We start from the raw sequence: 104,746 nt of genomic DNA, 5'->3' as shown, positions 1-104,746 counted from the left end.
GAATCAGAGCCAGCCCCGCGGCTAGCGCGGCGCGGACCGCGGCGAGGAACTCGGCTTTGCCGCCGGCGGATTCGATTTCTGCGACGGTTGCCTTGCCGCGAGCCGCGTCACGGCCATGCACCAGCACGCACGCGCCGCCGGCGCCCAGCCTTTGCGCGACGACACGGCCGACGCCGTCGGTCGAACCGGTGATGAGGATTGTCTTGTCTTTCAGGTCCATATTGGTGAGCCTCCATCTCTCTGGATGGAAGATGGGTGCCCTGACGCAGCCCAAACAGTTCAAACTTTATCCTGGTATCAATACTGCTATAATAGCTCTCATGGATGCCCCCACGCACTCCGCTGAAGACAGCCGCCGGCGCGAGCTTGGCGCCTTCCTGCGCTCGCGCCGCGAAAGATTGACGCCGTCCGCCACCGGCATCGCGACCGGTCTGCGGAGACGCACGCCAGGCTTGCGTCGCGAGGAAGTGGCGATGATCGCCGGCGTCGGCACCACCTGGTACACATGGCTAGAGCAGGGCCGCGAGGTCAGACCCTCGGTGGAGGTGCTAGCGGCGCTCAGCGAAGCGCTGCGCCTCGACGCCGTTGAAAGGCGGCATCTGTTCATCCTGGCAGGCCGCCAGCAACCGGAGAACCGCGTGGCTGCGCCGGAAAAGGTCGATGGCCCGCTGATGCATATGCTGGAGAGCCTGGTGCTGCAGCCGGCCTATGTCGTCGGGCGGCGCTGGGACGTGCTGGCTTGGAATCCGGCGGCGGTAGCGGTGTTCGGTGATTATGGCCTGCTAGAGGGCGACGCCCGCAACATCGTCCACATGGTGTTCACCAATCCGCATCACCGGCGCCTGCTGGTTGACTGGGAGCAATTGGCGCGCACCGTGCTGGCCTCGTTCCGGGCGGAAAGCGCCCGCTATGTGGGCGATGCGGATTTCGAGCGGCTGATCGTGCTTATGACGCGCTCAAGTCCGGAGTTTCGCGACTGGTGGCCGCAACGCGACGTGGCACGCCGATTGTCGGGGGTGAAACATGTCCGACATCCGAGAGCCGGCGCCATGACGTTCGAGCATATGAGCCTGTCGATCGACGACGGCTCGGACATGAAGCTGATCGTCTACACGCCGCTGGCCGAACAGAATTCGATCGAGAAGCTGCAGAATTTGCTTGAGGCGATGCCGGCGGAGCGCCGCAGCGCCTGACGCCCAAGGTCAGCCCTTCGGCTTCAGCCCATCAATGAACAACTGCTCCAGAAACCGCGCCGCATCCTCGAAGCGGCCGTCGCCGCCGCGATCGGCGCCGAGCACGGCACGGACCTGGACATCGAAATCGGCATAGTGCTGCGTCGTCGCCCAGATCGAAAAGATCAGGTGCCAGGGATCGGTGCGGGCGATTTTTCCCGCGCGCATCCAGCCCTTGATGACGTTGGCCTTCTCGTCGACCAGTGTCTTCAGTTCACCCGCCAGCAGCGGCATGATGCGTGGCGCGCCTTGCAGGATCTCGTTGGCGAACAGCCGGCTCTCCCTAGGAAAATCACGCGCCATTTCGAGCTTGCGCCTGATGTAGCTCCTGAGCTCGGTCAGGGGATCGCCGATATCGTCGAGTTCGCGCAGCGGCGCCAGCCAGGTCGCCAGCAGCCGCTCCATCAGTGTCTCGTGAATGTCTTCCTTGCGGCGGAAATAATAGAGCAGGTTCGGCTTCGACATCCCGGCGGCCTCGGCGATCTGGTCGATGGTCGAACCGCGAAAGCCGTTGGCGGAGAAGACTTCGAGGGCTGCCTCCAGGATCAGTTCGCGCTTTTCCTGCTGGATGCGGGTGCGGCGAGGGGCTGAGCCTTCCATGGCGCCGCTCACCCCTGCAAGCCTTGGCCGAGCGGGTCATCTGGACCAATTCTCTGGACCAGTTTTTCTCTTACCCGTGGAGCGCACTTCGCAGGCCGCATTTCCGCTAGTAATCCCTTGACCGCCGACAGGGCGGTGCTAACGTTTGTCCAATCGGTCAAAAATTTGCGTAGCATGAAAACGCAGCAAAGACCAAGCTTTGGAAAGACCAAGCGTTAGCCGCACCGAAACAGGTTACAAGGGGAAGTCTTGGTCATGTCCAACCGGCTGAAAGTCACGCCGAACGATCTCAGCGCATTCTGGATGCCGTTCACGGCGAACCGGCAGTTCAAACAGGCGCCACGCATGTTCGTGTCCGCCAAGGACATGCACTACACCACCAGCGACGGCCGCAAGGTGCTCGACGGCACCGCCGGCCTCTGGTGCGTCAATGCCGGCCATTGCCGTCCCAAGATCACGGAAGCGATCCAGCATCAGGCGGCCGAACTCGACTATGCGCCGGCCTTCCAGATGGGACACCCGATCGTGTTCGAACTGGCAAACCGCCTGGTCGATCTCGCGCCCAAGGGCATGGACCATGTCTTCTTCACCAATTCCGGTTCGGAATCGGTCGAAACGGCGCTGAAGATGGCGATCGCCTATCACCGTGTGAAGGGCGAGGGCGCGCGCACCCGCCTGATCGGTCGCGAACGCGGCTATCACGGCGTCAATTTCGGCGGCATCTCGGTCGGCGGCATCGTCACCAACCGCAAGATGTTCGGCACGTTGCTCGGCGGCGTCGACCACATGCCGCACACGCATCTGCCGGAGAAGAACGCCTTCTCCAAGGGCGTGCCGGAATACGGCGCGGAACTCGCCAACGAGCTGGAGCGCATCGTTGCCCTGCATGACGCCTCGACCATCGCCGCCGTCATCGTCGAACCGGTCGCCGGCTCCACCGGCGTCATCCTGCCGCCGAAGGGCTATCTGCAGAAACTGCGCGAGATCTGCACCAAGCACGGCATTTTGCTGATCTTCGACGAGGTCATCACCGGTTTCGGCCGTCTCGGCGCGCCGTTCGCAGCGGATTATTTCGGCGTCACGCCCGACATCATGACCACCGCCAAGGGCGTCTCCAACGGCGTCATCCCGATGGGCGCGGTGTTCGTGAAGAAGGAAATCCACGACGCCTTCATGACCGGCCCCGAGCACATGATCGAGTTCTTCCACGGCTACACCTATTCGGGCAATCCGATTGCGTGCGCCGCGGCACTCGGCACGCTCGACACCTACAAGGAAGAGGGCCTGCTGACCCGCGGCGAGGAACTGGCGCCCTACTGGGAAGATGCGCTGCATTCGCTGAAGGACGAGCCGCATGTCATCGACATCAGGAATATCGGCCTGATCGGCGCGATCGAACTGGCGCCGATCGCCGGCAGCCCGACCAAGCGGGCCTTCTCGGCCTTCGTCAAGGCGTTCGAGCGCGGCGCCCTGATCCGCACCACCGGCGACATCATCGCGCTGTCGCCGCCACTGATCATCACCAAGGGCCAGATCAACGAATTGATCGACCATGTCAGAGAAGTGCTGAGGGCGATCGATTGACAAACCGGGCGTGGATATCCCTCCCCCTCGAGGGGAGGGTGGCCGCGAAGCGGTCGGGTGGGGTCGGTGCGACCGGACGCCGACCTGCTCTTTTGTTCCAAGGCCGCTCCTGATGCCCCGTACCCGCGTGAGCTTCGAAATGCGCCAAAAGGCGCGAGCGCTTCGAGTTCACGCGACCAAGGGAGAATCGCTGCTGTGGTATGAACTGCGGGACCTGAAATCAGCCGGCATCAAGTTTCGCCGTCAGTGCCCGATTGGGCCGTACATCGTGGATTTTGCCTGCTTGGCGGTGAAGCTGATCGTTGAGGTCGATGGCGACATGCACGAACACGACAGGGGTATGCGGCACGATGCCGTTCGCGATGCTTATCTGCGATCGCTCGGATTTGAAGTCTTCCGTGTTGACGAGCCCGATGTCATAAACAGCGCTTGGCACGTCGCGCAGGTGGTCAAAGAGAAGGTCGCGCGCGTCGCGGGCGACCCCACCCCCCCCCATACCCGCCCCCCCCCCCACGAGGGGGGGGGGGCCCCGCCCCCCCCCCCCGCTGGGCGGCCACCCCCCCCTCGGGGGGTGGGGGACGCCGCCGCCCCGCAACCGATGAGGTTTTAGAGCATGGCCGCCCCAGGCGAGAATCTGCGAATCAATTCAGACCGTTTGTGGGATTCCATCATGGAGATGGCGAAGATTGGCCCCGGTATTGCCGGCGGCAACAATCGCCAGACCGTGACCGACGAGGACGGCGAGGGACGGCATCTGTTCAAGCGCTGGTGCGAGGCGGCCGGGCTCGAAATGGGCCTGGACGAGATGGGCACCATGTTTGCCCGGCGGGAAGGTGCTGATCCCAGCCTGCCGCCGGTTTATGTCGGCAGCCATCTCGACACGCAGCCGACCGGCGGCAAGTATGACGGCGTGCTCGGCGTGCTCGGCGGGCTGGAGATCATCCGCTCGCTTAACGATCTCGGCATCCAGACCAGGCATCCGATCGTCGTCACCAACTGGACCAATGAGGAAGGCTCGCGCTTTGCCCCGGCGATGATGGCGTCCGGCGTGTTCGCCGGTGTGCTCGACCAGGCGGACGTTTATCAGCACACTGATAAACAGGGGAAAAAGTTCGGCGAGGAGCTGGAGCGCATCGGCTGGAAGGGAACCGAGAAGGTCGGCGGTCGCAAGATCCACGCCTTCTTCGAACTGCATATCGAGCAGGGACCGATCCTCGAGGATGAAGGCATCGATATCGGTGTCGTCACCCACGGCCAGGGCCTGAAATGGCTGCAGGTAACGCTGACCGGCAAGGAGGCGCATACCGGCTCGACGCCGATGCCCAAGCGCCGTAATGCCGGTCTCGGCATGGCGCGCGTGATCGAGCTGGTGCATGAGATCGCCATGGACTACCAGCCCGACGCCGTCGGCGCGGTCGGCCACATGGAGGTGTTTCCGAACTCGCGCAACATCATTGCGGGACGCACCGTCTTCACCATCGACATCCGTTCGCCCGAGAAGGAAGTGCTGGACGCGATGGATGGGCGCATACGCGAAGGCATCGACACGATCTGTGAGGCGCTCGACATCCAGTACAAGGTCGAGCAGGTCGGCGCTTTCGATCCGGTCACCTTCGATGCCGGCTGCGTCAAGGCGATCCGGGACGCCGCCGATCGGCTCGGCTATTCCCACCGCAACATCGTCTCCGGCGCCGGCCACGACGCCTGCTGGATCAACCGCGTCGCGCCGACCGCCATGGTGATGTGCCCCTGCGTTGACGGGTTGTCACACAACGAGGCCGAGGAAATCACCAAGGAATGGGCCGGCGCCGGCGCCGACGTGCTGTTCCATGCCGTGGTGGAGACAGCGGGGATCGTGGCGTGAACTAAGATCTGTATTCAAAACGACGCTCACAAGAAGCGCGAAGAGAACAAGGGAACACGACAATGACCAAAGTCATCCGAAACGGCACCATCGTCACCGCCGACCGCACCTGGAAGGCCGATGTGCTGATGCAGCACGGCAAGATCGTCGCCATTGGCTCGAACCTGCATGGCGACCATGAGTTCGACGCCAGCGGCTGCTACATCATGCCGGGCGGCATCGATCCGCACACTCATCTCGAAATGCCGTTCATGGGCACCTATTCGGCCGACGATTTCGAGTCCGGGACGCGCGCGGCCCTTTCCGGTGGCACCACGATGGTGGTCGATTTCTGCCTGCCGGCGCCGCAGCAATCGCTGCTGGAAGCGTTGCAGATGTGGGACAACAAGACCTCGAAGGCTGCCTGCGACTACTCCTTCCACATGGCGATCACCTGGTGGGGCAAGCAGGTGTTCGACGAGATGGCCACCGTCGTCGACAGAGGCATTACCTCGTTCAAGCATTTCATGGCCTACAAGGGCGCGCTGATGGTGGACGACGACGAGATGTACGCGTCGTTCCAGCGCTGCGCCGATCTCGGCGCGCTGCCGTTGGTGCATGCCGAGAATGGCGACGTGGTTGCGGCGCTGTCGCAGAAGCTGCTCGCTGCTGGGAACAATGGCCCGGAGGGACACGCCTATTCGCGGCCGCCGGAAGTGGAAGGCGAGGCGACCAACCGCGCCATCATGATCGCCGACATGGCCGGCGTGCCGCTCTATGTCGTGCATGTGTCCTGCGAGCAGAGCCACGAAGCCATCCGCCGCGCCCGCCAGAAGGGCATGCGGGTTTTCGGCGAGCCGCTGATCCAGCATCTGACGCTGGATGAGAGCGAGTATTTCGACAAGGATTGGGACCATGCGGCGCGCCGCGTCATGAGCCCGCCCTTCCGCAACAAGCTGCACCAGGATTCGCTGTGGGCCGGCCTGCAGGCGGGATCGCTGCAGGTGGTGGCGACCGACCACTGCGCCTTCACCACCAAGCAGAAGCGCAACGGCGTCGCCGATTTCACCAAGATCCCGAACGGCACCGGCGGGCTTGAAGACCGCTTGCCCGTGCTGTGGACGACGGGCGTCAACACCGGGCGGCTGACGATGAACGAGTTCGTCGCGGTGACTTCGACCAACATCGCCAAGATCCTCAACATGTACCCTAGGAAAGGTGCCATCGTTGAAGGCGCGGACGCCGACATCGTGGTGTGGGACCCCAGCGCCAAGAAGACCATCACCTCAAAGAAGCAGCAATCGGTGATCGACTACAACGTCTTCGAAGGTTTTGAGGTGACCGGCCTGCCGCGCTTCGTCTTTTCGCGCGGCGAATTGTCGGTCGAGGAAGCGGAGGTCAAGGCCAAGCCAGGCCATGGCGAATTCGTCGCCCGCGAGCCGAACGCGGCGGTCAACCGGGCTCTATCGACCTGGAAGGACATCACCGCGCCGCGCAAGGTCGAACGCACCGGCATTCCGGCGACAGGCGTTTGACGTTGCGGAGCCCGGGGGCGCTCATTTCACTGGTCGTGGCGATGGTGGTCGCTGGTCCGGCAACAGGGGCCGAGAGGCTGGTGGGCTTCTGGGGCAACGATGCCGGTTGTGTCTTTGCAAAGGCCGGCTTTCAGGGCCGCGACGATTATATCGTGCTGACCGCCGAGGGCATCGAGACCTATGGCAGCGGCTGCCGGTTCGCGCAGCAATTGACGTGGGCGCCGGGCACGCAATCACTTGATGCGACCTGTTCCGCCGAAGGCGAGGCGGGGACGACGGCTGAAACCGTTGTGGTCACCAACAAGGGCGAGGGTGGGTTCTTCGTGACCATTCCCGGTCTTGAAGAAATGGGGCCGTTGCAACCGTGTTCGTGACGTTGGAGCTGGGGGAATGAGCGCGCGCGGTTTGGGGCCGTCTGTTGCGATGGTAGTCGTTCTGGCTGCGGGTCAGGCCCTTGCGGCAGGCATCGACCTGACGAAACCCTATGGGGACAAATATGGCTGCATCAACCGCAACGGCCAGGAAGTCGCCGCCGATCGGATGCTGCTTTTGACCGACGAGGCATTGGTCACCGCCGCCAGCGCCTGCACCTTCACGGAGAAGCAAGCGCAGGCTGATGGTTCGCTGGTGGTGACGGCGACATGCGAGGCCGAAGGTGAAGACGGACAGGAGCCGACCAAATTCACCATCAAGCGCAGCGCCAAGAACGCCAAGAAGCTGACGGTCGCCGACGAGGACGGCAATGTCATGGGCGAAGTGGCGCGGTGCAAATGACGGCAGTCCCGTCAGCGTCAGGCCACCAGCGCATCCAGCTCCGGCAACGGGACGACGCTTTCCTGTTCATTGGGATCGGTGCGGGCGATGACGGCCGAGGACGGGGCGTTGCTCATATTGGCCGGCAGATGCGGTACGCCGGCCGGGATGTAGAAGAGGTCGCCGGCCTTGACGACGATGTGGTTCTCGAGCCTGTCGCCATACCATGTGTGGACCTCGCCCGAGAGCACATAGATCGCCGTCTCATGGCTTTCATGCAGATGCGCCTTGGCGCGGGCGCCGGGCGGCAGGGTGAGCAGATGCATGCAGATGCCGGACGAGCCGACCGTCTCGGCTGCAATGCCGGCAAAATAGGTCGATCCCTGCTTGCCTTCATAAGTGCTTTCAGGACGGATAAGGTGACAAGTGGGTTTGGGCGAAATCGGCAAGGCTCCGGGCGTCGATTGGGTGGGATTGGACGAGTGGAAAGCAACATCAACGCGAATGCAACGGCATTTCATCCTGGGCGGCTGCGAGAAGCAGGCAGCAAGCGATGACGGGACGATCGCCAGCCGTCGTCTCGGCAAGCAAACTTGGCCTTACCTTTCAGACCAATGACGGTCCGGTAGAGGCGCTCTCCAAAGTCGACCTGACCATCGGCAAGGGCGAGTTCGTCTCCTTCATCGGCCCATCTGGCTGCGGCAAGACCACCTTGCTGCGCGTCATCGCCGATCTGGAAAAACCGACATCGGGCACGATCTCGGTCAACGGCATGACGCCGGAACAGGCGCGCGAGAAACGCGCTTATGGCTACGTCTTCCAGGCGGCAGCCCTTTTCCCGTGGCGCACGATCGAGCGTAACGTGGCGCTGCCGCTGGAAATCATCGGCCTTTCGAGAGCGGAGCAGGCCGAGCGCATCAAGCGCACGATGGAGCTCGTCAACCTCTCCGGCTTCGAGAAGAAATACCCTTGGCAGCTTTCCGGCGGCATGCAGCAGCGCGCTTCGATCGCCCGCGCGCTCGCCTTCGACGCCGACCTGTTGCTGATGGACGAGCCCTTCGGCGCGCTGGACGAGATCGTGCGCGACCATCTCAATGAACAGCTTCTGGAATTGTGGGCGCGCACCAACAAGACGATCTGCTTCGTCACCCATTCCATCCCCGAGGCGGTGTATCTGTCGACGCGCATCGTCGTCATGTCGCCGCGCCCAGGTCGGGTTACCGACATCATCGAATCGACGCTGCCAAAAGAGCGGCCACTGGATATCCGCGAGACGCCGGAATTTTTGGCGATCGCGGCCAGGGTACGCGATGGCTTGAGGGCAGGGCACAGCTATGATGATTGAGGGGGTAGCGAATGAGTGCGGACGTCGCCGCCACGCCTTCGTCATCCTAGGGCGAAGCAAGGAGCGAAGCGACGCGGCGCAGACCCTAGGATCCATACCGTTACCTATACGGTCCGCAACGGTGCAAAACGGTGCACACGCCGCTGCGCCCGCGAAGGCGAACATTCTCAACCGCTTATACCCCTCGGCCAACGTCACGGAATGGATCCTAGGGTCTGCACGACGCTTCGCGTCGCTCCGCCCTAGGATGACGAACGCGGAGGTGGTCGGCCTCCGCTTCGCTCCGGCCACCCTCTTCCCGGCGGGGAGAGGAGAAGGGGAGCGCGCCTGATGGACACCTTCCGCGAAAAACTCATCCCCGTGACCTCCATCCTCCTGGGCGTGGTGGTGCTCTGGTATGTCTTCGCCGTCATCCTAAACGCGCCCTTCCAGCGCGACCTCGACCTGCGCGCCGGGGAAACCCACGGCACAGTCGAATTCATCGGCAAGACGCTGTCGCAGCCCAAGCCGACGCTGCCGGCGCCGCATCAGGTGGCGGTGAACTTCTTCGAGAACACCTTCCTGCGGCCCATCACATCGAGCCGAAGCCTCGTCTACAATGCTTGGGTGACCCTGTCGTCGACGTTGCTGGGCTTTGCCTTCGGCACGGCGCTCGGCATCGTCATCGCGGTTGGCATCGTGCATGTGGCGACGCTCGACCGCAGCCTGATGCCGTGGATCATCGCCTCCCAGACGATTCCCATTCTGGCGGTGGCGCCGATGATCATCGTCGTGCTGGGGGCGATCGGCATCAGCGGTCTGATCCCAAAGGCGATGATCTCGACCTACCTGTCGTTCTTCCCGGTGACGGTTGGCATGGTGAAGGGCCTGCGCTCGCCCGAACTCATGCATCTCGACCTGATGCACACCTACAATGCCAGTGTCTCGCAGACCTTCTGGAAGCTGCGGGTGCCGGCCTCGGTGCCGTTCCTGTTCACCTCGACGAAGGTGGCGGTGGCGGCGAGCCTGGTCGGCGCCATTGTCGGCGAACTGCCGACCGGTGCTGTTGCCGGCATCGGCGCCAAGCTTTTGGCAGGCGCCTATTACAGCCAGTCCATCGACATCTGGTCCGCCCTTGTGGCGGGCTCGGTGGTGGCGGCCCTTCTGGTCATGGTGGTCGGCATAGCCGGGCGCCTCGTTGACCGCGCGATGGGCGGGAGGCCGGCATGAACTGGCTGAAGCCCTCCTGGCAAGCCGTGCTGGCCATTGCGCTGTGCCTCGTCGCCGTCGCGCTCGGCGCGATGTCGAAGCCGGAAGCGGCCACCCTTGCAGACCCGACGGCAAGTTTCGACTACCCCTATTTCGGTATAAAGACCCCGATGATCGGCCTGGCCGTGCTGGCGGGGCTGATCTCGATGATCAGAATTTCGGCGGTAGCCGAGGCTGCGGTGCTGTTTATCGGCGCTCACCTTGTCGCCTGGATGCTGATCTCGGGCATTACAGGGTTCGAAGGCACGGCAATGGCGCCTTATTTCCTGCTGCTCGCGGCTGCCTGGCTGCTGGCCTGGCGCTGCGTGGCGGTGCTGTCGGGGCTTCGGCCTATGGCAAAAGGGGCGCGGATGGCGCTGCGCCTCATCATCCCGGCGATCTTCGGCGCCTGGATCCTGATCATATGGGAAGCGGTGACGCGTGGCGCCGGCATTCCCTTCATCCTTTTGCCGCCGCCGAGCGCCATCGGTGTGCGCCTCGCCAGTTCCCTGCCGGTGCTCGGCGCCGATATCAGGCAGACCATCTTCAAGGCGGTGATCTTCGGCTACATCGTCGGGAGCGGCGCCGGCTTCCTGGTGGCCATCGCCGCGGACCGGGTGCCGTTCCTGCGCCGCGGTCTGCTGCCGATCGGCAATATGGTCTCGGCGCTGCCGATCATCGGTGTGGCGCCGATCATGGTGATGTGGTTCGGCTTCGACTGGCCGTCCAAGGCCGCGGTCGTCATCATCATGACCTTCTTCCCAATGCTGGTGAACACGGTTGCCGGTCTTGCCGCCTCCGGCCATATGGAGCGCGATTTGATGCGCACGTATGCGTCGGGCTACTGGCCAACACTCTTGAAGCTCAGACTGCCGGCGGCAGCGCCCTTCATCTTCAACGCGCTCAAGATCAACTCGACGCTGGCGCTGATCGGCGCCATCGTCGCCGAGTTCTTCGGCACGCCTGTGGTCGGCATGGGCTTTCGCATCTCGACCGAGGTCGGGCGGATGAACATCGACATGGTCTGGGCCGAAATCGCAGTTGCAGCACTGGCGGGTTCGGTCTTTTATGGCGTGGTCGCTCTCGTCGAGAGAGCCGTCACGTTTTGGCATCCCTCTGTCCGTGGTGGATAGGGCGGTGGGTTCGGGTGTTAACTTCAGAGGGTAAAAACATGAAAAGACTGATCATTCCGATGCTGGCCGGCGCGATGTCGCTGGCCGCGTTCCAGGCAATGGCCGCCGACAAGGTGACGTTGCAGCTGAAATGGGTCACGCAGGCGCAGTTTGCCGGCTACTATGTCGCCAAGGCCAAGGGTTTTTATGAAGCCGAAGGCCTCGACGTCGACATCAAGCCGGGCGGTCCCGATATCGCACCCGAGCAGGTGATCGCCGGCGGTGGCGCCGACGTCATCGTCGACTGGATGGGCGGGGCGCTCGCCGCGCGCGAAAAGGGCGTGCCGCTGGTCAACATCGCCCAGCCGTTCAAGAAGGCCGGTATGGAGCTGGTCTGCCCGAAGGATGGCCCGATCAAGACCGAAGCCGATTTCAAGGGTCACACGCTCGGCGTCTGGTTCTTCGGCAACGAATATCCTTTCTACGCCTGGATGAACAAGCTCGGCCTGAAGACCGAAGGCGGCCCGGATGGCGTCACGGTTTTGAAGCAGAGCTTCGACGTGCAGCCGCTGATCCAGAAGCAGGCGGATTGCATTTCGGTCATGACCTACAACGAGTACTGGCAGCTGATCGATGCCGGCTACAAGCCGGACCAGCTCACCGTGTTCAACTACTCGGCGATGGGCAACGACCTGCTTGAGGACGGGCTCTATGCCTCGGAAGACAAGCTCAAGGATCCGGCTTTCGAAGACAAGATGGTGCGTTTCGTGCGCGCCTCGATGAAGGGCTGGAAATATGCCATCGACAACAATGACGAGGCCGCGGGCATTGTCATGGACGGCGGTGGCCAGGACGAAAACCACCAGAAGCGGATGATGAGCGAAGTCGCCAAGCTGATCGACAATGCCGACGGCAAGCTCGACCCGGCGACCTACGAGCGCACCGCCAAGGCGCTGCTCGACCAGAAGATCATCACCAAGGCGCCGACCGGCGCCTACACCACGGCCATCACCGACAAGGCGATCAAATAAGCCTGGCCAGGCAATTTCGACCTCGAGAGCGGCGCCTTTGACCAAATGTCAGAGGCGCCGTTCCTTTATGGTGTTCATGACGAAGCTGGTCTCGATCGAAGCGACGCATTTCAGCCGCGCGATCTTTTCCTTGATGAAGCGCTCGTACTGTTCGAGGCTGCCGGTCACCACCTTCAGCACATAGTCGCGCGACCCGGTGACGAGGTGGCATTCCAGCACCTCCTCCCACCCGCGGATGGTGTCCTCGAACATGACGATCTCGTCCTCGTTCTGGCGGCTGAGCCGAACGGTGGCGATGGCGACCATGTTCCAGCCGAACGCGGCCGGGTCGACCAGCGTGGTATAGCCCCGGATAATGCCGGCCTCCTCCAGCCGGCGTACCCTCCTCAAACATGGCGACGGCGACAGGCCGATGCGCTCCGCAAGCTCATTGTTGGTGATGCGGGCGTCGGCCTGCAGCTCGCGCAGGATCTTGCGGTCGAAATCGTCGGCTATCTTCTGCTGCACTTTTGCTCTCGCTCGGCAATTTGTTGCCGGGATGCAGCCATGCGAGGCCGAAAATAGCAAGGACTGGTGGACCGGGATCGCATAAATTGCTGGACGAGACTCCTCTAGAACGCAGGAAAAGCCATGACCGCGCCGCGCCCGTCGAAAACCCACATCGGCAACCACAAGCTCCATCCGGAAACGTTGATGTTGAGCTATGGCTTCGATCCGCAACTGTCGGAAGGCGCCGTCAAGCCGCCGGTGTTCCTGACCTCGACCTTCGTGTTCAAATCGGCGGAGGAGGGGCGCGACTTCTTCGACTACACATCCGGCCGCAAGGAGCCGCCGAGCGGCACGGCGTCCGGCCTGGTCTATTCGCGCTTCAATCATCCCAACTCCGAGATCGTCGAGGACCGGCTGGCGGTCTATGAGGGAACGGACGCCTGCATCCTGTTTTCGTCCGGCATGTCGGCGATCGCCACCACGCTGCTCGCCTATGCCCGTCCGGGCGATGTCATCTTGCATTCGCAGCCGCTTTACGGCGGCACTGAGACGCTTTTGACGCGCACGCTGTCCGGCTTCGGCATCGGCGCTGTCGGCTTCGCCGACGGCGTCGACGAGAAGGCGGTGCGGGCCGCTGCTGATGCAGCGGTGGCGAAGGGGCGTGTCTCGGTCATTCTCATCGAAACGCCGTCAAATCCGACCAACAGCCTGGTCGACATCGCACTGATCCGGAAGATTGCCGACGAGATCGGCGCAAGCCAAGGATCAACGCCGATCATCGTCTGCGACAACACGCTGCTCGGCCCGGTGTTCCAGCGGCCGATCGAACATGGCGCCGATGTCTCCGTCTATTCGCTGACCAAATATGTCGGCGGCCATTCCGACCTGATCGCCGGTGCGGCGATGGGCAGCAAGGCGGTGACCAAGCCAATCAAGGCGTTGCGCGGCGCAATCGGCACGCAGCTCGATCCGCATTCCTGCTGGATGCTCGGCCGCTCGCTGGAAACGCTGTCGATCCGCATGGAGCGCGCCAACGACAATGCGCGGCTCGTGGCTGAATTCCTGCGCGATCACGCCAAGGTGGAAAAGGTGCATTACCTGCCGTTCCTGGGCGAGGACACGGCAGCGGGACGGGCCTACAAAGCGCAATGCAGCGGCGTCGGCTCGACATTTTCTTTCGATATCAAAGGCGGAGAGAAGGCGGCCTTCGCCTTTCTCAACGGGCTGCAAATATTCAAGCTGGCGGTGAGCCTCGGCGGCACGGAGTCACTCGCCAGCCACCCGGCGGCCATGACCCATTCCGGCATCCCCTTCGACGTGCGCCAGCGCATCGGCGTGCTGGAGACGACGGTCAGGCTTTCGATCGGCGTCGAGCATCCGGACGATCTTATCGCCGACCTGACGCAGGCGCTGGCAGCGGTCTGATAGCTCGCTTGTAGATATCAGGAAAGGGGCGATCGCCTTGGCAGCGTCGGCGGGACAGCACCCCCCTCTGGCCTGCCGGCCATCTCCCCCGCAAGGAGGGAGATTGGCAGCTTGACCGCCGGCCCTCATCTTCAACGTTGGTGATTGGCAAAGGCCGATGTGACTTCTGATCTCCCCCCTTGCGGGGGAGATGTCCGGCAGGACAGAGGGGGGTGTGACGAACTCGGCTTTCGCTACGAAGTTCTTAGGCCTCGTCGCGGATCTGCGTCATCGTCCGCGTCGGCGTGATCGCCTCGGGATCGAGCCTTATCTCGACGATCGCCGGCTTGCCGCTGGCGCGGGCCCGCTCGAAGGCAGGGGCAAAATCTGCCGTGTTCTCGACCGTCTCGCCGTGGCCGCCATAGGCGCGGGCAAGAGCGGCAAAGTCAGGGTTCTTCAGATCGGTGGCAACGACGCGGCCGGGATAGTCGCGCTCCTGGTGCATGCGGATGGTGCCGTAGATGCCGTTGTTGACGACGATGACGATGATCGGCAGGTCGTATTGCACGGCGGTGGCGAATTCCTGTCCGTTCATCAGGAAGCAGCCGTCGCCGGCAAAGGCGATCACGGTGCGGTCGGGATGGAGCGCCTTGGCGGCGACCGCGGCCGGCGTGCCATAACCCATCGAACCGGAGGTCGGCGCGCCCTGCGTGGCGAAGCGGCGAAAGCGGTGGAAGCGGTGCACCCAGGTGGCGTAATTGCCGGCGCCGTTGGTGAAAATGGCGTCGTCGGGCAGAACCTTTTCCAGGTAATTCATGATCGGTCCCATCTGGACCGGGCCGGGGCCGGTCTCGGGCGGCGTCGACCAGTCGAGGTAGGCGGCATGGTGCTTTGGCGTCTCATCCGCCCAGGCTGGCGCGGAGGCTGGCTTGCGCTTGGCGAAGGCTTCGACGAAGGCCGATGGCGAGGCGTTGATCGCCAGCGTCGGCCGGTAGACACGGCCGAGTTCACCGGCGTCGGCATGGACATGGACCAGCGTCTGGTCGGGATAGGGGCTTTTCAGCAACGTGTAGTCGGAGGACGGCATCTCGCCCATGCGGCCGCCGATCAGCAGCACCAGGTCGGCCTGCTTGATGGCGGTGGCCAGCTTCGGGTTGATGCCGATGCCGACATCACCGGCATAGTTCGGGTGCAGATGGTCGAACAGCATCTGGCGGCGGAAGGAGCAGCCGACCGGCAGCGACCAGGCCTCGGCAATGGTGCGCATGCGAGCCACCGCTTCCTCGTCCCAGCGTGTGCCGCCGAGGATGACGAAGGGACGCTTGGCCTTGGCCAGAAGCTTTTCCAAAGCATCGAGTTCGGCTCCGCCGGGGCGGGTTTCGACCGGCGTGTGCGGCAAGGCCGCGGGCGCGTCGACCAGGCTGGTCAGCATGTCTTCCGGCAGCGAGATGACGACGGGGCCGGGGCGGCCCGATGTCGCGACGGCGAAGGCGCGGGTGACGAGTTCGGGGATGCGCGCGGCATCGTCGATCTCCACCACCCATTTGGCGATGTCGCCGAAGAAGCGCTTGTAGTCGACCTCCTGGAAAGCCTCGCGCTCCTTGGCGTGGCTGGCGACTTGGCCGATGAACAGGATGACGGGTATCGAATCCTGCATGGCAATGTGAATGCCGGCCGATGCATTGGTGGCGCCGGGGCCGCGGGTGACGAAGCAGATGCCTGGCCGGCCGGTCAGCCGCCCCTGGCAGTCGGCCATCATGGCGGCGCCGCCTTCCTGTCGGCAGACAATGGTGCGGATGGGCGAGTCATGCAGCGCGTCCAGCACAGCGAGATAGGATTCGCCAGGCACGCAGAAGATGCGGTCGGTGCCGTTCGCCTCGAGTGCGTCGACAATCAGTTGTCCACCGGTCTTCATCGTCCAGACTTCTCCAGTTCGGCAAGGATTTCTTCGGTATGTTCGCCAAGGCGAGGCGAGGGACGCTCATAGATGAGCGGCGTGCCCGACATCACCATCGGCGCGCGTACCGAGGGCAGACGATTGCCATGGCCATCGTCGAGGTCGAGGCGCATGCCGCGTGCGATCGTCTGCGGGTCGGCAAACATCTGGCCGATATTGTTGATCGGGCTCGCCGGCACGCTTGCCGCTTCGAGCTTGGCCAGCAACGGGTCTCGGTCCCAGTTCTTCAGCGTCTCGATCATGTGCTCGCGCAATTTCACCCGGTTGGCGACGCGGGCCGGATTGGTGGCGAAATCGGGATTCGCTGAGAGATGGTCGAGACCGACGGCAGCGCAGAATTTGGCGAACTGGCCGTCATTGCCGACCGCCAGGATGATGTGGCCGTCCCTGACCGGGACAACCTCATAGGGCGCGATGTTCATATGCGCATTGCCCATCTGCACCGGCGCCTTGCCGGAGACGAGATAGTTGAGGTTCTGGTTGCCGAGTGCGGAAATCTGCGTGTCGAACAGCGCCATGTCGATATGCTGGCCTTCGCCGGTCTTTTCGGCATGGCGAAGCGCTGCCTGGATGGCGATCACAGAGTAAAGGCCGGTGAAGATGTCGGAAATAGCGACGCCGGCCTTTTGCGGCTCGCGCCCGACCTCGCCGGTGATCGACATCATGCCGGCCATGGCCTGGATGATGAAATCATAGCCGGCGCGTGGGGCGTAAGGCCCGTCCTGGCCGAAGCCGGTGATCGAGCAGTAGACGAGCTTTGGATTGATCGCCTTCAGGCTCTCGTAATCGAGCCCGTATTTCTTCAGGCCGCCGAGCTTGAAATTCTCGATCAGAATGTCGGCCGTGGCAACCAGCCGGCGCACCGTCTCGGCCCCTTCCGATGTCGAGAAATCGACGGCGATGGAACGCTTGCCGCGATTGCAGGAATGGTAATAGGCGGCCGACAGGTTCTCGCCATCATGGCTCATGACGAAGGGCGGACCCCATTTGCGGGTATCGTCGCCGCCGTCGGGGCTCTCGACCTTGATGACATCGGCGCCGAGATCGGCCAGCAATTGTCCTGCCCAGGGGCCGGCCAGGATGCGGGCGAGTTCGACGACGCGGACGCCTTTCAGCGGAGGTTCAGCCATAAATCACCAAAAACGGGTCGGAACCGCAGCCTCTATCAACCCGGGATGCCGCTGTCACGGGCCTTGCGGTAGGCCAGCGATGTCACTCTTTGAGCACGCTATCGGCCCAGGCAGCGAAATCGTCCATAACGGTGTCGCGGTTCACCTCGTTCAGGCTTTCGTGGCGGGTGTCGGCGTAAACCTTTGAAACCAGATTCGAAAAGCCCATCGCGCGCATCCGCTTGGTGAGATGATCGATGCCTTTGCCATAGTCGGAGGCCGGATCCTTCTCGCCGCCGACGATGCTGACGGGCAGGTCGCGCCTGATGCCGGCAAAGCCCGCATCCTTGCCGCCTTTCTGCGCCATCTCCACGACATCGCGCCACATCGAGATCGAGGCATCCCAGCCGCACAGCGGGTCGGCAATGTACTTGGCCACTTCAGCCTCGTCGCGCGACAGCCAGTCGAACGGCGTCTTGTGGTTGGGCACCGCCTTGCCCCAGGCCTGGAAGGTCAGTTTGGGCAAGACGCGTGAGGGAACATCGGAGCCGAGCCTGAAGCGCTCATAAGCGAGGATGGCGAGTGCAAGCTGACCAAGCAGGCCTTGTGAGAAATTGCCGTTCCAGATCGCCGCGGCGTGGACGCGCGGCGAGTGCGCCAGCAGGTAGTTGAGCGCCACCGACGCACCCATCGAATGGCCGAACAGGATGACCGGCAGGCCGGGCTGCTCCTTCGCAATCAAATCGTGGACTGCGTCGACATCGGAGATCACCTTGGCCGGGCCGCCTGTGCCGGCGAACCTGCCGAGCGGGGCATCGGGCGCCTTGGTCGCGCCATGGCCGCGATGGTCGTGGACGTAGACGTGAATGCCGCGGGTGCTGAGGTAATCGGCGAAGCGGGCATAGCGCGCCGCATGTTCGGCCAGGCCGTGATTGACCTGGACTACCGCGCGTGGAGAGCCCCCCGCGTGCTTCACATAGAGGTTGAGCGTGGCCCCGGTCGGAGAGGCCAGCGTCGTCTGCTTGTCAAATGCCATGTCTCGCTCCCTCGGCGACTGTTGGGCGACGGCGGGACCGACGTCAAGGGGAGGTCGAAATCAGCCGGGGTCACTATTGACAGCTTGCTGTCAATTTGGTGATATGACAGCATACTGTCAATTGGATCGGAGCATGACCATGAAAACCGTTTCGCGCCGCGCGTTTCTGCTGGCGAGCCTTTCATCCGCAATGCTCCTGCCCGGCATTGCTTCCAGCCAGACCAGGGAGATGACCATGAAGACCTCAACCATTGCCGGCCCGCAGGGCCAGCTTGCCGGCTACGACATCAAATCCGGCGACGGCCTGCCGATCCTGTTCGCGCATGGCGACTGCAGCCGCGCCACACAGTGGAACCGGGTGATGCAGCTCACCGCAGGTGGCCGTGAGGCGGTCGCCTTCGATTTTCGCGGCCATGGCGCATCGGCGCCTGCAGCTGATGCCGACTACGGCTATGACGGCCGTGCCGACGATATTAGTGCGGTGGCCGATGCGTTCGGCCTGAAGCGGTTTGTCCTCGTTGCACATAGCGGCGGCAGTGGGGCCGCGCTCGCCTATGCCGCCGGCCATGCCGACCGTGTTGCCGGCATCCTGCTGGTCGATCCGGCGACCGATCCGCGCGCCCTGCCCAAAGAGATTCGCGACGGGTTCGTGCGCGATCTGGCGGGGCCAAACGGCGGCGACGTCCTGAGCGCTTATTACACCTCGATCGCCGGATCCAATCCAGATGTCCGCAAACGGGTCCTCGCCGATGCGGCGGTGGTCGATCCGGCGGCTCGGGCAGGCGTCGGCAAGGCGCTGGCGGAATGGAATCCCGAACCGACGCTCGACGCCTATCGCGGGCCGATCTTCGTGCTGGCTACGGAGGCCAATGACAATGCGGCGGCCCTGTTTCGGCTGTGCAGCCGAATTGGCCACAGAACCGTCGCCGGTTCCGGCCATTGGGTGATGCTTGACAAGCCGGAGGCGGTGGCTGAATCCGTCAACACTTTCGTTTCCACCATCGAGGCCGGCCAGAAATGACAAGCAGGACCGAAGCCGGAGATGTGCTCACCGAACTGGTGCTTGCCGTGTTCCGGCTGAATGGCGGGTTTCTCGACGCGGCCGACCGGCTGGCCGAGCCTGCCGGGTTGACGGCGGCGCGCTGGCAGGTTCTGGGCGCGGTGCTGAAGGAGCCGAAATCGGTGGCCGACATTGCCCGCGACATGGGGCTTGCCCGCCAGAGCGTGCAGCGCCTTGCCGACATTCTGGCCGCCGAAGGGCTTGCCGCCTATGCGGACAACCCGGCGCACCGCCGCGCGAAGCTCCTGGCGATGACCGATGCCGGCCGGGCCGCGATCCGGGATATCGGCACGCGCCAGCATGTCTGGGCCAACCGCATCAGCGAGGGCATCGAGGCTCGCGCGCTCGAGACAGCGCTTGATCTGCTGCGTATGTTGACGAAGCGGGTCGAGGAGGGCGGGGTCTGATCGACCGAGCGATTGTTTTTTGCGGCGGACGAAAGAAATCGTAATTCTGACATGTCACACGTTTCTAGCTTGCGCTATGAAACGCTAGGAGTGCTGGAATGCGGATATCGGCGATATGGGGTGCGGTGTTGGTGGCGCTGGCCGGTGTCGGCCTAGCGCGCGCCGATGTGAAGATGAGCGGCTCCTTCGTGGCCGATGCGGCTTGCCCGGCGACGCAGGCAATCAAAAGCGGCAAGAACCCCGGCAATATCGCGACAGCGGCTGGACAGAGCTACGACTTCCTGGCCGGCAACAAGGATGCGCCGACGCATTACCTCATCCGCGTGCCGGGCGCCGATCCTGAGCGTCGCTGGGTCAAGATCAGCTGCGGTCATGTCACCGGCGGCAGCGCGGCCCCCCCCCCGGCCCCGCCCCCCGATCAGGGGAAGCCTGCGGCTTCGGGAAAGCCCGAATATGTCTTTGCGCTGAGTTGGCAGCCGGCCTTCTGCGAAACCAAGGCAAGCAAGCCCGAATGCCAGGCGCAGACGGCGGGCGGTTTCGACGCGTCGCATTTCACCTTGCATGGTCTGTGGCCGCAACCGAACGGCAATTTCTATTGCCAGGTGCCGGCGAGCGACAAGGCCAATGATAATCCGGCCCATTGGGCCGACCTGCCGCCGGTCAACCTCGATGCTGATACGCGCGCCGAACTCGACCAGGTGATGCCTGGCACCGCCTCCAAGCTCGAACGGCATGAATGGATCAAGCACGGCACCTGCTACGGCAAGAGCCAGCAGGAGTATTTTGCCGAGGCGTTGAACCTGATGCGGGCGGTGAATGCCTCACCGGTACGCGAGCTCTTCACCAGGAATGTCGGCAAGCAGCTCACTTCGGACCAGATCCGCAGCACCTTCGACAGCGCCTTCGGCGCCGGGGCGGGCGCGCGGGTGCGTGTCTCCTGCCTGGTCGATCCGTCGAGCGGCAGGCGGCTGATCGGCGAGCTGACGCTGGGCCTGACCGGCCCGATCGGCCCCGACAGTTCGCTGGGCACTCTCATGCTCGCCTCGGCGCCGACGACCAAGGCGGGCTGTCCGAAGGGCTCGGTCGATGCGGCCGGGTTCCAGTAGGATATCCGTCTGTCGCTTGGCAGTGACGCGGTGATATGGTCTGGATGCGTTTCATTCGGCGGGGGTGGCGATGAGTGGCATGACATCAGGCGCGCTGGCGCGGCTGGCTTTCTGGGCCAGGGGGATGACCGCCATAAAAGACGGCCGCATGGAATGGCCGGGCTTTTCCTATACCGATGCCGAGTGGGCGCGCATGCGCGTGCTTGCCGCGCCGATCGGGGCAAGCCGCTACCAGCTGTTCACTTGGGTCAATGCCGCGATCTTCATCGCCATTGCCGCGCTCGGCATCGTCTGTGTCTTCCTGCCGCTGGCGACACTTTTGTTTCCGGTGCCGGCCGACACCAGCGCGCTCAAATTCTCGGCTCTGCTGGCGGCGTGTGCCTTCCTCATAATCGGGCTTGGCTTGCCGATCTCCATGCGCCTGTCGAGCGCGTTGGCCATCTCCCGGGAGATGCGCGCCGGTCTTGTTGGCGAAGCCGGTGACGAAGCGCTGGCAGCAAAAGTGTCTTGGCAGATCAACCGCATCATGCTGGTCATGTGCGGCCTGCTGGTGCCCGGCATTCTGTTGTTCATCGCTTATGACATCGATGCCAGTCCGATCATCACCGTGCTGAAATGGCTGGCCATCGCGCTGATAGCCGTTTCAGTTGCGGTCGGCGCGTTGCAGCAGCGCAAGCGGAGCTGACAACCTTATCCGCTGACGCCACGCGTGGGCAATGTCCACGCAGTTAGGTCTTCGGCATCGTCCCTCGGTTCTCCGATGACGCGGTCGCGCCCGGTGGACTTGGCCTTGTAGAGACGCTCGTCGGCAAGGGCGAAGAGATCGGCAAGCGAGCCTACGGTCTCATCGACAGTGGCGATGCCGGCGCTGACGCTGATGTCGAACCGGTTTACGCACGCTTTGACGGCCTGGCGGAGGTTTTCTCCGAGCAACCTGGCGACCGCATGCGGTTGCGAGCAAAGGATGGCGAACTCCTCGCCGCCGATCCTGAAAACCTGATCGTGCGCGCCGGCCGCCTGGGTCAGCACCTGAGCGATCGATCTCAGCACCCTGTCGCCCTCGGCATGGCCGAAGCGATCGTTGATCGACTTGAAATGGTCGACGTCGACGATCAGCAGGCTGAGCGGTTGGGCCGTGCGCAGGCTGACGGCAACCAGACGTTCGCCGTCGCTGTCAAAGCGTCCCCTGTGCAACAGGCCGGTGAGGCCGTCGCGGCCGACATGTTCGACCAGGGCTTCGTAGCGCTCGCGATAGGTCAAGGTGTTGAAGACGTCGGACAGCCCGCGCGGTGCCACGACCTGACGCGTTTCGAACCATCTGAGGTAGGCGACAAGCATGGCGCTGTAGGCAAAAGCGGCACCCATCTTCGCGAACCAGCCGCCGAAGAAGACCGCGATCGGTGCGCCGGCGACGAAATGCAGGGCGGTGAAAAATCCGGCCTGGTCGAAGGTGAGCACGCAGGCGACGCAAATCAGGATGCGGGAGAACGGCGCCTTGCGCAGATAACGCCCGAGCTTTTCGTAAAGCAGGATGATCAGGATGGCGTCGATGAAGAGCAGCGTCGTGCCCCACACCATCAGCCAGCCCAACTGGTCGATGAAACCGATATCGGGAAGCTTGCCGTCGGAAAGGGCTGAAATATCGTGCAGGCGCAGGATCAGGACCAGCCCGATCATCAAGGCGTTGCCGAGCAAAAGGCCATAGATCGGCTGGCGCACCGTGGCCGCATCTTCCTTCATGTAGAGCAGAAGCAGCATCACCAGCTTGCCGGAAAACAGCACCGCCGAGCCTGGCGAGACCATGCCGAAGGGCAGGGCGACGTAGAAGACGCTGGCGAGATAGGTTTCGAGGAAATGCATGGCGCCCAGCGCGCAGACGAAGACGCCGAGGCCGATGCGATCCCTGAAGCGGAACAGCGTGACCATGACGCTGAAGTAGACGACCGCTTCGGCAAGGAGCAGGAAACTGTTCAGCACTACCTTCGGTCCGATCTTTACTTTCGATCGCGACAGGCCAGCGATCGATCCTGTTTTGACGCTGAAGGGTTAACCGGGGATTTCAACGCTCCCCACAACCGGCGGAAAACTTAACGTGCGGTGTACACCCGGCTTGAAATGGCAAAAGCGATTGCCGTTCGGCCCGGCATCGCCTACATAGCGGCCAACCTCCATTCAATCCGACATTTCGGTCAATCATCAAGGAAAGCGCGCGTGGCACGCCAGTTCATCTATCACATGGCCGGCCTCAACAAGGCCTATGGCACCAAGAAGGTGCTTGAGAATGTTCATCTCTCCTTCTATCCCGACGCCAAGATCGGCATCCTCGGCCCGAACGGCTCGGGCAAGTCGACGATCCTCAAGATCATGGCCGGGCTCGACAAGGAGTGGAACGGCGAAGCTTGGCTCGCCGAAGGCGCCACCGTCGGCTATCTCGCGCAGGAGCCGGCGCTCGATGCCAACAAGACGGTGTTCGAGAACATCATGGAAGGTGTCGCCGCCAAGACCGCCATCATCGAGCGCTACAACGAATTGATGATGAACTACTCCGACGAGACGGCTGACGAGTCGGCCAAGCTCCAGGACGAGATGGACCGGCTCAATTTGTGGGATCTCGAACAGCAGGTCGAGATGGCGATGGAAGCGCTGGGCTGCCCGCCCAAGGATTCCGAGGTCACCAAGCTTTCGGGCGGTGAGCGCCGCCGCGTCGCGCTCTGCCAGCTGCTGCTGCGTCAGCCCGACCTCTTGCTGCTCGACGAACCGACCAACCATCTCGACGCCGAAACCACGGCGTGGCTCGAAAAGCATCTGCGCGCCTATCCGGGCGCCGTGATGATCATCACCCACGATCGCTACTTCCTCGACAATGTCACGGGATGGATCCTCGAGCTCGATCGCGGCCGCGGCATTCCCTATGAGGGCAACTACACCAAATACCTCGAAGCCAAGGCCAAGCGCCTCAAGCAGGAAGGTCGCGAGGACGACGCCCGCCAGCGCGCTATCGGCCGCGAGCGCGAGTGGATCCAGTCCAGCCCGAAAGCCCGCCAGACCAAGTCCAAGGCGCGTATCCAGGCGTTCCAGGAGCTGCTGGATGCAGCCGACAAGCGGCGTCCGAGCGATACGCAGATCGTCATTCCGCATGGCGAGCGGCTCGGCAATGTGGTGATCGAGGCGGAAGGCTTGTCGAAGGGCTTTGGCGACACGCTGTTGATCGAGGGTCTGGAATTCAAACTGCCGCCGGGCGGCATCGTTGGCGTTATCGGGCCGAACGGCGCCGGCAAGACGACGCTGTTCCGCATGATCACCGGCCAGGAAACCCCGGATGCCGGCTCTGTCCGCGTCGGCGAGACGGTCAAGCTCGGCTATGTCGATCAGAGCCGCGATGCGCTCGATCCGTCAAAGACGGTGTGGGAGGAGATTTCCGGCGGCGCAGAAGTGGTCAAGCTCGGCAAGTTCGAAGCCAACACCCGCGCCTATTGCGCATCGTTCAACTTCCGTGGTGGGGACCAGCAGCAGAAGGTCGGCAACCTCTCCGGCGGCCAGCGCAATCGCGTGCATTTGGCAAAGATGCTGAAGACCGGCGGCAATGTGCTGCTGCTCGACGAACCGACCAACGACCTTGACACGGAAACGCTGGCGGCGCTCGAAGACGCGCTGGAAAACTTTGGCGGCTGCGCCGTCATCATCTCGCACGATCGTATGTTCCTCGACCGTCTGGCCACCCACATCCTGGCCTTTGAAGGTGACAGTCATGTCGAATGGTTCGAGGGCAATTTCGAGGATTATGAGCAGGACAAGATCCGCCGGCTCGGCCCCGAGGCCGTCAACCCGCACAGGATGACGTACAAGAGGCTGACGCGGTAGGGCTGCGGCGATCCGTTGCAGGCGGTGTGCGTTTGACCTAAATTGATCGGATGGAGTCGTCCATGATCACAGTCAAACTGCCGCAAAAAGCCGAGAAACTGCTGGCCGAAATGGCCAAGGCCAGCGGTCGCACCGCCGACCAGGTTGCAGCCGAAGCGATCCTCGAGGCCATCGAAGATTGGCACGACGCCGCAATTGCGGACGAACGCCTGAGAGATGATGACGGTGTGCGCATTCCGCTGGATGAAGTGATCCGGAAGCTCGAACGTCGTGAAGCCGAGGAGCGTCGCAAGAAGCCTGCCGCTGAATGACCTGGCGTGTCGAGTTCACGCCGCGCGCCGAGAAAGACATCGAACGGCTTTCGACGAAAGATCAACGGCGCATCCTGGAGTTCCTGAATCAGAGAGTTTCAGCGCATCCCAATCCGAGAGCCCTTGCCAAGCGCCTGACGGGCACAAAGGAAGAAGCTTGGCGGTTTCGTGTCGGTGACCACAGGATCATTACTCAGTTCCAGGACAGCCGGCTTGTCGTGCTGGTCGTGGAGGTTGGCAACCGTCGTGAGGTTTATCGATGAACAGCACAGCCGCAAAACCTGACTGGTCCGCCGCCCAATATCTGAAATTCGAGGATGAGCGGACGCGGCCCGCGCGCGATCTTGTTGCGCAGGTGCCGGTGGATTTCCCGCGCCGGGTGGTCGACATCGGCTGCGGCCCGGGTAATTCGACCGAGCTGCTGGTCGAGCGCTGGCCGGATGCTGATATCAGCGGCTTCGACACCTCTCCCGACATGATCGAGAAGGCGAAGGCGCGCCTGCCCAGCGTCAATTTCGACCTCGCCGATGTCTCGACATGGCGACCGGCCGAGCCGGTCAACGTCATCTTCGCCAACGCGGTATTCCAGTGGCTGCCCACCCACCCGGTAGTGTTCCAGCGGCTGATGGGCTTTCTCGCCCCCGGTGGCGCGCTCGCCGTCCAGATGCCCGACAATCTGCTTGAGCCGTCGCATCAGGTGATGCGCGAGACGGCCGCCGAAATGCCGTTCGCCGCCAAGATGGCAGGTGCTGCGCGCGGACCGCTGCCGGCGGTGTCGTTCTATTATGATCTCTTGTCGCCGCTCTCCGACCGGGTGGATATCTGGCATACGGCCTACAATCATCCGCTGACCGACGCCGAGGCGATCGTCGAATGGGTGAAGTCGACGGGGCTGAAGCCTTTCCTCGATCCGCTGGACGCCGGCGAGCGCAAAATCTTCCTCGACAGCTACACGGCCAAAATCGCCAAGGCCTATCCGAAGACCGCAAACGGCAAGGTGCTGCTGCGCTTCCCGCGCATTTTCATCGTCGCCAAGCGGGCCGGCTAGCACTCCCGATGACATCCGGCCACAGCCTGTGGTTTAAGCCGGCGTAAACCGGTGGGGTGAGAAAAGTGTTGTGTCGCGCCCCCTGGTCGTTCACATGAGAACGACAACGCCTGCGCATGGACGGACTGGATATGCATCGCGTCATCATCAGCGGCATTGGCGTTGAAATCCCTGAAGCCAAGATCACCAATGAAGAACTGGTCGCCAGTTTCAATGCCTGGGTCGACACGGAGAATGCGCGCCGGCAAGGCACGGATGAGACGCTGCTGCAGAAATCCGACAGCGCCTTCATCGTCCATGCCTCGGGCGTCCAGACCCGGCATGTGATCGAGCGCGAAGGCATTCTCGATCCGACTCGCATGGCGCCGCGCATCCCGGCGCGACCGGACGATGCACTGTCGCTGCAGGCCGAATTCGGCGTGGCCGCGGCCCGGAAGGCGCTCGACCATGCCGGGCTGAAAGCCTCCGACATCGACCTGGTGATCTGCTCGGCCTCGCACCAGCAGCGGCCCTATCCGGCGATCGCCATCGAAATGCAGGAGGCGCTGGGCACCAAGGGCGCCGGCTTCGACATGGGGCTTGGTTGTTCATCGGCCGCGGCCGCCTTGCACATTGCGGCCAATCTGGTGCGGGCGGGCGCGCACAAGCGCGTGCTGGTGGTCACGCCGGAGATCATCACCGGCCATCTCAATTTCCGCGACCGGCAGACGCATTTCATCTTCGGCGATGCATCGGTGGCGATGGTGGTCGAGGGGCTGGGCGAGGGCGAGAGGCGGCCGGGGCGTTTCGAGGTGCTGGACACGCGCACCTGGACGCAGATGTCGAACAATATCCGCACCAATCTGGGCTATCACACCCGCACCGCCCAGGACGATCCTTACATGATCAACCTCGAAGGCAATCTGATCAAACAGGTCGGCAACAAGGTGTTCAAGGAAGTCACCGTCGCCGGCCACAAATTCATTGTCGAATTCCTCGCCGAGCACGGGCTGACGCCGCAAGCCATCAGGCGATTCTGGCTGCATCAGGCCAATGCGCGAATGAACGCCATGATCCTGAAACTGGCCTTCGGCCACGAGGTCGACCATGACCGCGCGCCGATGGTGCTGGAGCGGCTCGGCAACACCGCCGGCGCTGGCGCCATCATCGCGCTGTCGGAAAACCACGCCGACATGAAGCCCGGCGATTTCGGCGTGCTGTGCGCCTTCGGCGCCGGCTATTCGATCGGCGGCGCGCTTTTGCGGATGCTGTAATCAGGCCGGCATGAACGGCACCAGCATCGGTACGCTGCGGGCATAATCGTCATAGGCGTTGCCGAGTTCTCCGCGCAGAAAGCGTTCCTCCAGCCTTGCCTTCATGACGATGCCGATGGTGAGAAGAATCGCGCCGGCGATTCCCCAGACCGTGCCTTTGGCCGCCATTGTGGCAAGCATCGCCAGAAGCAGTCCGGTATAGATCGGGTGGCGGACCATTCTGTAGGGACCGGTGTCGACGACACGGTGCTCGGCCTTGGCCGTCACCGAAGCCGACCAGAGACGGCCGAGATGCAATCGCGCCCACCAGGCGAACAACAGGCCAACGGCAACAAGCCCTGCGCAGATCCACGCTTCGGCAAGGGTCGGAAACCAGAATCGCAGCCGGCCGGCATAGCCATGCGCGGGAATGAACAGCAGCACCGCGCCGATCAACCACAAAGCGCGATAGCGAAGCTCCTCCTGGATGCCGGCACGCTTTTTCGCCGGGTCGGCCCAGAAGGCGGCTAGAAACCAGGACACGACCCAGATCAGCCAAAGCAGCGCGATTGCAGTCCCGGGACGCATGGAAACCTCCGCAGACTTGTCTCACCATGAGGCCGGTGCAGCACGGCGGCAATGCGGCGCAGTACGATAGGATATGCGATCCGCGGTAAGAAGATCGTGATCGGCTGCCATCAGCCCGCTTGATCGGATCATCATTGCTTTGGACTGGACCGGGCTCATGGCTATCGCTAATGCGACCTTGCACAAGGAGTAAGCCATGCTGGATCTTTTCCCTGAGGCTCCGATCGAGATCATTTCAGCGCGAAAACTCGTAGCCAGGGTGACGGCGCTCTACGCCGCACCGTCGAATCACTTCCAGACGCGCCCAGTGGAAGGATTGCAACTCGGTTTCGAAGGCATCGACGGCGACTTCCACGCCGGCGCCACCCGTCGTTCCGGCGGTCGCGAACCCTGGTATCCGCGCGGCACCGAAATCCGCAACGAGCGGCAGATATCAATCGTAGCAGCGGATGAACTCGCCGTCGTTGCCGAGCGGATGGGGCTGGCCGAGATCAAGCCGGAATGGATCGGCGCCAATCTGCTGATCGAAGGCGTGCCGCATCTCTCGATGCTGCCGTCAGGCACGCTGCTGTTCTTTAGAGGTGGCGTGACGATCAAGGTCGATGCGCAGAACGGGCCTTGCCGGCTTGCTGGACGTTCGATCGCCGAAAACGCCGGGATGGCCGATCGGGAGGCCGGCGCGCTGGCCTTCCCGAAGGCGGCGAAACGGCTGCGCGGCCTCGTTGCCTGGGTCGAGAAACCGGGTCGTATGACAACAGGGGACGAGATCTCGGTGCGCGTGCCCGAGCAGTGGATTTATCGATCCTAGTACCGGGCTAGGGCACGGGCTGCGCCGCCGGGGCGACGCAGCCGGATTTCAAGACGCGCTCAGGCCGCCTTGCGGTTCTTCTTGGCGCCCTGCGCCTCGACGGAAACGTGGTCCCACTTTTCCCACAGCGCGATGCGGTTGGCGTATTCCTGCTTGATCATCGGCAGGCCGCCATCGCCGAAGAAGACGCGCAGCGGCGGCTCGGCCGCGTCGACGATTTCAAGCATCGCCGGTCCGGTGGCCTCGGGGTCGCCGGCGACCGAGTTGGCGCGGCGTTCCGCCATCTTGGCGCGGGCCGGCGCGTAAGCCTCGATCGCTTTGGAGACCTTGGCCGAGGCGCCGGACCAATCGGTGGAGAAGCCGCCCGGTTCGACAAGCGTCACATGGATGCCGAATTCGGCGACCTCGATGCTGAGCGACTGGCTGAAGGCTTCGAGCGCCCATTTTGAGGCATGGTAAAGGCCGAGCGACGCAAAGGCGTTGACGCCGCCGATCGACGAGATCTGGATGATGTGGCCGGAGCCCTGCGCCCGCATGATCGGCAAAGCCGCCTGGGTGACCCAGAGCGCGCCGAACATATTGGTCTCGATCTGGTCGCGGGCTTCCTGTTCGCTGACTTCCTCGATGGCGCCGAAATGGCCATAGCCGGCATTGTTGATGACGACGTCGAGCCGGCCAAAGCGCTTGTGCGCCTCGGCGATGGCCGCATCGACAGCCTTCTTGTCGGTGACGTCGAGCTTGATCGCGGCGACATTATCGCCGTATTTCGCGACGAGATCGGCGAGCGTGCCGGCATCGCGCGCGGTTGCGGCGACACGGTCGCCGCGAGCGAGTGCGGCCTCGGCCCAGACTCGGCCAAAGCCTTTCGACGATCCGGTGATGAACCAAACCTTGCTTGTCATGACGTGGAATCCTTGCCCATGCGGGCCGTGAACTGGGAAGCGGAGGCTTCTCCGCTTCCGCGATATACGGTGCGTCGAGCGATTTTCCAGAGGCGAGGGGGAATCTTTTTGGTCACGTCATCGTGTGGTGCAGGACCTTCGCCGGTCAGGGATAGCGCACCGGGCTCGACCAGGCCGGGTCGTCATGCTTTTGCCAGTAGAGCGCCATCAAGCGCTTTGTGATCCCGCCTATCTTGCCGTCGGCGACAGCAGCGCCGTCGATCACTGTCACCGGCATGATGCCGCCGGCGGTGGAAGTGATGAAGACTTCGTCGGCAGCCTTCAGCGCGGCAACGCTGACGTCGACGGCCGTGGTGGGAAGCGCTGCCTCGGCGCAGAGGTCGAAGACGGTGCGCCTGGTGATGCCGGGCAGCACGCCGGCGGCTGGCGTCGACAGCCTGCCGTCCTTGACGCAGAACACGTTGAAGCCGGGGCCTTCGGCGACATTGCCGTTGAAGTCGAGAATCAATGCGGTTTCGGCCCCACGGTCATAAGCGTCGTAGAGGCCGCGCACGAGGTCGAGCCAGTGGTAGTTCTTGATCGCCGGATCGATCGAGACCGGCGGAATGCGCACCTTGTCGCTAATGGCGACATGCAGGCCGCGCCGCAACTGCTCGGCATTGGCGACCGAGCCGAAGGGAACTGCGAAGGCCATGAAGCGGTTGACCGCCTGGCGCGGATCGCGGCTGAAGGTCGGCGAGGCGCCGCGTGTGCACAGCATTTCGACATAGGCGGCGCGATGGCCCGACAGCGCCACGCAATTGTGCAGAATCTCGGCCACACCATCGCGGTCGGACGGGATCGTCATGCGCAGTTTTTGCAAGCCGGCGAAGAAGCGGTCGAGATGCAGGTCGAGTCGGAAGAAGCTCCCGTCCCAGACATGCACGGTGTCGTAGGTGGCGTCGGAATGCAGAAAGCCCCAATCCAGCACCGAGATCTTGGCTTGCGACATCGGCAGATACTGACCATCGAGAAAGGCGATGCCGTCGGGATAGGAATGCGGATCGATATGGCGATCCGACAAAGCCGGCAATGGCACAATGCTACCGGCTGCTGCGCTTCGGTTCATGGCGATTGGTCCCTTCGGCTTGATGCGGCAGATTCAAGCTAGTGGTCCCCTGCAGGCGGCATAGGGCCACCCAACCATCGCTGTTTGTCCTAGGTAGCACATTCGATATGCCCTATGGTCCGGCTTGAAAATATCCGGCCGGGAGGGGCAAAATGGGCAGATCTTTTCGGACCATCAGCTTTGCAATTTTCCTCGTCTTCGTCACTGGCCATGCCTTCGCGCAATGCGCTCGCGAGGGCGAGGCGCTGTGCCAGAACGGCCAGACCTATCGTTGCGAGAAGACGGGCAGCGAGCTGACGCCGATCTTTCAGAACGTGCCTTGCGTGGTCAACGCGGCGGGGCTCAACGGCGTCTGGACCGGCAGCGGTCATCAAAGTCCGGCCGGTGCTGCCGGCGCCGATTGGGCGATCGCAATGACAATCGGCGATGGCGCCGCGTCGATCGACTATCCGTCGCTCGGCTGCGGCGGATCGTTGACCCAGATTTCTCGCGACGACAGTTCGGCGGAATACCGGGAAAACATCAGCTACGGCCAGGACAAGTGCATCGACGGTGGCGGCATCACCGTCCGATTTTTCAAAGGGAACCTGTCCTGGACCTGGGTTGGCCAGGCCGACGGCCAGCCCTACAATGCGGTTGCCGTATTGAAGCGACGGTAGCTGAAGTTATTCCTCTTCGTCCTCTGCATCGAGCAGGCGCGTGGCGCGCCAACGGGTCAGCACCATGTTTGTTTGCTCGATGACGAAGAACCGCGCCGAGTCGCGGTCATAGCCCTCGGCCAGCAGCTTTTCATAGTCGGTATGGCCGTGCCTGATATGGGCGATCGTCGCCAGCCAGACCGCGATGCCCGGCGGCAGCGTCTTCATGTGCACGGCGCCGGCCTCGGTGCGGATTTTCTCCATATCGGCATAGGGCGCCAGGGGCAGCAGTGCGGTCAGCGCCTTGGCGATGGCGCGGCGGCGGCCGGTGGGCGCGCTCATTTTTCGTCACGCCCGGCAATGGTCGCCTCGGGAAAGGCGTCGGTCGAGGCGAAATAGGGCTTGATGTCGATCACCGGGGTGCCGTCGAGCACATCGATGGCGTCGATGGCGATGCGGCCGTGGTCGATGTCGACGGCGATCAGGCCGGCGATATGCAGCCCGACTGGGTTCGGCCGGGCAGGGGAGCGCAGCGAGAAAACGCCTTTCGGCTCAGCCGCATGGCGGGGTCTCTGGACAATCAGTGCCCGCGGCGCGTGATGCAGCCAGGACAGGATGACGATGTGGCTGGCCCGCTCCAGCGCAAGCAGGCCGTCGCGATAGGGTGGGTCGATGAGAACGGTGGCCGCCTGTCCTGTCTCGCGGGCGGCGCGCATGTTCTTCGGGCAGCTTTCGCGCGTGGTCCACGGCGAGGCGATGCGGCCGATGAACACGATATGGCCATCCGCCGGCATGTCAGCCGGGTCGGCCTGCAGGAGCTTTTCGCCGTCGCGCTTCTCGAACATGGCTTTCGCCCTAGCACAAGTTTCCAGCCGATCGTCAGGGAAAAGCGGTTCTCTCAGGCGGGGATCATGTGTGCGGCATTTTCTTGTCAGGAAGCGACACGGGCCTTGCCATGTCGTCAAAGCTGACATAAACATATGTTTATATCTTTTTCAACGAGAACGCGCCGATGCATGTTTCGCTCGATACGATGGTTGATACGTTGAAGGCTGCGGCCGAATCGAGCCGGCTCCGCATCCTGGCGCTGCTGTCGCGCGGCGATCTCACCGTGTCCGACCTCACCGAGATCCTCAGCCAGTCGCAACCGCGGGTGTCGCGGCATTTGAAGCTGCTGCTGGAGGCCGGGTTGATCGGCCGCTACCAGGAGGGCTCGTGGGCCTTCTTCCGGCTGTCGGATACGGATTCCGCGCGCGACTTCGTGCTGCGGCTGGTCTCCGGCATTCATGGCGCCGATCCGCAGGTCGAGCGCGATCTAGAGCGGCTGGCGTCGGTCAAGCGCAAACGGCAGGACCGCGCCGCCGAATATTTCTCCGAGAACGCCGCCAGCTGGGACCATATCCGCTCGCTGCATGTGCCGGACCGCGCGGTGGAAGCCGCACTCCTCAAGCTGGTCGGCAAGCGGCCATTCCAGTCGATGCTGGACCTCGGCACCGGTACCGGGCGGCTGCTGGAGATATTCTCACCGCTCTACCGGCGCGGCGTCGGCATCGACATGTCGCGCGAAATGCTGACGGTGGCGCGGGCCAATCTCGACAAGGCAGGCATCGCCAATGCCCAGGTCCGCCAAGGCGACATTTTCGCGCCGCCGGTCGAGCGCGACGCCTTCGACCTCGTCACCATCCATCAGGTGCTGCACTATCTGGACGATCCCGCCCGCGCCATCCGCGAGGCGGCAAGGCTGCTGCGCCCGTCGGGCCGGCTGGTGATCGCCGATTTCGCGCCGCATGCACTGGAATTCCTGCGCGACCAGCATGCGCATGTCAGGCTGGGCTTTTCCGACCGCCAGATCTCCGAATGGTTTGCCGATGCCGGGCTCGATCTCGAGGATGCCCAGGAATTCGAGCCGCGCGGCGGCAACGAAGCCAGGCTCACCGTCAAGCTGTGGCTCGGCCGCGACCGCCGCATGCTGATGGCCGAGCCTTCAAATGACACCCAACCCACCAAAGCGTACCCTATGGGGGAAATCGCCTGATGAACCAGTTCCGCTTTTCCCGCCGTCCCGACATCGGCGACAAGGTGCGCGTTTCCTTCGAGTTCTTCCCGCCGAAGACCGACGAGATGGAAGCCAGGCTCTGGGACACCGTCACCAGGCTGGAGCCGCTGAAGCCGAGATTCGTCTCGGTGACCTATGGCGCCGGCGGCTCGACGCGTGAACGCACGGCGCGCACGATCAAGCGCATCCTGAACGAGACGACGCTGACGCCGGCGGCTCACATGACCTGCGTCGACGCCGCCCGCCATGAGGTCGACGCCGTCGTCCGCGAATTCGCCGATATGGGCGTGAAGCGCTTCGTCGCCTTGCGTGGCGATCCGGCGGCCGGCGTCGGCACCGCCTACCGGCCGCATCCCGATGGCTATGCCAATGGCGCCGAACTTGTCGGAGCGCTGAAGGACGCCGGCGATTTCGACATCTCGGTCTCGGCCTATCCCGAAAAGCATCCGGAAAGTCCGGACTTTGCCACCGACTTCGACATGCTGAAGCGCAAGGCCGACAATGGCGCGACGCGGGCGATCACCCAGTTCTTCTTCGACAACGATCTCTACGAGCGTTATGTCGAGAAGGCGCGCCGTGCCGGCATCTACATCCCGATCGTGCCTGGCATCCTGCCGGTGCACAATTTCACCCAGGTCGCCAATTTCTCGGCGCGCTGCGGCGCGCTGGTGCCGGCATGGCTGGCCGAGCGTTTCGAAGGGCTGCACAACGATCCGCAGACGCATGCGCTCGTGGCGTCTGCCGTGGCGGCCGAGCAGGTGCTCGATCTCGTCGAGCGCGGCGTCAGCGACTTCCATTTCTACACCATGAACCGGGCCGACCTGGTGTTTGCCATCTGCCATATGATCGGCATCCGCTCCCACGAAACAGAGGCAGCTGGATCCGCCGCCGCCTGAGCTTCATCGTGGTATGAAATCTGAAATGCAAAAGGCCGGGCGAAACACCCGGCCTTTCGAATTTGTGGGCTATTGCTGCTGTTCTTCCGCTCCGGCGGTTACGGAAGAACACCTATGATAAGGGCGCCAATGAAGGCAAATGCAGCACAGATCATCAATGCGTTGATTGGCCTCGTAAGTCCCATGTCATAGTCTCCTCTTCAAGAGCTATGGGTGGAGTCTAGGGGCATTTGTGCCACAGGCAAGCGGAAAATATGCTGCAATGCGACGCGATTGTGGAATTTGCGACCTGCCACCTGGCGTTAGGCATTGAAACTCTTCGGCAAAACCCGCTGGTAGCCTGTGAATAAATTGTGACGTGGCTGTGACGAAAGCGAGGCATGGCAGCGCTACCAGACCTAAAGCGCGTCGTTGTTCCAAAACCGCTGCTCACTTTTGGTCGACGGGCATTAGCGCCGACCAAACAACCGCCCGTCGATCGTCACCAGGCCAAGCGCGATCAGTGCCATGCCGCAGAACTCGAACAGAGCGAGCCGCTCGCCGAGGAACAGGAGGCCGAGCAGGATGGCGCTGGCCGGGACGATGAGCGTGACCAGCGAGGCGTTGGTGGCGCCGGCCGAGGCGACGAGGTTGAAATAGAGGATGTAGGCGAAGGCGGTGGAGAGCAGCGCCAGCGCCAGCACCGCCGTCCAGACCGGCGGCGAGGCCGAGAACAGGCCGGCCGGGCCATAGGTGAGCAGCACCACCGGGATCATGATGATGGTCGACGCCGTCAATTGTCCGGTGGCGATGACCGGCGAGGGCACGCCCTTGAAGCGGCGGGCAATCATCAGCGCGACGGCGTAAGACAGCGAGGCGCCGATCAGCGCGAATTTCGCCCAGACCGGGCCGCCGAGCCCGGCCAGCAGGCCGGGGCCGATCATGACAGCGGTGCCGGCGATGCCGAGCCCGATGCCGGCAAGCTTGTTCCAGGAGAGCTTTTCGTCCGCTGTCAGCGCGTTGGCGAGGATCAGCGTCCAGAACGGCGTCGTCGCGTTGAGCACCGAGGCGACGCCGGCGCCAAGCGCGGTCTGGCCGGCAAAGATCAGCGAGAACGGGACGACATTGTTGGCGAGCGCCAAAAGGAAAAACAGGCCGGCATGCGGGAAGGCGAGGCGGAAGGACGGACCGCGAATGCCGAGATAGAGCTGCAGTGCAATGGCCGCAATGGCAACGCGAAACAGCACCAGCACCAGCGGGTGCATTTCGGCAACGGCGATGCGGGCAAAGAAGAACGAGCCGCCCCAGATGGCGCCGAGCAGCAGAAGCTGTCCCCAGTCCCTCAGCGTCATCGGTCCGCGCTGCACGGCTGTCGTGGCTATTGCCATCGTGAACGTCCTTCCCCGCGGCATCAATGCCAGCCACTCAGGCAGAAGGCATATCGGGTCCGGCGACAAGAGCCACCCGAAACCTGATTGCTGGCAACAGTGCTGCCAGGAGGATGCGCCGCTGGGTCAGTGCCCGCCAGACACAGAATTGTTTTCTTTGGCCGCTAGCTTGGATTAATTGTGCGCAGCCGAGAAGTCAGGGGATTCGTCCATGCAGCGATTCGAGAATGCCCGCGAGGCGGCGCTGGCGCTTCGGCCGGACGATCCGGTCTACTGCTTTCGCCCGCAGGTGCTGAAGGCGGATGCCAAACAGTTCATGGGCATGTTTCCCGGCAAGACAGCCTACGCAGTCAAGACCAATGGCGAGCAGATCGTGCTGAAGGCGCTGGTCGAAGCCGGCGTCACCGCTTTCGATGTGGCCTCGCCCGGCGAGTTCGCCGCAGTGCGCGCCGTCTCACCCGACGCCGAGATGCTCTACATGCATCCGGTCAAGGCGCAGTCGGACATCAAGCTTGCGCTGGAAAAATACGCCATCCGGGTCATTTCGCTCGACCATGAGGACGAGATCACCAAGCTGACGCGGGTGGTGCGGGCGCTTGACATCGATCCGGGCTCCATCAGCGTGTTCGTGCGAATCCAGACCAAGGGTTCGGCGGCCTATGAACTGTCGAAGAAATTCGGCGCCGGGCCGGCCTATGCGGTGGAACTCGCCGAGCGGCTCAACCGCACCGGCTACAAGGTCGGCCTGTGCTTCCATGTCGGCAGCCAGATCGAGGATCCCGACACCTATGAACGGGCGCTGGCCTCCGCCGATTGGGTGCGCAACCGGCTGACCTTCGACATTGCGGGGCTCGATGTCGGCGGCGGCTTTCCCGCCGAGTACGGCCATGACCCCAATCGCAAGCAGCTCGAGATGCCGTCGCTCGGGCAGATCATGTCGCGGCTGTCGGGCGACCTGAGGGAATACCAGTTCGACCAGATCCCGTTGGTGGCCGAGCCCGGCCGGGTGATCGTGGCGCGCTGCCTGTCGCTGATCGTGCGGGTGCTGCTGCGCAAGGGCAAGCGGCTCTACATCAATGACGGCATCTGGGCGTCGCTGTCGGATTCTTGGACCGGCAAGATCACACTGCCGGCCCGCTTCATCCCCGATCCGGCGATCCGCTCGCGCAATGGCGAGGAGAAGAACATCGTGCCGTTCAAGGTCTGCGGCGCGACCTGCGATTCCGTCGACATCCTGTCGCGGCCGTTCTGGCTGCCGGAAACCGTCGACACCGGCGACTGGATCGAGATCGGCCATATCGGTGCCTATTCGCTGTCGCTGAGAACCCGCTTCAACGGCTTTTATCCCGATACCTTCGTCGAGGTGACGACACCCTTCGATGAAGGCGATGCGCCGCAGGGATTCGCCAGCCTGGAGACAATGGCGGATTAGGCGACGCCTCCACCGGCCTGGATATTCTCGCCGGTCAGCCAGCGGGCCTCCTCGCTGGCCAGGAAGACCGCGACATCGGCAACGTCGCGGGGCGCGCCGATCCTGCCAAATGGAGACATGCCGGCCGCCACGGCGCGATCGCGCTCGGGAAGCAGGTCCGTGTCGGTGAAGCCAGGCGACAGCGCATTCACGGTGATGCCGCGCGGTCCGAGTTCACGCGAGAGCACACGGACGAATTGTTCGACGGCGCCCTTGCTGCCGAGATAGAGCGCCGTTTGCGTGAAGAACATCTTGGTGCCGCCGGTGGAGACCGCGATGATGCGGCCACCGTTTCGCACACGGCGCGCTGCTTCCTGAAGCACGAAGAAGGTGCCCTTGGCATTGGTGCCGAAGACATGGTCGAAATCGGCTTCGGTTGCCTCCGTCAGAGGCTTGATGACGGCGACGCCGACATTGGCAACCACGATGTCGATCGCGCCGAACTCACTCTCAGCCTCGTCAAACAGGCGATGAATATCCGAGACGCTTGATATGTCGGCCTGGACGGCGATCGCCTTTCCTCTCCTGCCGGCGATGGCGGCCACGACCTCGTCAGCGGCTTCGTGGTTGCCGACATAGTTGACGACGACGGCAGCGCCCTTGGAGGCGAGTCCTTCGGCGATGGCTCGCCCAATGCCGCGCGAACTGCCGGTGACGAGTGCGGTTTTGCCTTGCAAGGACTTGGGCATGATACGTTTCCTTCAATCATTCAGGCCCGTGCCGGTTTCATCTGACGGGTCCGCTAGTCGAGAAATAGGGCCATGCAACTGATCAGATAATGGCCTATTATCTGACTAGCTTGTTAATCTAGGGATACACAATGCGCGGTTCTGAATTCGCCGAGCTCAAGGCATTCGCCGCAATCGTGGAAGAGCGTAGTTTCGTCCGCGCCGCCGCCCGGCTGCGTGTTTCCCCGCCGGCGCTCAGCCAGTCGATTCGGCAACTGGAGGCTCGCATCGGCATCAGGTTGCTGAATCGCACGACGCGTAGTGTTTCACCCACTGGTGCCGGCGAGACGCTGTTTGCGCGCCTTGCCGTTGCGTTCGAAGAGCTGGAGGGCGCCGTAGCGGACATTCAAGCCGCGCGTGATCGGCCGGCGGGTTCGCTACGAATAAACGTGCCGCGTGTTGCCGCGGTGCGGTTCATCGGCCCGATCCTTGGCGACTTCCAACGCGCCTATCCTGATATCGCGCTGACCGTCATCGTCGACGATACGCTGACCGACATTGTTCGAGGACGGTTCGATGCCGGAATCAGGCTTGGCGAGCGGCTGGAGAAGGACATGGTGGCAGTGAAACTGAGCGGGGATTTGCAGATGGCGGCGGTGGCCGCTCCCGTCTATCTCGAAAATCGGGCCATACCGCGCCATCCGCAGGAGTTGCATCAGCACCAATGCATAACATTCCAGTGGCCTGGTGGCGGCAACCTCTATCGATGGGAGTTCGCGCGCGGCAAACGGTCTCTGGAAATCGCCGTCGAGGGCAGCCTGACTGTTAACGACACCGAGCTGATGCTGAACGCGGCGCTGGGTGGAGCAGGCGTTGCCTACATGATCGACTATCAGGTCCAGTCCTGGATCAATGCGGGCAGGCTGATGAGATTTCTAGAGCCCTGGTCGCCCAGCTTTCCAGGCTTCTTCCTGTATCACCCGAGTTCGAGGCACGTCCCCCCGGCTTTGCGGGCATTTATCGACTTCGTCCGGGCAAGGAGTAGGGAATAAGGAACCCAGCTTGGGCAGATTCTACTCACAGTTTCCCCAAAAGCTCCGGCGTTGGCCAGCCGTCGACCGGCATGCCGAGCCGCATCTGTTCCTTGCGGATGGCTTCGCGGGTGTTGGTGCCCAGAATGCCGTCGACGGTGCCGACGTCATAGCCCCTGGCTTCGAGCTTGGTCTGCAATTCCTTCATCTGGTCGCCATTGAGCCCGGTTTCGGGATTGCGCGGGTCGAACTGCTTTGCCCCGGCCAGCCGGCTGGCGAAGTTGGCGGCGGTCAGCGCGTAGGTGAAGGACTGGTTCCATTCGAGATAGACGTCGAAATTGTCGTAGGCGAGGAAGGCCGGACCTTTGCGGCCCATCGGCAGCGCCAGGCCGGCCTTCAGGCCGTTGTCGATCAGCGGCGTGCCATCGGGATTGGTGACGCCCCAGGCGGCCCATTGCGACAGCGGCAGCTTGTTGGTGCGGCCGGTCTGCTCCCAAGGCATGTCCTCGGGCACGCGCACTTCCTCGATCCAGGGCTGGTCGCGTTTCCAGCCGCGAGACAGCACCTTGTTGGCCGTGGTCATGATCACGTCGGGCACACTGCGCCTGAGATCGACGATGCCGTCGCCATCGCCGTCGACGCCGCGCGCGAGATAGTCGGAAGGCAGGATCTGCGTCTGGCCGATCTCGCCGGCCCAGGCGCCGGTGACGTCGGCCGGAACGACGCCGCGATCGATCAGCGTCAACAGCGGCACCAGTTGCGGCCGAAACAGCTGCGGGCGGCGGCAGTCATGCGACAGCGTCACCAAGGCGCTCAGCGTGTGGAAATCACCCTGCACGGCGCCGAAATCGGTCTCCAGCCCCCAGAAGGCGGTGATGATCGGCGCCTGGACACCGAACTGCTGGTCGGCGCGCGCAAAGATTTCGGCGTATTTCTTCAGATTGGCCGCGCCCTGCTTCAGCCGGTAGGCCGAGATCATGCGGTTGGAGAACTGGATGAAGGTCTGTGCGAAGACGCCCTGGGCGCGGTCACGCGCCAGCACCTTGTCGTCGATTGTGGCGGCTTCCAGTGCGTCAAGGCCGACAGCGCCGACACCGGCCGCCCTGGCTTCCGCCGCCACGCCTTGCTTCCAGGTTTCGAAGTCGCCGCCGCATTCCTGCGCCCCCGCCGGCATCGCCGTAGCGCCGAGCAGCAGGCCCGCGAGCAGCCCGGAGCGCAATCGGCTCCTCGACTGTTTCCGGCGTGGATATCCCAGTGGTTGCAGGTAGGTGCGCATGGGACGTCGAAAAGCAGGCGGCAGAGCCGGTGTCAACGGGTGTTCTGCCGCAGCCACTTTTTCCAGGCTGCCTCAGTGCCGTTGAAGACGTTGATATCGGACTTGCCGGTCATGCCGGGAACGATACCGGTTCCGGTGTATTGCCAGAAGGTGAAAGGGTGGCTGCCGTACTTTTGGCGGGGGTGGCCGGCGACCGAGCGCAGCCAGTAGGGATAGTCGCGGAACGTCGAAAGGTCGTTATCGTCGAAGAAGTCGACCGAGGTGTAGATGATCGGCTTCTTGCCATAGTGCCGCTCGATCATCTCGAGAAAGGTGGTCATTTCGGCCCGCACCGTCGCCGAATCCGGGCGCAGCCGGCAGGTCGGCGATTGCGGGTTCCACTCCATGTCGAGCACCGGCGGCATGGCCGAGCGGTCGACGGGCACGTTCTGGATGAACCAGCGCGCCTGGGTGGCGGCAGGCGTGCAGAAATAGAAGAAATGGTAGGCCGCGCGCGGAATGCCATTGGCCTTGGTGCGCGACCAATGCTCGTTGAAATACTCGTCGAAACGGTCGCCGCCCTCGGTCGCCTTGATGAAGGCGAAGGAGATGCCGCTGGCCTTGGCCGTCGGCCAGTCGACCGAGGTCTGGTATTTGGAGACGTCGGTGCCGTGAACGGCATAGTTCCAAGGCGCGCCGCTATCCCATTCATGCGGCTTGGAGTCTTCGAAACGCGGTGCGCGCACGGCAACCGTCGGGCTGCTGGATGGCGACATCGAGGGCACGAGATCGCCGGCGGTCGAGCAGGCGGCCAGCAGCGTCAACGTGATGAGGGCCGCGAAACGGCGCATCGCATTTCCCGAGCCGGAATCAGCCGGTCGCTGTTGGGTTGTCGTTGCAGGTGCCCCTCAGGCGATCGCCCCACAGCATCGCCTGATACGCTATTTTCGTGCATGTCGTTGTTCCAAAACCGCTGCGCACTTTTGGGCGACATGCACCAGTGATCGCCGATCATGGTTGATAACAGGTTGACGGCGCTCGACAAGAACACCGATTTTGCGGAAGCAATGGCGGCAAATCGATGACATAAATCGGGCCGCAAGCCACGGGCAGCGGAAAAGCAGGGACGGAAAGATGCGGATCGCCGTGAAGATCATCAAATGGCTGCTCGGCCTGGTCGTGCTGGCGATATCCGCGCTGTTTGCCTGGCTCTACATCGCTCCGCCCGACCTGATCCGCGTCGGTTCCGGCTATTCCGCCAAGATCGTCTGCTCGAATGTTTTTATCGCCGGCCGTGATCCCAATGAGGTGCTTGCCATCGACGTGCAGGCGCCCGGCCATCCGCTGCTCAGGTTGATGAAGGTGTCGGTCGACAAGAACAGGGGGACCGTCTCGGCCGGGCTGCTTGGCTTCCTCGGCAAGAGCGTTGCCGTTGCGCGCGCCGGCCTGGGTTGCGCCTCGGTTCCCGATGGCGACGTCGGCAAGGCACGGCGCAGGTCAATCCCTGCCGAGGCGTCGGCGGCCACCAAGGGCGATCTGTGGCCCGGGGGAGATCGAGTCGACGCCTCGCAAAATCCCGAAATCAACAAGATCCTCGACGGTGCGGCGATGACCGGCATCGGCATGCGCGCCGTGGTGGTGGTCAAAAATGGCCGCATTGTTGCCGAGCGTTATGGCGAGGGCTTTTCGGCGAAAACGCCGCTGCTCGGCTGGTCGATGACCAAGACGGTCAACGCCGCGCTCGTCGGCACGCTGGTCAAGGACGGCAAGATGGCGGTGACCAATCAGGGCCTGTTCGGCTCATGGAAGGCGGACGGCCGCGCCGTCATCAGCCTTGCCGATATGATGGCGATGTCGAGCGGACTCGAGTTCAACGAGGATTATGGCGACGTTGCCGATGTGACGCGCATGCTCTACCTCGAACCGGATATGGCGGGCTTCGCCGAGGCCAAGCCGCTGACCGGCGACGTCGGCAAGGTCTTTTCCTATTCGAGCGGCACGGCGGTGATGCTGTCGCGGCTGTGGCAGGATGCTATCGGCGACAAGGACAAGGCGCTGATGTGGCCAAGGACAGCGCTGTTCGGGCCGCTCGGCATGCAAAGCGCGGTGCTCGAAACCGACGAGGAGGGTACCTTTGTCGGCTCATCCTACCTCTATGCCACGGGGCATGACTGGGCGCGGTTCGGCCAATTCCTGCTGCAGGGCGGCGTCTGGAACGGCAACCAGATCCTGCCGGCCGGTTTCGTCGACTGGATGCGCGAACCGGCACCGGCCTCGAAAGTCTACGGCAAGGGGCAACTTTGGATCGAAGCCCCGGGGGACGAAGGAAATCCCGGCGCCGGCGTCGCCGCCGGACTGCCCAACGATACCTACTGGATGGAGGGCCATGACGGCCAGACGGTCGCCATCATCCCGTCGGAGCAACTGGTGGTGGTGCGGCTGGGGTTGACGCCGGCCAAGCTCGGCTACCGGCCGCAGGTGATGGTCGGCGCGCTGATGAAGGCACTGCGCTAGCTCCCTTTACCCTCCCCTTGATGGGGAGGGTCGGCGCGTAGCGCCGGGGCGGGGTGCCTGGCCACCCGCGCCTTCGGCGCGACCTCCCCCATCGAGGGGGAGGTAAGAGTGCGCGATCTTGACGACCGCCAGCCAGGTATAGCCGCGGTAAAGCGTGCGGAAACGGAAGCTTGCGCCGGTTCGCCGAGATTCCGATTCCAAGACTTCGCGCAATGATTCACGTGGCGTGACATGGAATTTCTTGAGCCAGCCGCGCAGGAATCTCCGGAACCAGTTGGGCAAGCCTTCCTGCTGGCCGAAATCGACGACATGCAGCGAGCCGCCGGGCGCGAGTGCCGCAAGGGCTGCCGAAACCGTCTTTTCCCAACCGGGGATCATCGACAGCGAATAGGACACGAAGATGCGGTCGAAGCGCTCGATGCCGAACAGCGTCTTGGCGTCGAAATCGGTGGCGTCGCCGCGCGCCAGCACGGCGCGGCCGGACAGGCCGTCGCGGCCGATCGCCTTGCTCGCCGTCTCCAGCATCTCGGCCGAGATGTCGAGCCCGTAGAGGCGGGCGTCGGGATAGCGGCGGGCGGCAAGCGCGATGTTGCGGCCGGTGCCGCAGCCAAGTTCGAGCACTCTGCCATTCGCCGGCACATCCAGCCCGGATATCATCTGGTCGCGGCCAAGCAGATAGTATTTGCGGGTCAGGTCGTAGATATGGCGTTGCCAGCGATAGACGCCGTCCATCAGTTCGGCATGGTCGGCCGGCAGCTCGCTCGCGCTCACGCCGCGCGCTTCACATAGAGGTGGAAGCCGCCATAGATGGCCGAGCGGTCGCGGGCCAAACAGTCGCGCGAGGCCTCGTCCTCGTAGGTCCACTGGTCGAGCAGCGAGATCGAGACGCGGCCCGGCAGCAGGCTGGGCTCGGCGGCGGTACGGAAGATGACTCGGGCGCCGACCGAGGCGGTGCGGGTGATCTCCGACCAAAGGGCATTGAGCTGGTCGTTCGTCATCCAGTCCTGCGCGTCGAGCAGGACGAAACGGTCGACGGTGCCTGCGTCCTTGCCGGCCAGAAATTCGATCAGATTGGCGTGGTGGATGCCGACGCGATCGACATTGTTGCGGATCGCCTTGTAGTTGGCCTCTTCTAGATAGGCGGGCAGGGCGGCCTCACCCGGATTGGGATAGCGACGGGCGAAGGCTTGCCAAGCGAAGTAGTTGTTCTTCAGCGGAAAATCGCAAGCGAGCTTTTCCAGCCGGGCCTTCAGCACGCTGGCCATCGAACCATCGCCCGAGGTGATCAGCGAATCGTACTGCGCCGGCGGAATGCCGAGGCCGAACAGCGAAGCCTTGCGCGAGGTAGCCCAGCGCAACAGCTTCTTGTCGAAGACCGGCGCCAGCTCTTCGGTGAAGAAGCGGCGCTGGTCGGCGAGGCTCTTCGACGCCATGAGACCGGCGGGATCGACGCCGAAGAATTTGGCGATGCGGTGGCCCATGGCGATGAACAGGCCGAGCAGGCCGGTCTGGTAGAAATTGCGGTCGAAGACGGTGATGCGCCGGCGGCCGCGCCAGCTGCGACGCTCCCAATAGTGGCGGCTGACCGGGTCGAGATGCGGCGCGATGAAGCGGTCATAGGCTTGCGAATTGTGGTTGGTGTCGGCGGCGCCGAAGAAACGGAACAGATCGCCCTGCGAGGGCAGATGCCGCACCGCCTCCAGCTTCATCCGGTTCAAGGCGATGTGGGCGGCGTTGAGGTCGACCGCATCGACGCGTTCAGGCGAGCGGGTGAGGTAGGCGAGGATGTTGCAGCCGCCCGACGCTATGGTGACGAGGCGGTGGCCCTGGCCAAGCTGCATGGCCTCCATGTCGACTTCAGGGTCTTCCCAGATCTGCGGATAGACAAGGCCGGAAAACAGCAGCGCAAACAGTCGTTCGGAAAGGCCGGCCTGCGAAAGCGGGCGGTTCTGGTAGACGGCTTTTCCAACTTCCTTGCCGCGGCGAAAAACGAGATCCGAGGAGACGTCCGTCATGGCAAAGTGATTCCCCATTTGCTTTGCCGCAAGCGGGTAACTCAGGGGCATGACAGGCGGGGTGACAGCCTGTTGACGCGAGTTCAGGCCTTGCCAAATCCCCCCGGTGTCGGCGTCGTCAGGATGACGGCGTCGCCGGCGTCGAGCACGGTCTGGTCGCAGGCCTTCAGCGTCTCGACGCTGCCGTCCTGGCGGCGGACCTTGGTCGAGCCGACCTCGCCGTCACCGCCGCCATCGAGGCCTTGCGGCGGGCGGTTGCGGTGCGAGGACAGGATGGCGCATTCCATCTTTTCGAGGAAGCGGATGGTGCGCCTGGTGCCGTCGCCGGCGCTCCATTTGCCTTTGCCGCCGGAACCTTCGCGGATGTGGAAATCCTCGAGCATGACGGGAAAGCGCAGTTCCAGCACTTCCGGATCGGTGAGGCGCGAATTGGTCATGTGGGTGTGGACGCCGGATGTGCCGGCAAAGCCGCGGCCGGAGTTCATCCGGCCTGCCGGCGAGCCGGAGCAGATGGTCTCGTAATACTGGTACTGCTTGTTGCCGAAGGTCAGGTTGTTCATCGTGCCTTGCGCATTGGCCATGGCTCCCATGGCGCCGAACAGGGCGTTTGTGACATGCTGCGAGGTCTCGACATTGCCGGCGACGACGGCGGCGGGGTAGGCGGGCTTCAGCATCGAGCCGTCGGGGATGATGATGTTGATCGGCCGCAGGCAGCCGGCATTCATCGGGATCATGTCCTCGACCATGACACGGAAGGCATAGAGCACGGCTGCGCGGGCGACGGGCTCGGGCGCATTGAAATTGTTCTTCTCGACCTTCGACGTGCCGGTGAAGTCGACGGTCGCCTCGCGTTTTTGCCGATCGACGGTAATCTTCACCTTGATCACCTGGCCGGTGTCGGTCGGGTATTCGTACTCAGAACTATCGGGCAGCCGCTCCAGCACGCGGCGCACGCTTTCGGCGGCGTTGTCCTGGACATGACCCATATAGGCTTCGACGACGTCGAGGCCGAAATGGGTGACCATCTTGCGCAATTCCGCCACGCCCTTTTCGTTGGCGGCGATCTGCGCCTTTAGGTCGGCGATGTTCTGGTGCGGGTTGCGGGCGGGATAGGGGTGGTCGGTGAGCAGGGTTTGCAACTCCGCCTCGCGGAATTTTCCGCGATCGACGACCCGGAAATTGTCGAACAGCACGCCTTCTTCATCGACCGTGGTCGCCAGCGGCGTCATCGAACCGGGGGCCGTGCCGCCAATGTCGGCATGGTGGCCGCGCGAGGCTACGTAGAAGAGGATCTTGGGTGATTGGCTAATCTCCCCCCTTGTGGGGGAGATGCCCGGCAGGGCAGAGGGGGGCGTGACAGAGCGAGAGGTTGGCGGGACAGCGCCCCCCTCTGTCGGCTTCGCCGACATCTCCCCCACAAGGGGGGAGATCGGGCGCGCATCATCGAACACCGGCGTCACCACGGTGATATCAGGCAAATGCGTGCCGCCATTATAGGGGGCGTTCAGCGCAAAGACGTCGCCGGGATGGATGTCGCCGGAGTTCAGCCGGATGATGGTTTCGACCGAGCGGTCCATGGAGCCGAGATGCACCGGCATGTGCGGCGCGTTGGCGACCAGCGCGCCATGACGGTCGAAGACGGCGCAGGAAAAGTCCAGCCTTTCCTTGATGTTGACGGAATAGGCGGTGTTCTGCAGCGTGACGCCCATCTGCTCGGCGATCGACATGAAGAGGTTGTTGAAGACCTCCAGCATCACCGGATCGGCTTCGGTGCCGACAGCAGCCGTGCGCACTTTCCGTTCGGTGCGGCGAATGACGACGTGATTGAGGTTGGTGATTTTGGCCTGCCAGCCCGGCTCGACGACGATGGTCTGGTTCGGCTCGATGATCAAAGCGGGGCCTGGGACCAGATTGGATGGGCGCAGGTTTTCGCGGCGATGGATGCCGGCCTCATGCCAGCGGCCCTCGGTGTAGATGCGCCGCGTTCCGGACGCACCGGCTTCAACCATTGCCGGTCCGGCGGGCGCAACGGCTTCGGCCGTGGTCTCGACGATCTCGGCGCCTTCCACGCCAACGGTCTCGACGATCATCGGCTTGTCGTCATAGACGAACCCGAACTGCGCCTTGTGGGCCACTTCGAAATCGCGCCTGGCCTGGAAGATCGAGTCCTGTTCGAAATTCACCGGCAGCGTCGTGTCGGTGCCGTCATAGCGGATGTGCAGCACCGGCTTTGCCGCAATCTTGTCCTCGGCGATGCCTTGCGCTGCCAATTCGGCGATGACGGCTTTTTTCAACGTGCCGATGAGGCTGCCGATCTCGGTCCTGGATTCTTCGGCAAGCGGCTTCAGCAGCGCCTGCTGCCGCGACGCGAAAACCGACGACAGGCCGATACCATAGGCTGAGAGCAGACCGGAGAAGGGGTGGATCAGTACCGCCTCCATGCCGAGCGCGTCGGCAACCAGGCAGGCATGCTGGCCGCCGGCGCCGCCAAAACAGTTCAAGAGATATTCGGTGACATCGTAGCCGCGCTGCACGGAGATCTTCTTGATGGCGTTTGCCATGTTTTCCACCGCGATGGTGACGAACCCTTCGGCGACGGCTTCCGGCGTGCGGCCATCGCCGATTTCGGCGGCGAGCGCAGCGAATTTTTTATGCACGGCGGCGACGTCGAGCGGCTGGTCCTGGCCCGGGCCGAAAATTGCCGGGAAGAAATCGGGCTGCAGCTTGCCCAGCATGACATTGGCGTCGGTGACGGCCAGCGGGCCGCCGCGCCGGTAGGCGGCGGGGCCAGGATTGGCGCCGGCGGAATCGGGCCCGGCGCGGAAACGGCCGGCTTCGTAATGCAGGATCGAGCCGCCGCCGGCGGCGACGGTATGGATGCGCATCATCGGCGCGCGGATGCGCACCCCGGCGACCTCGGTGTCGAAGGCGCGCTCATACTCGCCGTCAAAATGGGCGACATCGGTGGAGGTGCCGCCCATGTCGAAGCCGATGACTTTCTCGAAGCCGGCGAGTTTCGCCGTCTCGACCATGCCGACGACGCCGCCGGCCGGGCCGGACAGCAGCGCGTCCTTGCCCTGGAACATATCGGCGGCAGTGAGCCCGCCCGACGACATCATGAACATCAGGCGAGGGTTTTCCCTCCCCCTCGAGGGGAGGGTGGCGGCGGAGCCGCCGGGTGGGGTTGGATCGACCGGGCTCAGCGCATTGGCGGTGCCTTCCGAGAGGACCCCCTCTGGCCGCTTTGCGGACTGCCCTTCGCTATGGCTCCGGGCGTTCGTCGCTGAAAAAGCCAAATCGTCGGCTTTTTCTCGGCCTTTGGCCGACCGCTCCTCACCCCCCACAAGTGGGGAGATTGACGTCGCGCCCAGTTCTCCCGCTACCCTTTGCACATACCGCGACAGGATCGGCGACAGATAGGCATCGACCACGGTGGTGTCGCCGCGGCCGACCAGCTTGATCAGCGGCGAGACCTCATGGCTGACCGAAATCTGCGAAAAGCCGATCTTGCTGCAGACTTTCGCCACCGCCTTCTCGTGGTCGGGATATTTCCAGGCATGCATGAAGACGATGGCCACCGCATCGATGCCGTCAGCCTTCGCCTGTTCGATGGCGGGGCGGCAGGCGGCGATGTCGAGCAAGCGCTCGACATCGCCATTGGCGCGCACACGCTCGTCGATCTCGATGACCCGCTCGTAGAGCTGTTCCGGAAGGATGATCTCCTTGGCGAAGATGTCCGGCCGCGCCTGATAGGCGATCTTCAGCGCGTCGCGAAAGCCCTTGGTGATGAGCAAAAGCACACGGTCGCCCTTGCGCTCCAGCAGCGCATTGGTGGCAACGGTGGTACCCATCTTGACGTCACCGACCAGGCCCGGAGGAATAGCGGTGCCGGATTTCAGCCCCAGAAGCTCGCGGATGCCGGCTATGGCCGCGTCGGGATAGGCTTCGGGATTTTCCGACAGGAATTTCCTGGGATGCAAACCCCCTTGCGGATCACGTCCGATCACGTCGGTGAAGGTGCCGCCGCGGTCGATCCAAAAATCCCATTCCTTGTCCACGCAGAACTCCGGCATTGCATTTGGGTCCAGACTGTTAGTTCGGCATCGCCCGGCCCGCAATCCGGTAGTGCGCGGATGTTACATCAGGAAACGCAACGTTACGAAACTCATGGCCGTTTGGTGCATTTTGCCTTCGACCGTTCACCGCAACGTGAGCGTGTGTTGAAGGAGAGATGTCATGAAAAAGCTCATTCTTGCTTCCGTTTCCGCCCTGGCCCTGTTCGGCATTGCCGCCTGCAGCGACAGCGGTACGGATAACACCACCACCCAGAGCACCAATCCGCCAGCCGCCGAGCCCATGAAGCCGGCGACGCCGGATGCACCGAAGCCTGCAGAACCGGCTCCGGCAACACCTGCTCCTGCCCCCGCGCAGTAGCAGCAGTCTCGGTCATTTTGACGTGACGAGAGAGGAGGCCGGCTTCGCGCCGGCCTTCCTGCGTTTAGGTCGATTCGGGGCTCAAGGGCCTTGAACCGGCTCTTTCCTACGGTTTGGGATCTGGCGCGTCGGTTGCTTGAGCAAATCGATCCACTCTGCGGCGCTGTCTTGGCTTGATAGCAATGGCCGGCGGCCCTAATAAGCGCTCATGTCGATTTGGGATCGCCTCGGCGACTTCATCAACCGCGTTTCATCTTCAGCCACGTCCGGTGTAGCCGATGTGGTCGAGGCCGTGCGCACGGTTTTCTCCGGTGACGCCGATCTGCGCCGGCGCGTCGCCTTCTCTGTGGCGATGATTGCGCTGTCGGCCAAGATGGCCAAGGCCGATGGCATCGTCACCCAGGACGAGGTTCGCGCGTTCCAGGAAATATTTGAGGTGCCGCGAGAACAGACCCGCAATGTGGCGCGGCTTTACGATCTGGCCAAGCGCGACGTCGCCGGGTTCGAGACCTATGCCGAGAGTATGGCGCAGATGTGCGGCTCGGGCCATTCGAACTGCGTCATGCTGGAAGACATACTCGACGGTCTGTTCCATATCGCCAAGGCGGACGGGCTGGTGCATGAGCGCGAAGGGATTTTCCTGCACCGTATTGCCGAGATTTTCCGCATCGACGAGGTGCACTACGAGGCCATCATGGCCAGGCACGTCAATCTCGGCGCCGGCGATCCCTATATCGTGCTCGGCATTGAGCGCGGCAAAGCGTTCGAGGAGGTCAGGAAGCGATACCGCAAGCTGGTCTCCGACAATCATCCGGACCGGCTGATCGCGCGCGGCCTGCCGCAGGAATTCATCAAGATTGCAACGACCAGGGTCGCGGCGATCAACGCGGCCTATGAAATGATCGAGCGGGGCCTCAGGCACGCATGAGCGGCTTCCCGCCCGACGAGCCAAGCGCGGAGGTCAGGGTATCGCCGAATTTCGGCCCGCGGCGCGAAACGCTCAGGCCCGACATGATCGTGCTGCACTATACCGGCATGGCGACGGGTGCTGCCGCCGAAGCCTGGTTGTGCGACCCCGCAAGCGAAGTCTCGTCGCACTACCTCGTCCATGAGGATGGCCGCATCATCCAGATGGTGCGCGAAAGCGACCGCGCCTGGCACGCCGGTGCAAGTTCCTGGTTCGGTCGTCGCGACATCAACTCCTGTTCGGTCGGCATCGAAATCGTCAATCCCGGCCATTCGCTCGGCTATTCGGCCTTTCCCAAGCGGCAGGTGGAAGCGGTGATCGGGCTTTGCCTTGGTATCATCGAACGCCATTCCATTACGGCGCAAAGGGTGCTTGCCCATTCCGACATCGCGCCGGGGCGCAAGATCGACCCGGGCGAGAAATTCCCCTGGAAGGCGCTGTTTGCGGCCGGGGTCGGCCATCTCGTGCCTGCGGCGCCGGTCCGGCGCGGCGCGGCGCTGAAAGCCGGCGATACCGGCGCCGAGGTCGAGACACTGCAGTCGATGCTGGCGCTCTATGGCTATGGCGTCGAGATATCAGGTGTCTTCGACCGCCAGACCGAAATCGTCGTCGAAGCTTTTCAGCGGCATTTCCGACCGCGCCTGGTGGATGGTGTCGCCGACGGCTCTACGTCTAGCACGCTGCAAAGCCTGCTGACTTCCCTTACGTCAGTTGCCTCTAAATAATCTTTTTCTGATATTCAAGTTACAGCCTGTCACTGAAAGTGAATTGCCTCGCCTTGTTCGACACAAATTCCGCCCTCAAAGGCGGTTCGTGCAAGTTATCGGACCTCCAGCCCCCCGGATGCTCCGATATTGATTAGGCGTTGCTGCGTGAAGATCTTCGCGCGGCCAAACAGAACGGGACCACATGCAGAAATTGACCGTTGTAACGGCAGCTATTGCTGCCGGCGTAATGACTTTTACCTTCAGCACGGCCGATGCCGCACCACTGAGCCAGAGGGCAGACCAGGGCTTCATCGCCGCACCCGCCAAGGCCACCATGACGAAAGCAAACCCGAAAGCAAAAAGAGCAACCACCGCGAATGTGCGCAAAGCAGCCGTGGTGAAGGCCAGAAAAGCCACGGCCAAGAGGCATTTTAAGCGCAACAGGAAGAGCGTCGACCTGACGACGACCGCATCGATCCGCCCAAGCACCGCTGCGGAGTCGACTGCGGCAGCCGCGCTTGGCGACCAGTATTCGGCAATCATTGCCCGCTATGCTGCGGCCGAAGGCGTGCCGGTGTCGCTGGCCCAGGCGGTCATCAAGATCGAGAGCAACTACCGGCCGAACATCGTCGGCAGCGCGGGTGAAATCGGCCTGATGCAGATCAAGCCGGCAACGGCGCGGATGATGGGGTATAGCGGCTCGGCCAAGGGTCTGTTCGATCCCGACACCAACATCAAATACGGCATGAAGTACCTTGCCATGGCGCGCAATCTCGGCGGCGGCACCACCTGCGGCACGATCCTGAAATACAATGCCGGCCATGCCGCGACGCGGATGAACCCGGTGTCGGCGGCCTATTGCGGCAAGGTCAAGGTGCAGTTGGCGGCATTGGGATCGCCGGCATAAGTCTGCTTTTTCATTTGCGTTTTGGAACGTGAACCCCTTTATACGCTCTGCCAGCTGGCCGGGCGGCCGCACCCGCAAAGCCGAAAGGCTGCGGGTGAGGAAAGTCCGGGCTCCATGGAGACACGGTGCCGGTTAATGGCCGGCGGGGGCGACCCCAGGGAAAGTGCCACAGAAAGCAAACCGCCACGATTTATCGGGGCAAGGGTGAAAGGGTGGGGTAAGAGCCCACCGCGCGACTGGCAACAGGAGCGGCACGGTAAACCCCACCGGGAGCAAGACCGAATAGGGACGGTGCGAGGGGAAACCTTCGAGGGCTGTTTCCGGCTCACCGTCCGGGTAGGTTGCGTGAGGCGCATGGCAACATGCGCCCAAGATGAATGGCCGCCACGTTCTCGCCCCGAAAGGGGCGAGGGCCATACAAAACCCGGCTTACAGGCCAGCTGGCAATTTCTCCCCCATATCGCGATTAATCCTTTGGATCAGCAGTCTGCGCCTTCGGGCGCAGCTGGCGATTCAGGTGCTTGAGCGATTGAATCAAGTACGCATGCTGGGGTCGAGACAAACGCATCCTTGAAGCTGGTACGATTTAATCGTACCATGATTGTCATGGTTTGATCAGGAGCGCCTCATGGGTCACGTCGACAAACGCAGCATCACGCTTTCGCCGGAACTGGCGGCGGCGGTCGACGATGTCGTGGCCGCCGGCGAATATGCCTCGGCCAGCGAAGTCATCCGTGATGCGCTGCGGCAATGGAAAGACCGCCGCGATCTTCTCGGCTACACGGTCGAGGAATTGCGCAGGCTGGTTCAGGAGGGGATCGACAGCGGACCGGCGGTGGACGGCCAGCCCTTCATGGACCGGCTGCGAGCCAAATATCAGAGGATGTCGGAAGCTGCAGGCTCGGAAGAGTGAAATATCGGCTGCTTCCTCAGGCGATATCAGATGTCGAAGGCATCGGTGACTACATTGCGGAACATAGCCCAAAGGGAGCCATGCGCCTTGTGGACGCGTTGGAGAGGCGCTGGACACTGCTCACCTTGCACCCGTTCTCAGGTGCGCCGCGCGATGATATCGCGCCCGGCATTCGTCATCTGATCGTCGGCGAATATGTCACTCTGTATCGCATGGGCGAAGACGCGATCGAGATCGTCCGCGTTTTGCACGGCAGGCGCGATATTGGCGCCGACGACTTGGTGACCTAACCGCCAGCTCAGATGCCGATGTTGTCCAGCGATGCCTCGATCGCCTGCCAGAGTTCTTCCACCGGCTCGCAGCCCATCGACAGGCGCACGAAGCCGGGCGGAACCGAATCTCCTCGCTTGGCCCGCCGCTCGGCGGAGGTGTGGACACCCCCGAACGACGTTGCCGCCTGCATCAGCGTGCAGTTGTTTATGAAATCCTCGGCCTTTTCCTGGGAGAGGAGTTCGAAGGACATGAGGAAGCCGAAGCGCTCCATCTGCGCCCGGGCGAGGTTGTGCGACGGGTCGCCCTCCAGCCCGGGGTAGCGCAAGCCGCTAACGGCGCGATGGTTTTTCAGGCGCTTCGCGATCACCTCGGCAGAAGAACACATGCGGTCGAACCGTACCTCCAGCGTCTCCAGGCCGCGATGCACCAGCCAAGCCTCGAACGGGCCGGGAATGCCGCCCGCGGTCTCGCGCCAGCCGGTGACGTCCGCGATGATGTCTGGATTGCGGCTGGCGACATGGCCGAACAGCACGTCGGAATGCCCGTTGGCCGCCTTGGTGTCGGCAGCAACGACGATGTCGGCGCCGAGATCGAGCGGGCGCTGGCCGAACGGCGTCATCGTGGTGTTGTCGACGACGACGATCGCGCCCGCTTGGTGCGCGGCCTGGGCGACCGCTGTGATGTCGCAAATGTCCAATCGCGGATTTGACGGGGTTTCAACGTAGACAAGGCGGTAGCCGTCGAAGCCGCCGTCGAGGAATGTAGCTGTCGGCCGCAGATCATAGGCGACGCCGAAGGGCTTGAGGAAACGTTCGGCCAGCGCGCGTGTGGCATGGTAGCCGTCAGAAGGCAAAAGCACGCGGTCGCCGGATTTCAACAGGCCGAAAAACACCGCCGAGATTGCCGCCATTCCTGAGGGGAAGCCGACGCATGGCGCGTCTTCGAGATGCGCCAGCATGTGCTCGACTGCATCCCAGGTGGCGTTGCTGTAACGGCCGTACTGACTGTAGCCGGCGCCGTCGCCCGGGTTGTGGAAAATAGCGGCCATGGTCAGCGGCAATGGGATGGGGTCGCCTTTGGCAAGTCCGTCGCGACGCAGATGGGCAAGGGAGGCCGCGCGGGACCTGGCTGTTTCGGACATGGATTTCTGACCTTGTTGCTCAGCGAAAAGACTGACGACGCTATTCGCGGCAGTGATGCGCGGCAAGCCGCTTCCGCTTGGGCCAGCCCGCTCTAAACGGTTCGTTAGGCTTAATGGGAGATAAAGACGGGAGTGTTGTCAGAGCTGCTCTCACCGGTTGTGGCGCGCGCGTTTGTGAAGCCTGTTCCCGTTGACGCCCATAGTGCCCCATGATATCCCATTTCGATACCAAAGCCTTCGTTCCGCGTCAGGGTAAAGCGTACGCCAATCGGGCAGCCGCGGCGGCTGTGCGTTTCCGGGGTTTTGCCGCTGGGATCGAAGCGGATTTTCGGCAGGGGACGCGCTTCGGCGCGGACGAAAACATGGAGAGGGGTGCGGCGGCGGAAGCGGCTGCAGCGTGTCATGGACCGGTTTCTGTCAAGCGCGGTGAACAGGATCGATGCGAAGGGGCGGGTCTCCGTTCCGGCGCATTTCCGCGCTGTCGTGCAGAAACGCGGCTATTCGGAGCTCTACGCGCTGCGCGGCCTGGATGTGCCTGCGATGGATGTCGGCGGGCTCGATCTGCTCGACCGCTACGAGCAGCGCATCGCGCTGGAAGACCCTTTTTTGCAGACGGCGGACGATATGTCGTTCTTCTGCCATGGCGACGGGACGTTCCTGAAGCTCGATCAGGATGGCCGCATCACGATGAGCGATTTCATCCGCGAGCATACGGGCATCACGAGCGAAGTGGCCTTTGTCGGCCGTGGCAATTTCTTTCAAGTTTGGGAGCCTGGACGGCTGGCCGCCTATGGGGCGCAGGCGCGCGCTCGGCTTTTGCAGCTTCGGCAGGGGACGAAGGCTCACGAGGCCAAGGCTGGGGAGCGGCCGGAATGATGGCGGATCACGGCGATGATCTCAGCGCCGTTGGCGGACCGGTCCGCCACATTGCGGTCCTCCTCGCCGAAGTGCTGGAGGCGCTCTCACCCAAAGCCGGCGATGTGATCGTCGACGGCACGTTTGGCGCCGGCGGCTACACCAAGGCGATCCTGGCGAGCGGCGCCTCGGTGGTGGCGATCGATCGCGATCCCGATGCGATTGCCGCCGGGCGCGGCCTGGAACAGCAATCCGGCGGCAGGCTAAGGCTGGTGCAGGCGCCATTTTCGACGCTGGACGAGCAGGTCGAAAGCGCCGACGGCGTTGTCCTCGACATCGGCATTTCCTCCATGCAGGTCGACCAGCCCGAGCGCGGCTTTTCGTTCCGCACCGACGGGCCGCTCGACATGCGCATGGCGCAGGCGGGCTTGAGTGCTGCCGACGTCGTTAATTCGTTCAAGATAGGCGACCTTGCCCGCATCTTCGGCTTCCTCGGCGAAGAGCGGAATGCCGGCCGCATTGCCCGCATGATCGAGTCACGCCGCGAAAAACGTCCGTTCGAGCGCACGCTCGATCTCGCCGACGCGATCGAAACGCATATCGGCCGCGCGCCGAAGGACAAGATTCATCCGGCCACCCGCGTCTTCCAGGCGCTGCGCATTTTCGTCAATGACGAGCTGGGCGAATTGGCCAAAGCCCTAATGGCGTCCGAGCGGGTATTGAAGCCCGGCGGGCGGCTTGCGGTGGTGACGTTCCATTCGCTGGAAGACCGCATCGTCAAGCGCTTCATCGCCGACCGCGCCGACGTCGCCACCGGCTCACGTCATTTGCCCGAGGCGCACGCGCGCACTGCGACCTTCCGCAAGGCTGGTGGCGGCGTGACGGCAGGCGATGCCGAGGTCGCTGCCAATCCGCGGGCGCGCTCGGCTAGGCTGCGTACCGCCATCCGCACCGAGGCGCCGGCGCGCGCCGGTGATCTCACCATTTTCGGCCTTCCAAAGCTTCCCGGCATCCAGGCGCCGCGAGAGAGGTGAATACGTGTTTCGAACCAGCGACATAGTCCTGATCGCCGTCATGGTCTCGGCCGCGGCCCTGACCTACAAGGCCAAGCGCGAGGCCGAGGAACAGCTGGCTTCGGTGCAGAAGATCGAGGCGCAGATCCGCTATGAGGAGGACACGATCGACCTGCTCAAGGCCGACTGGAGCCTGCTGACCCAGCCGTCGCGCCTGCAGAAGCTGGCTGAAATCTACAAATCGCAGCTCGCACTCGAGCCGGTCAATGCGCGGCAGATCGTCGGGCTCGACGACCTGCCGGCAAAACCGCTCAACATCGAGGACCTGTCGTCGCAACGGCTTGGCGGCATGGCCGACAATTCCGGCAAAGGACCAGCCGATAAGGATCCCGTGGTCACCGGAGCCATCGTCCAATGATCGCTGGATTTCCAATGCGCGCCAAACTTCCGTCGGTCGGCAAATTGCTGAAGCGCCGCGCACGGACCGGCGAGGACGGCTCCATCGTGGTCGAAGGCGCGCGCAAGGCGACCGGCGGCAAGGCCAAGACCCGCATCGTGATGACGATGGCGGTGTTCTTCGGCATCTATTCGACCATCGCCGGGCGGCTGGTCTATCTCGGTTTCCAGTCCCCCGACATGTCGAATGGGCCGCAAAGCCGGGTGACGGCGTCGCGTCCCGACATCGTCGACCGCAACGGCGAGGTGCTGGCGACCGACATCAAGACGGCATCGCTGTTTGCCGAGCCGCGCCGCATCGTCGATGCCGACGAGGCGATCGAAAAGCTGTCGACCATTCTGCCAGATATCGACCCCGAGCAGACCTATCACAAGCTGAAGAGCGGCGCCGGCTTCGTCTGGCTGCAGCGGCAGCTGACGCCCAAGCAGCAGGCCGACATCATGCAGCTCGGCATTCCCGGAATCGGCTTTCGCACCGAAAAGCGCCGCTTCTATCCGGCCGGCGTGACCTCGTCCTACATTGTCGGCCTCACCAACATCGACAATCAGGGCATCTCCGGCATGGAGAAATACATTGACGAGCAGGGCTTAAGCGACCTGCAGGCCTCAGGCCTTGCGATCGCCAAGGATCTGAAGCCGGTTCAGCTGTCGATCGACCTGCGCGTCCAGCATGTGGTGCGCGACGAGATTGCCGCCGGCCTCGAGCGCTATCGCGCCATGGGCGCCGGCGCCGTCGTGCTCAACATCAAGACCGGCGAAGTGGTGGCGATGGCCTCGGTGCCGGATTTCGATCCGAACAATCCCTTCAATGCGCAGGACAAGGATCGGCTGAACCGCATGTCGGCCGGCCTCTACGAGATGGGCTCGACCTTCAAGAGCTTCACCTCGGCCATGGCGCTCGATTCCGGCAAGGCGAACATGAACAGCCGTTTCGACGCCTCGCACCCAATCCGGGTCGGCCATCAGGCGATCCACGATTTCCACGGCAAGAACCGCGTGCTGTCATTGCCGGAGGTGTTCCTTTACTCCTCCAACATCGGATCGGCGCGTGAGGCCGAAATGGTCGGCATCGAGGGGCACCGCGAATTCCTGCATCGCCTTGGCCTTCTGGACAGGATGCAGACCGAACTGCCTGAGGTCGCGCGCCCGACCGAACCGAAGGTCTGGAAACAGGTCAACTCCTTCACCATCGCCTTCGGCCATGGCGTGTCGACGACGCCGCTGCAGGCGGCCGTTGGCTGCGCGGCGCTGATGCAGGGCTACCTGATCCCGCCGACTTTCCTGGTCCGCAGCGAGCAGGATGCCATGGCGGTGGCCAAGAGAGTGGTCAGCGAAAAGACTGTGGAGGGCATGCGCTACCTCTACACGCTCAATGCCGAGAAAGGCTCGGCCAGAAACGCCAGAGCGCCCGGCTACCGCGTTGGCGGCAAGACCGGAACCGCCGAGAAGGTCATCAATGGCCGCTACTCGAAGGAACTGAATTTCAACACCTTCGTCGCCGCCTTCCCGATGGACGATCCGCAGTATCTGGTGTTTACGATCGCTGACGCTCCGCACCCGGAAAAGCCAGGAATGACCGACGTTGCCGCCAACAATGCGGGTGTCATGGCCGGAAACATCATCAGGCGGGCAGCCGCCATGCTTGGCGTGAAGCCAGATTTCAGCCATGAAAATGGCGCAACGCTGGTTTCCTATCAGTGATTCTTAGGGCGCGCCGGCAACTGCGCGCCATTTTGTTGAGATAAACGGGGTTCGATGCACCTGAGAGATTTAGCCGGTATCCTGCCTGTCGAGGGAACATCTTCCCGCGATGTGGAGGTAACCGGGATTTCGTCGGATTCCCGCACGGTCAAGACCGGCGTGGTCTTTTTCGCGCTCGCCGGCAGCAAGGCGGATGGTTCGGCCTATGCCGCCGATGCGGCAAAGCGCGGCGCAGCGGCGGTTGTCGTGGGCAAGGCCAGCGCCGTTTCCGGCCTGTCCGTCCCGGTGCTCAGCGTCGACGACCCACGCCTGGCGCTGGCGCTGAGCGCGGCACGTTTCTTCGGCAGCCAGCCGGAGACCATGGTCGCGGTTACCGGCACCGCAGGCAAGACCTCGGTCGCCGCCTTCACCAGGCAAATCTGGGAGCAGGCCGGCTTTGCCGCCGCGTCCATCGGCACCACCGGCGTGGTGGCGCCGGGCCGCAACGATTACGGTTCGTTGACCACACCCGATCCAGTGGCTTTGCACCAGTTGCTCAAGGAATTGGCGGAGGCCGGCGTCACACACGCCTCGATGGAGGCTTCCAGCCATGGTCTCGACCAGCGCCGTCTCGATGGCGTCAAGCTCGCCGCGGGCGGTTTCACCAATCTCGGCCGCGACCATATGGACTATCATCCGACGGTCGAGGACTACCATCGCGCCAAATTGCGCCTGTTCGACACGCTGCTGCCGAAAGGCGCGCCGGCGGTCATCTTTGCCGACGATCCGTGGTCGGCGCCGACCATTCAGGCTGCGCAGGCCGCGGGGCTCAAGGTGCTGACTGTCGGCCGCCATGGCGATTTCCTGCGCCTGAAGCGGGTCGAGCACGAGCGCCACCGCCAGCGCGCCGAGGTCGAAGCCGACGGCGTGCTCTACGAGATCGACCTGCCGCTCGCCGGCGACTTCCAGATCGCCAATGCCCTGGTTTCGGCAGGGCTGGCCATTTCCACTGGAACGCTGGTCGCCAAAGCTTTGATGGCATTAGAGAAACTTCAGGGGGCACCGGGACGGCTCGACCTTGTCGGCGCCACCGCCAATGGCGCGCCCGTCTATGTCGACTATGCCCACAAGCCGGATGCGCTGGAAAATGTGCTGGCCGCCGTGCGCCCGTTCACCACCGGCCGCGTCATCGTCGTGTTGGGCTGCGGCCGCGACCGCGACCGGGGCAACCGGCCGATCATGGGCGGAATCGCCACGCGGCTCGCCGATGTCGTCATCGTCACCGACGACAATCCGCGCTCGGAAGTGCCGGAAACGATTCGTGCCGCGATCCTGGCAGCCGCACCCGGCGCCATTGAAATCGGCGACCGCCGCAAGGCGATCCACGAAGCGGTCGCCATGCTCAAAGCGGGCGATACGCTGATCGTTGCCGGCAAGGGCCATGAAGAGGGCCAGACCATCGGCGCCGAGACGTTTCCGTTCTCCGACCACGAAGAAGTCCGCTCGGCGCTGCGGGAGCGGGCCGCATGAGCGTGCTCTGGACTTCCGAGGCGCTGGTCGACGCCATGGGCGGTCGGCCGCTTGGGCCGATGCCGGAGGGAATTTCGGGGATCTCGATCGACAGCCGCAGCCTGCAGCCGGGCGACGCCTTCTTCGCCATCAAGGGCGAGGCGATGGACGGCCATGACTTCGCGACCGCGGCGATCAAGGCCGGCGCCGGCGTTCTGGTCGTCGCCGAAGGCAAATTGCCGTCGCTTGGGCGGCTGACGGCGCCGATGATCGTCGTGCAGGATGTGCTGGCAGCACTGGAGAAACTCGGTGTTGCCGCCCGCGCCCGTTCCAACGCAAAAATCATCGCGGTGACCGGATCGGCCGGCAAGACCACCACCAAGGAGGCGCTGCGTCATGTGCTGTCGGCCGTCGGCACGGTGCATGCTTCGGCGCAGTCCTTCAACAATCATTGGGGCGTGCCGCTGACGCTGGCGCGCATGCCGGATGATTGCAACTATGCTGTGTTCGAGATCGGCATGAACCATCCCGGCGAGATCCGGCCGTTGGTCAAGATGGTCCGGCCGCATGTCGCCATCGTCACGATGATTGCCGCGGCGCATCTCGGCTTCTTCAGAAATCTCGACGAGATCGCCAAGGCCAAGGCCGAGATTTTCGAAGGCATCGAGCCCGGCGGTGCGGCCTTGCTCAACCGCGACGATGCGCGCTGGAAGCTGCTCGACAAGATGGCGCGGGCCGCCGGCGTCGAACATGTCTTTGGCTTCGGTGAGAACGCCCGCTCGACCTACAAGCTCACCAAATGCGAGCTGCATGCTGATCATTCCGACATTGCCGCCAGGATCGGCGGGCAGGATGTCGTTGCCCGGATCGGCGCGCCCGGCCGCCACATGGTACAGAATGTGCTCGCCGTTCTTGGCGCGGCGTATCTCGTTGAAGCTGACATCGCAAAGGTGGCAGAAGCGCTGGCCGATCTCTCTGCGGAGCGTGGCCGCGGCAAGCGCCATGTGCTGCGCCATCCCAAGGGACCGATCACACTGATCGACGAGAGCTACAACGCCAATCCGGCCTCGATGGCTGCTGCCATGGCGCTGCTCAATGCGACGCCTGTCACGGGCGAGGGCCGGCGCATCGCCGTGCTCGGCGACATGCTCGAACTCGGCGACCATTCGGCCAAGCTGCATGCAGCCCTGGCCGAACTGATCGTCGGGACCGGCACGCACACGGTCTTTCTCGGCGGCCCGGAAATGCGGGCGCTGGCAGACATCCTGCCCGACGAGATCAAAACGGAATACCGCGCCGGCGCCGAGGAATTGAAGCCGCTGCTGCTGTCGACGCTGGAGGCCGGCGACGTGGTGATGATCAAATCGTCGAAAGGCATCGGCTTTTCAAAGCTGGTCGAGGCCTTGCTCGGCAAATATCCGGCGGAAGCCGCAGGCACGAAACAGAACTAGTCCGGGGAACGGAATCGTATGTTTACATTGCTCGTCGATTTTGCGGACAAGGTCTCGGTCTTCAATGTCTTCCGCTACATTACCTTCCGCACCGGCGGTGCGCTGATCACCTCGGCGTTGATCGTCTTCATCTTCGGGCCGACCATCATCAATTCGCTGAGGCTGCGGCAAGGCAAGGGCCAGCCGATCCGTGCCGATGGCCCGCAGACGCATTTCAAGAAGGCCGGCACGCCGACCATGGGCGGGCTGATGATCCTGTGCGGCATCGTCGGCTCGTCGCTTCTATGGGCGAACCTCTCCTCGATCTATGTCTGGGTGGTGCTCTTGGTGACGCTGGGCTTCGGTTCGATCGGCTTTTACGACGACTATCTCAAGGTAACCAAGCAGTCGCATCTCGGCTTTTCCGGCAAGGCGCGGCTGGCGTTGGAATTCGTCATCGCCGGCATCGCCGCCTGGGCGATCATGCATAATGGCCAGGCGCCGTTCTCGTCGTCGCTGACCTTCCCCTTCGCCAAGGAATTCATCATCAATCTCGGCTGGTTCTTCGTGCCGTTCTCCTGCTTCGTCATCGTCGGCGCCGGCAATGCGGTGAATTTGACCGATGGCCTCGACGGGCTGGCGATCGTGCCGATCATGATTGCGGCGGCATCCTTCGGCGTCATCGCCTACCTCTCCGGCAATGCGGTGTTCGCCGAATACCTGCAGATCCATTTCGTGCCCGGCACCGGCGAGCTGGCCGTCGTGCTCGGCGCCGTCATCGGCGCCGGCCTCGGCTTCCTCTGGTTCAACGCGCCACCGGCGGCGATCTTCATGGGCGACACCGGTTCGCTGGCCATGGGCGGCCTGATCGGCACGGTCGCGGTCGCTACCAAGCACGAGATCGTGCTGGTCATCGTCGGCGGATTGTTTGTCGTGGAAATCCTGTCGGTCATCATCCAGGTCGGCTACTTCAAGATGACCGGCAAGCGCGTGTTCCTGATGGCGCCGATCCATCATCATTTCGAAAAGCTCGGCTGGACCGAAAGCCAGGTGGTGATCCGCTTCTGGATCATCGCCGTCATCCTGGCGCTGGTCGGCCTGTCGACCCTCAAGCTGAGATAGGAACCCGCTTGATTCCCGCCGCATCCTTTTCGGGCAAACGCGTTTCGCTCTTCGGGCTCGGTGGCTCGGGGATCGCCACGGCGCGCGCGCTGATCGAGGGCGGCGCCGACGTGTTGGCGTGGGACGACAATCCCGATAGCGTCGCCAAGGCCGCTGACCAAGGCATTGCGACCGCCGATCTGCGCGGCGCCGACTGGTCGAAATTCTCGGCCTTCGTGCTCTCGCCCGGCGTGCCGCTGACGCATCCCAAGCCGCACTGGACGGTGGAGTTGGCGCGTGGTTCCGGCGTCGAGGTGATCGGCGATATCGAATTGTTCTGCCGCGAGCGGATTGCGCGCGCGCCTGATGCGCCGTTCATCGCTATCACCGGCACCAACGGCAAGTCGACGACCACGGCGCTGACCGCGCATATCCTCAAATCGGCAGGGCGCGACACGCAGATGGGCGGCAATATCGGCCGGGCCATCATGACGCTCGATCCACCGCAGGCTGACCGGGACTATGTCGTCGAGTGTTCGTCCTACCAGATCGATCTCGCGCCCTCGATCAACCCGACGGCCGGCATCCTGCTCAACCTGACGCCCGACCATCTCGACCGCCACGGCACCATGCAGCATTACGCTTCGATCAAGGAGCGGCTGGTTGCCGGCAGCGAGACGGCGATCGTCGGCGTTGACGATTCCTGGTGCGCGCAAATCGCCGACCGGCTGGAGAGGGCGGGCCGGGAGGTGATCCGCATCTCCAAGCGGCTGCCGCTGACCGACGGTTATTTCGCAGACGGTTCCGATCTGATGGAAGCCGTCCATGGCCGCTACAGCCGCGTCGCCTTCCTCGAAGGCATCGGTTCGTTGCGCGGCCAGCACAATGCGCAGAACGCGCTTGCCGCTGTTGCCGCCTGCCTCAGGGTCGGCTTGAGCCTGGGCGAGATCCAGGCGGGACTGGAGAGCTTTCCAGGCCTCGCGCATCGCATGGAGCAGGTCGGACGCAAGGACCACGTGCTGTTCGTCAACGATTCCAAGGCGACCAATGCCGATGCGGCGGCACCCGCGCTGTCGAGTTTTTCGCGCATTTACTGGATCGCCGGCGGACTGCCCAAGGAAGGCGGCATCGAGCCGCTGCGCGGTTTTTTCCCACGCATCGCCAAGGCCTATCTGATCGGCGAGGCGGCGCCCGCGTTCTCGGCGACGCTCGGCGAAGCCGTGCCCTATGAAATCTCGGGCACCCTGGCCGCCGCGGTCGACCATGCCGCGAAAGACGCGGCCAAGGATGACAGCGGCGAGGCGGTGGTGCTGCTGTCGCCGGCCTGCGCCAGTTTCGACCAGTTCAAGAATTTCGAAGTTCGCGGCGAAGCCTTCAGGCAAGCTGCGAATGCTATCGAGGGTGTCAAACCCATCGGAGGGGCACGATAATGCAAAGCCGTCTCGACAAAAGCCCGGTTGCAACCTGGTGGTGGACGATCGATCGCTGGTTCCTGGCGGCGTTCCTGTCGCTGATGGGGCTTGGCATCGTCTTGTCCTTTGCGGCAAGCCCGGCGGTGGCCGAACGCATCGGCCTCGACAGTTTCCACTTTGCCACCAGGCAGATCATCTTCACCGTGCCGGCGCTCGGCGTGATGCTGGCAGTGTCCTTCCTGGAATCGCGGCAGATCCGGCGCATGGCGCTGATCATCCTGGGCATCATGCTGGTGCTGATGGTGGCCGTGCTCTATATCGGCGTCGAAGTGAAAGGCGCACGGCGCTGGGTGTCGTTTGTCGGCATGTCGATCCAGCCGTCGGAATTCCTGAAACCTGCTTTCGTCATCGTCTGCGCCTGGCTGTTCGCCGAACACAAGCGCCAGCCCGACATTCCGGGCAATTTGTTTGCCATGCTGCTGCTAATCCTGGTCATCTCGCTTCTGGTGGCGCAGCCCGATCTCGGCCAAACCATGCTGGTGACCGGCACCTGGGGCGTCATGTTCTTCATGGCCGGCCTGCCCTGGCTATGGATCATCGCGCTTGGCGCCACCGGCGCCGGCGGCCTGTTTGCCGCCTACACGGTGTTCCCGCACGTCGCCGCCCGCATCGACAAATTCCTGACCGGCGAAGGCGACACATTCCAGGTCGACATGGGCCGCGAGGCGCTGATCAACGGCCACTGGTTCGGCGTCGGCCCGGGCGAGGGCACGGTCAAGCGCGTCATCCCCGACGCGCATGCCGATTTCGTGTTTTCGGTCGCCGGCGAAGAGTTCGGGCTGATCATGTGCTTCTTCATCATGTCGATCTTCGCCTTCATCGTGCTGCGCGGCTTGAGCACGGCATTGAAGGAACATGATGATTTCACCCGCTACGCCGTCGGCGGTCTCGTCACGGTGTTCGGCCTGCAGTCGGTCATCAACATGTGCGTCAACCTGCAACTGATGCCGGCCAAGGGCATGACGCTGCCTTTCATCTCCTATGGCGGCTCCTCGCAGATCGCCATTGCCATCTCGATGGGCATGGTGCTGGCGCTGACGCGCAAGCGACCGGAAAAGCGCAAGCAGATGGGCTTTGCCCTGTCGCAGCGCGCCCTGCCGGCGGAGTGATATGGCGCGGGGTGTCATCCTTCTCGCGGCTGGCGGAACCGGCGGACATCTGTTTCCGGCCGAGGCGCTGGCGCATGAGCTGATCGAGCGCGGCTGGGGCGTGCATCTGGCGACGGACGACCGCGCCGAGCGCTTTGCCGGCCATTTCCCGGCCGCCGCCATCCATCCGATCCAGTCGGCGACGATGGGCTCGAAAAACCCCGCCGCTCTGCTCGGAGCGTTCTGGAAGATCTGGCGCGGCGTGCGCCAGGCTTCCGCCGTCATCGCCAGGATCAAGCCTGATGCGGTCGTCGGCTTTGGCGGTTATCCGACCTTGCCACCGCTCTATGCCGCGACGCGGCGCAAGCTGCCGACGCTGATCCATGAGCAGAACGCGGTCATGGGCCGCGCCAACCGGGCGCTGTCCGGGCGTGTCGATGCGATTGCCGGCGGCTTCCTGCCGCAAGATGAAAGTGCCACAGGCGCCAAGACTGTGACGACCGGCAATCCGGTCAGGCCGCCAATCCTGGAGGCGGCAAAGACGCCCTATAAGGCATCCCAAGGGGCGGATCCGTTCAGGCTCCTGGTGTTCGGCGGCAGCCAGGGCGCGCAGTTCTTTTCCGATGCCATGCCGGCGGCGATCGCACTTCTGCCGGAGGCGCAGCGCAAGCGGCTGGTGATCACCCAGCAGGCCCGCGCCGACGACGTGGCGCGGGTGAAGGCTGGCTATGCGGCACTCGGCGTCCATGTCGAGGTCTCGCCCTTCTTCACCGATATGGCACAGCGCATGGGCGCGGCGCATCTGGTGATGTCGCGCTCCGGCGCCTCGACGGTTTCGGAGATCGCCGTCATCGGCCGGCCGGCGCTGCTGGTGCCTTATCCTTATGCGCTGGATCACGATCAGGCGGCGAACGCAGCCGCCCTTGCCGCGGCGGGCGGCGGCGAGGTGCATCCGCAATCGTCACTGTCGCCGGAGCGCATCGCGGCTCTCATTGGCGGGCTGATGGACAATCCCGAGCGGCTGACGGCCATGGCTGCCGGAGCGAAGTCGGCTGGCCGGCCGAACGCGGCACGGTTGCTAGCTGATCTCACAGAGGCTATTGCGTCCAGAAAAACCGTTTCGGATTTCAGGAAAGGGACGCATTGATGAAGATGCCGCAGACCATCGGCCTTGTGCATTTCATCGGCATTGGCGGCATCGGCATGAGCGGCATCGCCGAGGTTCTGCACAATCTCGGCTACAAGGTGCAGGGCTCCGACCAGTCCGACAGCGCCAATGTGCAGCGGCTGCGCGACAAGGGCATCGAATGCTTTGTCGGCCACAAGGCCGAGAATATCGGCGCCGCCGAAGTGGTGGTCGTCTCCACCGCGATCAAGAAATCCAATCCCGAGCTGAAGGCCGCGCGCGAAAAGCTGCTGCCGATCGTGCGCCGCGCCGAGATGCTGGCGGAACTGATGCGCTTCCGCCAGGCGGTTGCGATCGGCGGCACCCATGGCAAGACCACAACCACGTCGATGGTGGCGACGCTGCTCGATGCCGGCGGGCTCGACCCGACGGTGATCAATGGCGGCATCATCAATGCCTATGGCACCAATGCCCGCATGGGCGACGGCGAGTGGATGGTGGTCGAAGCCGACGAAAGCGACGGCACCTTCCTCAAATTGCCGGCCGAAATCGCCGTCGTCACCAACATCGATCCCGAGCATCTCGACCATTATGGCAGTTTCGACAAGGTGCGCGAGGCGTTTCGCCAGTTCGTCGAGAACGTGCCGTTCTACGGCTTTGGCGTGATGTGCACCGACCATCCGGAAGTACAGGCGCTGGTCAGCCGCATAGAGGACCGCCGCGTCATCACCTATGGCGAGAACGCGCAGGCCGATGTGCGTTTCACCAACCACCGCATGGCCGGTGCCGTCTCGGCATTCGACGTGGTGATCCGCGACCGCAAGACCGGCGGCCAGACGACGATATCTGATCTGCGGCTGCCGATGCCCGGCCGCCACAACGTCTCCAACGCCACCGCCGCAATCGCGGTCGCGCATGAACTCGGCCTGTCGGCCGAAGCGATCAAGAAAGGGCTGTCGTCCTTTGCCGGCGTCAAGCGGCGCTTCACCCACACCGGCTCGTGGAACGGCGTCGACATCTTCGACGATTACGGCCACCACCCGGTCGAGATCACGGCGGTGCTGAAAGCGGCGCGCAGCGCCACCAAGGGCCGCGTCATCGCCATTGCGCAGCCGCACCGCTTCACCCGGCTGCATGATCTGTTCGACGAATTTTCGGTCTGTTTCAACGATGCCGACACCGTGATGGTGGCGCCGGTCTATGCGGCGGGCGAGGAGCCGATCGACGGCGTGACCTCGGAGGCGCTGGTGTCGCGCATCCGCTCCGGGGGCCATCGCGATGCGCGCTACGTCGAAACCCCTGCCGCGATTTCGCCCGTCATCCGCGCCTTGGCGAAACCGGGCGACTTCGTCATCTTCCTGGGCGCCGGCAACATCACCCAATGGGCCTATGCGCTTCCTGGGGAACTCGGCGGTACCGTCTCATGATGCGCGGCCAGGACCTGCTCGACAAACTTGGCGACCGGCTTGCCGGCCTGCGCGGCCGCATCACGCCCAATGCCGAGATGGACAAGATCACATGGTTCCGCGCCGGCGGTCTGGCGGACGCCCTGTTCCAGCCGGCCGACGAGGAGGATCTGGCTGCCTTCCTGCGCGCCGTGCCGGAGGACATCCCGCTCACCATCGTCGGTGTCGGCTCCAACCTCCTGGTGCGCGACGGCGGCATTCCGGGTTTCGTCATCCGGCTTTCGGCCAAGGGTTTTGGCGAGGCCGAGGTGGTTTCGCCGACCGTCATCAAGGCCGGTGCTGCGACGCCCGACAAGCGCGTCGCGGCCGTCGCTTATGAGGCCGGCATTGGCGGCTTTCATTTCTATCACGGCATTCCCGGCGCCATCGGCGGGGCGCTGAGGATGAATGCCGGCGCCAATGGCGTCGAGACGCGGGAACGTGTCGTCGAGGTGCGGGCGCTCGACCGCAAGGGCAATCTCCACACCCTCAGCAATGACCACATGGGCTATGCCTATCGTCACTCGGCCGCACCTGCCGGGCTGATCTTCACCTCCGCCGTTTTCGAAGGTGTTCTGGAAGACCCGGAGGCGATCAAGGCGGCCATGGACGCCGTCCAGACGCATCGCGAGACGGTGCAGCCGATCCGCGAGAAGACCGGCGGCTCAACCTTCAAGAATCCGGAAGGCACCTCGGCCTGGAAGGAAATCGACAAGGCGGGCTGCCGCGGTTTGATGATCGGCGGCGCGCAGATGTCGCCGATGCACTGCAACTTCATGATCAACACCGGAACAGCGACCGGTTACGATCTCGAATATCTCGGCGAGACGGTGCGCGCTCGCGTGCTTGAAAAATCGGGCATCCGCCTGCAGTGGGAAATCAAGCGCCTCGGCAATTTCCGCCCCGGCCATGCCGTGCAGGAATTCCTCGGGCAGCTCCTTTAAGGCGCATTGATATTCAGGTGAGGCCGGCCTGCAAACGGTGGCTTCCTGCGCTTCCGGTGCTCGCGTACTTTAAGTACGCTCCGCTCCGGTTCTCGGAAGCCACCATTTTCGGCTCGGCCTGACCTGAATCTCAACGCACCTTGGCGCGTTGGCGCACGCTGAAGTTCATGTGATGCTTGAACTTCAAAGGTCTGAAACAACAGCGCCACCGTTGCTCCAAAGACTCACAACACGCTTTTTCCGGCCGTTTTCGCGGAAAGTGAATCTGTCGGAATCATAAGCACTTGCCAGCGAATCAACTCTCTGATTCTCTGCCTTAAAGCGTTTCCTGATTTGAGTCGTTCGACGCGTCGACCGCGTTTTCCGTCTGGGGGGCAACCTGCCGGGAGACTCGGACTCAATCTGGTCGCTGAATGCGTGGTTGCGGGCCCGCCGTGAGAGGGATGACGGGATATGAAGAACAGGCATGTGGCTGTCCTCCTGGGCGGATTCTCGTCCGAGCGGCCCGTGTCTCTGTCTTCGGGAAAGGCGTGTGCGGATGCGCTTGAGAATGAAGGCTACCAGGTTACCCGCGTCGATGTTGCGCGCGATGTCGGCGCCGTGCTCACCGAACTCAAGCCCGATGTCGTCTTCAACGCACTGCACGGCCCGTTCGGTGAAGACGGCACCATCCAGGGCATCCTCGAATATCTGGCCATTCCCTACACCCATTCGGGCGTGCTCGCCTCGGCGCTCGCCATGAACAAGGAGCAAGCCAAGAAGGTCGCCAAGGCTGCCGGCATCGCGGTGGCGGAATCGAAGGTTGCCAGCCGCTTTGCCATCCAGGACAAGCATCCGATGAAGCCGCCCTACGTGGTCAAGCCGGTCAATGAAGGCTCAAGCTTCGGCGTCGTCATCGTGCATGAAGGGCAGTCGCATCCGCCGCAGGTCATCGGCTCGTCCGAATGGAAATATGGCGAGACCGTCATGGTCGAGCGCTACATCCATGGGCGCGAGCTGACCTGCGCTGTCATGGGCGACGTGGCGCTCGGCGTCTGCGAGATCATTCCGACCGGCCATTCCTTCTACGACTATGATTCAAAATACGTCGCCGGCGGATCAAAACACGAAATCCCTGCTAAAATTTCATCAAATATTTACCAAAAAATACAGACACTGGCGCTCAAGGCACATCTGGCTATCGGCTGCCGGGGCGTTTCCCGATCGGACTTCCGCTATGACGACCGTCACTCCGAAAACGGCGAGATTGTCTGGCTCGAGATCAACACTCAGCCGGGCATGACGCCGACGTCTTTGGTGCCTGAAATCGCCGCCCAGGCCGGGCACTCGTTTGGCGAATTGTTGAGTTGGATGGTGGAGGACGCTTCGTGTCTGCGTTGAAATGGGGACAGGACAAGGGCAGGGGCGGCGCCGGGCCGGCGCTGTTCGGCATGCCGTTGTCGTTCGACCATTTCGTGCTGCCGCGCGTGCTGCGCCGGCCGGTGCGCGTGCTGGCGCGCCTGGGCGGCGGCGACTTCGTCGCGCCGCGCTTTTCCGCGGCCATCCTGTCGGCTTCGCTCATTGCATCAAGCAGCCTCTATGGCGCCATTCTCGGCGGTCATGCCGACGACATCGTCCAGAGCATCACCGCCCGGACCGGCTTTGCCGTCGACCAGATCAAGGTGGTCGGCAACCGCCAGACTTCGGAGATCGACATACTGGACCGGCTCGAGCTCGACGGCTGGACGTCACTGATCGGCTTCGATGCCGAGGCCGCGCGTGAACGTATTGATACCTTGCCCTGGGTCGAAGTGGCGGCGGTGCGCAAGGTCTATCCACATACGCTGGAAGTGCGTGTCGAGGAGCGCGAGCCCTTCGCGCTCTGGCAGCAGGGCGCGGAGCTTTCGGTCATCGAACGCTCCGGCGCGGTGATCGCGCCGTTCTCCGGCGGCAAGCAGGCGCTGCTGCCGCTGATCATCGGCACCGGCGCACCGGCCAAGGCGCCCGACTTCGTGGCCAAGATCAAGAAATTTCCCGAGCTCGCGGCTCGGGTCAAAGGCTATATCCGCATCGGCGAACGGCGTTGGGACCTGAAGCTGGAAAACGGCATCACGATCAAGCTGCCCGAGGATGGCGAGGATCAGGCGATTGCCGACCTGGTTCGGATGGACCACGACAACGGGCTTCTGACGCGGGACATCGCCGCCGTCGACATGCGCATCTCCGATCGCCTGGTGGTGCAGCTGACGCCGGAAGCGGCGACGCAGCGCCAGGCCGCGCTCAATGAAAAGCCGCAAAATCTGAAGCGCAAGTCGGGGACGAAGATATGAGCTGGCTTGGCGGCAACAGCGATGCCTCTTCGCGGCGTTCCGGCACGCTCACCGTGCTGGATGTCGGCTCGAGCAAGGTTTGCTGCGTGGTGGCGAAACTGAAGCCGCGCGAGGACGGCAAGCTGTTGCGCGGCCGCTCGCACCGCATCCAGGTAATCGGCATCGGCCACCAGAAATCGCAAGGCGTGAAGTCGGGCGTGGTCGTCGATCTCGACCGTGCGGAGCACGCCATTCGCCTGTCCGTCGACGCCGCCGAACGCATGGCGGGACTGACGGTGGATTCGCTGATCGTCAACATGACGGCGGGCCGGCTGAAGAGCGAAACCTATTCGGCCACGATCAATCTCGGTGGCCATCAGGCCGACGAAGCCGACATCAAGCGCGTGCTTGCCGCCGGCGCCAAGCAGGCGCTCAAGGCCGAACGCGACGTGATCCATTCGCTGCCCGTCGGCTTTTCGCTGGACTCCGAGCGCGGCGTGCGCGATCCGCGCGGCATGGTCGGCGACCAACTCGGCGTCGATATGCATGTACTGACGGGCGATGCCGCGCCGCTGCGCAATCTGGAGCTATGCATCAACCGCTCGCATCTTTCGGTCGAGCGCATGGTGGCGACGCCCTATGCCAGCGGGCTTGCGGCCCTGGTCGACGACGAACTGGAAATGGGTGCGGCCTGCATCGACATGGGCGGCGGCACGACGACCATCTCGGTGTTTTCGGAAGGCAAATTCGTCCACGCCGATGCCATTGCCATCGGCGGCAATCATGTGACGCTCGATATGGCCAAGGGCCTGTCGACCTCGCTCGACGCCGCCGAGCGGCTGAAGGTGATGCATGGTTCGGCGCTGCCTGGCAGTGCCGACGATCGCGACCTGGTCTCGATCCAGCCGATCGGCGAAGACGGCGAGATGCCGCTGCAGATCCCGCGCTCGGTGATGACGCGCGTCATCCGCGCCCGCATCGACGAGACGCTGGAACTGTTGCGCGACCGGCTGAACAAGTCGGGCTACGGCAATGCCGTGGGAAAACGCGTCGTGCTGACCGGCGGCGCCAGCCAGCTTGCGGGTCTCCCCGAGGCGGCGCGCCGCATTCTGGGACGCAATGTGCGCATCGGACGCCCGCTCGGCGTGGCGGGCCTGCCGGAAGCTGCCAAGGGGCCGGCTTTCTCGACGGCGGTCGGGCTGCTGATCTATCCGCAGATGGCGAGCTTCGAGAGCCATCCGGCGAAAGGAATTTCCGGTCTCAGGATGACCGGGACGGGCGGAAAACTGCATCGCATGAGTCAGTGGTTGAGAGACAGTTTCTAATTGACGGGGACAGCCCCATAGGCGGCCGCGGCGGCGAAGCGGCGGGAAAGGCAAAGGACGGAGACAATGACGATCAATCTGCAAAAGCCGGACATCACCGAGCTCAAGCCGCGGATCACCGTATTCGGTGTCGGCGGCGGCGGCGGCAATGCCGTCAACAACATGATCACCGCGGGCTTGCGCGGTGTCGAGTTCGTCGTGGCCAACACCGATGCACAGGCGCTGACCATGTCGAAGGCCGAGCGGCTGATCCAGCTCGGCGCGCATGTCACCGAGGGGCTCGGCGCCGGCTCGCAGCCTGAAGTGGGCCGTGCGGCGGCGGAAGAGTGCATCGATGAGATCATCGATCATCTCTCCAACACCCATATGTGCTTCGTCACCGCCGGTATGGGTGGCGGCACCGGAACCGGTGCGGCTCCCGTGGTTGCCCGCGCGGCGCGCGAACGGGGTATCCTCACCGTCGGCGTCGTCACCAAGCCGTTCCATTTCGAAGGCCAGCGCCGCATGAAGACGGCGGATCTCGGCATCGAGGAGCTGCAGAAATGTGTCGATACCCTGATCGTCATCCCCAACCAGAACCTGTTCCGGCTGGCCAATGACAAGACCACCTTTGCCGACGCCTTCGCCATGGCCGACCAGGTGCTCTACTCCGGTGTTGCCTGCATCACCGACCTGATGGTCAAGGAAGGTCTGATCAATCTCGACTTCGCCGACGTGCGTTCGGTGATGCGCGAAATGGGCAAGGCGATGATGGGCACCGGCGAAGCTTCGGGCGAGGGCCGCGCGATGGCCGCCGCCGAGGCGGCGATCGCCAATCCGTTGCTCGACGAGACCTCGATGAGGGGCGCCAAGGGCCTGCTGATCTCGATCACCGGCGGCCGCGACCTGACCCTGTTCGAAGTCGACGAGGCCGCGACCCGCATCCGCGAGGAAGTCGATCAGGACGCCAACATCATCCTCGGCGCCACCTTCGACGAGGAACTCGAAGGCGTCATCCGCGTCTCGGTGGTCGCCACCGGCATCGACAAATCGGCAGCTGAAATTGCCGCGGCGCCGATCTCGATCCGGGCCGTGCCGCCGCAGCAGAAGCCGGTCAGCCGCCCAGCGGCTCCGGGGGCGGAAGGCCGTCCGGCACCGGTCCAGCAGCAGACCTATGAGCAGCGCGCGGCCGATCCGGTGGCCGAGGCGATCCAGCTTGCCGAGGCCAATGCGGCGGCAATGGCTCGTCCGGCGCCGATGGCCCAGGCGGAAGATTTCCGCCCGCAGAGCAAGATCTTCCAGGCCCCGCCTGCCCAGCCGCAGCCTGTCGTGCAGCAGGTGATGCAACCGGCGCCGATGCGGGAAATGCCGCAGCCGGTGGCTGCCGCACCGCAGCGCATGCCGCGGGTGGAGGATTTTCCGCCGGTGGTGCGGGCCGAGGTGGAAGCCAAGGGCCGTCCGGCCGACCATGAAAACAGCGGGCCGATGGGGCTGCTCAAGCGGCTGACCAACGGGCTGACGCGCCGCGAAGAAGAGCCGGCCCGGTTGCAGCCGGCACAGCCGCGCGAACCGAAACTGCGCCAGGCGGCGCCGGAAATGCGCCGCCTTGCCAGCCAGGATCCGCAGCTTTACGCGCCGCGCCGCGGCCAGCTCGACGATCAGGGCCGGTTGACGCCGCAGACCAGGTCGACCCAGGAAGACGACCAGCTGGAGATACCGGCTTTCCTGCGCCGCCAGGCCAACTGAGCCGTTAACGGTATGTAACACTTGTTAACAGGCAGACGAGAGATTGTCTGCCTGTTAACGTTTAAAGGGGTTTAATAACAAGGCGTTACGATGTGACGCTCAAGGTCTGTCGCGGTTACACAGAGTAAGAAACCGTGATTTGGAGTCTCCCTGACAGACCATTATCTTTGCCGCAGCACTTTCGGTGTGCTGGGATTCGGGGAAGTGGCCCTGCCTGCCGATAAAAAAGAGCCGCGCCTTTTGGGTTAAAGCGGACTTAGGCGTTTGGGCTGTGGGGTTTGTCTTGCAAGACTATCAGACGACACTGAAATCGCGTGCAACGCTGACCGGTACCGGCGTTCACAGCGGCAAACCGGTCACCGTCAATTTCCTCCCTGCGGACGCCGACACCGGCGTGCTCTTCCACCTTTCGAACGGAAGCGAGAGCCGCGAGTTCCGCGCGCTGGTTGCTGAAGTCGGCGCGACCGATCTCTGCACCATGCTCGGCGATCCGGCAGGCGAGCATATCGCCACCGTCGAACATCTGATGGCGACGCTTTTCGGGCTCGGCATCGACAACATCGTCATCGAGATCGACGGTCATGAGGTTCCGATCCTCGATGGCAGTGCGGTGGCGTTCGTGGAAGCCATCGACCAGGCCGGCATCGAGACGCTGGCGGTCAAGCGCCGCTACATCAGGGTGGTCAAGCCCGTCCGCATCGAGAATGGCGCGTCCTGGGCCGAGTTCAGGCCCTATAGCGGCACGCGCTTCGAGGTCGAGATCGATTTCGAAAGCCCGGCGATCGGCCGCCAGCTATTCGCCTCCGACATCAACCCCGACATCTTTCGCCAGGATATCGCGCGCGCCCGCACCTTCGGCTTCATGAAGGATGTCGAGCGGCTGTGGGCGGCCGGCTATGCGCTGGGCTCCTCGCTGGAGAACTCGCTGGTGATCGGCGACGACAACCGGGTGATCAACATGGGTGGCCTGCGCTATCCCAATGAGTTCGCTCGCCACAAGACGATGGACGCCATGGGCGACCTGGCGCTGGCCGGCGCCCGTTTCATCGGTTGCTTCCGCTCCTATCGCGGCGGTCACCGGATGAATGCGGCTGCTGTGCGGCGGCTTCTGTCCGACCGTTCGGCCTTCGAGGTCGTCGAGACCACGCGCCGCGAGCGCGGCCGCACCGCCGAGATGAGCGCCGTCACCGGCCCTGTCTTTGCACCTTGGGTGATCTGATTCTTAACGTATTTCTGGCTTTCTGAACGCTGGCCGGTGTTGCACGGATGCATCACCGGCGGTGAAAGTGCATAGCTTTCCGGGCAACACCAAGCCGCCACAAAAATGTGCGATTGGCTAGACATAGCGTTGCTGGGCAAGGCAGTTATGGTTTATGGCTGCTGCCGTCTGTTAGGCGCATGTCGCTCAAAAGTGGGGATCAGTTTTGAGGGAACGCCATGCGAAAGGCATTGAACTAACGCCGAAAGGGCGCAATCCAATCATGTTCTTCAAGCGAGTTGGTCAATCGAAAGCGCCGTATCGGGCTGTTTTCCTGGCGCTTTCGGTGGTTGTGCCGTCGCTGTTCCTCTCGGCCTGCATGTCGTCCGAGAAAGACGTCGACCTGTCGACCTATGTCGACCAGACCGAACCGGCCGACGTCCTTTACAATCAAGGCCTTGCCAATCTCAATGCCGGCCGCCTGGATGAGGCGAGCAAGAAGTTCGACGCCGTCGACCGCCAGCACCCCTATTCGGAATTCGCCCGCAAGTCGATGGTGATGGGCGCCTTCGCCGACTACCGTGCCGGCCGTTATGACGAAGCGATCGGCTCGGCAAAGCGCTATCTGACGCTTTATCCGTCGACCGACGACGCGGCTTACGCCCAGTATATTATCGGGCTGAGCTACTACAAGCAGATCAAGGACGTCACCCAGGATCAGAAGGAAGCACGCCAGACCGTGCAGACGATGCAGGATCTGGTGACGCGCTGGCCGACCTCGGAATATGTCGACGACGCCAAGGAAAAGATCCGTTTCGCCAACGACCAGCTGGCCGGCAAAGAGATGCAGATCGGCCGCTATTATCTCGAGCGGCGCGAATACATTGCTGCCGTCAAGCGCTTCCGCAACGTGGTCGAGAACTATTCCAACACCCGCCATGTCGAAGAGGCGCTGGCGCGTCTGGCCGAAAGCTATTACGCCATGGGCTTGACCTCCGAAGCGCAAACCGCCGCTGCCGTGCTCGGCACCAATTATCCCGACAGCCAATGGTACAAGGATACCTACAAGCTGTTGCAGAGCAACGGGCTTGAGCCGCGCGAGAATGCCGGATCGTGGATATCCAAGGCCGGCAAGCTGATCACCGGCGCCTGACGCCCGAGCATCGACTGAGGCGGAACGCGCTTTTCGGATTGATCCGACGCTCAAACAAAAAGATAGTGCGGCGCTGCGACTCCATCGGTCGCAAGCCGCTTCACCAGCGGTTCAGTGGTTTAATTGAGGCGCTGAACCGTCCTAACTTTTTGTTGTACGCAATTCCGGACGGAAAACCGCTACGCACTTTTCCTGGAATTGCTTGAGGTCCAGGTTCTGATGCTTTCCAGACTGTCGATCCGCGATATCGTCCTGATCGAGAAGCTGGATATCGACTTCCAGCCCGGCCTTTCCGTGCTGACCGGTGAAACCGGCGCCGGCAAATCCATCCTTCTCGACGCGCTGTCGCTGGCGCTTGGCGCGCGCGGCGACGCCTCGCTGGTGCGCCACGGCGCGGCTCAAGGCCAGGTCATTGCCGTCTTCGATGTGCCGCGCAACCACCCGGTGCGCGCGCTGCTGGCCGAAAACGCCATCGAGGATGACGGCGACATCATCCTGCGCCGGCTGCAGACCGCGGATGGCCGCACCCGCGTCTTCGTCAACGACCAGCCGTCCAGCGTCACGCTGATGCGCGACATCGGCCATGCGCTGGTCGAGATCCACGGCCAGCATGACGAGCGGGCTCTGGTCGACCCCGGCGCGCATCGCGAATTGCTGGACAGTTTTGGCGGCCATCTGGGCGCTGCCCGCGCGACCGGCGAGGCGTGGCGCTACTGGCGTGGCGCCGAGCAGGAGTTCGTCAGGCACCGCGCCAAGGTCGAGGCGGCGGCGCGTGAGGCCGATTACCTCAGGGCCTCGGTGGCGGAACTGGCAAAGCTCGATCCGCAGCCCGGCGAAGAGACGCAACTGGCGGAGTTGCGTGCAACGATGATGCGGGCGGAAAAGATCGCCTCGGAAATACACGACGCACAGGATGTGCTGTCAGGCCCGTCCTCGCCGCTGCCGCAACTGGCCAGCCTGTTGAGGCGCCTGCAGCGCAAGGCCAGCGAAGCGCCGGGACTGCTCGAGGATGTGGTGAAGTCGCTGGACGAGGCGATGCTGTCGCTGGATGCGGCGCAATCGGGCGTCGAGGCGGCACTGCGCGCCACCGAATACGATCCGCAGCGGCTGGAGAAGGCGGAGGAGCGGCTGTTTTCGCTGCGTGCGGCCTCACGTAAGCACAGTGTGGCCGTCGACGATCTGGCGCAACTGCGCGACACCATGTCGGCCGATCTCGCCGATCTCGATGCCGGCGAGGGGCGCCTGCATCTCTTGGAGAAGCAGGCCGCCGCCGCGCGGGAAGCCTATGATATTTCCGCAGCCCAGCTGTCCTCGCTTCGCCACGCCGCCGCGGTCGGCCTGACCAAGGCTGTGATGGCCGAATTGCCGGCGCTGAAGCTGGAACGGGCCGAGTTCATCGTCGAACTGGCCAGCGATGGCGAGAACCGCATGGAAGAAGGCATCGACCAGGTCGAGTTCTGGGTGCGCACCAATCCCGGCACCAGGCCTGGGCCGATGATGAAGGTCGCCTCCGGCGGCGAGCTGTCGCGCTTCCTGCTGGCGCTCAAGGTGGCGCTGGCCGACCGTGGCTCGGCGCCGACATTGGTCTTCGACGAGATCGACACCGGCGTCGGCGGCGCAGTGGCCGATGCGATCGGCCAAAGGCTGGCCAGGCTGTCGAAGCGCGTGCAGGTGCTGTCGGTCACGCATGCTCCGCAAGTGGCGGCACGTGCTGCGACGCATTTCCTGATTTCCAAATCCGGCGGCTCGGATAGGGTCGCTACCGGCATCGCCGAAATGGACCGGGCGGCGCGCCAGGAAGAGATTGCGCGCATGCTGGCCGGCGCCACCATCACCGAAGAGGCGCGCGCAGCCGCCGAACGGCTGCTGCGCGAGAATATTGCTGCAGCGTAGTCGTCGCAAGGCTTTCGGACTGAGGCAGGATATGGCTCCATCCCGCTGTTCAGGAATGCTTTTTCCAAAATCCTGATTTATGGTGCCTCGCCACTGTCCAGGGACCGCTGCATGTCTGAAAAACCAGTCGAATCGTTGAGCGAAAGCGAAGCCGCGGATGAGCTCCAGCGGCTGGCCGAGGAGATCGCCGGTCATGACCGGCGCTATCATGCCGAGGACGCGCCGACGATTACGGACGCAGAATATGACGCGCTGCGGCGGCGCAACCTTGCCATCGAGGAGCGGTTTCCCGGTCTGGTGCGGGAGGATTCGCCCTCGCTGCGGGTCGGCGCCGCGCCGGCGGAAGGCTTTGCCAAGGTGCGCCATGCGGTGCCGATGCTCAGCCTCGCCAAGGCCTACACAGACGAGGACGTCACCGATTTCATCGAGCGTGGCCGGCGCTTCTTCGACCGCGACAAGGATCTCGACATCGCGTTTACGGCCGAGCCGAAGATCGACGGCCTGTCGGCGTCGCTGCGCTATGAACGCGGTGTGTTCGTGCAGGGTGCTACGCGCGGCGACGGCACTGTCGGCGAGGATATTACCGCCAATCTCAGGACCATCGCCGACATCCCCGCCAAGCTGGAAGGATCGGGCTGGCCCGAGACCATCGAGATCCGCGGCGAGGTCTACATGACCTATGCGGAATTCGAGGCACTGAAGGTACGCTCGGCGGCGGTGGGCGGCCAGGACTATGTCAATCCGCGCAACACGGCAGCGGGCTCCTTGCGACAGAAGGATGCGTCCGTCACCGCCAGCCGCAATCTTAAATTTTTTGCCTATGCCTGGGGCTACACGACAGCGGATCCGGCGACGACCCAATATGATTCGGTGCAGAAATTCGCCGAATGGGGGTTCAAGGTCAGCCCATTGATGGTGCGGGCGAAGTCGGTCGAGGAGCTGATCGCGCACTACCACAAGATCGAGGAGCTGCGTTCGTCGCTCGGCTACGACATCGACGGTGTCGTCTACAAGGTCGACCAGCTGGAATTGCAGCGTCGCTGGGGCTTTGTCACCGGTGAACCGCGCTGGGCCGTTGCGCACAAATTCCCGGCCGAACAGGCGATGACGACGGTGCAGAAGATCGACATCCAGGTCGGTCGTACCGGTACGCTGGCGCCGGTGGCGCGGCTGGCGCCCGTCACGGTCGGCGGCGTGGTGGTCGAAAACGTCACGCTGCACAATGAGGACTACATCAAGGGTTTTGACAGCAACGGCCTGCCGATTCGCGACGGCATCGATGTCCGCATCGGTGACACGGTTGTCATACAACGGGCGGGCGATGTCATTCCGCAGATCGTCAGCGTGGTCGTCGACAAGCGGCCGCCTGATGCGGTGCCTTACGAATTCCCGCACATTTGTCCGGTCTGCGGCTCGCCGGCGACGCGCGAAATCAACGAGAAGACCGGCAAGGAGGATTCCCGCCGGCGCTGCACCGGCGAGCTGATCTGCGCTGCCCAGGCTGTGGAGCGGCTGCGTCATTTCGTGTCGCGCGGCGCGCTCGACATCGAGGGGCTGGGCGCCGAGAATATCGACCTGTTCTTCAATTCGGGACTGGTCAAGACCGCCGCCGATATCTTCACCCTCAGGGATCGCCGCCCGGCCGTCACCAGGGCGCTGGCCGAGCGGCGCGAGGAGCAGGCGAGGTTGCGCGAGGCGGCATCGGGCAAGGCGCGCAAGAATGTGCGCGGTGTCGAGGACCGCAATTATGAAGGTCTCGACAAGCTGTTCGCGGCCATCGATTCGCGCCGCGAGCCGGAGCTCGACCGCTTCATCTTCGCACTCGGCATCCGCCATATCGGCGAAACGACGGCGGCCGTGCTTGCCCGGACGTTTTCGACCATCGAGGAACTGATCCGCGTCGGCAAGGAAACGGCGGCGGCTGAGGATCCGCACAGCGTCTTCCCCTCCATCAACGGCATTGGCGACACGGTGATCGATGCGTTGCGCGATTTCTTCGGCAATGAACGCAATGACGACGTGCTCGACAGACTGCTCGAACAGGTCAAGCCGAAGCCGTATGTCGTCACCGTGTCGGCCGACAGCGAGGTTGCCGGCAAGACCATCGTCTTCACCGGCACGCTGGAAAAGATGACACGCTCCGAAGCCAAGGCGATGGCCGAACGGCTCGGCGCCAAGGTGGCGGGTTCGGTGTCGGCGAAGACCGATCTGCTGGTGGCCGGGCCGGGCGCCGGCTCCAAACTGAAGCAGGCCAGCGAACTCGGCGTCGAAGTCATCGACGAGGACACCTGGCTGCAACGGGTCGGCAAGGCGTGATGGCCGGTTCGTTCAAAGGGTTCGGGCAAAAGGCCCTACCGTTCCTCAAGGCGCTCGACTTCCACCAGAGCCGCGAATGGTTCCAGGAAAACCGCGCGCTTTACGACAGCGAGTTGCATGAGCCGTTCTGCGATCTGGTCGAGACGCTGACCGAGCGCTTCGCGGCGGCGGGTCTGGGCTTGCGCGGAGACCGCAAGAAGTCACTGTTTCGCATCAACCGCGACGTGCGCTTCGCCAAGGACAAGCGGCCCTACAACCAGCATTTGTCGGCCATGCTGTCGCCGGATGGCACCAAGATGGAGCAGGGCGTGTTCTTCGTCTATGTCGGGATCGACCGCTGCTTTGCCGATGTCGCCTGGTGGAATCCGGAGCCGTCCCTGCTGCTGGCGATGCGCAAGGCGATCGTCGCCCGGCCGGCCGAGTTCCGAAAACTGCTCTCAACGCTGAAGAAAAACGGCTTCGAACTTGAAACCGAGGGCCGCATGAAGCGCACGCCGCATGGCTTCGAGCAGGTCAACGAACCCGATCTTGTCGACGCCATCCGCAACCGGCACTTCTATGTCCAGCACATGATCGATCCGGCTGGAATTCACGCGCCGACGCTGGTCGACGAGCTTGTCGATTTCGCCTTGCGCGCCAAGCCGCTGCTTGACTGGGGCAGGGCGATCCAGGGCACCGCGCTGCGGAGCTAAATCAGCCCCGCGCGCTGCACGGCTACATCCGCATCAAAAGCCCACCGTCGACTGCCAGTTCGATGCCGGTGATGTAGCTTGCCGCATCGGAAAGCAGGAAGAGCGTGGCATTGGCCATGTCCTGCGGCGTGCCGATGCGGCCGAGCGGCGCATAATTGGCAACGGCCGCGCGTTTCTCCTCGGTGTCCCAGCGCGCCTGCAGCGGCGTCAACGCCATGCCCGGGCAGATCGAATTGGAGCGGATGCCATCGCCCGCCAACTGCATGGCGAGCGACTTCGACAGCGCACAGACGCCGGCCTTCGATGCCTGGTAGGCATCCTGCGGGGTCGGATCGCCGCGATACCACTGGATGGTGGAGAAGTGCACCATGGCGCCGCCGCGTCCGCCGGCCCGCATATGCGGAACCACCGCCCGCGCGGTGTGGACGAAGGATTTCAGATTGATGTTGAAGACCTGGTCCCAGACGTCAAGGTCCATCTCGAGGGCCGACTTGTCGCGGCCGAACCAGAGCACGCCTGCGACATTGGCGAGATAATCGATGCCGCCGCGCTCGCGGCCCGCGGCATTGATGGTCTGCTCGACGAAGGCGGCGTCGGTGAGGTCGCCCTGGGCAAAGGTGAGCCGGTCGTCATAGGCGGCAAGCGACGCCGGACGCGGCTTGACGTCGATGGCGGTGACCGAGGCGCCGGCATCGAGCAGCGCCAGCGAGATCGCCTCGCCCATGCCGCCACCGGCGCCGGTGACGACCGCGTGCCTGCCGGTGAAATCATAAGCGATCATCCGAACCCCTCATTTGTTTTTACAACATCAGTTTCGCTGATTTGTTGGCTCAAGCGAATTCGTCTGACTTTTCAAACGCCGGCTCCTACATAGCAGCGCGAGATGGGAATGTGACATGTCGGCAGAGACCTTAAGCGAAAATTCCGTGGCCAGCGACTTCTGGGACGGCGTGCGGCTGTCGATGCCGGTGGTTGTCGCCGCGGCGCCATTTGGGCTGCTGTTCGGCGCCATTGCCGTCGACAACGGCTTTTCCGTTCTCGAAGCTTTCTTGATGAGCGCGCTGATCTTCGGCGGCGCCAGCCAGATGGTCGGCATCGAATTGTTCGGCCAGCATGTCGCGCCATGGCTGATCGTGCTGTCGATCTTCGCGGTAAACTTCCGTCACGTGCTTTACTCCGCCAGCATCGGCCGGCAAATCGCGCACTGGCCGGTTATCAGCCAAGCGCTGGGCTATTTCGTGCTCACCGATCCGCAGTTCGCGGTGGCGGAGCGCAGGGCCGAAGCCGGCGAGACCGTTGGCTTTGCCTGGTATATGGGCCTTGGCCTGCCGGTGTATGTGTTCTGGGGGATCGAAAGCGCGCTGGGCGCGGTGTTCGGCAAGCTGATCCCCGACACGCATGCGCTGGGCATCGATTTCCTGCTGCCGATCTATTTCCTCGGGCTGGTCATGGGCTTTCGCAACCGGCCACTGTGGCTGCCGGTGGTGATCGCCAGCGCCGCGGCGTCGATCATTGCCTACAAAACTGTGGGATCGCCATGGCACGTCTCCATCGGCGCCGTTGCAGGCGTGCTTCTGGCCGTCATCCTGCCGCCGCACCATAGCGGTGTGGAGGCAAAACGATGAGCGCGACTTTGTGGATCATCATTGCCGGCGCGATCGCCACCTATCTCACCCGCGTCGGCGGCCATCTGGTGATCTCGCGCTTCGACCACATCCATCCACGCGTCGAGGCTGGCTTGAACGCCGTGCCGGCGGCGGTGTTGACGACGCTGGTGGCGCCCGCCGCACTCAGCGCCGGACCGGCGGAATGGGCGGCGCTGGTCGTCGCCGCTGTGGTCTCGCTGCGCGGCGGCCTGATGGCGATGTTTCTGGCCGGGGCGGTGGTGCTGGTCCTCGCGCGGCAGTTTGTGGCATAGGGCGCCTGCGCGCGGAACAGTTTCGAACTGTCGGCGCCGCCCCTCATTGCCCTGCCGGGCGTTCGTCACTCGAAAAGCCAAGCAATTGGCTTTTCGTCCGCTTCGCGGACCGCTCCCCACCTCCCCGTATCGTGACGGGGAGAAAGAACCTCATTTCAAATCTTCGCGTCGTGCGGCAGCGGCGCTGTCGCTTTTTCCAGCCAGGCCAGCGTCTCGCCGTCGAGCATCGGGCCGATCTCGGCCAGCACCCAGGCATGGTAGGTATCCAGCCAGTGCAACTCCTCGCGCGTCAAAAGGTCGGTGCGGATCAGCCTGATATCGATCGGCGCCAGTGTCAGCGTCTCGAAACCGTGCATGGCGATGTCGCCGCCCTCGACCGGATCGGCTGATGTCACCAGGATCAGGTTCTCGATGCGGATGCCGTAGGAGCCTTCCTTGTAGTAGCCGGGCTCGTTCGAGAGCATCATCCCGGCAAGCAGTTTTTCGGTGCCGGTGCGGGCGATACGCTGCGGCCCTTCATGCACGGCCAGATACGAGCCGACGCCGTGGCCGGTGCCGTGGGCAAAGTCGCAGCCATGCTTCCACAGCGCCATGCGCGCCACCGCGTCGATTTCCGAGCCGCGCGTGCCGGCGGGAAAGCGCAGCGTGGAAATGCCGATCATACCTTTCAGCACCAGTGTGAAGCGCTCGCGCATCTCCTCGGTCGGCTGGCCGATCGGCACCGTGCGGGTGATGTCGGTGGTGCCGTCCTGATACTGGGCGCCGGAATCGAGCAGGAACAGCTCGCCCTTTGTCAGCTTGCGATTGGTGGCGCGCGACACACGGTAGTGCATGATGGCGCCGTTCGGCCCGGCGCCGGAAATGGTGTCGAAGGAGACGTCGCGCAGCGGCATCTGCGTTTCCTCGCCGGTCTGCCGGCGCACCTCCTCCAACTTGGTGACAACGGTTATTTCGTCGAGCGTGCCCGGCTTCTGCCGTTCCAGCCAGCACAGGAGTTTCGCCACCGCCGCCCCGTCTCGGCGGTGCGCCGCGCGGCTGCCGGCGATTTCCGCCTGGTTCTTGGTGGCGCGCGGGATGCGGGCGGGATCGGCTGCTGAAACAAATGTGCCGCCATTGTCCTCGACCAGCATTCTCAGCTTTTCCGCCGCCAGCACCGGATCGAGCGCGATCTTGGCGCCGCCCTCGGCAAGGGCGACGACCGCCGCCTCGAATTCGCCGGGCTCGTGCAGATCGGCGAGTTGGGTGAGATAGGCGGCGACCGTGCGCGAAAACTTGCGCTGGTCCATGAGCTGGTCCATGAACAGCTGGTGCTTGCCATCTGCTGCAAGGATCGCAAAGCCGAGCGCCAGCGGCGTGTGCGGCACGTCACCGCCACGGATGTTGAAGGCCCAGGCGATCGAGGAGGGGTCGGTGAGCACGGCTTGCGTCGCGCCCTCCTTGCCGATTGCCGCCGCCAGCCGCGCCAGCTTGTCCTTCGCCAGTTCCCCGGCAAAGCCGATCGGGTGGATTTCGACCGGCGCCGCCGGTGGTGCCGGCTGATCCTTCCAGATGATGTCGATCGGGTTCCTGTCGAGCGGCACCAGCGTCGCGCCGGATTGCTCGGCCGAGGTTTTCAGCGCCTTGACCTCAGCGATCGTGTGCAGCCAGGGGTCGAAGCCGAGCCTGGCGCCCTTACCGAGATTGTCCTTGATCCAGGAGGCCGGCGGGTTGTCGACCAGGCTCTCGATCGCAAAAATGTCGAGATCGACTTCGTGGCGCACTTGCAAGGTATAGCGGCCATCGACGAACATGAAGGCGCGGTCACGCTGCACAAGTGCTACGCCGGCCGAGCCGCTGAAGCCAGTCAACCATTTCAGCCGCGCCGAGCGATCGGCGACATACTCGCCCTGGTGCTCGTCCGCGCGCGGCACCAGGAAACCGTCGAGGCCATTATCCGCCAGCCATCGCCGCAGCAACGTCACGCGCGGCTTGCCGACGCTGGGGTCGCCTGCGGAATCGAAGGTCTGGAACATGGTATGCCTCCTGTATCGGGCGCGACCGTAGCGCATGACCCGGAAAAACCGGAATCGATTTTCGCCAATCGCAAACAGGCTCGGATTGGTCCAAAGCGCGTTGCGTCTCAGTGCTTGAGGTGGATCGTTACCCAGCCTTCGCGATGCAAGGTCCTGACATGCCGGAAATTCTGGCCGACATAGGCCGAGATCACCGCATTGCACTGGCGCTCGAGGATGCCGGACAGCACGATCGAGCCGCCGAGACTGATGTGCCTGGCCATCTCAGGCGCCAGCCGCATCAGCGGTCGCGCCAATATGTTGGCGACGATGAGATCGAAAGGCGCACGCTTGCCGAAGATCGGGTGGTGGAAGCCGGGCGCCGTCACCGTTTCGACCAGCGCCTTGACGTGGTTGAGGCGGGCGTTGGCGGCGGCGACCCTGACGGCGATCGGATCGATGTCGGTCGCCAGCACCGGAATATGCGCCAGTTTGGCGACGGCGATCGCCAGCACCGCGCTGCCGGTGCCGAGGTCGAGGGCATTCCTGGGACGTTCGCGGCGCACGACCCGCTCCAGCATTTCGAGGCAGCCGGCCGTGGTGCCGTGATGGCCGGTGCCGAAGGCAAGGCCGGCCTCGATCTCGATGGCCAGTTCGCCGCTGTGGCGCTTCCTGCGGTCATGCGCGCCATGGACGAAGAAACGTCCGGCGCGCACCGGCTTCAGTCCCTCCAGCGAGCGCGCCACCCAATCGATGTCGGGCAAAACCTCGCGCTCGATCGGCTTCGACAGGGACAGTCCGGCGAGGCTGTCCCTTAGCCGCGCCTCAACCGCGTCGACATTGCCGTCGGTGTAGAGCGAAACCTCGTAGATGTCGCGGTCTTCATCGACTTCGAGCACGGCGATCGGCAGGCCTTCATCCTCGAAAGCCGGTTCGAGCGCGGCAAAGATGCGGTCGGCCTCGACCTTCCCGGCGATGAAGTGGAGCCTGGTCTGACCCATCAGCTGGTCTCTTGCTTGAGCATGATCTCTGGACAACACTTTTCTGTCCGAGAAAACCGGATTCCACATTTAGGGATCATGCCTAGCCTGCCGCCAGCCGCTTCAGCTTGGCGATCGCGGTATCGGCGCTTTCGCCATAGGCTATGGTGCCCGAAAACTCGCCCTTGGCATTGAGCAGCAGCGCCGAGGCCGTGTGGTCCATCGTGTAATCGCCGTCGCCGGTGTCGACCTTCTTCCAGTAGATGTTGAAGGACTTCGCCATGGCGTGCACCTTGTCGGGATCGCCCGATATGCCGACGATGCGGTCGGAGAAATTGCTGACGTAAGTGTTCATCACCGGCGGCGTGTCGCGCTCTGGATCGACGGTAACGAAGTAGGCGTTGAGGTTCTTGCCGTCGTTGCCCAGCGTCTTCAGCCAGCCGGCCATTTCGAACAAAGTGGTCGGGCAGACTTCCGGGCAATGGGTGAAGCCGAAGAAGACGATGCTGGGTTTTCCCCGGAAGGCGGCTTCGGTGATTGGCGCGCCTTTCTGGTCGACCAGCGTGAATGGCGCGCCATACGGTTCGCCACCATAGTGGCCGCGATAGAAGTCAAAGGTGAGCCAGCCGATGCCCGCCGCCATCAGAACGAGAATGCCGACCAGAATTGAACGCATCATCAGGAATTGTCCGTAGCAGAAATCATCGAGCGCCGGATCGGCGCCTCTCTACCGGCAGTCTTAGCCGGTCGCAGGGGGCAAGGCAAAGATGCCGCGTTGCCGCAACCGGGCTGGGCGCTACCTTGCAAACAGCTGGCCCTTATCCCACCTGAGACCGGCAAACTGAACCTGAGGAGGCTCCCTTGCAAAGACGGACTGGGCAGAGACGGATTGGGCAGAAACTGATCGGCGGCGCGCTGGCCGCATGCATTGCCCTTGGTGCCGCAGCGGCAGAGGAAGTCGGCAAGGTCGGCGTCGATTGGGTCGGCAACGACATCATCGTCGAGGCGATCAAGGATCCCAAGATCGACGGCGTGACCTGCCATGTCTCCTATTTCGACCGCAGCGTCATCGACCGGCTGCACAAGGGCAACTGGTTCGAGGATCCGTCTGATTCCTCGATCTCCTGCCGCCAGACCGGGCCGATCACCATCGGCGACATCGACATGAGCGAGGGCGGCGAAGAGGTGTTCAAGCAAGGCATCAGCCTGATCTGGAAGAAGCAGGTGGTGAACCGCATCTACGACAAGAAGAACGAGACGCTGATCTATCTCTCGCATTCGCGCCAGGTGCAGGACGGCTCGGCGAAAATGTCGGTGACGACCGTGCCGCTGTTCAGCCAGAACGTGGTGTGGACCGGCGGCAAGCCGAAATAGCGGATTCTCCGGGCGCAACGCGACAATTGCTTCCGCAATTGTGCGGGGGTAAATCCGCCAGATGGACCGTACCGAAAACCTCGTCCTGAAAGATCCCGAGCCGCGCATCCATCCGACCGCGGAGCTGAAAGCGTGCAAGCTTGGCCGCTATGCCTCGATCGGCGAACGGGTGGTGCTGCGCGAGGTCAATGTCGGCGATTTCTCCTATTTCGAGCGCCACGCCGAGGCGATCTACACGACGATCGGAAAATTCTGCTCGATCGCCGCCAACAGCCGCATCAATGCGTTGGAGCATCCGATCGAGCGGATAACGCAGCACAAGCTCAGCTACCGGCCGAACGAGTATTTCCGCTGGCTGGGCGTCGACGCGGCGTTCCGCGCGCGGCGGCAGGCCAAGGCGGTCAGCATCGGCAACGATGTCTGGATCGGCCATGGCGCCGTCGTCATGCCCGGCATCAGCATCGGCAATGGCGCCATCGTCGGCGCCAATGCGGTGGTGACGCGGAATGTACCGGCCTACACAATCGTCGCCGGCGTACCGGCGAAGCCGTTGCGCATGCGCTTTCCCTCCGAGATCGCGGCGCGGATCGAAAGCCTCGCCTGGTGGGACTGGCCGCCGGAGAAACTCGCCAAAGCGGTTCCCGACATGCAGGCCTTGCCGATTGAGGATTTCCTCCATCGCTGGGAGCAAGAGCATTCCTGAGAGCTCGCCGCGCGTGCGCGGTTTCATCGACTGGCTGGCCGAAATCCTGGCGCCAAAATTCTGAACGGCACGTGTCGGGAAGAGTTCCGCTGGTCTGCGGCAACGCAACGAACCCCTTCCGCCATGCGGGGGTTGCCTAGCGGAAGGGGCTTGGAGACAAATCCGCGTGAAGCGGAAGGAACAGGTTTTTTGCCTGCATGGTGACTAATGGCAACAAACCGATAAGGCGGCTTTTCACGGCGCTGCGCCTTTGGCGTGCATACAATCGCATCAGCGATGCCCTCTGCGACAGGGAACCGGAAGCGGCTGCCGGTTGTTTATTGTTGGAGCGATGAATGCGGCCTTGGTCAGCTCATCGCGCTTTGACCCCGTTGAGGATGTGAATGATCGAAAAGCTGTTTACCAGAATCGCCAACACCGTTTCGCACTTGGCGGGCCTGCCGCCGACTTTCATCGCCTGTTGCGCCATCGTTATCGTCTGGGCGGTAAGCGGGCCATTCTTCGGCTTCTCCGATACGTGGCAGCTCGTCATCAACACGGGAACGACGATCATCACCTTTTTGATGGTGTTCCTGATTCAGAACACCCAGAACCGCGACGGCGCCGCGGTTCAGGCCAAGCTCGACGAACTGATCCGCGTCAGCGAGGGCCACAATCATTTCATCGGCATCGAGCACCTGACCGAATCCGAGGTCGAGGAGATCAGAGACAAATGCGAGCGGGCGGCAAAACGCCATGACCACGAGCTCGCCGAACTGGCGGGCAAGAAGGCCGTCGCGCAAAAGCGCACCGCGAAAAAACGCGCGCCCGCCTGAGTCTCGGCTTTGGCTGAGTTCGACGATCAGTTTCCCATAAAGGCCGCGAAAGCGTCCTTATGGTCGGGGTGCCAGCGCGAGAGAGCAGGCCGGTTCTCGATGATGTCGCCGATCGCCCAGGCCATGCGCTTTTCATCGGTCGGCCGCATCACCTCATTGTCGGGGCACAGGATGTAGAAGTCCCCGCGCGCCAGCGAAGCCAGCATGAAGTCGACCACCTGCTCGCCGGTCCAGGCGCCAGCGGGTTTTTCGACCGCTCCTTCGGTGAGGCCGGTGAAGGTGAAGCCGGGAATGAGAAGATGCGCCGCGACCTTCGCGCCCGGCTCGTTGCGCAATGCGTGCGCCAGGCCTTCGGTGAACGTCTTCAATGCCGATTTGGATACGTTGTAGGCGAGATTGCCGGGTGGCGTGGTGATGCCTTGCTTGGAGCCGGTGTTGATGATCAGGCCCGGCTCTCCGGAGGCCAGCATGGCCGGCGCAAAGGCCTCGACGCCATGTACGACGCCCCAGAAATTGATGTCGATCAGCCGCTTCCAGGCGTCGCCGTTCTCCCACGGTTTTCCCGGATTGTTGCCGACGCCGGCATTGTTCATCAGCAGCGATACGGCGCCGAAAGCGGCATGCGTCTTTTCCGCCAGCCGGCCGAGTTCGTCGGCCTTCGAGACGTCTGTGGCGACCGCAAGCACGGCATTCTCGCCGGCGATCGCGGCGACTGCCTGGCGGGCCGCATCGAGGCGCGCGCCGCCAATGTCGGCCAGCACCAGTCTCATGCCCATAGCCGCCAGCCTTTTGGCGGCGGCAAGCCCGATGCCGCTGGCGCCCCCGGTGACGACGGCGACGTTGCCTCGGCTGAGGGCGGGCAAAGCGGATTGGATTTCGGAGTCGGAGGTCATGATCTTTTTCCTAGGGTTCGGGTGGCGCCGAACTTAGCGCGGGACGCGCATCGTGCAAGGCCGTCCCGCGTGTTCGGGTTGACCGCATCAACGGCGGCCGTGCATGCTGCGGCCGAACAGGGAGATTGCCGATTGACCGACTGGGTTGCGATCCTGAAGGAGCAGACCGCCACCGGCGACCAGATGGGCCGCGAGGTGCCACAGATGCTTGCCAATCCGGACATAAGCGAAGCGCAGGTGAAGACCTTGTTTTCAGCACTCGAAAAACAGGCCGAGTTCGTCGAGAAATTGCGCATGGCGCTGGAAAAATTCGGCCATGATTTTTCGATCATCAAGGCGGCCGAGCGGCTGGAGGAGCGCTATGCCGACCTTGCGGCGTCGGTTGCCGAAAAGCTGAAGGCGATGCGCAAGTAGAGACGTCCTACGCTACTTTTCCAGCACCCGCGAAAAACGCGTGTCCGGCACGAACCAGACGGCGGCCACCAGCACAAAGATCGCAACCCCGATCCATTGGTTGACGAAGGCAAGCGGGACGGCTGCGGCGTAGAGGGCCACCGAGATCTTGCCCTTGCGGTCATTGCCCAGCGCCTTGGCGAAGGCGGTGTCGTTGCCGTGCAAATGGTGCAGCTTGGTGGCGAGAAAGGTGTAGGCGACCGCGCACAGCACCAGGTCGATGCCATAGACGGCGACGGGGACCGGCGCGAAATGGTTCTCGCCCATGAAGGCCGTCGTTGCCGGCATCAGCGACAACCAGAACAGAAGGTTGAGGTTGGCCCACAGCACGCGGCCGTCGACCCTTTGGACGGTGTGGAACATGTTGTGCAGATTGTTCCAGTAGATACCGACATTGATGAACGACAAGACATAGCTGAAAAAGATCGGCCACAGCGGCAGAAGCGCTGAAAAATCCTGGCCATGCGGCACTTTCAGCTCCAGCACCATGATGGTGATGATGATGGCGACGACGCCATCGGTGAATGCCTCGACTCTGCCTTTTCCCATGGATTCTCCCTCTGGATGGAAAGACGTTAAGCGAGGATTTCGGGCAAGACCATCCTGACAAGGTTGTCAGGATGAAGTTCGGCACGTGGAACGGCCGCCATTACATGGACGTTGGGGCGCAATTGGGCGTTGGGCGATTGGCCGGAGGTTGCCATGACCAGCTATGCCGAGACCACGACGCGCGACAACGGATTCGATGGCCGGCCCGCGATGGCCGCGGTTGCCGCCATGATCGCCGCTCTGTTCGCCGGCAGCACGGTGCTGACGCCGCTTTACGTCATCTACAAGCAGGCCTTCGGTTTCTCGCAGATCACGCTGACGCTGGTCTACGCCGTCTATGTCGTCGGCAATCTCGGCGCATTGCTGATGTTCGGGCGCTTGTCCGACGGCATTGGCCGCCGTCCTGCGGCGCTGGCGTCGATGGCCATAGCGGTGGTCAGCGCGGTGGTGTTCCTGCTGGCCGAGAATGTCGCATGGCTCGATGTCGCCCGCATATTGAGCGGCCTTGGCATCGGCATCGGCGCGGGAACCGGCACGGCCTGGCTTGCCGAGTTGATCGAGGGTAAGGACAAATCGCGCGCGGCAATCATCGCCACCAGCACCAACTTCGTTGGCCTTGGCCTCGGCGCGCTGGCATCGGGCCTGCTCGCCGAATATGCGCCCTGGCCGTTGAGACTAACGTTTGCGGTCTATCTTGCCTTGCTCGTGGCGGTGACGCTGTTGATCTGGCGCACCAGGGAAACCGTTTCGCGGCCGGGAAGGCTGGCCGACGTTTCGTTGCGGCCGCGGCTGTCGGTGCCCGCTGATATCCGCGCCGCTTTCGTGGCGCCGGCCGTCACCGGCTTCGGCGCCATGGCGCTGGTCGGCTTCTATGCAGCCCTGGCGCCGAGCATCCTGGTGCAGCAGCTGCATGTGGCCAACCATGCCGAGGCCGGCGCGCTGTTCTTTGAACTGTCGATCGTTGCGGCCGCGACCATTCTGGCCACGACCCGACTGTCCAGCGGCGCCGGCATGCTGGCCGCGCTGGCGCTGATGATCCCGGCCGTAGGGCTGATGGTTGCTGCTCAGTTTTTCGCGTCGATGTCCCTGATGGTTGCCGCCACCGCTGTGTGCGGCGTGGCGGCGGCGCTCGGCTATCGCGGCGGCCTGCAGGTGGTGAACCAGATCGCACCTGCCGAGCGTCGCGCCGAATTGGTGTCGGCGTTCTTCATCTGCTGCTTCTGCGGCAATGCGCTGCCGGTGATCGGCATTGGGCTGCTGTCGAGTTGGGCCACTCCGACGACGGCAAGCCTGGCCTTCGCCGGCATGATCACGCTGTTCTCTGTCGTAGCGCTGGGGTTCGGCGTCAAATACGCGCGCTGAGCCTCACCCGTTTGGCGTCCCGGGCGCCATGTTTGCCCGTCCGCGCGGGATGCCGAGGCCGGTGTCGGGCGGCTCGCCGGCGGCCGGCCGGTCCTCGATCATGTGCATGGTGCGCCAGCGGCCGAAGCGATAATAGGCGGCGGCCAGCACCAGCGAGGTGATCGATCCCGCCGGAAAACTCCACCACAGCGCTTCCTCGCCGATGTAGCTCCTGAAGAAGTAGGCAAAGCCGGTACGCACGACCATCACGGAAATCACCAGAATGATCAGCGGCGGCATCACGGCACCGGTGGCGCGCACGGTCGCGAACAGCACGATGGTGACGCCGAACAGGATGAACGACCAGGACGCCACCTTGTTGATGTGGGCTGCAATGTCGATTGCGGTGCTGTCCCCGCTAAGGAACAGGCCGAGTACCGGCCTGTCGAAGAAGAACAGCAGCGCCACCAGGGCGCCGGTGAGCACCAGGTTGAAGCCGACGCCGGACGCCGCGATGCGACCGATGCGGTCCCACCGCCCTGCGCCGACATTCTGGGCCGCCATCGACGAGACTGCGGCGCCGATCGCCAGTGCAGGCATCTGGATATAGGTCCACAGCTGCGCCGCGATGCCATAGGCGGCGGCGACCTGCGAGCCGTAGGAGTTGACGATGCCCATGACGGTCAGCGCCGCCGCCGAAATGACGATCATCTGCAGGCCCATCGGCACGCCCTTGAAAACGACGATCCTGAGCAGCGCCGGATCCGGCCGCAGCAGAGCGAGGTTCGCGCCGGCGAGCCGCAACGGATGCTTTCTGGCATAAAGCACGACGAGGATGGCGATCACGCTCACCGTCTGGCCGATCAGCGTCGAGGTGGCGGAGCCGGCGATGCCGAGCTCGGGGAAGGGGCCGATGCCGCGAATGAGCAGCGGATTGAGGATGATGTCGAGCACGACGGCGAGCGCCATGAAGAAAAATGGCGTGCGCGAATCACCCGCACCGCGCAGCACCGTCATGACGAAGGACAGAAGATTCATCATCGGCACGGCGACGAAGATGATGCGCAGATAGGAGCGCGCCAGCGGCAGCGCATCGGGCGGGGTGCCCAGTGTGTTGAGGATGGCGTCGACCCAGATCCAGCCGCAGACGGCGAAGATAGCCGAGACGAGGAAGAAGAAGCTGGCGCTGGTGCCGACGATGCGCCGCGCCTCGGGCAGGTCGCGGGCGCCGACCGATTGCGCCACCAGGATGGTCGCGGCCATGCCGATCCCGAACACGGTGCCGAGAATCAGGAACAGCACCAGATTGGCGTTTGAGGTCGCCGTCAGCGCCGATTCACCGAGGAAGCGGCCGACCCAGACGGCGTTGATCGAACCGTTGAGCGACTGCAGCACATTGGAACCGAGCACCGGAAGCGCGAACAACAGCAGCGTGCGAGGGATTGGGCCGCTGGTGAGATCGCCGGTGCGCCGGCGCGGTGGTATTTTTTCGTCCATGGGCTGTTCGGCGACGGTTCATCTCAAAGTCCGCCCGGCAATGATCGCCGATTTAACGGACAAGGTCGATGCGGCATCGGAACATCACGCTTAACGCGGCTGAGGCGATCAGGTTCTCAAAGCTTGCGTAATGGGCTATGGGTCATCGCCGCGAGGGGCCGCAAACCGGGGGGATCATGTCCGACAATCCATTATTTTCCGAGCGCCTGAATAGGCGCGCGTTTCTGGGAGCATCCGCTTTGGGTGCCGCTGCCTTGGCACTTTCGGCCTGCACAACCACTGATGTGGCAGTACCGCCGACGCCGGCGCCGGCACCCGCACCCGAGCCCGCTTTCGGCGATGCCGCCACCATGTATTCGGCGCGCGTCGATGAGGGCTTTTCATTGCCGGCAATCCCCGTCGCCAAGCTCGATCCGAAATTCGTGCGCCAGATCGTGGACGATCCGACCGGCGAAAAACCCGGCACGATCGTCGTCGATACATCCGAGCATTTTCTCTATCTGGTGCGCGACGGCGGCAAGGCAATGCGCTATGGCGTCAGCCTCGGCAAGGCCGGGTTTGGCTGGACCGGCAGCGCCGTGATCCAGGCGCGCAAGAAATGGCCGGTGTGGACGCCGCCGCCCGAAATGATCCAGCGCCGGCCGGAACTGGCGAAATACAAGGACGGCATGCCGCCCGGACCGCAGAGCCCGCTCGGTGCGCGCGCGCTCTATCTGTTCCGCGACGGCAAGGACACGATGTACCGGCTGCACGGCACGCCGGAATGGGATTCCATCGGCAAGAACGCGTCGTCAGGCTGCGTGCGCTTCATGAACCAGGACATCATCGACCTCTACAGCCGGGTCAACGGCGTAGCCCAGGTCTATGTGCGCCCGAACCTGTCGGCCGCGGGCAAGATCATGGCTGTGTCGAGCCGGACCGCCGAGCCGATCGATGCCGGCGTGCCAAGGGATGCGGAGATTTTGAAATAGGTGCCTTCACGGCATCGCTGATCGCCGACAAACGGTTAGAGGCGGACGCGCCGGGCGCGTCCGCCTTTCCGTATACGGCTACTTGTTGGCGAGGCCCGGAAGCGTGACCTGATAGACCAGGAACATGGTGTCGACATCGGCGCCGTCATCGGCCTTGTAGGGCGCGCCGACCTGAAAACCGTCTTGGGTGAGAAAGTCGTTATCGTTGCCGACGAACAGGAAATAGTCGTCGGGCAGCGCCGGATCGAGCAGGCTGACCACAGACATTGCTTCCCACTTCTCCGAGAGATTGTTCTTGTCGTTCGGCTTGCCGTCATGCAGGCCGAAACGGCCGAGTTCCTTGTTGTCGTTGATGTCAATGAACGGCGTCAGCTTGGCCGGGGTCACCGAGGGGTCGAGCACGCCCTTGGGCGCCAGCGGCTTGTCGGCGGCATCGAAGGCGCCGCCGGCAATGTCGGTGGCGCCAGAGACGTCGACGACGAAAATCTGGCGCAGCAGCGAAGTATCGCCCTTCACCCCCTGGCCGTTTCCGCTGTCGCGCGCCAGCATCAGGAAGGTCTTGTCGGACAGCGCCACGATTTCGCTCTGCGCGGCGACCTTGGTCTTGTCCTTGGCGTCCTTGAACACCGGCAGCGGCACGGCATATTCATGCACCAGCTTGAGATGGGCCGGGTCGGAGGCGTCGTAGACCAGCGCGCGGGTGTTCTGGCGCGTCGCGGGCGAATCGCCGCCATCCTGGCGGGGCGCCGACTGCAGCACAGTGATCAGCGACTTGCCGTCCGGCGTCAGCGCCATGCCTTCGAGGCCTTGATTGTTCTGGCGGCCGGTTTCGGGATCCTTCGGATCGGGTTCGGCTGCACCGGGGCCCGGATTGTCGGAGGCGAAGTTCGGCGCGCCCTTGCGCATCGGCACCAAAGCGGCGGGCGGCTGCGTTGCCGACAACAGATGGCCGTCGGCCGAGAAGCGGTAGATGTTGGGGCCGTATTCGTCAGAGATGAACATGGTGCCGTCGGGCAGCCGCGCGATCGCCTCATTGTCGAGCGCCAGCTTGCCATTGGCCTCGGGCAGGATCGGCAGGTCGCCATTGGCCGCGCGCAAGCCGTTGAGCGGATCGAGACCGGTGGCGTCTGCGCCCTTGTCGTCGGTGAGCAGCAGGGAATCGGCTAGCGTCGCCTTGACGCCGGTCCTTTCCTGGCCGGCGGTGGGCGTGGCGCCCAGTGCGGTCGGCGTGAACTCGATGCGAATAGTGTTGAGCCGCGGCCGGTAGTCGGTGGTGCCGACGACATTGTAGCCGCGATCCGGCAGCAGCCACAGCGAACCCTTGTAGCCATCCGCGCCATGGGTCCAGCTTGCGGCGTCGATCGACATGCCGGAGCCGGAGCCGAAGGTCTCGCCGAACTTGTCCTTCTGATCGGCCGGAATGCGGCCGACGCCGACCAGGCCCTTGTTGACGAAGCCGCCAACGGTGGCGGTGCTGTCGGCAAGGGCAGGGGTCAGGGCGCTAAACAGCGCCAATGCGGCGCCGAGCGACACGGTTCGGTGCAGATTTTTCATGGGATAACCTCTTTGTGACGGAACGGGCCGGAACGGCCGGATGACGAAGCCGCCGCAATCGACGATGCCGCGCCCACCGATGAGCGGTCTAGGACGCGAAGATGATAGTTGCGTGACAGACCGTGTCGCACGCGCTCCGGAACCATTTTCCAGCCTGATCCGTTGCACGCGAGCCCAAGCGTCGCCTGCGATGGCCGGTCGAGCCCCGGGCCCAGGAGGGATAAATGGGTTTCGATCAGTATCACGAGCCACCGGAAGAACTGACGCAGGAGGTGCGGACCTTTGCCCGCATGATCACCTCGTTGATCGAAGAGGCCGAGGCGATCAGCTGGTACGAACAGCGCATGTCGGTCGAGAAAGACCCTCAGGCCAAGGCGATCATGAAGAACGCGCAAGGCGAGGAGTTCAAGCATTTCGGCATGGATCTGGAATTCCTGCTGCGCCAGAAGAAAGACTGGCGCACGGAACTGAAGGAAATCCTGTTCACCACCGGCGACATCGTCAAGGCCGGCGAGCGGGGCGAGAAGAAGGTGGATTGAGGCCCGCCGGCCTTCCTCCGCGGCGGATCAATCGCTGTCGCGGGCGATCAGCTCCAGCGGCCAGACTTCGCGGATGATGCGCGGACCTTCCGGGCCGGCAAAGGCGGGAAGCGAGGCCAGCAGCATTTCGGCCAGCCGCCGGCCCATCGGCTCCAGCGACGGACGGAAGGCGGTCAGCGCCGGCGAGAAATAACGGCAGAGCGGCGTGTCGACGATGACGATCACCGCGATGTCGTGGCCGGGCCTGATGCCCATCTCGGCCAGTGCTTTGCAGCCGCCGAGCGCCATTGCGTCATTGTTGAAGATGATGGCTGTGGGCCGGTCCTTGGAGAGCATCACGCGCGGCGTCACCTGGTAGCCTCCGGCCTCGTTGATGAAGCCGTCGGCGATCAGGCCGGGGTCGACTTCGATACCATGCCGCTTCAGCGCCTTGCGGTAGCCGTCGAGGAACAGGTAGCCGAAGTTGAGATCAAGCGAAGGGCGGATGGCGGCAATGCGGCGGTGGCCGCGCGCGACCAGCCGGTCGACGGCTTCATCACCCGCCCTCTCGAAATCGATATCGAGCGAAGGATAGGTGTCGTCGCCGGATTGACTTCGGCCAAGCGTGGCGAAGGGAAAGCCGGCCTTGCTGAGATAGTCGATCCGATCGTCTTCCCGCCGTGTGTTGGCCAACACGACCGCGTCGGCCCGGCGCGTCTCAACCACTCGGCGCAGCCTGTCCTGCTGATATTGACCGGGCTCACCCATGACGACCATCAGATCCAGGCCATACTCGGCAAGCCGGCCTTGCAGACCGATCAGGAACGGGATGAAGAACGGTTCGCCATATTGCTGGTCCCCCGGATGCGGTTGCAGCATGAAGGCGATCGAATGGGTGGCGCCTTGCCGCAGGCTGCGGCCGGACTGGTTGGGTGAATAGTTCAGCTGCTTGGCGGCGGCGAGCACGCGCTGGCGGGTGTCGGCATTGACGTCGGCGCGGCCGTTCAGCGCCCGCGACACGGTGCCGATCGAAATGTTCAGGTGACGCGCGAGGTCATGGATGCTGGACGCCAAGGACTTCTCTCCCCCGACCCTTGGCTAGCACCGGCTGCCGCTCAGGCCAAGGCTTCGGGATGATTTTCGCGGGCAGCCGATTGACATTCTAGGCCATCGGGTGTGTTCTCGTAAACGTTTACGGAGAAACGTTTACGGTGGTGCCGTCAATGCCGTGACATTCGGTCTGGAGGGGCCGGACGGGAGGAATGCCGGATGATGAATGCCGTCCTCGTCGGCTGTGGTGCGATGAGCAAGGCCTGGCTCGATGCCGCGAGGCAGATCGACGGGCTGGCCATTGTCGGCCTTGTCGATCTCGACGCCGAACGGGCGAAGGCGAGGGCGCACGAATACGGGCTCGACGGCGCGGTAATCGGCACCAGCCTCGACGCGGTGCTCGACCAGACCAAGCCCGACGCGGTGTTCGATGTCGTGGTTCCTGGCGCCCGCCGCGACGTCGCCTTTTCCGCCTTTGCCCATAATTGCCATCTGCTCACCGAAAAGCCGCTCGCCGACACCCCGGAAAATGCCCGCGCCATTGTCGACGCGGCGCGCCAGGTAGGGCGCGTTCATGCCGTGGTGCAGAACCGCCGCTACGTCGCCAATGTCCGGCGCATCAGGCGCTTTCTCGACTCCGGCGCCATCGGCAAGCCAACCAGCATCCATGCCGACTTCTTCGTCGCGCCGCATTTCGGCGGCTTTCGCGAGGAGATGGCGCATGTGCTCTTGCTCGACATGGCGATCCACACATTCGACGCCGCCCGCTACATGGTCGCAGGCGATCCCGCCGGTGTTTTTTGCCAGGAATGGGAGCCGGCCAATTCCTGGTACCGGCAGGGTTCCTCGGCCAGCGCTATCTTCGATCTCGGTGGCGGCAAGCGGTTCACCTATGCAGGCTCTTGGTGCGCGGCGGGCTTCCGCACCAGTTGGGAGAGCACATGGCGCATCGTCGCCGAGCACGGCAGCCTGGTCTGGGACGGCGAGGACGGGCTGAAGGCCGAAGTTGTGTTGTCGGTCCGCGACGGCCTTTTCGACCTGACCCAGCCCATCATCGTGCCGCCGCTCGATCCCGCCGACCGCATCGGCGGTCATCTCGGCGTCATCAAGGATTTCATCCACGCCATCGAGACCGGTAGCGAGCCGGAAACGCGTGGCAGCGACAACATCAAAAGCCTGGCCATGGTTTTCGGCGCCATCGAAAGCGCCGAGACCGGACGGCGCGTCGCAATCACACAGGAAGCATCATGATGCCAAACCCGCTTCTCGACATCCGGATCGGCACCATGGTGCGGGCCAATCTCGAAGACCCCGCCGCCTACATCAAAGAGATTCTGCCGCTCGGTTTCGAGAGCATCCAGCCCTTCTTCTGGCAGACGCTGGGCGGCAAGGATTTGGCGCGGCTCGCCGGTGAGATTGGCGAGGCGATCGGCGATGCCGATGTCGCCGTGTCGTCGATCGGCGTGTTCGGCAATCCGCTGGAGGATGGCGAGGTCGATCGCGGCGTGCTCGCGGCCTGGGAAACCGTCATCGACAATGCGCATCTGTTCGGCGCTTCGATCGTCAGCGGCTTCACCGGACGTCTGCGTGGCAAGAAGCTGACAGACAGCCTGCCGCGCTTCCGTGAGGTTTGGGGTCCGCTGGCCAGGCGCGCCGCAGACAAGGGCGTGCGCATCGCCTTCGAGAATTGCGCGATGGATGGCAACTGGGCGGCCGGCGACTGGAACATCGCCCACAATCCCGATGCCTGGGAGTTGATGTTCAACGAATTGCCCGACGACAATCTCGGCCTCGAATGGGAGCCCTGCCATCAGCTGGTCTATCTCATCGACCCGATGCCGCAGATCCGCAAATGGGCGCCGCGCATCTTCCATGTCCACGGCAAGGACGCGACGGTGCGCTGGGATGTGATCCGCGAGCATGGCGTGTTCGGCAAGCTGCCCTTCGTGCAGATGCGCACGCCCGGTTTTGGCGACAGCGACTGGACGCGGGTGATCAGCGAATTGCGGCTGGCCGGTTACAAGGGCGCCATCGACATCGAGGGCTGGCACGACCCGGTCTATCGCGGCGATCTCGAAATCACAGGCCAGGTGCGCGGGCTGGAATACCTCAAGCAATGCCGGGGAGGAGCGACCTACCTGCCGAACCCAGCGTGACCGAGGGCCGGTGGGAGGAGCCGGCCTGACAGATTGCCAAGCACTGCCGACAAGCACTGCCGAAAAGCGAACGACGAACCCCTCGGCTCACCGAGGACAAAAGGGAGGAACGTGCATGAGCATCGCAATGAGAACGACACTTCTGCGCTCGACCGTCGTGGCCGCCGCCACGGCGCTGTGCGCTGCCATCTCCACTCTGCCGGCGCAGGCGCTCGACGCCCAGTGGTGCAAGGATGTCCACATCCGCTTTTTCGTCGGCGGCGCCGAGGGCGACGCTTTCGGCACCATCGTCTACAATGGCGCCAAGCAGGCGGCGTCCGATCTCGGGCCGAAGGTCGACTACATCTTCTCGCAGTGGGACGTCGAGAAGATGGTGCAGCAATTGCGTGAGGCCGTCGCCGTGAAGCCAAACGGCATTGCCATGATGGGCCATCCGGGCGACGCCGCGATCATGCCGCTGGCCGAACAGGCGCATAAGGACGGCATCAAGATGATGTACCAGAACGTGCCGGTGCCGAAGGTGGTGGACGCGTTCGGCGGCGGCTATGTCGGCGCCCAGCAGGAGCAGCAGGGCCGCGCGCTCGGCACTGAGGCGTTCAAGCTCGGGAAGCTCAAGTCCGGCGACAAGGCAATCATGATCGGTCCGTTCGAGAACGAGGCCCGCGGCGCGCGAGAGCGCGGCACGGTGGCAGCACTCAAGGAAGCCGGCGTCGAGGTCATCCAGCTGTCGTCGCCGCCGAGCGGCGAATGGGCGTCCGACCCCAATCTGGCGATACCGGTGATCACCGCGGCCCTGCTCAACAATCCCGACGTCAAGGCGGTCGGCTATCCCGGCGGCCAGATGCTGGGCAACGTCGCCACCTACATGCAGGCGGCAGGACGCAAGCCCGGCGACATCTTCAACTTCGGCTTCGATACCAGCCCGCAGATCGTCGAGGCGTTCAAGGGCGGCTGGGTGCAGCTGACGGCTGATCAGCAGCCGTTTCTGCAAGGCTATCTGCCGATCCTCAGCCTTTGCCAGCAGGTGGTGCTGGGCCTGGCGCCGATGAATGTCGACACCGGGGCGGGCTTCGTCACGCCGCAGAATTACGAGATCGTCGCCGAGCTCGCCAAGCAGGCGCTGCGCTGACCTCCCAAACTGCCGGCTGGGCGCAAGCCCGGCCGGCAGGACCGCCGGCACCAGGCCGGGATGATACCACAGGAGCGAGGATCGCCATGGCCGAACGCATCATCGAACTGCGCGACATCAGCAAATCCTATGGCCAGGTCTATGCGCTGGGCGGGGTCAATCTCTCGGTCGACCGCGGCGAGGTGGTTGGCTTGATCGGTGACAATGGCGCCGGCAAATCGACGCTGATCAAGATCCTGTCCGGCGTCGTCAAGCCGACCAGCGGCGAGATCCTGGTGCGCGGCAAGCCGGTGACCGGCTGGAGTGCGGCACGCTCGCGCGACGCCGGCATCGAGACGGTTTTCCAGGACCGGGCGCTGGCCGTGCAGCAGACCATCGTGCGCAACATCTTCATGGGCCGCGAACTCACCGGCTTCATGGGCTTTCTGAAGGTCAATAAAGAGATAGAGGAGGCGAGCCGGCTGATGCGCGAGATCGGCTTTACCTCGAAAGTGTTCACGCCGCATTCGATCGTCGGCCAGCTCTCCGGCGGCGAACGCCAGGGCGTGGCGATCGCGCGCGCCATCTACAAGCAGGCGGAGCTGATCATCCTCGACGAGCCGACGACGGCGCTGTCGCTGACCGAGACCGCCAAGGTCTTCCATTTCGTGCGCCAGGTGCGGGCGAGCGGGCGCTCGATCCTCTTCATCGGCCACAACATCCACCATGTCTTCGACATCGCCGACCGCTTCGTGGTGATTGACCGCGGCAAGGTGGCGCTGACCGCCGATCGCACCGAGGTCAAGTCGGCCGAAGAGCTGATCAACTTCATGGAAGACGTTGCGCATCCCGGCGGATTGCCGGGGCTGCACGAGGCCGGCGACGCGGAGAGGGCAGCACGATGAGCAAGACCATGGAACCCGATCTGCAGAGCCCTCTCGGCGGCAAGGCAGCCCGACCCGAGTGGAAGCACCCGTCCGACCACTGGCTGCGCGGTTTCGTCATCGACAACCGCGCAGCGCTCGGCACGCTCGCCGTGTTCATCATCATGATGGCGGCGTTCCTGATCGCCAACCCGACCGTGTTCACCACCTGGTATCTCTACAGATCCGTGCTGACCACGCTGCCCGTTGCGCTGTTCGTGGTGGTGCCGCTGGTGTTCGTCGTCACTTGCGGCGAGATCGACCTGTCGTTTCCCGCAACCATGGGCTTTGCCTCCTGGGTGTTCGCGCTGGTGGTGCAGGCCGGCTATGATCCGTTTCTCGGCATCGCAGCGGCGATTCTCACGGGCACGCTGCTCGGCTTCCTCGTTGGGTCGCTCGTCGTTTATGGCGGGCTGTCGTCGCTGATCGCCACGCTCGGCATGAATTTCCTGCTGCGTGGGCTGATCCAGATCATCAACGAGGGCAGATCGACGGCATTGACCGGTCTCAGCGACAGCTGGGCGTACACCATCTTCTCCGGTCAGGTGTGGGGTTTTCCGGTACAGGTCTTCTGGGCACTCGCCTTCGTCATTTTGTCGGCAATGCTCTACAACCGGCACCGCTTCGGCGCGCAGGTGAGGGTGGTCGGCGACAACCCCGACAGCGCCCAGCAGATGGGCATCGACGTCAAGCGCGTGCGGGTGAAAGTGTTCATCTTCACCGGCATTGGGGCCGCGATCGCCGGCACGTTTTCGGTGATGATCAACTTCACCTGGTGGCCGACCGCGGGCGACGGCTATCTCTTGCCGGTGCTGGCTTCGGTGTTCGTGGGCGGCACGCCGACCTGGGGCGGCATCGGCACGGTTGCCGGCGGCGCCATCGGCGCGGTCACCGTGTCGTTCATCCAGACCGGCGTCGTGGCGGCGGGCTTGAGCGGCTTCTACGTCCAGTTCTTCAACGGCCTGATCATCATCCTGTCGCTGTTGGGGCACAAGTGGAACCAGGCGCGGTACAGGTGAGGGCGGGCTAAATTGACGGGGACGCTCATGTTGCGGACCGCATGCCCCGACGACTGGGCAGACGCCCGTCGCTTCGTCATTCTAGGGCGGAGCAGGAGCGAAGCTCCGTCGCGTAGACCCTGGAATCCATTCCGCGACCTTGGAGTGCAGCTGCGCAGGATTCCGCACCGTGGCAACGCGTTGAAGACGCGGGATGGATCCTCGGGTCTACGCTGCGTCGCTACGCTCCTTGCTCCGCCCGTGGATGACGATGCGGGGAGGGCTCCGCCAGACTACAACAATGTGGTCGCTTGTAGGACAACAGGACAAGCGGGCGCTCACACCGCCGCCACAAACCCGTCCAGCACGCGTTTCTGGCCGGCCTTGTCGAAGTCGATGGTCAGCTTGTTGCCTTCGATGTTGGAAATGTTGCCGTTGCCGAATTTCTGGTGGAAGACGCGGTCGCCGACACTAAAGGCTGACGGCGTGTCGGCGACGGATTTGGCGACCAGTTCGCCGTCGATGGTGCGGCCTTTGACCGAGGTGCGGCCGGCGCCGTAGCCGCTGTCGGTCTCGCCATAGCCGATGCGCTCGACCTGGTGGCCAGAGCGCGAGCCCCAGTTGCGGTCGGTGGCCTCGGTGCGGTTGGCCTGCGCGCGTTGCCAGCCGGGCGTCGCATAGGTGTTGGAGAAGGCGCCGGATTTTTCCGCGCCGACATTGTCGAAGCGCGAGGCGCCGTAGGGGTTCTGCCGTCCTGCGCCCTGGCCGCCACGGCCCGACGCGAACGAACCGCCGCCATAGGAATTGCCGTAGCCGCCATAGGAGTTGCCGCTTTCGGCGACCTCGACATGGGCTTCCGGCAGTTCGTCCAGAAAGCGCGACGGGATGGTCGACTGCCACAGGCCGTGGATGCGGCGGTTGGAGACGAACCACAGATGCAGGTTCTTCTTGGCCCGGGTCAGGCCGACATAGGCGAGACGGCGCTCTTCCTCCAGGCCGGAGCGGCCGCCTTCGTCCAGCGCGCGTTGGTGCGGGAACAGGCCTTCCTCCCAGCCGGGGAGGAACACGGTCTCGAATTCGAGGCCCTTGGCCGAATGCAGCGTCATGATGTTGACGGCGTCAAGCTCGGCGTTCTGCTCGGCGTCCATGACCAGCGCGACATGCTCGAGGAAGGAGCGCAGCGATTCGTACTCCTCCATCGAGCGGATAAGCTCTTTCAGGTTTTCCAGCCGGCCCGGCGCCTCGACCGAGCGGTCGTTCTTCCACATGTCGGTGTAGCCGCTCTCCTCCAGAATGGTCTCGGCGAGTTCGGTGTGCGGCGTGGTTTCCAGCGCCTTCTGCCAGCGCTCGAAATTGGCCGCCACTTCGCGCAAGGCCGCGCGGGGCTTGGGCTTCAGCTCGTCGCTTTCCGCAAGCTTGGCGGCTGCCTCCAGCATCGGGATGCGCAAGCTCCGCGCCGTGTCGTGGATCTGGCGGATGGTGGCTTCACCCAGGCCGCGCTTGGGGACATTGACGATGCGCTCGAAGGCGAGGTCGTCGGCGCCCTGCGCGACGACGCGGAAGAAGGCCAGCGCATCGCGGATTTCCATGCGCTCATAAAAACGCGGGCCGCCGATGACGCGGTAATTGAGGCCGAGCGTGACGAAGCGGTCTTCGAATTCGCGCATCTGGAAGGAGGCGCGGACCAGGATGGCCATGTCGTTGAGATTGTGCTTGGCACGCTGGTAGGTCTCGATGGTTTCGCCGACGGCGCGCGCTTCCTCCTCGGAATCCCAAGCGGCGTGGACATGCACCTTCTCGTCGTCCTCGGCGACCTTCTCGGTGAACAGCGTCTTGCCGAAGCGACCCTCATTGTGGGCGATGAGGTGCGAGGCGGTGCCGAGGATGTGCGCCGTCGAGCGGTAGTTGCGTTCCAGCCGGATGATGGTGGCGCCCGGGAAATCCTTGTCGAAGCGCAGGATGTTGTCGACCTCGGCGCCACGCCAGCCATAGATGGACTGGTCGTCGTCGCCGACGCAGCAGATGTTGACTTTGTTTTCGCTCACGGGCCGTTCCGCGCCTGCCGGCGCAGGCCCTCCGCCCCCTCTTTTTTGCGCGCCTTCGGCGTCGCGGGAGTCGCCTCGCAACGGCTCGGACGCCTGGTCGGGCTTGCGGCCTTCGGCCGAGCGCGCTTTACCCTCCCCTGGATGGGGAGGGTCGCCGCGCAGCGGCGGGGAGGGGTGGCTGGCGCCGGGGCTGCCACCCCCCCCCCCGGGGGGGGGGGGGGGGGGGGGGGGGGGGGGGGGGGGGGGGGGGCGGGGGGGG

At 63.6% G+C, this 104,746-nt stretch carries 99 protein-coding genes, 1 other RNA gene and 1 pseudogene; 70 read left to right on the top strand and 31 right to left on the bottom strand.

The features are described from left to right. On the bottom strand, positions 1–220 hold a 220-nt coding region (locus NKI88_RS14685), incomplete at its 3' end, for an SDR family NAD(P)-dependent oxidoreductase (RefSeq protein ID WP_352655840.1). A gap of 100 nt (positions 221–320) precedes the next feature. Between NKI88_RS14685 and NKI88_RS14680 the strand changes: the two genes are divergently transcribed. Next, positions 321–1,193, top strand: a complete 873-nt coding sequence (locus NKI88_RS14680; RefSeq protein ID WP_023729382.1) for a helix-turn-helix transcriptional regulator — start codon at positions 321–323, stop codon at positions 1,191–1,193. Positions 1,194–1,202: 9 nt separating this feature from the next. Here the strand turns inward: NKI88_RS14680 and NKI88_RS14675 are convergent, their stop codons facing one another. Continuing rightward, positions 1,203–1,832 (bottom strand): TetR family transcriptional regulator C-terminal domain-containing protein, encoded by a 630-nt coding sequence (locus NKI88_RS14675; protein WP_023697053.1) that lies wholly within the window; start codon positions 1,830–1,832, stop codon positions 1,203–1,205. 255 nt (positions 1,833–2,087) lie between these two features. On the opposite strand from NKI88_RS14675, the gene aptA reads away from it, so the two are divergent. The 6 genes from aptA to NKI88_RS14645 all read left to right on the top strand — a co-directional run bounded on the left by aptA (position 2,088) and on the right by NKI88_RS14645 (position 7,568). Then, complete coding sequence (gene aptA / locus NKI88_RS14670) at positions 2,088–3,416, top strand: omega-aminotransferase AptA (protein WP_023705584.1); 1,329 nt, start codon at positions 2,088–2,090, stop codon at positions 3,414–3,416. A gap of 112 nt (positions 3,417–3,528) precedes the next feature. Continuing rightward, positions 3,529–4,026: an endonuclease domain-containing protein gene (locus NKI88_RS14665; protein ID WP_352655838.1), complete on the top strand. Its 498-nt coding sequence runs from the start codon at positions 3,529–3,531 to the stop codon at positions 4,024–4,026. 3 nt (positions 4,027–4,029) lie between these two features. Continuing rightward, on the top strand, positions 4,030–5,280 hold the full coding sequence (locus NKI88_RS14660) for a Zn-dependent hydrolase (RefSeq protein WP_352655836.1): 1,251 nt from the start codon (positions 4,030–4,032) through the stop codon (positions 5,278–5,280). 62 nt (positions 5,281–5,342) lie between these two features. Then, positions 5,343–6,794 carry a dihydropyrimidinase gene (gene hydA, locus NKI88_RS14655; protein WP_352655834.1) on the top strand — a complete coding sequence of 484 codons (1,452 nt, stop codon included), beginning with the start codon at positions 5,343–5,345 and terminating at the stop codon, positions 6,792–6,794. Positions 6,795–6,874: 80 nt separating this feature from the next. Continuing rightward, positions 6,875–7,168, top strand: a complete 294-nt coding sequence (locus NKI88_RS14650) for a hypothetical protein (protein WP_245260000.1) — start codon at positions 6,875–6,877, stop codon at positions 7,166–7,168. A 16-nt stretch (positions 7,169–7,184) separates the two neighbouring features. Next, positions 7,185–7,568, top strand: a complete 384-nt coding sequence (locus NKI88_RS14645) for a hypothetical protein (RefSeq protein ID WP_031197044.1) — start codon at positions 7,185–7,187, stop codon at positions 7,566–7,568. A gap of 17 nt (positions 7,569–7,585) precedes the next feature. Here NKI88_RS14645 and NKI88_RS14640 read toward each other — a convergent pair whose 3' ends face one another. Next, the gene (locus NKI88_RS14640; protein WP_502909469.1) at positions 7,586–7,990 is read right to left on the bottom strand and encodes a cupin domain-containing protein; all 405 of its coding nucleotides are present in this window, start codon (positions 7,988–7,990) and stop codon (positions 7,586–7,588) included. 110 nt (positions 7,991–8,100) lie between these two features. Between NKI88_RS14640 and NKI88_RS14635 the strand changes: the two genes are divergently transcribed. The 4 genes from NKI88_RS14635 (at position 8,101) to NKI88_RS14620 (ending at position 12,262) form a co-directional block, all read left to right on the top strand. Next, positions 8,101–8,892, top strand: coding sequence for an ABC transporter ATP-binding protein (locus NKI88_RS14635; RefSeq protein ID WP_023668219.1), 792 nt, complete (start codon positions 8,101–8,103; stop codon positions 8,890–8,892). Between the two features lie 330 nt (positions 8,893–9,222). Beyond that, complete coding sequence (locus NKI88_RS14630; RefSeq protein ID WP_352655829.1) at positions 9,223–10,101, top strand: ABC transporter permease; 879 nt, start codon at positions 9,223–9,225, stop codon at positions 10,099–10,101. Beyond that, positions 10,098–11,252, top strand: coding sequence for an ABC transporter permease (locus tag NKI88_RS14625; protein WP_352655827.1), 1,155 nt, complete (start codon positions 10,098–10,100; stop codon positions 11,250–11,252). The genes NKI88_RS14630 and NKI88_RS14625 overlap by 4 nt, the downstream gene beginning before the upstream one ends. Positions 11,253–11,290: 38 nt before the next feature. Continuing rightward, positions 11,291–12,262 (top strand): ABC transporter substrate-binding protein, encoded by a 972-nt coding sequence (locus NKI88_RS14620; protein WP_023682178.1) that lies wholly within the window; start codon positions 11,291–11,293, stop codon positions 12,260–12,262. A gap of 48 nt (positions 12,263–12,310) precedes the next feature. Here NKI88_RS14620 and NKI88_RS14615 read toward each other — a convergent pair whose 3' ends face one another. Further along, on the bottom strand, positions 12,311–12,769 hold the full coding sequence (locus NKI88_RS14615; protein WP_352655825.1) for an Lrp/AsnC family transcriptional regulator: 459 nt from the start codon (positions 12,767–12,769) through the stop codon (positions 12,311–12,313). Between the two features lie 123 nt (positions 12,770–12,892). Between NKI88_RS14615 and NKI88_RS14610 the strand changes: the two genes are divergently transcribed. Beyond that, the gene (locus NKI88_RS14610; protein WP_352655823.1) at positions 12,893–14,176 is read left to right on the top strand and encodes a cystathionine gamma-synthase family protein; all 1,284 of its coding nucleotides are present in this window, start codon (positions 12,893–12,895) and stop codon (positions 14,174–14,176) included. A 244-nt stretch (positions 14,177–14,420) separates the two neighbouring features. Here the strand turns inward: NKI88_RS14610 and NKI88_RS14605 are convergent, their stop codons facing one another. The 3 genes from NKI88_RS14605 to NKI88_RS14595 form a co-directional block, all read right to left on the bottom strand. Further along, positions 14,421–16,070 (bottom strand): thiamine pyrophosphate-binding protein, encoded by a 1,650-nt coding sequence (locus NKI88_RS14605; protein WP_352655821.1) that lies wholly within the window; start codon positions 16,068–16,070, stop codon positions 14,421–14,423. Continuing rightward, positions 16,067–17,242 (bottom strand): CaiB/BaiF CoA transferase family protein, encoded by a 1,176-nt coding sequence (locus NKI88_RS14600; RefSeq protein ID WP_352655819.1) that lies wholly within the window; start codon positions 17,240–17,242, stop codon positions 16,067–16,069. The genes NKI88_RS14605 and NKI88_RS14600 overlap by 4 nt, the downstream gene beginning before the upstream one ends. Positions 17,243–17,324: 82 nt before the next feature. Beyond that, positions 17,325–18,257, bottom strand: coding sequence for an alpha/beta fold hydrolase (locus NKI88_RS14595; RefSeq protein WP_352655817.1), 933 nt, complete (start codon positions 18,255–18,257; stop codon positions 17,325–17,327). A gap of 133 nt (positions 18,258–18,390) precedes the next feature. On the opposite strand from NKI88_RS14595, the gene NKI88_RS14590 reads away from it, so the two are divergent. From NKI88_RS14590 to NKI88_RS14575, 4 genes are all read left to right on the top strand, one after another. Next, positions 18,391–19,278, top strand: coding sequence for an alpha/beta fold hydrolase (locus NKI88_RS14590; protein WP_352655815.1), 888 nt, complete (start codon positions 18,391–18,393; stop codon positions 19,276–19,278). Positions 19,279–19,301: 23 nt separating this feature from the next. Beyond that, on the top strand, positions 19,302–19,724 hold the full coding sequence (locus NKI88_RS14585; RefSeq protein ID WP_245267064.1) for a MarR family winged helix-turn-helix transcriptional regulator: 423 nt from the start codon (positions 19,302–19,304) through the stop codon (positions 19,722–19,724). Between the two features lie 98 nt (positions 19,725–19,822). Further along, positions 19,823–20,830, top strand: a complete 1,008-nt coding sequence (locus tag NKI88_RS14580; protein ID WP_352655813.1) for a ribonuclease T2 family protein — start codon at positions 19,823–19,825, stop codon at positions 20,828–20,830. 70 nt (positions 20,831–20,900) lie between these two features. Then, positions 20,901–21,515 (top strand): hypothetical protein, encoded by a 615-nt coding sequence (locus NKI88_RS14575; RefSeq protein WP_031194875.1) that lies wholly within the window; start codon positions 20,901–20,903, stop codon positions 21,513–21,515. 5 nt (positions 21,516–21,520) lie between these two features. Here NKI88_RS14575 and NKI88_RS14570 read toward each other — a convergent pair whose 3' ends face one another. Continuing rightward, a complete protein-coding gene (locus tag NKI88_RS14570; RefSeq protein WP_352655811.1) occupies positions 21,521–22,807 on the bottom strand; it encodes a GGDEF domain-containing protein in 1,287 nt (428 codons plus the stop codon). 234 nt (positions 22,808–23,041) lie between these two features. Between NKI88_RS14570 and ettA the strand changes: the two genes are divergently transcribed. The 5 genes from ettA to NKI88_RS14545 all read left to right on the top strand — a co-directional run bounded on the left by ettA (position 23,042) and on the right by NKI88_RS14545 (position 27,303). Beyond that, entirely contained in the window at positions 23,042–24,691 is a 1,650-nt protein-coding gene (gene ettA / locus NKI88_RS14565; protein WP_023682166.1) for an energy-dependent translational throttle protein EttA, read from the top strand. A gap of 62 nt (positions 24,692–24,753) precedes the next feature. Continuing rightward, on the top strand, positions 24,754–25,002 hold the full coding sequence (locus NKI88_RS14560; RefSeq protein WP_023668236.1) for a DUF6290 family protein: 249 nt from the start codon (positions 24,754–24,756) through the stop codon (positions 25,000–25,002). After that, positions 24,999–25,265 carry a type II toxin-antitoxin system RelE family toxin gene (locus NKI88_RS14555; RefSeq protein ID WP_023668237.1) on the top strand — a complete coding sequence of 89 codons (267 nt, stop codon included), beginning with the start codon at positions 24,999–25,001 and terminating at the stop codon, positions 25,263–25,265. Before NKI88_RS14560 ends, NKI88_RS14555 begins: the two co-directional genes overlap by 4 nt. Beyond that, a complete protein-coding gene (gene tam, locus NKI88_RS14550; RefSeq protein ID WP_023690849.1) occupies positions 25,262–26,050 on the top strand; it encodes a trans-aconitate 2-methyltransferase in 789 nt (262 codons plus the stop codon). The genes NKI88_RS14555 and tam overlap by 4 nt, the downstream gene beginning before the upstream one ends. A gap of 131 nt (positions 26,051–26,181) precedes the next feature. Next, the gene (locus tag NKI88_RS14545; RefSeq protein ID WP_023690850.1) at positions 26,182–27,303 is read left to right on the top strand and encodes a beta-ketoacyl-ACP synthase III; all 1,122 of its coding nucleotides are present in this window, start codon (positions 26,182–26,184) and stop codon (positions 27,301–27,303) included. Here NKI88_RS14545 and NKI88_RS14540 read toward each other — a convergent pair whose 3' ends face one another. After that, on the bottom strand, positions 27,304–27,870 hold the full coding sequence (locus NKI88_RS14540) for a methyltransferase family protein (protein WP_023668240.1): 567 nt from the start codon (positions 27,868–27,870) through the stop codon (positions 27,304–27,306). A gap of 196 nt (positions 27,871–28,066) precedes the next feature. Here NKI88_RS14540 and NKI88_RS14535 point away from each other — a divergent pair, with 196 nt between their 5' ends. Beyond that, positions 28,067–28,678, top strand: a complete 612-nt coding sequence (locus NKI88_RS14535; protein WP_352655808.1) for an MOSC domain-containing protein — start codon at positions 28,067–28,069, stop codon at positions 28,676–28,678. A 59-nt stretch (positions 28,679–28,737) separates the two neighbouring features. Here the strand turns inward: NKI88_RS14535 and NKI88_RS14530 are convergent, their stop codons facing one another. Further along, positions 28,738–29,580 (bottom strand): SDR family oxidoreductase, encoded by an 843-nt coding sequence (locus NKI88_RS14530; RefSeq protein ID WP_352655806.1) that lies wholly within the window; start codon positions 29,578–29,580, stop codon positions 28,738–28,740. 145 nt (positions 29,581–29,725) lie between these two features. Then, positions 29,726–30,688 (bottom strand): D-amino acid aminotransferase, encoded by a 963-nt coding sequence (locus tag NKI88_RS14525; protein WP_023668243.1) that lies wholly within the window; start codon positions 30,686–30,688, stop codon positions 29,726–29,728. Between the two features lie 152 nt (positions 30,689–30,840). On the opposite strand from NKI88_RS14525, the gene NKI88_RS14520 reads away from it, so the two are divergent. Continuing rightward, positions 30,841–31,347 carry a hypothetical protein gene (locus NKI88_RS14520; protein ID WP_023682159.1) on the top strand — a complete coding sequence of 169 codons (507 nt, stop codon included), beginning with the start codon at positions 30,841–30,843 and terminating at the stop codon, positions 31,345–31,347. Positions 31,348–31,353: 6 nt separating this feature from the next. On the opposite strand, the gene NKI88_RS14515 is transcribed toward NKI88_RS14520, so the two are convergent. Together NKI88_RS14515 and tsaA are read right to left on the bottom strand one after the other, a co-directional pair. After that, positions 31,354–31,668 carry a DUF2293 domain-containing protein gene (locus NKI88_RS14515; protein ID WP_023668245.1) on the bottom strand — a complete coding sequence of 105 codons (315 nt, stop codon included), beginning with the start codon at positions 31,666–31,668 and terminating at the stop codon, positions 31,354–31,356. Next, positions 31,665–32,171 (bottom strand): tRNA (N6-threonylcarbamoyladenosine(37)-N6)-methyltransferase TrmO, encoded by a 507-nt coding sequence (gene tsaA, locus NKI88_RS14510; RefSeq protein WP_352655804.1) that lies wholly within the window; start codon positions 32,169–32,171, stop codon positions 31,665–31,667. The genes NKI88_RS14515 and tsaA overlap by 4 nt, the downstream gene beginning before the upstream one ends. A 167-nt stretch (positions 32,172–32,338) precedes the next feature. Here tsaA and NKI88_RS14505 point away from each other — a divergent pair, with 167 nt between their 5' ends. Both NKI88_RS14505 and metF read left to right on the top strand, forming a co-directional pair. Continuing rightward, on the top strand, positions 32,339–33,361 hold the full coding sequence (locus NKI88_RS14505; RefSeq protein WP_352655802.1) for an ArsR/SmtB family transcription factor: 1,023 nt from the start codon (positions 32,339–32,341) through the stop codon (positions 33,359–33,361). Further along, on the top strand, positions 33,361–34,278 hold the full coding sequence (gene metF / locus NKI88_RS14500) for a methylenetetrahydrofolate reductase [NAD(P)H] (protein ID WP_023682156.1): 918 nt from the start codon (positions 33,361–33,363) through the stop codon (positions 34,276–34,278). Before NKI88_RS14505 ends, metF begins: the two co-directional genes overlap by 1 nt. A gap of 449 nt (positions 34,279–34,727) precedes the next feature. On the opposite strand, the gene NKI88_RS14495 is transcribed toward metF, so the two are convergent. Further along, positions 34,728–35,645, bottom strand: a complete 918-nt coding sequence (locus NKI88_RS14495) for a DMT family transporter (RefSeq protein WP_023682155.1) — start codon at positions 35,643–35,645, stop codon at positions 34,728–34,730. 211 nt (positions 35,646–35,856) lie between these two features. Between NKI88_RS14495 and NKI88_RS14490 the strand changes: the two genes are divergently transcribed. Beyond that, positions 35,857–37,077: an alanine racemase gene (locus tag NKI88_RS14490; protein ID WP_023697033.1), complete on the top strand. Its 1,221-nt coding sequence runs from the start codon at positions 35,857–35,859 to the stop codon at positions 37,075–37,077. Here the strand turns inward: NKI88_RS14490 and NKI88_RS14485 are convergent. Beyond that, positions 37,074–37,805, bottom strand: coding sequence for an SDR family oxidoreductase (locus NKI88_RS14485; RefSeq protein ID WP_352655799.1), 732 nt, complete (start codon positions 37,803–37,805; stop codon positions 37,074–37,076). The genes NKI88_RS14490 and NKI88_RS14485 overlap by 4 nt on opposite strands. A 131-nt stretch (positions 37,806–37,936) precedes the next feature. Here NKI88_RS14485 and NKI88_RS14480 point away from each other — a divergent pair, with 131 nt between their 5' ends. Continuing rightward, on the top strand, positions 37,937–38,836 hold the full coding sequence (locus NKI88_RS14480) for a LysR family transcriptional regulator (RefSeq protein WP_023682153.1): 900 nt from the start codon (positions 37,937–37,939) through the stop codon (positions 38,834–38,836). A 25-nt stretch (positions 38,837–38,861) separates the two neighbouring features. Here NKI88_RS14480 and NKI88_RS14475 read toward each other — a convergent pair whose 3' ends face one another. Continuing rightward, positions 38,862–40,091, bottom strand: coding sequence for a lytic murein transglycosylase (locus tag NKI88_RS14475; protein ID WP_502902663.1), 1,230 nt, complete (start codon positions 40,089–40,091; stop codon positions 38,862–38,864). 32 nt (positions 40,092–40,123) lie between these two features. Further along, positions 40,124–40,921, bottom strand: coding sequence for a glycoside hydrolase family 25 protein (locus tag NKI88_RS14470; RefSeq protein ID WP_502899210.1), 798 nt, complete (start codon positions 40,919–40,921; stop codon positions 40,124–40,126). A 283-nt stretch (positions 40,922–41,204) separates the two neighbouring features. On the opposite strand from NKI88_RS14470, the gene NKI88_RS14465 reads away from it, so the two are divergent. Then, entirely contained in the window at positions 41,205–42,584 is a 1,380-nt protein-coding gene (locus tag NKI88_RS14465) for a serine hydrolase domain-containing protein (RefSeq protein WP_352655797.1), read from the top strand. Between the two features lie 6 nt (positions 42,585–42,590). Here NKI88_RS14465 and NKI88_RS14460 read toward each other — a convergent pair whose 3' ends face one another. Genes NKI88_RS14460 through NKI88_RS14450 form a run of 3 tightly spaced genes read right to left on the bottom strand, consistent with a single transcriptional unit; the run spans position 42,591 to position 48,657 of the window. Further along, positions 42,591–43,355 (bottom strand): class I SAM-dependent methyltransferase, encoded by a 765-nt coding sequence (locus NKI88_RS14460; protein ID WP_352655795.1) that lies wholly within the window; start codon positions 43,353–43,355, stop codon positions 42,591–42,593. Next, entirely contained in the window at positions 43,352–44,650 is a 1,299-nt protein-coding gene (locus NKI88_RS14455; protein WP_031244262.1) for a BtaA family protein, read from the bottom strand. The genes NKI88_RS14460 and NKI88_RS14455 overlap by 4 nt, the downstream gene beginning before the upstream one ends. A gap of 32 nt (positions 44,651–44,682) precedes the next feature. Beyond that, positions 44,683–48,657 (bottom strand): hydantoinase B/oxoprolinase family protein, encoded by a 3,975-nt coding sequence (locus NKI88_RS14450; protein WP_352655793.1) that lies wholly within the window; start codon positions 48,655–48,657, stop codon positions 44,683–44,685. Between the two features lie 178 nt (positions 48,658–48,835). On the opposite strand from NKI88_RS14450, the gene NKI88_RS14445 reads away from it, so the two are divergent. The 7 genes from NKI88_RS14445 to NKI88_RS14415 all read left to right on the top strand — a co-directional run bounded on the left by NKI88_RS14445 (position 48,836) and on the right by NKI88_RS14415 (position 52,817). Then, a complete protein-coding gene (locus NKI88_RS14445) occupies positions 48,836–49,033 on the top strand; it encodes a hypothetical protein (protein WP_352655791.1) in 198 nt (65 codons plus the stop codon). Positions 49,034–49,241: 208 nt separating this feature from the next. Beyond that, the gene (locus tag NKI88_RS14440) at positions 49,242–49,961 is read left to right on the top strand and encodes a TerB family tellurite resistance protein (protein ID WP_352655789.1); all 720 of its coding nucleotides are present in this window, start codon (positions 49,242–49,244) and stop codon (positions 49,959–49,961) included. Then, the gene (locus tag NKI88_RS14435; protein ID WP_352655787.1) at positions 49,958–50,725 is read left to right on the top strand and encodes an N-acetylmuramoyl-L-alanine amidase; all 768 of its coding nucleotides are present in this window, start codon (positions 49,958–49,960) and stop codon (positions 50,723–50,725) included. The genes NKI88_RS14440 and NKI88_RS14435 overlap by 4 nt, the downstream gene beginning before the upstream one ends. 184 nt (positions 50,726–50,909) lie before the next feature. Next, positions 50,910–51,614 (top strand): lytic transglycosylase domain-containing protein, encoded by a 705-nt coding sequence (locus tag NKI88_RS14430; protein WP_023705555.1) that lies wholly within the window; start codon positions 50,910–50,912, stop codon positions 51,612–51,614. Positions 51,615–51,664: 50 nt separating this feature from the next. Continuing rightward, positions 51,665–52,062: RNase P RNA component class A (rnpB, locus tag NKI88_RS14425), an RNA gene on the top strand. Between the two features lie 180 nt (positions 52,063–52,242). Next, positions 52,243–52,527 carry a type II toxin-antitoxin system ParD family antitoxin gene (locus NKI88_RS14420; RefSeq protein WP_023688026.1) on the top strand — a complete coding sequence of 95 codons (285 nt, stop codon included), beginning with the start codon at positions 52,243–52,245 and terminating at the stop codon, positions 52,525–52,527. Beyond that, positions 52,524–52,817 (top strand): type II toxin-antitoxin system RelE/ParE family toxin, encoded by a 294-nt coding sequence (locus tag NKI88_RS14415; RefSeq protein ID WP_023668265.1) that lies wholly within the window; start codon positions 52,524–52,526, stop codon positions 52,815–52,817. Before NKI88_RS14420 ends, NKI88_RS14415 begins: the two co-directional genes overlap by 4 nt. Before the next feature lie 8 nt (positions 52,818–52,825). On the opposite strand, the gene NKI88_RS14410 is transcribed toward NKI88_RS14415, so the two are convergent. Then, a complete protein-coding gene (locus tag NKI88_RS14410) occupies positions 52,826–53,941 on the bottom strand; it encodes a cystathionine gamma-lyase (protein WP_352655784.1) in 1,116 nt (371 codons plus the stop codon). A gap of 402 nt (positions 53,942–54,343) precedes the next feature. Here NKI88_RS14410 and mraZ point away from each other — a divergent pair, with 402 nt between their 5' ends. The 21 genes from mraZ to NKI88_RS14305 all read left to right on the top strand — a co-directional run bounded on the left by mraZ (position 54,344) and on the right by NKI88_RS14305 (position 80,650). After that, a complete protein-coding gene (gene mraZ, locus NKI88_RS14405) occupies positions 54,344–54,817 on the top strand; it encodes a division/cell wall cluster transcriptional repressor MraZ (RefSeq protein ID WP_023682144.1) in 474 nt (157 codons plus the stop codon). Beyond that, positions 54,814–55,830, top strand: a complete 1,017-nt coding sequence (gene rsmH, locus NKI88_RS14400) for a 16S rRNA (cytosine(1402)-N(4))-methyltransferase RsmH (protein ID WP_023682143.1) — start codon at positions 54,814–54,816, stop codon at positions 55,828–55,830. The genes mraZ and rsmH overlap by 4 nt, the downstream gene beginning before the upstream one ends. Positions 55,831–55,834: 4 nt before the next feature. Beyond that, on the top strand, positions 55,835–56,227 hold the full coding sequence (gene ftsL, locus NKI88_RS14395) for a cell division protein FtsL (protein ID WP_023682142.1): 393 nt from the start codon (positions 55,835–55,837) through the stop codon (positions 56,225–56,227). Positions 56,228–56,241: 14 nt separating this feature from the next. Continuing rightward, on the top strand, positions 56,242–57,966 hold the full coding sequence (locus tag NKI88_RS14390) for a peptidoglycan D,D-transpeptidase FtsI family protein (RefSeq protein ID WP_023682141.1): 1,725 nt from the start codon (positions 56,242–56,244) through the stop codon (positions 57,964–57,966). A gap of 54 nt (positions 57,967–58,020) precedes the next feature. After that, complete coding sequence (locus tag NKI88_RS14385) at positions 58,021–59,475, top strand: UDP-N-acetylmuramoyl-L-alanyl-D-glutamate--2,6-diaminopimelate ligase (RefSeq protein ID WP_352655782.1); 1,455 nt, start codon at positions 58,021–58,023, stop codon at positions 59,473–59,475. Continuing rightward, entirely contained in the window at positions 59,472–60,905 is a 1,434-nt protein-coding gene (locus tag NKI88_RS14380; RefSeq protein ID WP_023746915.1) for a UDP-N-acetylmuramoylalanyl-D-glutamyl-2,6-diaminopimelate--D-alanyl-D-alanine ligase, read from the top strand. Before NKI88_RS14385 ends, NKI88_RS14380 begins: the two co-directional genes overlap by 4 nt. Positions 60,906–60,923: 18 nt before the next feature. Further along, the gene (gene mraY / locus NKI88_RS14375; protein ID WP_023668273.1) at positions 60,924–62,006 is read left to right on the top strand and encodes a phospho-N-acetylmuramoyl-pentapeptide-transferase; all 1,083 of its coding nucleotides are present in this window, start codon (positions 60,924–60,926) and stop codon (positions 62,004–62,006) included. Between the two features lie 8 nt (positions 62,007–62,014). Continuing rightward, a complete protein-coding gene (gene murD, locus NKI88_RS14370) occupies positions 62,015–63,415 on the top strand; it encodes a UDP-N-acetylmuramoyl-L-alanine--D-glutamate ligase (protein ID WP_023733073.1) in 1,401 nt (466 codons plus the stop codon). Further along, the gene (ftsW, locus tag NKI88_RS14365; RefSeq protein ID WP_023668275.1) at positions 63,415–64,566 is read left to right on the top strand and encodes a putative lipid II flippase FtsW; all 1,152 of its coding nucleotides are present in this window, start codon (positions 63,415–63,417) and stop codon (positions 64,564–64,566) included. Before murD ends, ftsW begins: the two co-directional genes overlap by 1 nt. Position 64,567: 1 nt before the next feature. Then, positions 64,568–65,692: an undecaprenyldiphospho-muramoylpentapeptide beta-N-acetylglucosaminyltransferase gene (gene murG / locus NKI88_RS14360; RefSeq protein ID WP_352655780.1), complete on the top strand. Its 1,125-nt coding sequence runs from the start codon at positions 64,568–64,570 to the stop codon at positions 65,690–65,692. Next, complete coding sequence (gene murC, locus NKI88_RS14355) at positions 65,692–67,098, top strand: UDP-N-acetylmuramate--L-alanine ligase (RefSeq protein WP_023804331.1); 1,407 nt, start codon at positions 65,692–65,694, stop codon at positions 67,096–67,098. Before murG ends, murC begins: the two co-directional genes overlap by 1 nt. After that, the gene (gene murB / locus NKI88_RS14350) at positions 67,095–68,060 is read left to right on the top strand and encodes a UDP-N-acetylmuramate dehydrogenase (RefSeq protein WP_352655778.1); all 966 of its coding nucleotides are present in this window, start codon (positions 67,095–67,097) and stop codon (positions 68,058–68,060) included. The genes murC and murB overlap by 4 nt, the downstream gene beginning before the upstream one ends. Positions 68,061–68,513: 453 nt before the next feature. Continuing rightward, positions 68,514–69,440 carry a D-alanine--D-alanine ligase gene (locus NKI88_RS14345; RefSeq protein ID WP_352655776.1) on the top strand — a complete coding sequence of 309 codons (927 nt, stop codon included), beginning with the start codon at positions 68,514–68,516 and terminating at the stop codon, positions 69,438–69,440. Then, a complete protein-coding gene (locus NKI88_RS14340) occupies positions 69,428–70,369 on the top strand; it encodes a cell division protein FtsQ/DivIB (RefSeq protein WP_023725356.1) in 942 nt (313 codons plus the stop codon). The genes NKI88_RS14345 and NKI88_RS14340 overlap by 13 nt, the downstream gene beginning before the upstream one ends. Further along, on the top strand, positions 70,366–71,673 hold the full coding sequence (gene ftsA, locus NKI88_RS14335) for a cell division protein FtsA (protein WP_023682133.1): 1,308 nt from the start codon (positions 70,366–70,368) through the stop codon (positions 71,671–71,673). Before NKI88_RS14340 ends, ftsA begins: the two co-directional genes overlap by 4 nt. Positions 71,674–71,739: 66 nt before the next feature. After that, positions 71,740–73,398 carry a cell division protein FtsZ gene (ftsZ, locus tag NKI88_RS14330; RefSeq protein ID WP_023705548.1) on the top strand — a complete coding sequence of 553 codons (1,659 nt, stop codon included), beginning with the start codon at positions 71,740–71,742 and terminating at the stop codon, positions 73,396–73,398. A gap of 271 nt (positions 73,399–73,669) precedes the next feature. After that, entirely contained in the window at positions 73,670–74,617 is a 948-nt protein-coding gene (gene lpxC, locus NKI88_RS14325) for a UDP-3-O-acyl-N-acetylglucosamine deacetylase (protein WP_352655774.1), read from the top strand. 262 nt (positions 74,618–74,879) lie between these two features. Beyond that, positions 74,880–75,749, top strand: coding sequence for an outer membrane protein assembly factor BamD (locus tag NKI88_RS14320; RefSeq protein WP_023668284.1), 870 nt, complete (start codon positions 74,880–74,882; stop codon positions 75,747–75,749). A 219-nt stretch (positions 75,750–75,968) separates the two neighbouring features. Further along, complete coding sequence (recN, locus tag NKI88_RS14315; RefSeq protein WP_352655772.1) at positions 75,969–77,642, top strand: DNA repair protein RecN; 1,674 nt, start codon at positions 75,969–75,971, stop codon at positions 77,640–77,642. A 111-nt stretch (positions 77,643–77,753) separates the two neighbouring features. Continuing rightward, positions 77,754–79,958 carry an NAD-dependent DNA ligase LigA gene (ligA, locus tag NKI88_RS14310; RefSeq protein WP_352655770.1) on the top strand — a complete coding sequence of 735 codons (2,205 nt, stop codon included), beginning with the start codon at positions 77,754–77,756 and terminating at the stop codon, positions 79,956–79,958. Further along, positions 79,958–80,650 (top strand): DUF2461 domain-containing protein, encoded by a 693-nt coding sequence (locus NKI88_RS14305; RefSeq protein WP_352655768.1) that lies wholly within the window; start codon positions 79,958–79,960, stop codon positions 80,648–80,650. The genes ligA and NKI88_RS14305 overlap by 1 nt, the downstream gene beginning before the upstream one ends. A 22-nt stretch (positions 80,651–80,672) precedes the next feature. Here NKI88_RS14305 and NKI88_RS14300 read toward each other — a convergent pair whose 3' ends face one another. Further along, complete coding sequence (locus tag NKI88_RS14300; protein ID WP_023697012.1) at positions 80,673–81,431, bottom strand: SDR family NAD(P)-dependent oxidoreductase; 759 nt, start codon at positions 81,429–81,431, stop codon at positions 80,673–80,675. A 115-nt stretch (positions 81,432–81,546) separates the two neighbouring features. On the opposite strand from NKI88_RS14300, the gene NKI88_RS14295 reads away from it, so the two are divergent. Both NKI88_RS14295 and NKI88_RS14290 read left to right on the top strand, forming a co-directional pair. After that, positions 81,547–82,275 carry an AzlC family ABC transporter permease gene (locus NKI88_RS14295; RefSeq protein WP_352655766.1) on the top strand — a complete coding sequence of 243 codons (729 nt, stop codon included), beginning with the start codon at positions 81,547–81,549 and terminating at the stop codon, positions 82,273–82,275. Further along, the gene (locus NKI88_RS14290) at positions 82,272–82,568 is read left to right on the top strand and encodes an AzlD family protein (RefSeq protein ID WP_023741691.1); all 297 of its coding nucleotides are present in this window, start codon (positions 82,272–82,274) and stop codon (positions 82,566–82,568) included. Before NKI88_RS14295 ends, NKI88_RS14290 begins: the two co-directional genes overlap by 4 nt. Positions 82,569–82,723: 155 nt before the next feature. Here NKI88_RS14290 and NKI88_RS14285 read toward each other — a convergent pair whose 3' ends face one another. From NKI88_RS14285 to NKI88_RS14275, 3 genes are all read right to left on the bottom strand, one after another. Further along, positions 82,724–84,580, bottom strand: a complete 1,857-nt coding sequence (locus tag NKI88_RS14285; RefSeq protein WP_352655764.1) for an aminopeptidase P family protein — start codon at positions 84,578–84,580, stop codon at positions 82,724–82,726. A 107-nt stretch (positions 84,581–84,687) separates the two neighbouring features. Then, positions 84,688–85,560 (bottom strand): 50S ribosomal protein L11 methyltransferase, encoded by an 873-nt coding sequence (locus NKI88_RS14280; RefSeq protein ID WP_352655762.1) that lies wholly within the window; start codon positions 85,558–85,560, stop codon positions 84,688–84,690. Positions 85,561–85,642: 82 nt separating this feature from the next. After that, positions 85,643–86,218 (bottom strand): SCO family protein, encoded by a 576-nt coding sequence (locus NKI88_RS14275; RefSeq protein ID WP_023712445.1) that lies wholly within the window; start codon positions 86,216–86,218, stop codon positions 85,643–85,645. A gap of 182 nt (positions 86,219–86,400) precedes the next feature. Between NKI88_RS14275 and NKI88_RS14270 the strand changes: the two genes are divergently transcribed. From NKI88_RS14270 to NKI88_RS14260, 3 genes are all read left to right on the top strand, one after another. Beyond that, the gene (locus NKI88_RS14270; protein WP_352655760.1) at positions 86,401–86,913 is read left to right on the top strand and encodes a CreA family protein; all 513 of its coding nucleotides are present in this window, start codon (positions 86,401–86,403) and stop codon (positions 86,911–86,913) included. A 61-nt stretch (positions 86,914–86,974) separates the two neighbouring features. After that, positions 86,975–87,616: a DapH/DapD/GlmU-related protein gene (locus NKI88_RS14265; RefSeq protein WP_352655758.1), complete on the top strand. Its 642-nt coding sequence runs from the start codon at positions 86,975–86,977 to the stop codon at positions 87,614–87,616. Between the two features lie 383 nt (positions 87,617–87,999). Next, positions 88,000–88,431, top strand: coding sequence for a low affinity iron permease family protein (locus tag NKI88_RS14260; protein WP_023750938.1), 432 nt, complete (start codon positions 88,000–88,002; stop codon positions 88,429–88,431). Between the two features lie 26 nt (positions 88,432–88,457). Here NKI88_RS14260 and NKI88_RS14255 read toward each other — a convergent pair whose 3' ends face one another. After that, positions 88,458–89,324, bottom strand: coding sequence for an SDR family NAD(P)-dependent oxidoreductase (locus NKI88_RS14255; protein WP_352655756.1), 867 nt, complete (start codon positions 89,322–89,324; stop codon positions 88,458–88,460). Between the two features lie 132 nt (positions 89,325–89,456). Here NKI88_RS14255 and NKI88_RS14250 point away from each other — a divergent pair, with 132 nt between their 5' ends. Next, a complete protein-coding gene (locus NKI88_RS14250; RefSeq protein WP_023668298.1) occupies positions 89,457–89,738 on the top strand; it encodes a hypothetical protein in 282 nt (93 codons plus the stop codon). A gap of 12 nt (positions 89,739–89,750) precedes the next feature. Here the strand turns inward: NKI88_RS14250 and NKI88_RS14245 are convergent, their stop codons facing one another. Then, complete coding sequence (locus NKI88_RS14245; protein WP_023668299.1) at positions 89,751–90,326, bottom strand: TMEM175 family protein; 576 nt, start codon at positions 90,324–90,326, stop codon at positions 89,751–89,753. Positions 90,327–90,479: 153 nt separating this feature from the next. Here NKI88_RS14245 and NKI88_RS14240 point away from each other — a divergent pair, with 153 nt between their 5' ends. Then, entirely contained in the window at positions 90,480–91,688 is a 1,209-nt protein-coding gene (locus NKI88_RS14240) for an MFS transporter (protein WP_352655754.1), read from the top strand. A 3-nt stretch (positions 91,689–91,691) separates the two neighbouring features. Here the strand turns inward: NKI88_RS14240 and NKI88_RS14235 are convergent, their stop codons facing one another. Further along, on the bottom strand, positions 91,692–93,164 hold the full coding sequence (locus NKI88_RS14235) for an MATE family efflux transporter (RefSeq protein WP_352655752.1): 1,473 nt from the start codon (positions 93,162–93,164) through the stop codon (positions 91,692–91,694). A 176-nt stretch (positions 93,165–93,340) separates the two neighbouring features. Here NKI88_RS14235 and NKI88_RS14230 point away from each other — a divergent pair, with 176 nt between their 5' ends. Then, positions 93,341–94,135 carry a L,D-transpeptidase gene (locus NKI88_RS14230; RefSeq protein ID WP_352655750.1) on the top strand — a complete coding sequence of 265 codons (795 nt, stop codon included), beginning with the start codon at positions 93,341–93,343 and terminating at the stop codon, positions 94,133–94,135. Between the two features lie 78 nt (positions 94,136–94,213). Here the strand turns inward: NKI88_RS14230 and NKI88_RS14225 are convergent, their stop codons facing one another. Next, positions 94,214–95,689 carry an esterase-like activity of phytase family protein gene (locus NKI88_RS14225; RefSeq protein WP_352655748.1) on the bottom strand — a complete coding sequence of 492 codons (1,476 nt, stop codon included), beginning with the start codon at positions 95,687–95,689 and terminating at the stop codon, positions 94,214–94,216. A 224-nt stretch (positions 95,690–95,913) separates the two neighbouring features. Between NKI88_RS14225 and NKI88_RS14220 the strand changes: the two genes are divergently transcribed. Next, a complete protein-coding gene (locus tag NKI88_RS14220) occupies positions 95,914–96,228 on the top strand; it encodes a ferritin family protein (protein WP_023712452.1) in 315 nt (104 codons plus the stop codon). 27 nt (positions 96,229–96,255) lie between these two features. On the opposite strand, the gene NKI88_RS14215 is transcribed toward NKI88_RS14220, so the two are convergent. Continuing rightward, positions 96,256–97,281, bottom strand: a complete 1,026-nt coding sequence (locus NKI88_RS14215; protein WP_023746909.1) for a LacI family DNA-binding transcriptional regulator — start codon at positions 97,279–97,281, stop codon at positions 96,256–96,258. 195 nt (positions 97,282–97,476) lie between these two features. Between NKI88_RS14215 and NKI88_RS14210 the strand changes: the two genes are divergently transcribed. The 5 genes from NKI88_RS14210 to NKI88_RS14190 all read left to right on the top strand — a co-directional run bounded on the left by NKI88_RS14210 (position 97,477) and on the right by NKI88_RS14190 (position 102,463). Next, positions 97,477–98,508 (top strand): Gfo/Idh/MocA family protein, encoded by a 1,032-nt coding sequence (locus NKI88_RS14210; protein WP_352655746.1) that lies wholly within the window; start codon positions 97,477–97,479, stop codon positions 98,506–98,508. Continuing rightward, complete coding sequence (locus NKI88_RS14205) at positions 98,505–99,413, top strand: sugar phosphate isomerase/epimerase family protein (RefSeq protein WP_023832879.1); 909 nt, start codon at positions 98,505–98,507, stop codon at positions 99,411–99,413. Before NKI88_RS14210 ends, NKI88_RS14205 begins: the two co-directional genes overlap by 4 nt. Before the next feature lie 115 nt (positions 99,414–99,528). Continuing rightward, positions 99,529–100,542: a substrate-binding domain-containing protein gene (locus tag NKI88_RS14200; RefSeq protein WP_023699592.1), complete on the top strand. Its 1,014-nt coding sequence runs from the start codon at positions 99,529–99,531 to the stop codon at positions 100,540–100,542. Between the two features lie 86 nt (positions 100,543–100,628). Further along, a complete protein-coding gene (locus NKI88_RS14195; RefSeq protein WP_023668308.1) occupies positions 100,629–101,426 on the top strand; it encodes an ATP-binding cassette domain-containing protein in 798 nt (265 codons plus the stop codon). Then, entirely contained in the window at positions 101,423–102,463 is a 1,041-nt protein-coding gene (locus NKI88_RS14190; RefSeq protein WP_023668309.1) for an ABC transporter permease, read from the top strand. Before NKI88_RS14195 ends, NKI88_RS14190 begins: the two co-directional genes overlap by 4 nt. Positions 102,464–102,780: 317 nt before the next feature. On the opposite strand, the pseudogene NKI88_RS14185 reads toward NKI88_RS14190, so the two are convergent. Then, positions 102,781–104,475: pseudogene (locus NKI88_RS14185) on the bottom strand (ATP-dependent helicase); the annotation flags it as partial. Between the last annotated feature and the right edge of the window lie 271 nt (positions 104,476–104,746).

The sequence above is a fragment of the Mesorhizobium sp. M0317 genome (assembly GCF_040321555.1).
GTDB lineage: Bacteria > Pseudomonadota > Alphaproteobacteria > Rhizobiales > Rhizobiaceae > Mesorhizobium.
The sequence above is the reverse complement of the archived record's forward strand: the minus strand, read 5'-3'. Positions and strand labels throughout refer to the sequence as shown.

Excerpts from the sequence above, each read along its gene's own strand:
- NKI88_RS14680 (WP_023729382.1), top strand. The coding sequence starts at position 321 with ATGGATGCCCCCACGCACTCCGCTGAAGACAGCCGCCGGCGCGAGCTT.
- NKI88_RS14675 (WP_023697053.1), bottom strand. The coding sequence starts at position 1,832 with ATGGAAGGCTCAGCCCCTCGCCGCACCCGCATCCAGCAGGAAAAGCGC.
- aptA (WP_023705584.1), top strand. The coding sequence starts at position 2,088 with ATGTCCAACCGGCTGAAAGTCACGCCGAACGATCTCAGCGCATTCTGG.
- NKI88_RS14665 (WP_352655838.1), top strand. The coding sequence starts at position 3,529 with ATGCCCCGTACCCGCGTGAGCTTCGAAATGCGCCAAAAGGCGCGAGCG.
- NKI88_RS14660 (WP_352655836.1), top strand. The coding sequence starts at position 4,030 with ATGGCCGCCCCAGGCGAGAATCTGCGAATCAATTCAGACCGTTTGTGG.
- hydA (WP_352655834.1), top strand. The coding sequence starts at position 5,343 with ATGACCAAAGTCATCCGAAACGGCACCATCGTCACCGCCGACCGCACC.
- NKI88_RS14645 (WP_031197044.1), top strand. The coding sequence starts at position 7,185 with ATGAGCGCGCGCGGTTTGGGGCCGTCTGTTGCGATGGTAGTCGTTCTG.
- NKI88_RS14635 (WP_023668219.1), top strand. The coding sequence starts at position 8,101 with ATGACGGGACGATCGCCAGCCGTCGTCTCGGCAAGCAAACTTGGCCTT.
- NKI88_RS14630 (WP_352655829.1), top strand. The coding sequence starts at position 9,223 with ATGGACACCTTCCGCGAAAAACTCATCCCCGTGACCTCCATCCTCCTG.
- NKI88_RS14625 (WP_352655827.1), top strand. The coding sequence starts at position 10,098 with ATGAACTGGCTGAAGCCCTCCTGGCAAGCCGTGCTGGCCATTGCGCTG.
- NKI88_RS14620 (WP_023682178.1), top strand. The coding sequence starts at position 11,291 with ATGAAAAGACTGATCATTCCGATGCTGGCCGGCGCGATGTCGCTGGCC.
- NKI88_RS14610 (WP_352655823.1), top strand. The coding sequence starts at position 12,893 with ATGACCGCGCCGCGCCCGTCGAAAACCCACATCGGCAACCACAAGCTC.
- NKI88_RS14605 (WP_352655821.1), bottom strand. The coding sequence starts at position 16,070 with ATGAAGACCGGTGGACAACTGATTGTCGACGCACTCGAGGCGAACGGC.
- NKI88_RS14600 (WP_352655819.1), bottom strand. The coding sequence starts at position 17,242 with ATGGCTGAACCTCCGCTGAAAGGCGTCCGCGTCGTCGAACTCGCCCGC.
- NKI88_RS14595 (WP_352655817.1), bottom strand. The coding sequence starts at position 18,257 with ATGGCATTTGACAAGCAGACGACGCTGGCCTCTCCGACCGGGGCCACG.
- NKI88_RS14590 (WP_352655815.1), top strand. The coding sequence starts at position 18,391 with ATGACCATGAAAACCGTTTCGCGCCGCGCGTTTCTGCTGGCGAGCCTT.
- NKI88_RS14580 (WP_352655813.1), top strand. The coding sequence starts at position 19,823 with ATGCGGATATCGGCGATATGGGGTGCGGTGTTGGTGGCGCTGGCCGGT.
- NKI88_RS14575 (WP_031194875.1), top strand. The coding sequence starts at position 20,901 with ATGAGTGGCATGACATCAGGCGCGCTGGCGCGGCTGGCTTTCTGGGCC.
- NKI88_RS14560 (WP_023668236.1), top strand. The coding sequence starts at position 24,754 with ATGATCACAGTCAAACTGCCGCAAAAAGCCGAGAAACTGCTGGCCGAA.
- NKI88_RS14555 (WP_023668237.1), top strand. The coding sequence starts at position 24,999 with ATGACCTGGCGTGTCGAGTTCACGCCGCGCGCCGAGAAAGACATCGAA.
- tam (WP_023690849.1), top strand. The coding sequence starts at position 25,262 with ATGAACAGCACAGCCGCAAAACCTGACTGGTCCGCCGCCCAATATCTG.
- NKI88_RS14545 (WP_023690850.1), top strand. The coding sequence starts at position 26,182 with ATGCATCGCGTCATCATCAGCGGCATTGGCGTTGAAATCCCTGAAGCC.
- NKI88_RS14540 (WP_023668240.1), bottom strand. The coding sequence starts at position 27,870 with ATGCGTCCCGGGACTGCAATCGCGCTGCTTTGGCTGATCTGGGTCGTG.
- NKI88_RS14535 (WP_352655808.1), top strand. The coding sequence starts at position 28,067 with ATGCTGGATCTTTTCCCTGAGGCTCCGATCGAGATCATTTCAGCGCGA.
- NKI88_RS14530 (WP_352655806.1), bottom strand. The coding sequence starts at position 29,580 with ATGACAAGCAAGGTTTGGTTCATCACCGGATCGTCGAAAGGCTTTGGC.
- NKI88_RS14525 (WP_023668243.1), bottom strand. The coding sequence starts at position 30,688 with ATGAACCGAAGCGCAGCAGCCGGTAGCATTGTGCCATTGCCGGCTTTG.
- NKI88_RS14520 (WP_023682159.1), top strand. The coding sequence starts at position 30,841 with ATGGGCAGATCTTTTCGGACCATCAGCTTTGCAATTTTCCTCGTCTTC.
- NKI88_RS14515 (WP_023668245.1), bottom strand. The coding sequence starts at position 31,668 with ATGAGCGCGCCCACCGGCCGCCGCCGCGCCATCGCCAAGGCGCTGACC.
- tsaA (WP_352655804.1), bottom strand. The coding sequence starts at position 32,171 with ATGTTCGAGAAGCGCGACGGCGAAAAGCTCCTGCAGGCCGACCCGGCT.
- NKI88_RS14505 (WP_352655802.1), top strand. The coding sequence starts at position 32,339 with ATGCATGTTTCGCTCGATACGATGGTTGATACGTTGAAGGCTGCGGCC.
- metF (WP_023682156.1), top strand. The coding sequence starts at position 33,361 with ATGAACCAGTTCCGCTTTTCCCGCCGTCCCGACATCGGCGACAAGGTG.
- NKI88_RS14495 (WP_023682155.1), bottom strand. The coding sequence starts at position 35,645 with ATGGCAATAGCCACGACAGCCGTGCAGCGCGGACCGATGACGCTGAGG.
- NKI88_RS14490 (WP_023697033.1), top strand. The coding sequence starts at position 35,857 with ATGCAGCGATTCGAGAATGCCCGCGAGGCGGCGCTGGCGCTTCGGCCG.
- NKI88_RS14485 (WP_352655799.1), bottom strand. The coding sequence starts at position 37,805 with ATGCCCAAGTCCTTGCAAGGCAAAACCGCACTCGTCACCGGCAGTTCG.
- NKI88_RS14480 (WP_023682153.1), top strand. The coding sequence starts at position 37,937 with ATGCGCGGTTCTGAATTCGCCGAGCTCAAGGCATTCGCCGCAATCGTG.
- NKI88_RS14475 (WP_502902663.1), bottom strand. The coding sequence starts at position 40,091 with ATGCGCACCTACCTGCAACCACTGGGATATCCACGCCGGAAACAGTCG.
- NKI88_RS14470 (WP_502899210.1), bottom strand. The coding sequence starts at position 40,921 with ATGCGCCGTTTCGCGGCCCTCATCACGTTGACGCTGCTGGCCGCCTGC.
- NKI88_RS14465 (WP_352655797.1), top strand. The coding sequence starts at position 41,205 with ATGCGGATCGCCGTGAAGATCATCAAATGGCTGCTCGGCCTGGTCGTG.
- NKI88_RS14455 (WP_031244262.1), bottom strand. The coding sequence starts at position 44,650 with ATGCCCCTGAGTTACCCGCTTGCGGCAAAGCAAATGGGGAATCACTTT.
- NKI88_RS14445 (WP_352655791.1), top strand. The coding sequence starts at position 48,836 with ATGAAAAAGCTCATTCTTGCTTCCGTTTCCGCCCTGGCCCTGTTCGGC.
- NKI88_RS14440 (WP_352655789.1), top strand. The coding sequence starts at position 49,242 with ATGTCGATTTGGGATCGCCTCGGCGACTTCATCAACCGCGTTTCATCT.
- NKI88_RS14435 (WP_352655787.1), top strand. The coding sequence starts at position 49,958 with ATGAGCGGCTTCCCGCCCGACGAGCCAAGCGCGGAGGTCAGGGTATCG.
- NKI88_RS14430 (WP_023705555.1), top strand. The coding sequence starts at position 50,910 with ATGCAGAAATTGACCGTTGTAACGGCAGCTATTGCTGCCGGCGTAATG.
- NKI88_RS14420 (WP_023688026.1), top strand. The coding sequence starts at position 52,243 with ATGGGTCACGTCGACAAACGCAGCATCACGCTTTCGCCGGAACTGGCG.
- NKI88_RS14410 (WP_352655784.1), bottom strand. The coding sequence starts at position 53,941 with ATGTCCGAAACAGCCAGGTCCCGCGCGGCCTCCCTTGCCCATCTGCGT.
- mraZ (WP_023682144.1), top strand. The coding sequence starts at position 54,344 with ATGGACCGGTTTCTGTCAAGCGCGGTGAACAGGATCGATGCGAAGGGG.
- rsmH (WP_023682143.1), top strand. The coding sequence starts at position 54,814 with ATGATGGCGGATCACGGCGATGATCTCAGCGCCGTTGGCGGACCGGTC.
- NKI88_RS14390 (WP_023682141.1), top strand. The coding sequence starts at position 56,242 with ATGCGCGCCAAACTTCCGTCGGTCGGCAAATTGCTGAAGCGCCGCGCA.
- NKI88_RS14385 (WP_352655782.1), top strand. The coding sequence starts at position 58,021 with ATGCACCTGAGAGATTTAGCCGGTATCCTGCCTGTCGAGGGAACATCT.
- NKI88_RS14380 (WP_023746915.1), top strand. The coding sequence starts at position 59,472 with ATGAGCGTGCTCTGGACTTCCGAGGCGCTGGTCGACGCCATGGGCGGT.
- mraY (WP_023668273.1), top strand. The coding sequence starts at position 60,924 with ATGTTTACATTGCTCGTCGATTTTGCGGACAAGGTCTCGGTCTTCAAT.
- ftsW (WP_023668275.1), top strand. The coding sequence starts at position 63,415 with ATGCAAAGCCGTCTCGACAAAAGCCCGGTTGCAACCTGGTGGTGGACG.
- murG (WP_352655780.1), top strand. The coding sequence starts at position 64,568 with ATGGCGCGGGGTGTCATCCTTCTCGCGGCTGGCGGAACCGGCGGACAT.
- murC (WP_023804331.1), top strand. The coding sequence starts at position 65,692 with ATGAAGATGCCGCAGACCATCGGCCTTGTGCATTTCATCGGCATTGGC.
- murB (WP_352655778.1), top strand. The coding sequence starts at position 67,095 with ATGATGCGCGGCCAGGACCTGCTCGACAAACTTGGCGACCGGCTTGCC.
- NKI88_RS14345 (WP_352655776.1), top strand. The coding sequence starts at position 68,514 with ATGAAGAACAGGCATGTGGCTGTCCTCCTGGGCGGATTCTCGTCCGAG.
- ftsA (WP_023682133.1), top strand. The coding sequence starts at position 70,366 with ATGAGCTGGCTTGGCGGCAACAGCGATGCCTCTTCGCGGCGTTCCGGC.
- ftsZ (WP_023705548.1), top strand. The coding sequence starts at position 71,740 with ATGACGATCAATCTGCAAAAGCCGGACATCACCGAGCTCAAGCCGCGG.
- NKI88_RS14320 (WP_023668284.1), top strand. The coding sequence starts at position 74,880 with ATGTTCTTCAAGCGAGTTGGTCAATCGAAAGCGCCGTATCGGGCTGTT.
- recN (WP_352655772.1), top strand. The coding sequence starts at position 75,969 with ATGCTTTCCAGACTGTCGATCCGCGATATCGTCCTGATCGAGAAGCTG.
- ligA (WP_352655770.1), top strand. The coding sequence starts at position 77,754 with ATGTCTGAAAAACCAGTCGAATCGTTGAGCGAAAGCGAAGCCGCGGAT.
- NKI88_RS14305 (WP_352655768.1), top strand. The coding sequence starts at position 79,958 with ATGGCCGGTTCGTTCAAAGGGTTCGGGCAAAAGGCCCTACCGTTCCTC.
- NKI88_RS14300 (WP_023697012.1), bottom strand. The coding sequence starts at position 81,431 with ATGATCGCTTATGATTTCACCGGCAGGCACGCGGTCGTCACCGGCGCC.
- NKI88_RS14295 (WP_352655766.1), top strand. The coding sequence starts at position 81,547 with ATGTCGGCAGAGACCTTAAGCGAAAATTCCGTGGCCAGCGACTTCTGG.
- NKI88_RS14290 (WP_023741691.1), top strand. The coding sequence starts at position 82,272 with ATGAGCGCGACTTTGTGGATCATCATTGCCGGCGCGATCGCCACCTAT.
- NKI88_RS14285 (WP_352655764.1), bottom strand. The coding sequence starts at position 84,580 with ATGTTCCAGACCTTCGATTCCGCAGGCGACCCCAGCGTCGGCAAGCCG.
- NKI88_RS14280 (WP_352655762.1), bottom strand. The coding sequence starts at position 85,560 with ATGGGTCAGACCAGGCTCCACTTCATCGCCGGGAAGGTCGAGGCCGAC.
- NKI88_RS14275 (WP_023712445.1), bottom strand. The coding sequence starts at position 86,218 with ATGATGCGTTCAATTCTGGTCGGCATTCTCGTTCTGATGGCGGCGGGC.
- NKI88_RS14265 (WP_352655758.1), top strand. The coding sequence starts at position 86,975 with ATGGACCGTACCGAAAACCTCGTCCTGAAAGATCCCGAGCCGCGCATC.
- NKI88_RS14260 (WP_023750938.1), top strand. The coding sequence starts at position 88,000 with ATGATCGAAAAGCTGTTTACCAGAATCGCCAACACCGTTTCGCACTTG.
- NKI88_RS14255 (WP_352655756.1), bottom strand. The coding sequence starts at position 89,324 with ATGACCTCCGACTCCGAAATCCAATCCGCTTTGCCCGCCCTCAGCCGA.
- NKI88_RS14245 (WP_023668299.1), bottom strand. The coding sequence starts at position 90,326 with ATGGGAAAAGGCAGAGTCGAGGCATTCACCGATGGCGTCGTCGCCATC.
- NKI88_RS14240 (WP_352655754.1), top strand. The coding sequence starts at position 90,480 with ATGACCAGCTATGCCGAGACCACGACGCGCGACAACGGATTCGATGGC.
- NKI88_RS14235 (WP_352655752.1), bottom strand. The coding sequence starts at position 93,164 with ATGGACGAAAAAATACCACCGCGCCGGCGCACCGGCGATCTCACCAGC.
- NKI88_RS14230 (WP_352655750.1), top strand. The coding sequence starts at position 93,341 with ATGTCCGACAATCCATTATTTTCCGAGCGCCTGAATAGGCGCGCGTTT.
- NKI88_RS14225 (WP_352655748.1), bottom strand. The coding sequence starts at position 95,689 with ATGAAAAATCTGCACCGAACCGTGTCGCTCGGCGCCGCATTGGCGCTG.
- NKI88_RS14220 (WP_023712452.1), top strand. The coding sequence starts at position 95,914 with ATGGGTTTCGATCAGTATCACGAGCCACCGGAAGAACTGACGCAGGAG.
- NKI88_RS14210 (WP_352655746.1), top strand. The coding sequence starts at position 97,477 with ATGATGAATGCCGTCCTCGTCGGCTGTGGTGCGATGAGCAAGGCCTGG.
- NKI88_RS14205 (WP_023832879.1), top strand. The coding sequence starts at position 98,505 with ATGATGCCAAACCCGCTTCTCGACATCCGGATCGGCACCATGGTGCGG.
- NKI88_RS14200 (WP_023699592.1), top strand. The coding sequence starts at position 99,529 with ATGAGCATCGCAATGAGAACGACACTTCTGCGCTCGACCGTCGTGGCC.
- NKI88_RS14195 (WP_023668308.1), top strand. The coding sequence starts at position 100,629 with ATGGCCGAACGCATCATCGAACTGCGCGACATCAGCAAATCCTATGGC.
- NKI88_RS14190 (WP_023668309.1), top strand. The coding sequence starts at position 101,423 with ATGAGCAAGACCATGGAACCCGATCTGCAGAGCCCTCTCGGCGGCAAG.